The following is a 115343-nucleotide window of genomic DNA, read 5'->3' as shown; positions in this document are numbered from 1 at the left end:
CACAAAAGGTGTTGCTTTGCCAAGGGAATAGACATGCAGCAAATGCATCGCCCGGGTGCATGCCGTATAGAACAGCTTGCGCTCGCTTTCCCGTGAATACTGCCGGCTGGAACCGTCATAAATCAGGACGGCGTCGAACTCGACGCCTTTTGCCAGGTAAGCAGGGATGATGTGAACCCCCTTTTCAAAGGCAGGCGTTGTTTTTTTGATCAGCCGCGGTTTGACAGACAGCAGCTTCTCCAACGCTTCATGGGCCGCAGCGCTTTCTTCGGCCGTTTTGCAAATGACAGCTATGGATTCATAACCTTCACCCAGCAAACCTTCAACATCTCTTGTTATCCTTTGATGCAGTTCTCCCCGAGTACCGATCTCGGTTGCCTCCGGTTTGCCGCCGCTGCGGTTGAACGGAATAATATGCTCTCCGCCTGCGACCATTCCTCTTGTAAACTCCACAATTTCCTTGGTGGAACGGTAGCTCCTGGTCAGGGAAATCAGCTCTGTCTGATCGGGACCGTATAATTGCGCCAAAGGGCCTGCGTTCTGAAGCACCGAAGCATGGGCATAGATCGCCTGGTTGAAGTCGCCGAGAGCCGTCATTTTTGCTCTTGGAAACAGCCGCTTCAGGAAAGACAGCTGAAACGGCGAATAGTCCTGCGCCTCATCGATAAATACGTGATGAATTCCACTGTTGGAGCGAAAACCGAGCATGATCTCGCGCAGGTACAAATACGGTGTCGCATCCTCGTAGGCAAGTCCGCCTTCACTGATCCGCTGCAGCGTCAGCGTGCCTATCTCCTCCCAGCGCGCGGGCAGCTCTGTACCGCCGGACAGACGCTCCGCAAGCTCCCTGCTGCGGAACAGTTCGCTGTACAGCCGCGTAATATCGACAAAGCGCAGCGCTTTAATCCATTTGCGCAAAGGCTTGAGCCGGTCGCTGACCACCATTTTGGCCAGAATGCTCCGCTCACGGTCAAAATCATCGAATGTCTCGCTAAGCCTCTTGTTCTTGCGGCGGAGCCGATTGTAGGCTCGCTGGTAATCTTCGCTGGACAGAAGCTCGATCTGCTGGTCGACCCATGGGGCCGAAATCTCCGCTTTCCCGAACGCCGCCAATTCCTTCAATAGCCACTCGCGCAGCAGCTCCAGGCGATTGGCCAAGCGGATGGAAGAGTCGAATTCATAAAATTTCCGGGTCATTTCAGCGGCGGACACGACCTCGCGGCCCTGAAAGCGAACAGGCTTGAACATCATGCCTTCCTGCTCCAGCCGCTGCTTGTACCCATCAATCATGCCCTGAAAGGTTTGGGAGGATTTAAAACGAATGCCTTCTATCCGCGCCTCATATTCCGGCTGTCCGGAAGCGGACAGCACGTATTCAAGCTGCTCAAACGGATCCTCTAGCTGAAATTCCCTGCCCAGACGGCGCTCCAGATATTCCTGCAACGTAGTCTGATTCATATTCTCCTCGCCAAGCTCGGGCAGAACGGTGGAGACATAACTGTTAAACATCGGGTTTGGCGAGAAAAGCACGACCTGATCCGCGCTCAGGCGGTCGCGGTACTTATAAAGCAGGTACGCTACACGCTGGAGAGCAGCAGACGTTTTACCGCTGCCCGCTGCCCCCTGGACAATAAGCATGCGGCTGCGGTCATCGCGGATGATCCGGTTTTGCTCCTTCTGGATGGTCGCTACAATGCTTTTCATCTGGGCATCAGAGCTGCGGCTGAGAACAGCCTGCAGCAGTTCATCCCCGATCGTTACGCCCGTATCAAACATAAAACGGATGCGCCCGTCACGGATGACAAACTGCCGTTTCAGGGTGATTTCACCCTCTATGGCTCCTGACGGGGTTTCATAGGAAGCAGGCCCTGGCGTGCTGTCATAATACAGATTGGATATCGGGGCACGCCAGTCATAGACAAGAAAATCCACCTCATCATCATCCATCAGGGATGCAATGCCAAGATAAACTTTCTCCTCTGCACCGCCCGTCTCCGCAAAATCAATTCTGCCGAAATAGGGCGACTGCACCAGACGGTGCAGACGGTCCAGCATGGCAGCCGATTGCTTGTGCCGATGTTCGCGGTCCGACAAAACCTGGGACTGCTGACGAAGACTTGTGGACGTTTCACCCACATCATCAGCCTCGCTGAAGTTCATCGTCACTTCATCCCAGAAATCTTTCCTCATGGAGACGACATCCTCCCGGACACTGCCGACTTCGGCTTCCAGTTTGCGGATGCGGCCGCGGATAACGGAAGTAACTTCGTCTACCCTTTGTTGTTCCTTTGTCCATTCCTGATCCATTTTGGCATCTCTCCTCTTTCTCATCCACATCCGGGCTAGCTTTAGTATGAACTTGCAGCAGCAGATCAAGTCCCGGAGGCAGGATGTTGACATCCTCAATTGTATTTGCTATAATATCTAACAATAATGTGGAATTTAAGTTATTTGTGTTTCATTTAACAAAAGCATCCTATATTTTAACAGCTTCAGCTTCCGTAATCAATCGGCAAGCTTTTTTAGTTTTTTGTCATCTATATTATGTAAGTCAGTTTAAAAAGGACGCCGGCGGCGTCCTTTTACCTTTTATACGATGTATATCCCGGCGGCTAAGATCTGCGCAGCCACGCTTTTAGACCATCCGCCTGCTCCTTGCTGTCATCCCCGCGGTGAATATGATCCGCAAGCCTGCTCAAACGGCTGAGCTGATGGCCGTAGTCATACATGGCCGCCGCCACGATGGCCAGCCTCAGCACCCCCTCCTGCGTCCGGTCATAACGGGCAATGGCTGATTCCATAAAAATGCGGTTTTCTTCTTCAAAAATATGCGATTCATCTTCGTTCGGTTTCAGCTTATCCTCAAATTTCAAAAGTGCGTGCTCATGGAAGCGGATAAGCTGCTCCAGCTGATTGTCGAAGAATTGGTCCGTCCCGTCAGGACGCTCAGCCTGGAAATAGTGCCGCTCAACCGAGTCCAGCACCTCATACCCTTTTTCAAGGCTAAGCAGCATTTGCTTGTAAACGACCATCTCGCGGGTCTGGCTGTATCTCGCCCTCCTGAGCTTCTTCTGCTCTTCCTCGAACAGGTTGTACTTGTCAGACAGGCCTTTTATGGCGCCTTCCAGATTGTTTTTTTCTTCACGAAACACCGTTTCCTTGATTTCATCCGAAATGGCCGTCCGCAGCAGCAGCGACATTTTTGCGAACACACTTTGAATATGGCCGACAAACTGCTTCTTCGGTTTGGGCGGGAAGACCAATATATTAATGAGAAAAGCCGAAACGATGCCGATCAGGGTGAGCGCAAAGCGCGAAACCGCAAACTGCCAGTCACCGGTTGTCTCAATGACGGAAACGACGGTCACCAGCGTCAGACCGATAGTATCGGCCATTTTAAGTTGAAGACAAATGATAATGACCAGACTGCAGATAAGTCCGACAGCAATAGGCTGATTGCCAAGCACCATTCCCCCCACCAGAGCCACAATCGCACCCAATGTGCTGGTCTGCAGCTGATCCAGAAAATAGCGCCAGGAACGGTAAATGGAAGGCTGCATGGCGAAAATGGCAGCGATGGCGGCGCCCACGGGCGATTGGGTATTGAGTAATGTGCTTAAAAAGAGGGCCAGTGTCACGGCAATGCCCGTCTTTAACACCCGTGCTCCAAATGCCAAAAGAATCCCTCCTGCGGTAAAATGCTGTTTCTCCAAAATAATTCATACCGAAATAATATAAACAAATTAAGGGAAACTGTCCATTGATTATTATTACCCATCTTATTTCAAATCGCGCTCAGGCAAAATAGCCCCTTCTTCTTCCGGTAATTGATTAAGCCTGCTAGAATAGAAAAGGTCGCTTTTAACAACGGAGTGGAGGAACTTTCATGCAATCATTTCAGAAATGGCCGCAGAATATCAGGCTATTTTTCTTAGCTAACATTTTGTACCAGATCGGCACAGGCATGTTCTCTGTACTGTATAACCTATATATCGAAAGCCTCGGCTATAACGAATCGATGACCGGCAGCGTCGTCAGCCTCCAATCCCTGGCAACCGCCCTCATGTTCATCCCGGTCGGCCTGCTCGGCGACAAGCTTAGCCGCAAGTGGATGCTGATGGCCGGAGCTTTGGTCAGCGGAGCCGTCTTTGCCGGCCGCTCGCTGCTGGAAGCACAGCCTGGCATGCTTCTGCTCGCCGTCCTCAGCGGCATATTCGCCGCCTTCTTTCAGGTGCTGGCCATTCCCTTTTTATCTGAAAATGTAAAACCGTCCGACCGTCTGCGCATGTTCAGCTACTATTCGTCGCTCGTTCTTGCCGCACAGGTTATCGGCAGCCTTGGCGGCGGCGTCATTGCGGATCTGCTGCAATCCTTCGGCTTTGGCAAGACGGCCAGCCTGCAAGCCGTGCTGATGGCCGGGGGCATTTCCACGCTTGCCTCCTTCCTGCCTCTGATCCGCATCACCGAGGCCCGGGAGGCTGCTTGTCTTGCCGACAGCAAACCGATGGCAACGGACGGCGGGGCAGAGACAATACGGCCGGGACGCGAGTATGTGCTTATCGCGCAATTTGTGATCACTCAGCTGCTGATCGGCTTTGGCTCGGGTCTGGTGATTCCTTATCTTAATCTATACTTTACAAACCGCTTCGACGTTTCATGGAGCGGCATGAGCCTGCTGATTGCCCTGGGGCAGATCATGACCATTGTCTCCATGCTCATCGGCCCGTTCCTTGCCGCAAGGCTCGGTTCCGTCAAGGCGGTCGTCTGCTTCCAGATGCTGTCGCTTCCGTTTCTGCTGGTCACAGGTTTTACCAATTTGCTGTGGGCCGCATCTGTCAGCTTTCTGTTCAGGCAGGCGCTCATGAATGCAGCGAATCCCATTCAGTCCGCCATTATGATGGACAAAATATCAGCGAGACGGCGCGGCACAGCCAACTCCCTGATGCAGACCGCCTTTATGCTCGGGTGGGCCACCATGGGACCGGTGCAGTCATACCTCGTAACGACCTACGGGAACTATTGGGGATACGCCATCACCTTCAGCATCACGGGCCTGCTGTATGTTGTTTCATCTTTTCTATACTACATCATGTTCCGGGAACGCCGGACCATCGCGGCCAAAGCCAACTTTCATGGTTGAACTGATTGTCTGCGCGCATCTGTGACGCTGCCTTTACATTAAGCTGAATTTCAGCATACATTGCCCTGTCATAATGAAGAAAAACGTCTTTCGACGTACTTGCAGAGAAGACAGACCGCGTTCAGGTCTTTCATCGGCTTGTTATGATGAGGGAGGAATTGTATGCTTCGGGTGGCGCTTTTTACGGATACCTTTGCGCCGGATGTTAACGGTGCGGCACTGACCTTGGCGAGATGGACGGAATACTTGCGCGAGCACAGGGTACCTTGTATCGTGTTCGCGCCGGAGGGAGACAGGACCCAGCCTGCGGGCCCGGATGTAGAACGTTTTCGCAGCATCCCCTTTTTTCTGTACAAGGAATGTCAGCTGGCGATCCCCAACGCCAAACAGATCAACAACCGGCTTCGCGCCTTCTCCCCCACGCTCATTCATGTCGCCACGCCCTTCAATCTCGGATTGTTCGGCGCCTCGTATGCAGTAAAGCATCATATACCTCTTGTCGCATCCTATCATACCCATTTCGATAAATACCTCGACTACTATAGGCTCCGCTGGCTGGAACCCGCGCTCTGGAGGTATATGCTGTGGTTTCACAGAAACTGCGAGCGAATCTATGTGCCTTCACGGTCCACTTATGGCGAATTGAAAAATAAAGGCTTCCGCAATCTCGAAATCTGGAGCAGGGGCATTGATTCAAAGCTTTTCTCCCCTGCAGGACAAAGGGAGCAGTTATGGTCAAAGTGGAACATTAGACCTCGTAAACACATCATTTTATATGTAGGCCGTCTGGCGCCCGAGAAAGGCATCGATGTTCTTATGGAATCGTTCAAACGTCTTCCGGAGCGGCTTCGCTCTGAATCCGTCCTGGTTGTCGCCGGGGACGGTCCGCTCAGCCGCAGCTTGGATGCCGCCGCACACGGACTGCCCGCGAACGCGGTGCAGCGGCTCGGCTTTGTCACCGGAAAGGATCTGGCCGAGTGGTATGCGGCAGCCGATCTGTTCCTCTTTCCGTCGGCCACTGAGACGTTCGGCAACGTTGTGCTGGAGGCGATGGCCAGCGGAACCGCGGTGATCGGAGCCGGAGAAGGCGGCGTCAAGGACCTGATCAGCCACGGGAACAACGGCTGGCTGTGCTCTGCCAATGATGCCGCAGCTTTCGCAGAGGCGGCAGCTATGCTGCTGGATAACAGTGCCTTGCGCTGCAAGCTTGCTGAGGCAGGCCGCGAAACCAGCAGGGCCCATTCATGGGACAGCATATTCGGCCGTTTGCTGGCAAGCTACCGGAGAGCGGCTTCTCCGCAAATCAAGCCCGCGGCACGTATGTAGCAGTATACTCCGCAGCTTTTATTGCTGTCCGACGATATGCTGCACCCGTCCAACCTGCCCGTCCGTCAACCGCACCTTAATGCCATGCGGATGGGCGGGTGAATTGGTCAGAATGTCCTTGACCGTTCCCCGCGTCAGTTTGCCTGTACGCTGGTCCTGCTTTAATACGATATCAACAAGCAGCCCTGGGCGGATATCCGCTCTTTTTTGTCCGTTCATGCTGTACACCTCATTTCTCTTGTCAATCAATCTTCCGAGCTCTTCATCGTTTACACTCGGTCACTCTCCCTTGGCAGACTTCCGGTTCAAGGACGCGGCCAAGGTCAGCATATAAACCGCCGCAAGAACGGCAAAAATCATCCCGCAAAAATGCAGCATATGCTCCTTCCCGGCTGGCGTAGCCCAAATCTCGGCCAATTGGTTGTACAGTGAGACCGGGTCTTTGACGATATCCCAGGAGTTGGCGCGGATAAAACGTCCGATATAAATGGCGAAGCTGCTGAGCAGCAGCACCATGACAGCGAACAGCACACCCGCCGTCCGCCCGAACGACCTGCGCACCAATTGCCTCACGGAATCCAGCAACACACACCCCATCATCAAGCCTGACAGGCCTACGAGCAGCATAGCTAACATATGGTTCCAGAAATCGATGGCGACCCAGAAGCGTTCATTAGGATCAAAAGGATATCTTGCAAACACATGCAGCATGTCCGTGATCAAATAAGGCGTATTGGGATAAAAGACCAGCCACACCAGCCCCGTGCCCGCCAGCAGCAGGTTTCGGACCCCGCCCCGCCGCATGGCATACCAAACATCCAGCAAAACAGCAAGCACGGCCGGAATCCATGCCAGCAGCATATCCCACCAGATAAAAGTATAGGGGGCTCTGCCCGACGGCAGCTTGATGCTCAAAATCCACAGGGTGCCGCCCAGGGACACCAGGGCAAGCAGCCCAAACACGATGAGTTTGCCGGGATAGTTCAATGATTTCAATCCAGTGTACATGCAGCCTCCCTTTCGTCGATAAACCCGATCAGCGTTTGATAAAATAGCTCCTTCTCCACGGAGCGGATATCGTGGCCTGAACGGCTGAAATTTTTGACCGTAACCTGATCGGAGCCCAGGTATGCCTGCAGCTCTTCATCTGGTAGCAGCGATCCCTCCAAAGTCCCTCTCATGACCAGTATTGGAAAAGGGAAGCGAATTTCAAACGGATAGTTCTCCGATTCCGCACCAACTGCGCGTACAGCGGCAGGGCGGATATTGGACGTACGGCCAAAGGGCTCAAGATAGTTTGTGATATAATCCTCCGCCCAGCCGGAAGGCATGGCCAAATGGCGGGCAGGATAATCCTGCAATGAAAGGGACGCAATCTCTTTCGTATGCGCGGAAGCATAACCCAAGGCATAGGATACCCCACGCGAATAAGCAAAAAGGTGAAGCCTGCTCAGCCCCCTCTCCCGAATCACCGCAGCAAGATCGGACACATGCTGCTTCAACCCGTACCCGGAATCAGGCGTCGAGCTCTGTCCACGCCCGCGGTAGGATAGCACCACCGTTCTGCGCGGCAGCATTTCCCGTATAAATTCTTCATATTCCTCCGCCGTTTCCGACAACCCGGGAGACACCATGACAGGACAAAGCGAGGAAGACGCCTCATCGCCGGAATCAAGCACATGAAGCTTTACATCTTCTGGCTGAACAAAAAATGATTGCATCACAGCCCCTCCCCTTCATTTCCTCTGTTCCCGCAAGTGTACAACAGATTGATATATTCCACAATGTTCCAAAAGTTAAGAAAAACTTAAACAAAATGCCCTCCTCCCCCATAAACTGCTTGTGTGACTACAAAGGAGGAGTGATCAGGTTGGCAACTTTCGCAGCAGCGCTGAAAATGAAAAATAAACATGCAAAAAAATGGCTTGCCGCCAAAGGGGTATTTGGAGTGGGGATCGGATACAAAGACCCGAAGAATCGCAAAAAAGGGGCCGCCGTCATCATTTATACGGAATCATTGGCTGCAGCCAAATCCGCTCTTTCTACTGTAGCGGTCCATTCAACAGGGACAAGTGCGCCGGTACGCATCGTGCGTTCACAGCCCTTCAGGACAAATGCCAACTACAAACGCCGAATCCGTCCCGTTCCTGCCGGCTACAGCATCGGAACAACGGAGTATTCCGGTAGCCTGGGCCTCATTGTTGCCGACGAAAATCAGCCGGGCGTAACCTATATGCTCAGCAATAATCATGTGCTGAATCCGGACAATAAGGGGGGATTAATTCCTACTCTTCAGCCCGGCGGAGCAGATGGCGGAAAGGCATCTTCCGACCGTATCGGAACGCTGTATCGTTATGTCAAGCTGCGCAAATCCGGGCAAAATTTGATGGATGCCGCCATTTCCGCCCCGCGCCTCAGCAATCTTGTTACTCCCCGCTACGCTACTGTCGGGGCCGTACCAGGATATGTTACTTCGTACAAGGTTGGGGAGCAGATGAAAAAAGTTGGCCGAACGACTGGGCTGGTTTCTGGAAAGGTAGAGTCGATCCATACGGATGTAAAAGTGGAGTACGGCGAAAATTTAGGGGTACTAAGCTTCCGCAACCAAAGCGTTATACGCGGATCAAAGCCTGTCTCGCTGCCGGGAGACTCAGGCTCCGTGTGGCTGCGGAGCAGCGACAATTATGCGGCAGCTGTCAATTTTGCAGGCTCGCAGGATGGTCGCATCTCCCTCGCCTTTCCCGTGGAAAGGGCCATGCGGGCCCTCAATCTGCAGGTAGCGCGGCCGTCCGGCAACGCCTCGGGAGTAAAACGCCGCTCCGCTTCCTCATGCTCCTGCACCCGTCCGCTTACAGCCAAAGAGCTCAGCCGCTGCAAGCCTAGAACGGCAAAGCGAAGGGGGCAGAGATGACTTCAATATAAGGTGATTTCAATTCAAAGAAGATTTTGCTCCACCGTCATCCTTCGTTCGGCTGACGCTGAAAAAGGCATTCAGCCTTTCCGAGGAGAACAACATGGCCGCTAGCCATGTTGTTCTCCTATTCATCGTTTTTATCCGCCTCGGCCAGCATAAGCTCCAATCCTAGGCCCTGCAAGCCGTTAAGATAGTCCTTTCTCAAGTTGCTGACCGCCATCTCCGGCAGGTGCTCAGCCGGAATATATGCCGTGCAGCCTGTCGCAATTTGCGCCAGCATGACAGGCGTGACTTCATCATGGCAAAAGATAACCCTGTGCGGATTCAAAATTGACGCCATCGAAGCAATCAATCTGCTCACCGGATCGAAATCAGCCCCTGCGCCTAACGCTTTCTCCTTCACAAACTGCATGGCCTGCAGGAAGTTACGGTTATCGTATTGTGGAACGAACGAGATTTCGCCCGAAAAAGAGGTGCTGCCCCGTACCAGATGGCCATTGACCATAACGCCGGCACTGGGACCGTTCGAGCCAAAATACAGATATACGAGCGAGGAGACATCCTTATGCCTGCAGTGCAAATGATAGCCGAGCACTGCGGCGTTCATATCATTTTCCACAACAACCGGTATGGAAAAGCGCTGTTCACAAAAGCCCTTTAAATCCAAATCCTGAAATTGCTCATTGCCTGGTATGTAAATGATGCGTCCGTTGCTGACGGCTGCGGGAACGCCGATCGAGAGCACGCTGATCTTCGGATATTTTGCAATCAGGGGCTCGACATGCCCGGCAAAGCTCTCGATATCTTTGGTCAGCACACCTGCAATCTCCTTACGCTCCTTCACTTCGCCGCGGCAGTTGAAGACAACATATCCTGTTGCACTACGTTCTGAAAATACGGCCAAGCCAAGCCTGTAATCCGCATTGTATTCGTATCTGGCCGCTCTTCTTCCACCCCCGGAATGATCCAGTCCGCGCGAAAACACTTCCCCGCTCTTCTCCATCTGATTAATGAACTTGCTTACTGTCGGAAAGCTGATGCCCAGCTTGCGGCTGAGCTCAATCTTCGTTGTACTCTCATGCTTCAACAATTCGGTACGGATGCCGCGCAGAATGATTTTTCTCAAAGACCTTGGACTTGGTGTTAATTCGCTCATTTCATCCACCCCAATACAGACTTATTAAATGCGTTTAATAAGTTGCGATTAGCATATCATACCAATTAATTGGCGTAAAGAAATTTTCCATTGCCCATCATCTAATACGCAATTTTCGAGAGATTGTAAAGAAAAAATCCGATGCATCAGCATCGGACGGGTTATAGGCTCACTTAATATGTTAAAACCCGAAGCTCAAGCTCACGGTTGAGCAGCCGTTTGTTTAATATAATCTGTGATGGAGCGGACCGTAACCTGTCCCGGCGCCTGCGGTTGGAAATAAGAGCTGTCTCCGCCACCGGTCAAAAAGCCTATCGTCTTGGGGACTCCTGGTACAAGATCAAAGTCATTATCCGTAAAAATGCCTTCACGCTCGGCAGACAGCCATACATGTCTGGCTAATACATCCGATTTCAGCGTAAGCGTCCAATGCCCGTCTTCTCCGCTTTCCCGGCATTCGATAAGCGGGATGGGCAGAGCCATATCCTTGATGCCCGCAAAATAATACTCGCGCGTTGCCTTCGTAGCGCCCAGCTCATCCTGGAGTACTGCCACAAGCATATGCTCTGCCGGATTTTTGCCCTCAAGCAGTTCCTCGACACCAAGAGTTAAAACCGTTTCGCATCCATTGGGCTCGACCTGTACGTCCTGTTCGAGCTGCTTGACTGTACCTCCGAGAATATGCAGTACACTCACATTCAGCTTGCCTTTAACGGCCTGAAGGCTGTCATTCACTATATGGAACGTTACAATCCCCTTGATATGCCCGGCCACCGACAGCAGCACATCACTCATGCTGCGCTTGACTCTATACTGCAGCGCTTTCCAGCGTCCGAAATAATCCATCCCTGCCCATGATGCAACCGGCCAGCAATCATTCATCTGCCAATACAGGGAACCCATGCAGTAGGGCTTGCTGCGGCGGTGGGCTTCGATCGCCATCTCCATCGCATCCGCTTGCAGTATCTGGCTCATATGCAAAAAAGCTTTGAAATCCTTCGGCTCCTGCAAATACATATCCATATACTGCTTGATCAGCCGGTTGCCAGCCTCGTTCCTCTGATGTGCAAGCATCGTTTCCGACTCCAGCTCCAGCTCATGCTCCTCAGCATAGGAGCGAACGGAGCGGTATTCCGGGAAGGACTGAAAGCCATACTCGCTCATAAAACGGCCGACGTATACGTTATAATTTTCAAAGGGTTCAACCGCATGCCATACACCCCAATAGTGAATATCTCCTTCTGTAGATGAAGAATGCGCATGCTGCCCCGCATCGCCGGTCAGGGCAATCAGGGGAGATGATGGCCAGTAGTCGCTGCCAGGCGCAAACCGCTCGACCGCTTCAGGTAGAACACGGTGAAAGATCGCTTCATAATCCGTCCAAATCCGTTTACGCTGCTCGAGGGTATAATCCTTCTTCCAGCCCCAGCCTCCCTGCTCATTATACTGCGCCCATGCCGCGTCAATCTCATTGTTGCCGCACCAGAGGGCAATGCTGGGGTGATTCCTCAGACGCCGCACATTGTCCTCCGCCTCCAGACGGACGCTGTTCAGAAATGCCTCATCCCCCGGATACATGCTGCAGGCAAACATGAAATCCTGCCATACCAGAATCCCGTATTCGTCGCACAGCTCGTAAAACACATCCTCCTCATAAATACCGCCTCCCCATATGCGCAGCATATTCATGCCGGATTCAGCCGCGCTGGCTACCTCGTGCCGGTACCGTTCAGCCGTAACCTCCGTAATAAAGCTATCATTGGGTATGTGATTGGCTCCCTTGGCGAACACGGGAACACCGTTAAGCTCAAAATAAAAGCTTGCGCCTTTGTCATCCTTCTCACGCACAAGCCGAATCGAGCGCAGTCCGGTCCGCACGGAGCGCTCTGCAATCGCCTGTTCTTCAAGAAGCAGTTCGGCACGGAAGTCATACAGATGCTGTTCCCCCAGCCCCCGGCTCCACCACAGCTTCGGATCAGCTATCGTCAAGGGAATTTCAACCGTCTGGACACCCTTCTTCAATTCCGCCTGGCTGCTCCATTCCAGGCCACCTGCCGTCAGCCGCAGCTTGAATGAGCCTTCTTCCGCCGCCTCAATCTCCACCAGGGCCATGAGCTTCGCTTCCTTGGCCTGAACTGTGTCCTGACGGATGAACAGGTCCGAGATGCGGCAAGCTGACCAGCCCTCCAGCCTCATCTCACGCCAGATGCCGCTCGTAACAAAACGCGGCCCCCAATCCCAGCCATAATGATACGGAGCCTTGCGGGCAAATACACTCAGCTTGCGGTCCCCCAGCCCCCCAACCTCGGACTGGTCGTTGGACGCAGGAAGCCCGTATCCGAGCTTCTCCAGCTTTGGCAGGTCCTCCTGGATGGGTGAGCGGAAGCGGATGTGGAGCACATTATCGCCAGCATGAACAAACGGCTTGATATCATATCTCCAGGTACGAAACATATTATCTCCAGAAAAGACCAACTCACCGTTAACGCTCACATCCGCATAAGTATCCAGACCGTCACACACCAGATCCAGCTGCTGCAAAGCCATTGCCGCAGTCGGGACCGCAAAATTGGCCTCATACTCCCAATCCTGCTTGTCGATCCACTGCAGGTCCCGCTCATTCGTTCCGTAGAACGGATCGGAAATCTTGCCGCAGCGCAGCAAATCGGTATGTACGCAGCCCGGAACCTGCGCCGGCAGCCATTCCTGATCAGCGCTTGCCTTAAATCTCCATTCACCCAGCCGTTGTGTCCATTTTTCCATCATCAGCCCTCCGCTCGTCACTTTTCAACCTAACAGTTAGGTTTATTACATAACAAAAATAACATCACACTTCATGAAGGTCAACCAGCTTCTGGAATGCGCAAAAAACCGTCCGGTTGACTTATCAAGACCTAAAATTAAAAAATGAAGAAAAATAAAGGGTTTCATATATTAGATATGTCTAATATATGAAACCCTTTTTCTGATTGAACTATCGTGTCCCGTTTAGCTGAACCCTTGGCGGGCTTGCCTTAGCTAAAATTGACTTGTACATTTTGCTACAAATATAGATACTCGTTATGAACTACTGACTGCTCTAAAGCCCTCCATTTTGAATAGGCTACCTCATTTGTAAATAAATTCGCATTTATTGTATCAGTATCAAGTTCTACCAATACGGAATTATAATCTAAGTCGTGGTAATGTTTGTAACCAAGGTGTTCGATATTTGGAAAGTTATTCTTGAATTTTTCATTATACTCGGGTTTGAAGTAATTAATAAGAGCTGCTTCAGTTCATGATAGCCCTATCGGTGAGAAGCTTGCGGACAAGGATTACATCTTAGTAAATGACCGCGCTTACGGGAAGATCAAGCGTTTTGATCAATATGTCGCGGAGAAGCAGTATTTTGTAACCCGTATCAAAGAGAACGTAACGCTTGTGAACCCACATTCCTTAAAGAACAGGAAAGTGGAAACCTCGAACGTCATACGGGATATGACTTGTCCTATGCAACAAAATTCCCTTCAAACCAACTTGCTCTAAGTAATTTCGAGCGGCAAGATCTACTTCTTTTGCTTTTATTGCTTTCTAAAATCATCAGTCAAAATTCCTGAAAACCCCCAGTTTTCATCCTCAATTTCTTCGATGACAATATGAATATGTTCTGGTTTTTTGTCAAGAACCCGAACCAGAGTCTCTGTAAACTCTTTAACAACTTGGGCTTTCTGATCACGAGAAGCGCCCTTTGTTATTTGAAGATTAATATAAGGCATAGTTCTTCCCTCCATATATAGGTTACTGTTGATACTTAAAGATATAGTTGATCACGCCTGTTGATTAACCAAAATAAGGTATCCAAAAGTTGAAAAAAGGCCACTCTTTCGATAAAATCGATTCCACCACAGAACCCGATTTGAAAGAGGAGACCTCATGAAAAAGTCTACCACGTTTACAAACTTTGTTCAAATTCTTCTTAAAGAAGAAGATGTGATCAGCATACTGAAAGAGTTGAACTACAAAGATACAGCACGCAAATTTACAGCACATCAGTTACTTGTATTCTTTATGCACGCAGCTTTGGGACAATGGGATGGTTATCGCTCCGGTGTCGTTAAAGCCAAAATCTGTGGACTTCAAACCGTTTGCTTTTCTACCTTCTCATCCAAAGCTAGCGAAGTACCGTATGAGCTTTTCAAGCGCCTGTTTCATTTGTTGATTTCAAGGTGTAATCGTGCAACCAACCGACAAACGTTACTAGATCCTCTAACCGTATATGAAGGTGATCTTTTCCTGTCTCTTGCAGAAACGTGAAATAGTGCTTTAATGCGTAACAATACGTCTTCTGTGTATTTCTACTTTTCCCCGTTTGATCCATGTATTTAAGGTATTTCAAAACTGGAACCACAGGGAGTCCCTCCCCATCTATTAACATGTATCTCTTAGTGTTATCCTCAAAAAGAACTTCTTGCACCCTCATAGACTTCCACCATCCACAATGACATAAATGATAACGCTCGGTAAAACCTCGCTACGCCTCCCGCTGTGGGCTACGCCTTCCAGCTATTCTTATTGAACTATAACATTATTAATATATTAAACGCTATTTTTAATACCTGTATATGGATTCTAATATGTAAAAAAATAGAGGATATATGCTCGTATACTGAACATATTATCCTCTTATTATGATACTACAATTAAGTTTCCCGGACGGCTGTCCACATGTTATTTAGTCACTTTTTCCCTGCCTGCAGCAGATAGATACTGCCCCCGCACTACCAGTTCGGCATCCATCGCTATCTTCTCATAAGGAGAGGCCGGATTCATGATCCGCCAAAGCAGCTGATCCACCGAGCGGCAGCCGAGAAGCTCCTTGTCCATCCTGACGGTCGCAGCAATGGGATGCTGCTCATGCGTATGATCAAATCCGGTAACGCCGCAATCTGCGGGAACACGGACCCCGCAGCCTTCAAGGGCAGCAATCACCAGCTGGGCGGTGTAATCATTGACACATACAAACAGCTCTGGCAAACCTTGAGCCGCAATGTCTACGAGACAAGCAGACAAATCGGCCGTTTCCCCCGCGAAAAGTCTTTCGTCCTGCAGCACATCGATTCCGTTTCTTTCGAGCGTCGCACGGTATGCGGCCCAGCGTTCTTGAAAGCTGAAGGCGTCATGGATGTTGCCCACGAACTGCATTCGTCTGTATCCTTTGGCGATCATGCAATGAAGTATACCCTCCATGCATGCCCAATTATCTATAAAAAGAGTATCCGTACGAACGGCCGGATCTCTGTGATCGACCATGACAAACGGTATGCCAAGACGCCGGATATTCAGCAGAATTCCTGTTGATATCGAACCCACCGTAATAATGCCGCGGATCGCTTCAGGATTCAGCAGCGAAAATACGTCATCCGAGGATGGCTCCGTCAATGTGAGCACATCCAGCCCTTTTGCATTCAGTTGATCCGCTATGCCTTCAAAAACAGGCCCCCAATACTTGGACTCCCTGTTCTGGCTCCGTATATTGGGAAACAACACGGCAACCGTACCCTTCCAAGTGGTCTGCTCCGCAGACTGTCCCGCTGCAAATCCTCGCTGTTCCTGCCTGAAGTAACCGAGCTTCCCGGCCAATTCCACAATCGCTGCCCTGGTGTCTTCACTTACCCCCGGTTTACCCGCCAGCGCACGGGAGACGGCGAACTTGGAGACGCCTGCCGCATCTGCGATCTCCTGTAAGGTTACTTTCCCTCGCATATCTTCCATCACCCGTTGATTTATTTGTTCTATCGTAGCATAAATGCTTCATGATAACAAAACCTAACAAATAACAAAACATTTTGAATATTCCCCTTGACTGTTAGCCTGTGTTTTTTTAGAATTCATTTATGAAAACACTTTCATTGGTATATTCATTTTCTTAGAAGGGGGATTATTTAATGACCAAAACGAAAGCAGTGCGCCGGATTTCCACCATTCTTCTCTCTTCGCTGCTGCTCGCTGCTGCTGGCTGCGGCGGTCCGGAAGCCGCTTCGAACAACCAGGATGATCCGAACGATACCAGCCCGCTGACATTGACCTATTTTAGCGGCGAGGGCAGTGCGAACTGGAACAACATGCAGGATGATATCGGCAAGGAAGTTACGAAGAAAACAGGTGTTACCGTGGACGCGGAATTTGCCGTGAACGGCAGCGGCAAGGACAAAATCGCCCTGATGATCGCCAGCGGTGATTATCCGGATATGATCTATCCCAAGGACGATATAGGCAAGCTGGTGGATGCTGGTGCCCTCATTGACCTGACCGATCTGATCGATCAATACGGGCCAAACATTAAAAAAGTTTATGGTGAATATTTCAACCGGATTAAATACAGCCTGGACGACCCCGGAATTTATACGATTCCGACCAATATGGGCGTGGACAGCGTCACCTTTGATACCGTAGGCGGCTTTGAGATCCAGCACCAAGCCTTGGAGAAACTGGGGTATCCGAAGATTCGTACGGTTAAAGATTTTGAAAACGCTCTCCGGACTTATAAAGAGAAATATCCTACGACCAACGGGCAGCCTACCATCCCCCTCTCCCTCGACGCTGACGATTGGAAAATTATGATTACCGTGACCAACCCCGCAGTTCAAACTACAGGCGCTCCCAACGACGGGGAATATTATATCGATCCTGAAACGCACGAGGCGATCCTGCATTACCGCCGGCCGGAAGAGCGCGAATACTTCCGCTGGCTGAACCATATGTACAATGAAGGCCTGCTGGACCCGGAAACCTTTGTGCAAAAGAGCGACCAGTACAAGTCGAAAATTGCCAGCGGCCGCGTCATCGGGCTTATCGATCAAAAATGGAATTACCAGGATGCAGAGAACGCTTTGAAAGCAGCGGGCAAATCCGAATATACTTACGCGCATTTCCCTGTGACTTTGAGCGAGGAATACGATGATCCCTCCTTCCAGTCAGTTGGCTTTGACACCGCTTACGGTATTGGCATTTCGGTGGATAACAAAAACCCGATCCGCACGATTAAATTTCTGGACTACCTTGCCTCCGAGGAAGGACAAATCCTGCGCAACTGGGGCATTGAAGGCAAGCAATACAACATAGAAAACGGCAAGAGAGTCGTTCCTCCCGATGTGCAGGAGCGCAAAAACAACGATAACATCAATTTTCAGAAAGAATCCGGGATTGGACTGTACTGGAGCTGGGGACCTCATTATGGGGATGGCATAAAGGATTCGACGGGCAACTATTACACGACCCTCTATCCGGAAATGATCACAGCCAACTACAGTGAAGCAGAGAAAAAATCGTTGAAAGCGTATAATATTACGATGTGGAAGGACCTCTTCAAGACCGAAGAAGACTTCCCGGTGAAAGAATGGGGCGCAGCTTATAACATGCCGGTGCCGACAAACACCGATTACAATGTCATCTACCAGAAGTCACAGGATATCGTGCGCAAAAGGATACCGGAAGCCATTCTAGCCCCTAAGGACCAGTTTGACACCATTTATGATACGATGCTGAAGGATTTCGACGAAGCTGGCGTCCCGGAAGCGGAGAAAACATACACCCAGCTGATCAAGAACCGCCTGGAGCTCTGGTACGGGGGCAACAAATAATACGAAGAAGAGAGGATGCCCTGAGGTATCCTCTCAGTTTATTTTCCGAATTTTTTCCATGGGATAATCTATGTCACCTAACACTATTTTCCTCCTGGTTTAGATACGACTTCACAACCGGCCCCAGCTGCTCCTGCAAATGCCGTTCATCCGCATAAATGATCAATCGATCGGCAATTCCCTGAACAGTAAAGGATAGATCCGTACCCCATTTGGCGACAACGATAACCGGCTTTTTGCGGGCATGCGCATACCCGGCTTCGATGCCGAGGCCCACTCCTTTTTCCGATAGCTCAAGCAGCACCAAGTCACAGCGGTCTATTTGCTTCAGGCTTTCCTCCATAAGCAAAGCCGGAGGCACATGGTTTCTCCCCCAGGCTTCCATATCTCTGACCGTACAATAAGTCCGCGCCCCCGCTGTCTCAAGAAAAGTGCTCATACGTTCAATATCAGCCTGGTTGGACATGTCCTCCTTATATTTTATACCTATGTATATATTGAGAAATGGCGCTCTCTCTTTTTGAGGCCGGAGGATGTTTTGCAGTTCAACACTGCGGTACTTTCTTTCAGGCACCAGCCGAAAATAATCGTCGGCCTCCGTAATAATGACATCAAGTTCGTTGCTGTCTTCTACCGGTTTGATATGAATGATGTCTTTTTTCGGTACGAATTTTAGAGCCAGAGCAAGACCATTCGGGCCGTACTCAAAACGGTTAAGCCAATGAAGCAGGAGCGCAATCCCCATAGCTATGAGGAAACCTCTGCCACCGCGGTTTTCTTCCGAGATCACAAAATAAATAATACCCGCGATTATATCCGCCCATAAAATCCAGTGCATTTTGTCCGGTCTGCCGCGAAACAGAACCGTACCAGCACGCTTCCGCACTTGCAGCCTGCGCACAATTAGCACCAGATTCAGCACCACCAGAACCGTCAGCATTACATGCAATACCAATCGACCACCCCTGACTTAAAACAATGTATACACACTATCTAATCCCCATCATCCCGGAATAATTCATCGAGCATCGGCTCTCTATTGGTCAGGAACTGCCGGGTTACATAGTAATGCTCCGTTTCCTCATACGCAATCTCCCTGATCGAGGAACCATCAAAGCTCAAAATTTGCGCCCCCGGGTAACCGAGCAGGATCGGTGAATGTGTAGCAATAATAAATTGGCTATGTCCCGACAAGTCCCGGATAATCCGCAGCAAGCTCAGCTGGCGTGTGGGCGATAAAGCGGCCTCAGGCTCATCAAGCAAATAAATCCCTTTTTCAATAAAGCGATGCAGAAACAGATTCAGAAACGATTCCCCGTGCGATTGCTGATGCAGCGAACGCCCTCCATATCGCCTAAAACCGCCGCTGTCCACCTCATCAATATGGGAAGCAAAATGATAGAAAGACTCTGCCCGCAAAAAAAATCCGTTTGTAATCTTGGGCATCCAGCTCAGCCGTATATGAGGAGCGAGCGCAGATTCGGAAGCATGCACTTGATAGTTGTTATGCCTGCCTCCGCCTGCGGTATGAAACCCGCTTTGATAGGCCAGCGCCTCAAGCAGCGTGGATTTGCCGGAACCGTTTTCCCCTACAAAAAAAGTTACTTTATGTGTGAAATGGAGCTTATTCAGGGAACGAATTGCCGGCAGATGAAAAGGATAGTCCACCATGGAAGGAACTTTGTCCCTGAGCAACTCCACACTTTTGAGATACAAACCTGCCACCTGCTTTCCGATGATCAGTAATTTGAATTCTGTGCCGGAAGCCGTTCAAACGACTTAAAGCGTGTCCCCTGGTACACCAGCTTCCCGCGGTCTCCTTCCACGATCAAGCCGTACTGCTCTCCCTTGACTTCAAGCTCCTTGCGTTCGCCGTTTTGGAACTCAAACGTAACATAATAATCGGTCTTGGAGCTCATATCTCCGCTGCCTCCCCACACCCTGGTGCGTTTCGTAATTGCGGTACATTCCTCCGACAGCTCCGGTGCGGCATTATTGGAGGACCAGTTTCTGATCCCCTTTGTTATAGAAAAAATGAACAAAAGGAAAATAAATCCGATAAAAATAAATACGACTATAGGAAAATAATTAAATAAATCCCAAAACCAAGAATCACTCAATGAATCCATTGTTTTCCCCCTCATTTTCTTTTAATCAAGCCCTGGCAATGCCTTCTCCAACTGCTCTCCTTCAATAACCAATACGGTCATGCCTTTATCCGAGCCGAAACAACTAGGACTCCTTCCGCAGCAGGTATTCCGGGCGAAGCTGGGACATGATAACGAGGGATTCAAACACGCTGCCCCTTTTGGACGCATCCCGCAGAGTACCTTCGGTGACAAAACCTGCCGATTGGTACACATGTCTTGCGCGTGCATTAAACACCTTGACATCCAGCCAGAAGCGATGTGCCCCGGTGTGCTCGAATACCCAGGTCGTCACCAGTCGCACCGCTTCCTTGCCATATCCCTTGCCCTTCATCTGCATCGCGATCCTTTCCAGGCATACCGACTGATTCGGGTCCTGCAGACCTGTCAAAATGATAAACCCGGCCCGTTCCTCTTCCGTATTCTCGATGATCATATACAGCATATTCGGGTCCTTCAGTCCTGCCAAATGCCGCTCATAGTCCCACTGCCCGATAAAATTCGTATTTCCCGGGTGGCTCTCCGTATCCATAATGAACTGGAGATCCAGCTCCACTGCCGCTCGCAAGCGCAGCAGCTCCGATTGTATCAGCATCATTGATCCTCCTTGAGTTAAGGATAAGCGCTTTCAGAGCATCTAAATTCTACGTTTATCCCTATATTGTACCAGTTTTTGCTTAAAAACGGAGCATAAATTGCAAAGAAAAAGAAGCCCTTACTATAAAAAAGGACTTCCGAATCATTAGCTCAACTCTTCTTTTGTATGACGATTACACAAGTGCTGTCAGGCAAAGGCGCAGGATCGCCGCTTTCTTTCATAAACTCTATTCTCCCGCTCAGGGCCTCCGTATACCCTTCCTGCAGGTAATGCCGGTCAACCATCAGCATCAGCTATTCCTGCTCTTCCAGTGCTTCTTTTTTCCCCGAACGATAATCAATCAATGCTTCCAATGATTGCAGCTTATCCTGATGTTCACCTTTCTTCCCTCAGCAGCTCTGTGATTAATTTCTTCTGATCCTCCGGCAATCCTTTCGGCCAGTCCCCCGGCCTGCACAGCAGCATTTCCGATATTTCACTGTTGGACTGGAAGCCTTTTTTACCGGACTCCCCGCCGAGTTCCCCTCTGAATATAAGGTCCACTCTGTCAGGCTTCTGCCCGTATATGGCTTTAACAAGCCTTAACCGCTTCACACTCAGTCCCGTTTCTTCCCGGATTTCTCTTGCCATCCCCTCTTCCGGCTTCTCCCCCTCCATCCAGCCCCCTGGTATGCCCCACGGCTCCTCGCGGTATGTATGCTTGAGCAGCATAACTCTGCCGGAGCTGTCCGTGATGACACCGAGCACGGACACCAAAAATTTTACTTGGGCTTGCCGCACCGCATAATCTTTGATCCCCTTAAAAGGCATTGTTTTGTACATATAGACAAGCCAGTCTCTGGGCAGTGCCCGGATTAGCCTCGACAGCATTCACGCAGCTCCTTTTCACGACATTTCCTTCTTCACTCTGTACCAATAGGTGTAAGCCTCGCGGTAACCGAGCTTACCGTACAGCCTCAAGGCAGGACCGTTATCCTTCAATACCTGTAAATAGCTGTACCCGGCTCCCTCGCGCTTTCCCCACTGCAGCAGCTTTAAAACAAGCTGGCGGGCATATCCCTGGCCGCGATGCTGTGGATGAGTGGCAAGATCGTAGATCCCGATCCATTCCCGTTCCATCACCCCTGTTACACAAGCCACTGGCGCAGAGTCTTTATACAGCATAATAAAAGCCTTGTTAAATGGCGGCAAGGACAGCATTTTACGCTTGATCGCCATACGCTCTGCTGGTAAAGCAGTGGAGCGAGCGAACACATCCATCCACTCATCATCGACTTCTGCCGAAATTTTCACATCCTCTATCTGAGCCTCATCGATATGATCCAGCTTTAATGTCTGCACACTGGACAGATCCGCTTTTTCATAATCCCTGTGCTCCAGCAGTTCATCCAGATTACTCGGGTGAATAAAAGGTGTCATTTTAAATACTGGATCAAGGCCGACACTTGTATAAAAGTTTTCACACTCCAAAAGCTTCCTCTCAACACTGATGCCTTCGCCGCTATAGATGGGATTTACGGAGTTTGCCCTTTTTGTATACCCGTCGGCATAACGCGCAATCCAGCCGTCGATTGACATTTGATAGAACGCCGGCAGCGCGTTCAGGGAGAGTTCTTCAATATATTTATGCACATTTGCTACCCTCTTTCATTTACATATAGCATAAATATACATTTAATTGATTATTTACTCAAAACTAAAAAAGAATTTTATTCCAGCCACGCCTTCTGTTCCGGATTCCGGTAAAAATCAAAGCATCGTTTCATTTGCGCTTCCGTATTCCTTGATATGGACAAAGGCGGTAAATTGTCCTCTTTAAAGAAGCCGACCCCGGAAGTCTCCACTCCTTCAAGCGCTTCTCCGCCCGTAATTTCGCAGTGGATAAATATTTTATAAATATGGTACGCATCCGGCGGATGATCGTGAAATTTTTTGTCCAGAATGCCGATCAAACCAGCCGCCCGCACCTCAAAGCCGGATTCTTCACGGACCTCCTTGACCGCCACTTCCGCCGGGGACAGCCCGATATCCGCCCATCCGCCCGGAAGCGCCCACGCTCCGTCCGACTTTTCTCTGACCAGCAAGATTTCATCAGCATGAAAAACGACGCCCCGCACATCCACCTTCGGGGTTGCATATCCCGTTTCCGCCGCAAACAGTGAGCGCAGCTTGTCCGTCTCCATCCCGGTGTATTCCTGCATCATCTTAATGCTTAACTCCCGCAGCTGCTCAAACCGTTCGATATCGTACACATCTCGGCCGTATGCAAGTCCTGTCTGGCTGATGGCCTGAATTTGCTTTGCCCACGTAAGCCATTTTGGTTCCATTACATCATCCATCCTTTATATGAGAAATCGGATTTCGACGCTCCCTATGCTCCATGTTCACTGCCTGTCGAGTAGCTCCGCCATTCTGCTGCTTAGTGCATCGTATTGCTCCTGATTCGTATAGCCGAACGCATCCGTTCTGGAAGAGAGCACATGCAAATACTCGATCTCCCCTGCAAATTGCGATGCGGTGAAATCATAGACGTTATTGTTGACTCGATTATAGTAATGCCAACCCCCTGCGGTCATCGTCTTCAGGATTTCTCCGCCGAGGCGGTCCTGAACGACCAAAGCGGTTACACCGCACTGCCCGCAGGCCGGATTATCCGTCGTCCATTTTGAACTGGTCTGCAGTGACCATGATTCCAGCAGGGCTGCGGATATCTGATCATATAAAGTGTCTGAAAATGAGCGTGTTTTCATAAATACTTCCCTGCCTTCCGTTATGAGCTAACTAAATCTTACCTTTTTCACCATACAGAGGGCAACCCGGAGAGCGGAGTGTACGGGCTGAATTTGGTATGTAATTTTAGGAACTTGGTTAAGGAAATTCAGATCATGCACGGATACGGAAGGAATTAACAGGTCCGGAAAGAAGACCTTCAAGAGAACGATTTCACAAAATGAAAGGGGCTGTGACCAGTGCAGTACGGTTTTTTTGACGACAAAAATAGAGAATATGTCATTACCACCCCGCAAACGCCTTATCCATGGATTAACTATCTTGGCAATGAACAATTTTTCGGGCTGATGTCCAACACGGCAGGAGGCTACGCCTTTTACCGGGACGCGCGACTGCGGAGGCTGACCCGTTACCGCTATAACAATATTCCTGTGGATAACGGCGGACGTTATTTCTACCTCTACGATCAGGGCGATTTCTGGACACCGGGCTGGATGCCGGTCAAGAAGGAGCTTGACCACTATGAATGCAGGCATGGTCTCGGTTATACGTCCATCACCGGCGAGCGCGGCGGAATCCGTGTCAACCAGCTGGCGCTGGTGCCGCTTGGTTTTAACGGAGAAGTGCATCAGGTAACGGTCAGCAACACTTCAGATACTGTAAAGCAGGTGAAGCTGTTCTCTTTTGTTGAATTTTGCCTTTGGAACGCGTATGACGATATGACCAACTTCCAGCGCAATCTCAGTACCGGGGAAGTGGAAGTAAAGAACTCGGTCATCTACCATAAAACAGAGTACCGCGAGCGGCGGAATCATTATGCCTTCTTCTCCGTCAACGCTCCCATTGCGGGATTTGACACCGACCGTGAAGCATTCCTCGGCTTGTACAACGGTCTCAATGAACCACAAGCCGTGGCCGCCGGGCAGCCTTCCAACTCTCTGGCCAGCGGCTGGTCGCCGGTCGGGTCCCACTGCCTGGAAATTACGCTGCGGCCTGGCGAATCAGCCAGCTACAATTTCATCCTTGGTTATGTGGAAAATGCCGTAGAGGACAAATGGGAGGCTCCCGGCGTCATCAACAAGGCACCGGCTGATTCTATGATCAAGCGCTTCAGCGATGAAAGCGATGTTGAACAGGCACTGGCCGAGCTTGCTGCTTACTGGGAGAGCCTCCTTTCCAAATTCACCCTGCAGAGCCATGAAGAGAAGCTGAACCGTATGGTCAACATCTGGAACCCGTATCAATGCATGGTTACGTTTAACATGTCGCGTTCCGCCTCCTATTTCGAATCCGGCATCGGACGCGGCATGGGCTTCCGGGATTCCAACCAGGATCTGCTTGGTTTCGTGCACCAGATTCCTGAACGGGCACGCGAGCGGATTCTCGACATTGCCTCCACCCAGTTCGAAGACGGAGGAGCTTACCACCAGTACCAGCCGCTTACCAAGAAAGGAAATCATGAGGTCGGCGGCGGCTTTAATGATGATCCGCTGTGGCTCATTCTCGGCACGGCCGCTTATATCAAGGAGACGGGTGACTTTACCATCCTTGATGAACAGGTTCCTTTCGATTGCAACCCGGATAATACGGCCACGCTGTTTGAGCATCTGAAGCGTTCCTTCTACCATGTCGTGGAAAACCTAGGACCGCACGGCCTTCCTCTGATCGGACGGGCGGACTGGAACGATTGTCTGAATTTGAACTGCTTTTCCACCATACCGGATGAGTCCTACCAGACCACGCAAAACATTGAAGGCCGTGTAGCGGAATCTGTATTTATTGCCGGCCTGTTCGTATATACCGGACCGGATTTTATCGAGCTGTGCCGGCGCCGGGGGCTTGCGGAAGAAGCGGAGACCGCACAGGAGCATGTCGACCGGATGCGGGCTGTTACGCTGGAGCACGGCTTTGACGGGGAGTGGTTTCTGCGGGCCTACGATCATTACGGGAACAAGGTGGGCAGCAAGGAGAACGAAGAAGGACAAATTTTTATCGAACCACAGGGCTTCTGCGTAATGGCCGGAATCGGCGTGGAGGAAGGCCATGCCGTTAAAGCGCTGGATGCGGTGGCTGACAGGCTGGAAACCAAATACGGCATTGTGCTGCAAAACCCGCCCTACTCCAAGTATTACCTGAATTTGGGCGAGATCTCTTCCTATCCGCCGGGATACAAGGAAAATGCAGGCATCTTCTGCCACAACAACCCTTGGATCATGATGGCGGAGACGGTGATCGGACGCGGCGATCGCGCTTTTGAGCTGTACAGCAAAATCGCTCCGGCATATCTGGAGGAAATCAGCGATATCCATCGCACGGAACCGTATGTATATTCGCAAATGATTGCCGGTAAAGACGCTGTCCGCGAAGGCGAAGCCAAAAACAGCTGGCTGACGGGAACGGCGGCCTGGAATTTCGTAGCCATCACCCAGTCGATTCTCGGCATTCAGCCCCAGTTCGACGGTTTGAAAATCGATCCATGCATTCCCGCAGCCTGGGAGGAATTTACCATTACAAGAGTATATCGGGGCGATACCTTCGTGATCCATGTGTCCAATCCGGATAAGGTCAGCAAAGGAATCGCCTCGGTTATACTGGACGACAAGGTCCTTGACGGGAATGTCATTCCACCAATGGGCGATGGCGGTGTGCACAAAGTGAAGGTGGTAATGGGGCATGCTGTAGCGGTGGAAGCATAGTCCGGCAGACTTCTGAATGCTCAAAAGGTATGCCCTCAATGTTCTGGGGGCATACCTATTTATTTTGTATGATAAATTACTTTACTCGGCGGCCTTCATCGGCTTAATCCAGGATCTAATCACCCGCTTCGGCGGATGGTCCGACTTCTTTCGTCCCATTCAGCTTTTCAAAATAAGGCTCAAGCTTCTTCAGCAGCTGAGCATAATTTTGCTGTTCTTCCTTCGTGAGCCGTTCCGGATGTACCGTTCCTTGAGCGTCGGCAATTCGAAGGTTATAATCCGCCAATTGCTTATTAAGGGCCATAAACTCCGTGAACTCCCGTTCGTTTAACACCTGTTTGGCTCTCTCCAGCTTGGTTTCGAGCTTTTCGTATTGCTGCTCCGTTCCTCCGGCTTCAACGAGGGCTTCCTTGGAACCGTAGATGCCGTCCGCCAGATAAGAATATCCGGCAAACGCCCCTGCAGGAATCAATAACGCAGCTGCCAAAATACTGGCCATCACCATTTTTTTCTTCATTTGAGTTCCTCCTGTTTGCTTATAAATGCTATTCAATACTTTTTGTTTCAGTTGCGGCGGTACATTCAAATCCTCGGCTTCTTCAATAAAAGCCTTTTTTAACTTCTGATCAAGATCCATGAAATTTCTCCACCTTTCCCGGAATAAGAATACGTCGCTCGTACCGCTGCCGAAGCTTCTGCAGTGCCGCATGAATGCGGGACTTCACCGTACCGACCGGAATATCCAGGATTTCGGCGATTTCCTCCTGCGTATACTCGTTCAAATAACGCAAAACTACGGCCTGCTTTTGCTTAAAGGGCAGCTGGTTCACAGCCGCCAGCAATGAGCGGTTCGAAATTTTCTCGACGATCTGTGGTGAAAAATCTTCTTCCTTCTCCGACGTATAATTCAGTGCTTTGATGCCAATCCTGAGTCGCATCCATCTCTTTTTGCGGTATGCGTGGATCTGCCGTATGGCGAGGCCGGTTAGCCAGGGTCTGAAAGGCTTGGACGCATCATACCTTTTCAGCGACTTGTGTACCTGGATATAGATCTCCTGCACGATATCGTCAACATCTGTTTTTTCCTCCGTCAAATAATGAACGGTCTTGTACACATCCTGAATGGTTGCTTCATAAAGCGCACTGAATGCCTCCCTGCTGCCCTCAAGGCTAAGCTGAACCAGCCTGCCGTATTCCTCCGGGTGACTCATCCCCCATCCTCCTTTTGTGACTTACACTATGTATTGGCAGGATATCTGATTTTCGTTCGATTTTTTAAAAAATTTCTTTTTTCCTTCAGCACTCTGTAAAATGTATACTAACTTTGATTCCAGTGACAGGAAGAGAATGGAGGGAACGGTTTGAAAGAAAGGTTAAGAGAGGCCTATGGCAAGCTTGCTGCCGACTATGAAAAACATATTGATACAGACAGCCCGTTTAACACTTATTACGAGCGGCCTGCCATGTTAAAGCTGCTGCCTGAAGATTTAAAAGGACGTACCGTGCTGGACGCAGGCTGCGCTGCCGGCTGGTATACGGACCAGCTGCTCAAGCGGGGCGCGGATGTCACAGCGGTGGATATGAGTCCAGAAATGTGCGCTGCCGTCATACGCCGGACCGTAGGCCGGGCGGAGGTGCGAAATCTGGATTTGAGCGAGCCTCTTCCATTTGAGAGAGATTACTTCGATCTGATTCTCAGCTCGCTCACGCTGCATTATATAGAAGACTGGGAAGAGACCTTTAAAGAATTGCAGCGGGTTTTAAAACCGGGAGGAAGGCTGATCTATTCGGTACATCATCCTTTTATGGACTTTGCAAAGTTTCAGAGCCCGGATTATTTCACGCGTGAGCTGTTGACGGATAACTGGAACAAAAAAGAGGCGGGCCATATTGAGGTGCCCTTCTTCCGTCGTCCGCTGCAGGAAATCATTAATACCACCACCTCTTTCTTCATGCTAGAACAGCTGCTTGAACCGCAGCCGGTGCCGGAATTCAAGAAGAGGACAGAGTGGCTGCAGTCGTACGAAAAGCTGATGACGGAACCCTGGTTTTTAATTGTGGAGGCTTCCAAGCCAGCCCGGTAAATAAATGCAAGCACAACAAAAAGCCCCCTTGCGGGGGCGGGATCAGCATGCGGAATTTATTAATGATCTAAAGTATAAGGAGCCAGGCCTTGCGGAAGCGGAGAAGGACGTGTGCAGGTGCTCTTCATTTCGTAAAAGGTCCCCTGCTCCGCCGCATCGTGGAACGCCCACATGGCTTCAAGCACATGATAGGCAAGCTCGCCGCTCGCCCTGTGCGGGCGGCCGCTGTTGATCGCATACGCCATGTCAGCCGGTCCGATGCCGCGTGTATTCTGATCATAACCGGGCAGCAGCGGCTGCTCTGTCCAATCCTTCTCCCCTTTTTTGCGGAACTGGACCGGACCTCCGAACGTGTTTGGGTCAGGAACCAGCATCGTTCCCTCCGTTCCGTAAATCTCGATCCTCGGCAGGGTGCTGCCCCCGAAGATATCGAAGCTCGTGATCATTGTTCCGATCGCACCTTCTTCAAACTCCAGCAGACCGGCTACATGGGTCGGAATGTCCACCGGGATTTTCTGGCCGTATTTCTTCTCGCTAGTAATCGTGCGTTCTCCCAATGCCTTACCGGTCATGCCGGAAATTTTGCGGATCGGGCCGAGCAGCTGGACCAGGGCAGTTAGGTAATACGGCCCCATATCGAACATCGGACCGCCACCAGCCGCATAATAAAATTCAGGATCGGGATGCCATGTTTCATGACCGCCTGACATCATAAAGGCGGTTGCCCCCACCGGCTTCCCGATCACGCCGTCCTCCAGCAGCTTCAGCGCTGTCTGGATGCCCGCTCCCATAAAGGTTTCAGGAGCGCAGCCGACCAGAAGTCCTTTGGCCGCAGCCGTCTCCAGTACCTTTCGCCCATCCTCGCGGCTGACCGTCAGCGGCTTCTCCACGTACACATGCTTGCCCGCCTCGAGCGCCCGCAGACTAACGTCCGCATGCACCGCTGGAATCGTCAAATTAATAACCAGCTCAACATCCGGATCGGCCAGCAGCTCGTCAGTGGAATATACACGCGGAATTTCGTATTTAGCAGCCTGTTCCTTCGCCCGCTCCAGGTCGAGATCCGCACAGGCAATCAATTCAAGCACCTCAAACTTGTGGCAGTTCTCCATGTAAATACTGCTGATTTTCCCGCAGCCGATGACTCCGACCTTCACTTTATGCATGTTGCTTCCCCTTTCCCGCCTATTGGCTGTCTCCCATACCGGTATAAACACTGCTCTTCCCTGCGGCTGCAGCGCTTGCCAACTGCTCTTTGCCTTCCGCCGCCCACAGGAAACCCCGGCGCATCATTTCTTTCACCTGCGGCATTTCCACAATATTGGCCTGATGCCCAAGCGAGTTGTAATAGACGCGGCCTGCCCCCCAGTATTTCGTCCACGCAACAGGCATATCCACCGCCTTGTTCGTACGGTGCGGACCTTCGGCTACCGGAAAACGGGTCGTAGCGAGCACTTCCACTGCCGGATCCACATGCAGATAATACTGCTCAGACTGGATCGTAAAATCCTGAAGCCCCGCCACAAGCGGACTGGAGCCTGGTCTGATCTCGACGATGTACTCCACGCCGTCATTTCCGGGATGAGCGACCCACTGCCCGCCGGTCATGAACTGCCAATCCACATTTTTGCGGAAGGCGTCGCACATGCCCCCATGACAGCCTGCGAGGCCCGTTCCGTTCTGCACCGCTGCCGAGACGTTGTTGACCAACTCCTGCTCGATTTCCCCCATCGTCCAGACGGGAACGATCAGGTCCAACCCCAGCAATTTTTCCGCATCTGCATAAGCCTGCAGCGTATCGGAAACTTCCACCTCGAACTGCTCCTGCCGCAGCATGTCTGCAAATATAGCAGCAACCTGCTCTGGCTGATGCCCATCCCAGCCGCCCCATACGATTAACGCTTTTTTCATCCTAAGCCCTCCCGATACCAAAATGTTTGGAGACAACGCTTACATTTCACTGATTTTAACCCACCGCCGCTCGTCGATGGAGCGCTCTACCGCTTCCAGTACCGCCTGACAGCGTACTCCGTCATGGAAGCTTGGCTCAGGCTGGCGGTCCTCTTCAATCGCAGATGACAGCTCCAGCACTTCATGGATGAACGTATGCTCAAAGCCGATCGTATGGCCCGGCGGCCACCAGGCCTCGGCGTAGTCATGGGCCGGATCGGTGGCCAGCACTCTGCGGAAACCCTGCACGTCCTCATCATCTGAAGCAAAATAAACCTCCAGCTCATTCATGCGCTCGAAATCAAATTTTACGCTGCCAAGGCTGCCGTTGATCTCAAACGCATTCGTGGACCGGTGACCAGCCGCAAAACGGGTCGACTCAAAGCTGCCGAGCGCACCGTTTTCAAACCGGGCCAGAAAAAGAGTCGCATCATCTACGGTGACTTCCCCTCTTGGGGCATCGGATGCCGCGCTTCCCTTGGCGCTCAAGCCCGTCATTTCGGCGGCCAGTGGGCGCTCCTTGATAAAGGTCTCGCTCATGCCGATCACTTCGTCCATACCGCCGACGAGGAAGTGCGCCAGATCGATCAGATGTGCGCCGAGGTCGCCATGGGAGCCGGAGCCTGCCACATCCTTCTGCAGCCGCCATACGAGCGGAAAATCAGGGTCCATGATCCAGTCCTGCAGGAACCAGGCGCGGAAATGATAGATTTTACCGAGCCGGCCGCTGTCGATCAGCCTTTTGGCCAGCCGGACCGCGGGAGAAAAGCGGTAGTTGAAGCCGACCATATGCTTGATCCCCGCCTTTTCAGCCGCATCAAGCATTTCACGGGCATCCTTGAGGGAGAGCGCAAGCGGCTTTTCGCAGAAAATATGCTTGCCCGCCTGTGCCGCCGCAATCGCAATTTCCTTATGAGCGTCACTTGGCGCATTGATATCGATCAGGTCGATATCTTCACGTCCAACCAGCTCCTTCCAGTCCGTGCTGCTCGACTGCCATCCCAGCTGCTGTGCCGCCTGCTTGACCGCCTCATCATTGCGGCCGCATATCACCGACATCTCCGGTTTTAACGCCTGCGGAAAAAACATGGGCAGACTGCGGTAAGCATTGCTGTGGGCTTTGCCCATAAACTTGTAACCGATCATTCCGATACGAAGCTGTTGCATGGAAGTCCTCCTTTGCAAATGGTTTAGTCTTTAATTGTTTTTTACGGAAGAAGCACGGACTACCAGCTCCACAGGAAGCCTGACTTTAAAAGGGCTGTTCTCCTCATCCTTCTCCGGCTCCTCCAGGAGGCGAAGCACTCGTGCTGCCGCCATTTCCCCAAGCTCATAAAACGGAACTCTTACGCTGGTTAGTCCCGGGGAAGTCATTTCCGCTGCATCCGAGTCGTCGTATCCCACAATGGCGGGCATATGCTCCGGTAAAATCCCCGCCTGCCGCAGTCCCTGTTGAATGCCGATGGCCATACGGTCATTAGCTGCAAAGATGCTGTCGATACGGTCCAGGCAGCCCAGAATCTCCTCCGCAACCCTCAGCCCGCTGGTTCTGCTGAAATTGCCCGCAAACAGCAAATCTGGCTCAACCGGCAGGCCCGCTTCCCGCAGTGCACGCTCATAACCTGCCCTACGGTCGCTGCTGTTCGAGTAGGCATCGGGGCCGTTCACGAAAGCGATGCACCGGAAGCCCTGTTGCAGCAGATGGCGGACCGCCTGATAGCTGCCCTCCGTATGGTCCGCATCCACCTCATTGAAGGACTCGCCTGCAAAATGCTGATTGATCAGGCAGAACGGATATCCCTTTTCCTGCATGCGGCGCAGCATTTCCCGCTCCCCTGCTTCCTCCTTGGCCCCCAGAATGAGGCAGGCGTCGATCTTCTGCATGCGGAACAGCCCTTCGACATCTGTTGCAGCATCCGGGTCACGAAATATGATCAGGAGATCATAACCCTCCTCCCGCGCCCTGCTTCCAATCCCGCTCAAAATTTCAGAGAAATAATGGGCGGAAAAGAGGCGTGCCTTGGGCAAATAGGGCATCACCACCCCCAGGTTGCCGCTGCGTCTGCGGGCCAGGCTGCGGGCCATGGCGTTCGGTGTATAACCCAGCCTTTCAGCTGCCTCAAGAACCCGCTGCCTTGTCTCCTCCTTGATGGGGCCTACTCCGTTAAGGACGCGGGATACCGTAGCCTCCGAGACACCGGCCAGTTCAGCCACTTCGATTCTTCTTACGATGTTCATCAACCCTTTAAGCATGAATGTACGCGCGTACATTTTCTCATGAAGCGGCTCTCCCGTCAAGCGCTTACATCCCATTTTTACAAAAAAAGCAGGCGAAAGCCTGCCTTATTCCTTCCAACCCGCCAACTCATCCCATTCATCGAACAGCGGCAGCAGCCTCTCCGCCGTATCCGCCACAAATCCTTGAATAAGCGCATCCGAAAAGTACTCCGGCGTAATGCGCGGCTCCTTCGCCGGGTCCGCGAAGAAGGTGGACGTGCGGTCCCTCCATCTGCTGATCTCGTCAGCGCTCAGCAGGTCGCCGAAGTCATAAACCTCCGTTTCGTCCATGGCCATCCAGACGAGCTCCCGCCATGGCTGCTGCCTGAACAGATGAAAATCAGCCTGATCCGTTTCCCTGTAGTAATAAGTTCGCTTCTCCTGGTCCGAGAGCCCGAGCCTGTCAGCATGATCAACATAACCGGGGTAGAGCAGCTTGAACCAGTAATAATCGGTAAGTATGTGCATGAAATAACCTTTAACGAACCATTTCCAGGCAGCAGCAGTTTTATGATGAGCCATATATTCTATGTACAAAAATTTGAGGTCTTTCAGGTCATCCCCTTGCGTTTTGTGCTCAAAATGGGTTCTCTGCTTGTCCCCGCTTGTGCTTCCAGCTCTCATATGGATGGCATCCGGCGCGATATTGCCCAGATAGAACAGTCCCGAAATCTCCTGCAGATTTTTTCGCTCCGCAAAGGTCACAGCAGTGCTTAAATGAACCATAGGCAATGGCATGGCAGAACCCTCCCTCCGAAATGATGGTGAACCGAAAATTATGTCATGATGCAATTTATGCTGTGCTCTATACGCTGCTCAACCGTCATATCTCCCTCCAGCCGCAGCACCGGACAGGTCAAATCCAACACCCACTGTTCATGCAATGCCCTGCTTCTTATCTCCGGACCTGCTTCATCATACCGTGCCGCCCAGTCCATAAATGTGCGGTAATCCTCATATCTGCACCCCCCGGGTAAAATATCGTCACCATACCGCTCACGTTCTCTTCCCCGTAATCTCTCCATTCTCAGTTCATGTGGTACCGACAAGAAGATGACCAGATCGAATTCGGTTTTCAATGCATCGCCCCAGCTGCATACAGACCCGGAGAGCGTCCATTGCGGACAAGGTTGCATTTCTTGTTTCAGCAGGCGTAAGCGTTCTTCAGGCGGTCTCCTCTCTGTGAACTTTTGTGCCCAGAAGAAATCATCTGAATCCAGATGAACATGCGGAAGTGCGCTGCTTAGCGCCTTTCCCAACGTTGTAGTTCCGGAACCGGAAGCGCCTAGAATATGTATCCTGTTTTTCATAAAACCTCCGACTTGATCAGTCTTTTTGGTTAATGATCCGCAGACAAAATTTTTCGAATGGACTGTACGAACCCAAGATGATACCACTCATGATACAGAGTCCGCGGGATCACTTCCCCGATCGTGCTCATCCCGAGCTCGCTCACACGCTGCAGCGGTTCTTCAAGGCGGCCGCTAAACTTCCGCTTGAGAATAACAGGCTGCGAAATCAAACGATCCACGAGTTCCTCCCAGGAAGGCGGTTCATTCGTCCAGGTTCCAGGGCTCGTGCCAAAACCAAAGAATTCCCCATATTCAGCCGGTACTTCCGCTTCGTCCGCAATCAAATAATGAAACCAGACGTCCTGGTCATATACGATATGCCCGACATTCCACAAAATAGAATTGTTAAAACCCTTGGGCACAATTTGAACCAGATCAGGCGCCAATGTTTTGCAGACCCCTACTGTGTAACCGCGTACATCTTCCAATTGGCTCCAGAGCACCTCTTCACTATATCTCATATTAGCCCTCCGCTTCATAGAGATGATAAAAAATTGAAAATTATTACTATTTGTGTTGTATTATAAGGCAAAATGCTAGAGTTCCACCACGCAAGTTAAATGAATTTAGAGTTTCTTTTTGTCTACCTGAAATATTCGGTAAAAATAAAGACAGGGAACAGCCAATAGGCTCCCTGTCTTTTCATAGAATATGGTCGATTAAGCTTATACGGCCGGATCGGTGCTCTCCCCTTGCAGGGGACGGATGGCCCCGATCTCCAGCCCCAGCTCCTCTGGCGGTGTAAATTCCTTCTCGCTCTTGGCAATGACGACCGTTGCCACACTGTTGCCCACGATATTCGTGATCGCGCGCGCTTCGGACATAAAGCGGTCCACCCCCAGCAGCAGCGCCATGCCTTCAACTGGAATGACGTTGTTCGGTATGGCCGCAAGCGTCGCAGCCAGCGTTACAAACCCGGAGCCGGTAACGCCCGCCGCTCCCTTGGAGGTCAGCATCAGGACGCCGAGCAGCACAAGCACCTGAGTAATAGTCAGTTCTACGCCATAAGCCTGGGCAATGAACATCGCCGCCATGGACAAGTAAATGGACGTGCCGTCCAGATTAAAGGAATACCCTGTCGGCACAACCAAACCCACCACGGGCTTGGAGCAGCCGAATTTCTCCAGCTTGTTCATGACACGTGGCAGCGCTGATTCGGAAGACGACGTGCCCAGTACAAGCAGCAGCTCTTCCCGGATAAAACGCAGCAGCTTGAACAGGCTGAACCCGTTCATACGCGCAATCAGACCAAGGACGATAACGATGAACAAAAACATCGTGATGTAAACCGAACCCATCATTTTGCCGATCGAGAACAGGGAGCCCACGCCGAATTTGCCAATTGTATAGGCCATGGCGCCGAAAGCTGCGAATGGAGATACCTTCATGATCATGGCTACAATGCGGAAGAAGATTTCGTTAGCGCTTTCAAGAAAATGGGTAACCGGCTTTGCTTTCTCACCCAACCCTGCCATGGCGAGACCAAACAGGACGGAGAAGAACAACACTGGCAGCATATCCCCTCCTGTAAAAGCACCTATCGCATTGTCGGGAACGATGCCAACGATAAAATCAAGAAATCCGTGGCTTGATTCCGCGGCTTGCTCCTGAAACTTGGCCACCGCGTCCGCCTGAACGCCCTGAGTACTCATGCCATGACCGGGACGGACCAGATACATGACGGCCACACCAATCGCCATGGCCAGCGTTGTCACAATCTCAAAGTACAGCAGCGCTTTGCCGCCGATCCGTCCGATCTTTTTCATATCGCCCATGTTGGCGAAGCCGATGACAATCGTCATGAACACAATCGGGGCGATGACCATTTTGATCATTTTGATGAATATGTCGCTGATGATCTTCATCCGGTCCGCAAATTGCGGGAACAGAATGCCGAAGATGATTCCCAGGACAATCGCTGTCAGCACCTGCACGGACAGGTTTTTCCATAACTTCTTTTTCATTCGTTCAACCTCCTGAATAGCTGTGTCAGCTGAGCACCGGCGTTTTGTCGCGGTTTCTGCGGGCCACGCCGGCTTCATGTGCCGCTGCAATCACCGCTTCGCTCACACGCTCCGCGACCGCCTGATTGAATACACTTGGGATAATATAGGTTTCGTTCAGCTCTTCGTCTTTGACCACGGAAGCAATCGCCTTGGCGGCTGCGACCTTCATTTCGTCAGTTACCCGTGCCGCTCTGCAGTCCAGCAAACCGCGGAACATTCCCGGAAAGCACAGTACATTGTTGATCTGATTCGGATAATCCGATCTGCCTGTCGCCATCACCCGGACATAAGGCTCGGCTTCTTCAGGCAGAATTTCCGGCGTCGGATTGGCCATCGCGAACACAATGGGATCTGTGGCCATGCGCTTCAGGTCATCCACCTGCAGCACACCAGGACCGGATACCCCTATGAACACATCCGCACCAGCAATGACATCGGACAACCTTCCGGATTCCCCGTGCGGGTTGGTGTGGTCCGCGAACCACTGCCAGCCCCGATTGGCATAACGGACGCCGCGCTGGATAGCCCCCTCGCGATCCACTCCGATGATATTGGCGGCCCCGGCGGCCGCGAGCATCTTGGCACAGGCGGTTCCGGCAGCGCCCAGGCCGCACACAACGATTTTGCATGCTGCAAGCTCTTTGCCGGTCAGTTTCAAGGCATTCAGCAGCCCGGCCAGCAGCACGACGGCAGTTCCATGCTGATCATCATGAAAGACGGGGATGTCCAGCTCCTGGATCAGTCTTTCCTCGATTTCAAAGCAGCGTGGAGCCGAAATATCCTCCAGATTAATACCGCCGAATGTAGGCGAGAGTGCCTTCACAATGCGAATGATCTCCTCGGTGTCCTGAGTATCGAGGCAAATTGGGAAAGCGTCCACATTGGCCATCTGCTTGAAAAGCATGGCCTTCCCTTCCATCACGGGCATGGCCGCTTCAGGCCCGATATTGCCGAGTCCCAGCACGGCGGAGCCATCGGATACAACCGCAACCGTATTACGCTTGATGGTCAGCTGATGGGCCAGCGAAGGCTTTTCCGCAATTGCAGTGCACACCTGCGCTACGCCTGGAGTATAGACCCGGGACAGGTCGTTGCGGTTTTTGATCGGATATTTGGGATTCATCTCGATCTTGCCGCCCAGATGCATCAGCATTGTCTGGTCGGAGACATGGACAACGGTTACACCCTCCTGCCGGCCGAGAAGCTCAACGATGAGGTCCGTCTGCTTGGAATCGGTTACATTAATGGTCAAGTCACGCGTCGTGGTCAATTTATCGGTACGCACTACATCGATAGCGATGATATCTCCACCCGCCTCGCTGATGGCGGTGGCGATGCCCCCAAAAGAGGCCGTGCTGCGCTCCAGCTCAAGCCGGAGAATAATGCTTGTATTGGCACCTGCCGGAATACTCATGAAATGTACATCCCCTTTTGTGATCTATGTCATTGACAGAATGATACCGCTTACATGAAAACATGGGAATAATTTGGCCTTTTTGTTCTTTTTGTTCATTTAGGTCTTGTAATCGTTGATCGATACAATGAGTTGTGGTAAGACGCTCCGAGAACGAAGCATTCCTACAATCGCTGTTGACCCTCCGGGCCAAAGGCGAACGCTCCGCTTTTCCGGAATTGCTTCGTCCTCTCCGCTGCTGCCTGCGCGACCCTACTCCAAAATACCCGATCAAAAATCGCAAAGCCCACGATTTTTGCTTGGATAAAAAAAGGATCGAGAACAGGAGCAATTTCTCCCTGTTCTCGACCCTTTGCCCTTCTTGCCGAATGCCACACATGACAAAAGCGAGTAAATGCCATGCATAAGAGAAAAAGCGAGTATTGGTGGAATCCGGCCACCGATACTCGCTTTTTTAAATCAAACTGATACTTGTGTTAGTACCTGAAAGTTTGCTTTCTACAGCCTCATGTAAATACTTCTCTCACGGAAGCCAAGCGACTTCCAAAATTCATATCCGGAAGAATTCCAATACATCACTTCAACATCTAAATTATTGGTGCCCAGAAAATGCTGCAGTCTCTCAAACGATAATTTACCATAACCCTTTCTTCTGCAATCTCTCGATATGAAAAATTGTCTTAAATACAAAGGCTGCCGGCCATGATCTACAAGAGCATAACCGATGGTTTCACCGCGCTCTTCAAACAGATAAGCTTTATAGCCTCCATGAATGAAAGTCCGCAATCTTTCTTTTAGCTGTTTCGCAGTCATACTGTTGTCATTCTGCTCATCCTCGATAAGCTGCTTGTTCAGAACCGCAAGAAGGTCCAAATCTTCATCGGAGCAAATTCGTATGGATAATGTGGATAATGCACACATCATGATCAACTCCTTTTCTGAGTATCAGCATTTCCTGTAATCTTTCCATGCTCGCTAACCTTATGACTTCATCTCCGCATGGCACCGCTCCCCATGGCGGATGTTGGCGATCCGCTGCCTTTCCATGTCCGCGATTTTTTTCGCGTAGTATGAAATTTATATGCTTATTTGTGATGTTTATTCACCGTGTATTGTCATTCAGTTTATAGCGGTTAACGGGTCTGCCCACTCCACCGTATTGGACATCCAGTAAAAGAACGCCTTTTTTCTGCAAATACTCCAGATAGCGGCGGGCCGTTACCCGCGCCAGGCCTGTCCCCTCCGCGACCTCCTCCGCGGAGCGGGAGTCATTCTGTTCCCCCATAAAAGCGATGATCTGGCGCAGCGTCATGGCCTGCAGCCCCTTGGGCAGCTCCTGCTCCTCCTGAACCGCAGCAGTGCCTGACTGCTTCCGGCCGTGCAGCAAACGGTCCAGCTCCGTCTGTGACAGGGAACCGCCGCCTGCGAGCCTGCCCCTCTTGGCCGTGTATTGCGCCAAAGCCTGCTTGACCCGCTCAAATTGAAAAGGCTTCATTATATAGTCCACAGCCCCGAGCTGCAGCACCCGGCGAATCGTCTCCGGATCATTGGCCGCCGTAATTGCAATCACATCAATATTCAGCTGCTCCTGACGCAGCAGGCTAAGTGTCGTTAATCCGTCCTGCACAGGCATGTACATATCGAGAATTGCCAGCTCAGGCTTCAGCCTGCGCAGCAGTTCCATGCCATCCAGCCCGTTTGCGGCGGTACCGATGACTTTATAAGGTCCCGCTTTCTCAATAAATTGCCTGTGAATTTCGAGGACCATCGAATCGTCTTCAATCAGGACGACTTTCGTCGGCTCTGCTTTCCCCATCATTCCCCTCCTCCCGCTGCATCGGCAGTGTAATCATAATGCTCGTACCTTCGCCTTCGTCCGAATCAATGGCTATCGTGCCGCCAGCTCCATCCACAATGCTGTATACCAGGTGCATGCCGATTCCCCGATGCTCACTCTTTTTCGTTGTATACCCCATTTCGAACAATCTTGCTAGAGTCTCCTGGCTCATGCCGTGGCCGTTATCCTCAATCAGTACGGAGCAGACCTCCGCATTTTGCTCAACGCTCAGAAACACCTCTCTGATCCCCTGTTTATCCTGCAGGGCATCAAACGCATTTTCCACCAGATTGCCCAGCACAACCACCATGTCATGATGGTCAAGGGCTGCCGGCAGTTCTTCAAGCCAGCTGCGGCTGTCCAGCCTGACTTCGATGCCGAGCTCCTTGCCGCGGCTGATCTTCCCGAGCAGAAGACCGGCGATGCTGTCGACACGGACGCGCTGGTTCACGAAACGCAGCAGCCCCTCCTGCTGCTCAACCACCTCGTACAAATAGGCAAGCGCACGCCTCTCATCCCCAAGTTGAATCAAACCGCCCACGGTATGCAGCTTGTTCATATATTCATGGCTCTGTACCCGCAGCGCTTCCACAAACGCTTTGACACCGGTCAGTTCCTCCGCCATGCGTGTCACTTCCGTCCGGTCCTGAAATATGGACACCGCGCCGACCACCCTGTCTTTTACGGTGATTGGAACTCGGGTGCTTACAATCTGGGCGGGACCGATAAAATCGGTGTGATTATACAGCGGCCGGTTGGCCCGCAGTGTGGCCGGAAGCCTTGAATCAGGAAGGATCTCCCGGACAGGGCGTCCGATCACATCCCCCTGAACACGCAGCATTTCCTTGGCCTTGTCATTAAATATGGTGATCTTCTCCTCGCTGTCAATCGCCACAATCCCTTCATGCATCGCCTGAAATGTGGCTGTCCGCTCCACGAGCAGCCTTGCAATCTCTTCCGGCTCCAGCTCGAACATGCGTTTCTTGATATGACTGGCAAGCAGCCAGGAGCCCCAAATGCCGAACAGCAGTGTAAGCAGCGAAATCACATAAATTTCACCAAGCATGCTTTGAATCAAGACCCCCAGCGTTGGCAGCAGCTTGCCGGCAAGAACGACTCCCACCTGCTCGCGCTCTTCGTTCATCACGGGCGCAAACGCGCGCAGCGCGGTGCCTTCCTCCCCTTTGGCCTTCGACAAATACGTATGCTCCGCAAATGCAGCCCGCTCATCGGCGCCGCCGGATTTGGTGCCGATCAGCCGGTTTGCCGGATGTGTCCAACGAATTCCATTCATGTCCATAATGACTATATAATCTGTGTTATTGACAATACGGATTCGTTCGGCAATGTTGTGGAGAGCAGGACGCTTGTCTTTGTCCGTGAGTCCCTCCGCCACCGCAGGCATTTCCGCCACCGTCCGGGCTGTAACGAGCAGCCGCTGCCCCAGCTCGTCTTCCTTGAGCAAAGCGATATGGCCTGTCAGAATAATGCCCCCGATGCTGAAGGCAAACAGAACAATACAAAATGACAGGATCGTGATTTTCCCTTTAATCCGGAGTCCTTTGCGCACATTGCCCCCCCAGTGCCTTTAAGATGAAAAGTAATTGATACCGTTTGCAATAAAACCCTTAGCGTATGATAAACTATAAGCATTCTGTTGAGCAACCGGGGGAATGCAGATCATGAAATCATTTTGGGGCATCGGCCTTTTTGTCATGTTTGGACTGCTGACAGCCGCTGCCATCGGCTTTTATTCCTATTTGCCCGCCGATCCGCTCGTTTATGACGATGAGCAGACCGGGCTGCACGAAGATATTGTCATTAAATTCAGCTATTCCGTTGCAGAGAATACGCCGAAAGGGCAGGCTGCGGAAAAATTCAAGCATCTCGTCGAGAATAAAACCGGGAATCGGGTGCATGTGGAGCTGTTCCCCAATGCGTCCCTCTATAACGAAAGCGATGAAATGGAAGCACTGCACAACGGCAGTGTGCAAGTGATCGCACCCAGCTTCTCGAATATTGCCGAGGCCATTCCGGAATGGATGGTTATGGACCTGCCGTTCACTTATCCGAACGAGGAGGCAGTTATGGCTGCTTTTCGGGGAAGGATTGGAGAGGAGCTGAAAAAGTCGGCAGAGCACCACGGTATGATCGCCATGGCATTCTGGAGCAACGGGTTTCGTCAGATCACCTCCCGCGATAAGGCCATCGTACATCCTCAGGATGTGCGCAATCGGAAGATGCGCATTCAGCCAAGCCGTGTCATTCAGGAGCAGTACCGTTCGCTGGGTGCCGCAACCTATCCGCTGCCCTTCAATCAAATCTACAGAAATGTGGAAAATGGCACTGTAGATGCCGAGGAGAACACGATTTCCAACATCTATTCCAAACGGCTTTACGAGGTACAGCAGTATTTAACGGTTACGAACCACAGCTATCTGGGGTACGGTGTGTTGATGAACAGACAGTTTTGGGAAGAGCTTCCGCCGGACCTGCAGCAGCAGATTCAGAGCGCCATGGAAGAAACAGAGGCATGGGCCAACCGCAATGCGACGGAGATTAACCGCAAGCAGTGGAGAAGCATTCAGGAGTCCTCCGACATGGAGATCGTATATCCCGATGACAAGACATTGCAGGAATGGCGAACCGCCTGGATGCCCTTGTATGAACAGTTCAGGGCAGCAATTGGACCCGAGTTGATCGCTGAGGTCGAGCGGCTGCAGCACGAATACGGTGGTCAGGCTCCTGCATGGCAGAGTCCATCTCCTCCGGAAAGACCCTCTAAGGAAGGCAGCTAATCAGCAACATACACGCTAAAATCACTGCCGAACTGCGTAAATCCGGCTTTATGCGCAACCCTCTGCGAGCTTAGATTGTCCCATGAAGTGCTGTACAAGGGAAGCAGCCCCTGCCGCCGCACTTCCTGACACCATGCAATTACAGCCTCCTGCGCATACCCCTTCCCTCTGTATAGAGGCGCAGTCTCCAGGCTCGCCTCGGCAGCCTGCCCCGATTTTCTGGCACAGCAGCATACAGACACGGCCCTTCCTTCTACAATATAAGCGGCAGCTGGTAGGCGGACCTCAAGCTCAGGTATAAGCCCCTCAAAATAAGGCTCAAGCAATTGTCTGTTATGTAAATTGATGACGACCGCTGAAGATACTGTATCTGTTGCGGGCTGCACGCATGCAAAAGCAGGACCGATCCAGATGCCTTTAACGGGTTTGTATGCGGAGACAGCGTTCAGGACGGCGGCAATATTGAGCGGAAGAGTAGCATATCGGCTGATCTCGGCCACGACGGAGGCAGGCAACTTCTCATGATAATAAGACAGGACCGTATCTTTTGCATGACCCAGAAAGACGGCCGGAGCCTCCGGTGCATTCTGTTCGTTGATCCTAACGATTCTATTTTGTTCATTAAGCACATATAAAGTTGAAGCTTGCAGCTCCATCAGGCTTTTGCTGTCCACATTTACCTCTCCCCGTTTTTGATGTTCAAGACAGTTCCTTGGTCAAAATGATCTCCAGCGGTTCATTTTCAAGCAGTAAACATCCTGCATCCCGGTACCCCAGCTTTCGATAAAAATGCTGTGCCTCCTCATTGGCCTGAGTAGACGTCATCACCAGCTTGTATCCGTTGCTTTTCATTTCATTTTCCCAAAAGTGGACAACCCTGCTGCCTGCTCCCTTGCCCCGATGCTGTTTATCGATCCAGAGCATGTTCATGAACGGGGTGTTGTCCCAGAAATATCCGAACCTCATCCAGCCGATATTCATTTCTTTCTCGTCACGCAGAATGTATATTTCTTTTGCTCTTATTTTCGCCTGTATCAAGCTTTCTGAAATATGGCGGTCATGCTCTCGTATGTACCCATAGTCCGCATCAGCCGCAACAACAATCTTCATCTTATCGCTCCTTAACCTTAATTCCTATGCCCTTTAACTCCCTCTCAATTGCCGTTTTTAAATTACTCTTGCTCGTAACGATTCTTTCGCTAAAATACGACTGCACGTCGTACGAGAAAAGAGCCGCGTATCGCGGCTCTGGCTTATCGCTCTTCCTGTGTTTTGGGGACCGTAAAAGAAACAACTGTCCCTATTCCCGGTTTGCTGCTGATTTGCAATCCTTTACCGTATAACTGTCTTAGACGTCTATCCGTGTTCTTCAGACCGACTCCTTCGGTTGAATCCATACCGTCTTGAAAAACTTCCTGCAGCCGTTTCTCATCCATTCCGATGCCATCATCCTTAACCGTGATTTCGGTCCAACTCGGCCCATCAGCTACGGCAATAGTGACCGTCCCCCCACCGCTCCTGGGCAGAATCCCGTGCTTCAGTGCGTTCTCAACCAGAGTCTGCACCGATAACGGAGGAATCCGCACAGTACCGTGCGATTTCTTGGCCACATCCCACTGTATATTGATTCTGCTGCCAAAGCGTTCTTTTTCAATGTACAGATACGAACGCAGCAGCTCCAATTCATAGTCCAGCGGAAGCAGCTGGTTCATATTGATCGGGTCGAAGCTGCGGCGCAGGTAATTTCCAAATTCATTGAGCAAAGCAACCATTCGATCCGTGTCCACCTCACTGAGTGAAGCGATTGTATTCAGCGCATTATGTAAAAAGTGAGGTTGAATTTGCGCCTGCAGCCAAGCGGCCTCCATACGCAAACGCTCACCGACGGATTGCTTCAGATCAACCCATGTACGGATACGCAGCCTGAGCTCCAAGGCTTCCACAGGCTTGGTTACATAGTCATTTGCACCCGCTCCAAAGGCGGCCTGCACGTCCTCCGGCCGGTTCCTTGCTGTCAGGAGAATAATCGGGAGCTCGGAAATTGAGAACTGGCTTCTGATTTTCTTCGTCAATTCATAACCCGACATATGCGGCATCATAACATCAGAGACGACCAGGTCCCATTCCCCTTGATGAAGCTTAACCAGCGCCTCCTTCCCGCTTAATGCAGACGTAACTTCATAACGCTCCAATGTGAGCATATCGTCCAGGACCCCCAAATTAACCGGGTCATCATCCACAACTAATATTCTGGGCCTGCGCTTAGTTGAAGGAGCTTCTGTGCCTGCCGGGAGAGAATCCGCAGCCTGCGGCAGTGGATGCAGCTTACCGTCCCCTGCATCTTCGCGGAGCAAGCGAGCCTGCTGATCTTCTTTGAACTCGGCAGCTGGCGCCGCTTCAAACTCCGCTAGGCTGGCTTCTACATCCAGGGTAAATGAAAACTCCGAGCCTCGTCCTGGGATGGATTTCATCTCCACTTTCCCGCCATGAAGCTCTACCAGCTGTTTTGTAATGCTGAGTCCGAGTCCGATCCCGCCGCCAATCGCGGTTATGCCGGAATCGCCGCGTTCATAAGGCATCAATATTCGCTGCTGCATCTCTTTATCCATGCCGATTCCGGTATCCTTGATTCTGATCACCGCTTTGTCATTCCTCAACTCTGCGAGGATGGTAATGGTCCCTTCCTCCGTATATTTGATTGCATTATGGACCAGATTAAACAGAACCTGCACAAGCCGGTTTTCATCCGCAATCACCAGCGGAAAATTCGCAGGTATATCAATGACCAGTTCAAGCCGCTTCCTTTCCGACAAATAGCGCAGCATATCCGTCACACCGGATGCTGCCCCATGTAGACTCACCCGGTCCTTGTTCAAACGAATGTTTTGTTCCTTCAGCAAGGTCACATCCAGCAAATCGTTCAGTAGCAGCGACATTCTTCGGCTGACATTGATCATCAGTTCCAGCTGCCCTTCGCTTTTGGGTTCAAGCTTGCCCCTGGCTTGATCAAGAACCGACTGTGCCATGTTAATAATGCCGTGCAGAGGATTGCGAAGCTCATGGGATGTATTGGCCAAAAAGTCGTCCTTCAGCTTGTCAGCCTTCTGCAGATCTTCGGCCAGCTTTTGCACCCGCAGTGTATTCTGGTAAAATCGGTTGAACCAAAAAGCCGCAAAACCGAGAAAGGCAATGATCAAGTCAAAAGGATAAAAGGGCATATCCTGCCATAAATATGTTTTCATAATTCCGCCAATCAGCTGATTGATTGAGACAGCGGCTGCCGACAGCAGCAAAATGAAAGCATCCTTTTCCCCTCTCCGAATAGCCCTGAACACAAAGTATGGAACCATGGTGATACTGAGCAGAACTAAGACCAAGAGAAACTTGCGCTGATAAACGATAAAATCAATCGGAAGGGCGATCGCAGCAAGTATGGCTGCTGCGCCGAAGATATTGAACGAGCGCATAAACCTTTTGTATGCTCCCGGGGCGAACATGGCCCGTCCGAACCAAATCAGGTATAAACCTATCCCCATATAGGCTATAAGCCGGATTTTAACTTCCCACGTTAAATCCATCGGAAACCATTCCACAAGCAGCCGGTCGTCGTCCATCATCATTCCTGTGAGTGCGCAAACAAGCAGCCCAGCAAAAAAAAGCACCGTTTTTTTCCGATAACCCAAAGCAAACAAAATAACGCTAAAAAATACAAACATCAGAATCACGATGGACACCATTAGCTGCATAGTCTGCGTGACAAGCGTTTGAAACGAAACAGCTGCCGCCGTCCCCAGTTTGATCGGCTTGGTAATGCCCCCCGCATAGGGATAATCGAAATTGGACACTTGAATGACAAGCTGAATTTCTCTTGAATCCGGTTGAAAAAAATCCGAAAACGGAATATTTCTCGCATGATTCTGCGGTCGGACCTCAGCCGGTTGGCCCGTCTCCTTTTCTAATTCACCATTAATATATAATCTTGAGGCCGTCTGGATGCTCGATACCCGGATGCCATAAGCAACACTGGGGTCATCTATTAAGATCCGCAGCCGATATGTTCCTATCCCAAGATTGGTTCCCGTGCCGGCCGTTTGTTTCCAGGCGCCGGGAACCTGTATCCACCGCTTGTTCTCCTGGTCCTGTCCTCTCTCAGCGGATTGAGGCGTAAGGAACTCCCCCGGGTAAAACTCCCATTCTCCGTTTAGCGTTACAACACGCTTGTCATCAAAGGATAATCCCCGCAGATCAAGAACTCCCTGCTTGGCTGAAGGAGTTGGCGGCTCTATGTTAAAGCTGAACCAAAGCAGCCTTATCCCCACCAAAATAACAACAAACAACAGCAGGATCCATATCATTTTTTTGGGAGATAGCGTATCAATAAATTTCTGCAAGAACATCCAATCCTTTGACTATAAACTGTCAAACCAGTTGATCATAGAATCGATTATAGCAACTGATAGGGGAATTTGTAACAGCAAAAAAATGCACCTCCCGATTTATATACAGCCTTCAGGAGATGCCAGGTATAATCTAGCTACTCTTTCGATTGTCTTTTGCGAAATTTCAACCAGATGCCCAGGAACAAAATAGCCAGACCGGTCAGCTGCACTGGCAGCGCACATCTTCCCCCTGTTTGCGAAAGCACGTTATTACCTGAATCACTTTGTTTCCCAGTCGTATCCACACCGTTATGTCCGGATGGCTCCAGTCCTTCGGCAGCCTCCAAACCAGGGAGCCCTCCATCATGATCTCCGTCGTCTTGCGTTCCGGATCCTTGATCTGTACTTGGTGTAGTTCCCGCATCAGCATCGTTTGCCATAACCCCAACCCCGGATATCACTTGAAGGATGAGCACCCAGGCCATGATCATGACTAGAATTTTCCTGTTCATCTTTTGAAGCTTGTCACCCTCTTCTCGTATCACATTGGCAAATGGAACAATGAACATTGTACGGATAAAATCTCTACATATTCTTTACAGAACGGTGAGACCCGCACCTGCAAAAATGGGATAAAAAAAACAGCTCCCAATCTGGATGACCCAGATTTAAAGGAGCTGGTTATATATATATTTTCATTTTCTTTTTCCATGCCTCGTACCACTCGATAATATGAATACTAGGTTCTATCCCCAGTTCCTCCTGCATCACACTCTCCAGCCTGCCGTACTGAAGCAGCACTTTATTATTCATTTGCTGGCCGGCATAGATTTGCATTAATGCGAAATGAGCTTTTTCTTCCTGAGGAAATATGTCGCAAATCTTTAAGTGACATTTTTCTGCTTCATTCATCAGCTTCTGCTCTTCATACCACCCCGCCAGGGCGAAGGACGTGTGCAGCCACAACGCTTTCAGACGCTCCCGCTCACTCTCGAGCCACCAATAATCATATTCCCCAAGATAATCTCCCGTGTAGGCTTCGATCACCCTCAGATAGTCCTTTATAGCTTCCATTGAAGGGGGAAGCAGTGCAGTTTGCATCCTTTTCCATTCATCAACATCAACCAGAACGTTCTGCAATTGTAAAATGTAACCCTCTGCAACCGTTTCAAGCTTTATGTAATCCGTGAACGGACGCAGAGTCTGCCGTACATGATAAACCGTGTTATACAGCTGCGCATACACTCTTTCTATTTCGTAATCAGGCCACAGAACCTCGACAAGCATGGACTTGCGTACCGGCTGTCCGCGGTGCTGCAGCAAATACAGAAATAATTCCTGTGCCTTGTTGGTGCGCCACTGCAGCAGCTTAAGCTCGCCGGAGGGGGATTCGATCATCAGCTGCCGGAACAAGTGGACATGGATGGATGACGTCTGCGCAGGCTCCTCAGCAGCATCTCCGACTGCATGTCGGTTATGAATACGTTTTTGAATTCTTTCAATTGTTTTGGCCAACCGCTGAACGGTTACCGGCTTCACGACATAATCAAGCGCTTCCAACTCAAATGCCTGTACCGCAAAATCTTGAAACGCCGTAACAAACACAATCGAAACGTCCGGCTTGTTTCTCACAATGTCCTCAGCCAACTCAATACCGCTTATTTCAGGCATACTGATATCGAGAAAAATAACATCAACAGCTTTACGCAATATCTCTGTCTTTCCAGATTCCACATCAGAATATTTCCCTACGATTTCTATATCCGGAAGCTTCTTCAGTTGTCGCTCCAGGAATTCGATTGCAAGAAGTTCATCGTCGATAAGAATTACCTTCATGTTCACCCTGCTCCCCTGCTGCAAAAGATCGCTTGATTCAAACAAGAGGTGTTCGAAAAAATTCAGGATCGCCTCTTTATAATTATAATAGAAAACGTCCATCGGCGTGCCTTCAAAAAAGACGGACCACTTTTATATTAATTTTTTTGCGATTACCTTGAATTGAATCTATAGTGGCTCAAATAGACCCCGGTGCGTGACCATGGGCTTACCTTGAATTATCGGTTGATCTTGTACTTTTCTTAAAAAAATAATGGAGTATGAAGTATTCTATGTATATTTTCCTAATTATGATGTCTCCTTTCCTAAATATACTACCCGGTTAGAGATTTGCCAATACATTTGAAAACACTGCTTGAACATGGCTGAAAATACAAGAAGAAGTTGATAAAGGAAGAGTTGAAAAAAAGAAGCGGAAGCTGATAGGACGATTGCCCCAGCTAACCGCCTGCCTTTCGCTAGAATGAGATAAATGCAGCTTTAGCCTGAAATTCATGCTCTAAAATAGAGAACAGACAGGAGTCATGATACTGGCCCTTAAACCACATATGCTCGCGCAAGAGCCCCTCCTGTTTCATGCCGATCCTCCTCATCACATTGGCGGACGCTGTATTCCCGGGACGGCAGGTTGCATAAATCCGGTGCAGATGCTGCTCGCCAAACCCGAACTGCAGCATCGCCTTTGCTGCCTCGGAGGCGTACCCGCGGCCCCAATAATCTGGATGAAAGCAGTACCCGATCTCGCCGTTTGACGCATTTAATCCAATCCCGCATCCGCCGATAAGCCGCCCTTCCTCACGGAGCACAACCGCGAATTCGAAGGATTGACGGGGATCTTGTGTCTGTGCCGCAATGACCTGAGCCATATAGTCCTTGGTCTGCTGCTCGGTATTCGGCCCCCACATCGTGTACCTGCACACCGACTCGTTGGACGCATATTGATGCACGCTTTCCCAGTCCTCAGGCACAAAATCGCGAATCAGCAGTCTTTCCGTTTCCAGCTGCATACGTTCCCTCCTTATCATTTCAACGATACGGCTCGGATGCCCTCCCGCCAGTTCTCCGACAGCCAACAACACACTTAGGGCTTGCGGGGATTTCCGCAAAACGAGAGCGGTGTGATTAGCGCAGCCCCCAGGCAATCATGCGCTCAAACCATTTCCACGGCAAAAGCGCTTTGGCCCACATCAACAACCCGGATCCCCGGCCGGCTGCATACCGCAGCCGGGGTGAGCGCATGGATACGATGCGCCCGACCAGGTCCGCAACCTGCTGCGGGTCGGGAGCGTTCTCCGCCGCCTTCCTTGAATAACGGAGCACCGCTTGCAATCTGTCGTGATACGGCGAAGTGTCGGCAATGCGGATACGCTCCAGCCCCTTATTCCAGATCGGAGTGCGAAAAGCGCCCGGCTCTACGAGCACGATACGAACGCCAAATGGAGCCATCTCAAGCCGCAGACTCTCGCTGAATCCTTCTACCGCGAACTTGGAGGCGGCATAAGGGGCGTACCCGGGGAAACCCGCCAATCCGCTGACGCTGCCCATGTTAATGATCAGCCCTGAACCGCGAGCTCTCATATAAGGCAGCACTGCCCGTGTCACCGCCACAAGCCCAAAAAAATTCGTCTCCAGCTGGTGACGCCAGTCTTCCATCGGCAGCTCCTCTACATAACCGCCCAGCGCAAAGCCGGCATTATTGACCAGAACGTCGATCCTGCCGTACAAGGTTATGATTTCAGCTACCGCCCGTTTAATGGACTCGGAATCCGTCACATCCAGGCGCAGCACATGCATCCTGTCAGAGACACCCGTCTGCTGCGCCATGCTCATCAAGTCGCCTTTTTTACCCGTATCCCGCATGGTGGCTGCAACCTGGTATCCCTTACGAGCCATCGTGACTGCCGTCAGCAGGCCGAAACCGCTTGAAGTGCCTGTAATCAAGGCGACCGGCGCAGGCGAGCTTTGGGGATTCTCCTTCATGCCTGTCTCCCTCCTTCCATACAAAAATAAACCGGTGAATGAATGATTGCTACAGCTTCAATTTCCGGATGATCGGTACGCCGATGCCCCACAGCAGCTTTTCCAGAATCGTCCAGCAGGCTTTTGTCAGGAACGGCAGATGCCTGTCATACACAGCCGTGACCTCCAGCTCCGCCACTGCGCCGCGGTTGCGCTTGAACTGCCCGACACCCGAGCTTTCGTGCAGCAGCAGCCCCCTTTCCTCCGCGATGCCGATCAGAACGGCGGACAGCATCCGGTACAGCCCTGTTTTCTGAGGCAGGGTTGTATCGTATCCGAACAGAGGTGTGGTCATAAGCCCTTCTCTGGCAAAGAAGCCGAGCACAGCATCCAGGCGTCCGTTCTTGCGCAGCCCGTACAGCTCCAGCGTGCCTGTTTCTATAGCCATTTGTATAAATTGCTCCGTAAACTGCGGGTTGCAGGCGGAATACTTGTGAATGTACAGCAGGTCGTAAAGCTGCTTGATGCGGGAAGCATCATCAGGCCGCATGTCTGACGGACAGGAAATGCTGTAACCTTGCTTCCGAATCAGTCCCCGGTCTCTTTTAACAAGCCATCTCGCTTTGGCATTGACCGGATGTAGAGCAACTTCCGCCAAGGCTCCGTCTTGTTCCCGCCTCCCATGGAGCAAATAAATCTGGCGGCTGGGTATCAACTTACAGCCCTTTTCTTTCATGGCATCCAGTAAACGGCCGCTTGCGGCTCTGTTCAGGGAGCGGCATAAAATGGCGTGCCGCGGATAACGCTGCTGCAGTTCGTCAATGACCGCCTCCAGCTGCCCGGGAGTGAGAGCAGGATACAAATTTGTGGACAGGAGCCAGTTATTCACCTGTACGACACGATTAAACCGCGCTTTGCGCAGAAGCTGGCCGATCATATTCAGAATTCCGCCAAGTAAAACCTCGGCAGACCGATTGCGCAGATTGGCCAGTTCCTCCCCCGCATACGTAACATAGTGAGTATATGGGGAACAGACATATGAATTGTCATACTCTGCGTCATTGACGGTAACCGGCATCGGGATGCCGTCCACCGTTACAACGAGCAGCCGGGTCCGGACATTATGGATATAGCTCGAAACGGACTGCCTCACCATTAACGGCAGGATATACTTCTTCGCATACCGGCCGTATTCCGTGTCCGGCCACATTAGCTCGCCGATATTCGTCTCATCATACCATCTAACATTCGCGGTCACGGCCTCCATCTCCTCTCCACCCGCCGCAGCTTCAGATCTCCCGGTTTGAAGTCATAGGGCACAAAGCTGATTTGCGGCAGAACACACCCAATGCGATGACAGAGCTGAATAATTTGCACTACAATTTGCTCCTGAATGTCCGCCGTCTCCTGCAGTTCTTCGTCCCGCCCTCTATAGGAGATTTCAAGAGTTTCTGCTCCGGTCTGCACGACACGGTAATGCTCTATGGCAGGAGAGGCTGCGATCACGGCACGGGTGACAAAATCCGGAAAAATGGGCACCAGGGCTCCATTACCAGCGCACGGAAGATATAATATATCGTCACATCGCCCTTCGATACGCTCAAGGGCTGTAAAGGCGGAGCCGCATGCGCAGGGAGCCGCCGTCTCTGTCAAAATATCGTTCAGGCGGTAACGGACGACAGGCTGCGCTGTTCTCGAAAAATCCGTAACAATCGGCACAAAGCGGCGGCTCTCCTGGTCGATGTACTCCTTTTCAACATGAACGATATCTTCATTTAAATGCAGTGTGCCATGCTCGCAGGTGGCGCCAAGAAACCCTTCCGTACACTGATACGCCTGATGCGCCGGCAGCCTGAAAGCCTCTTCAATATAGCGGCGGTCCAGCGGGTCCAGCACCTCGGCCACCGAGATGATTTTGCGCGGCTGTACCGTCAGGCGGCCTGCCGCCTGCTCTTCGGCAAGAAGACGCAGCATAGAGGCAGGGGCGATCAGAATCCCCGGGCGATAGGCCTCCAGCCGCCGGACATGCTGCTCAACAGGCTCCAGCAGGTCGAAATATTGGAACTGCAGACGGCCGCGCTTTACCGATTCATACAGATTGCTGTTGGCACGGAGAAAAAAAGCGATCTTTTCCGCCTGCAGCAGACCTCCCGGCAGCAGCTTGGCCAGCACTGTTCCGCTCCACGCCGCCTGTTCGCGCGCGCTGACGATGAACAGCCCCCGATTGCCGGAGGTGCCGGATGACAAGCCGACTGTAACCCCGCCCACCATCGGCTTGAAATCACGGGTCTGTTCCGCCAGCAGAGCCGCTTCCATCGCCTGCTTCCGGCTGATCCCGACCGTGTTCAGGCTGTCGAAATGGTCCATCATGATCTGCTTGTCGATGACAGGAAAGCTCCGCCAATCCGCGGCAGCGATGCCCTTCCACAGCTCCCGGTAAAATGGCGAGGCCCGGCGGATCGATTCCACATGACGGATGATCCTCTTTTCCTGCCAGCGATCAAACCTGGCGCGGTCCGTCCATTTGCGCGCTCTCAAGGCTCGGAAATAATAGTACAAAATCAGATGCAGCTTCATTCCCATCCCCTCGTTCCCCACGCAGCGAGCGCTTCCCGGCAATGGCTCGGCACGATGCGCACAGCCGGATAATGCGTATGCAGCTGCCGCAGCAGCTCAAAGCTGCGCTTGTATTCCCCGCGGTCCGACATAATGAGCCCGGCGGCTGGATGCGGCGGCCGTTTCTCCATGAAGGCGCGGCTCGACCACACGGCATCGGCGCACAGCAGATAGTCCTGACGCTCGGTGGATACGAGCAACCCGATCATGCCTGTGGCATGGCCGGACAACTCCACTGCCAGCATGCTGCCGTCCCCGAACAGATCATAGGCTTTATGAAACGGAAAGCCTGGCTCGAAGGGCCGGATGACAGAGGCTGCCGCTACCGGCAGGGAACGGGCCGCAAAATCGTCCGGCAGCAGACCGGGCAGAAAACCTGCACGCACACGGCGCAGGGAACCGAGCTGCTTCACCGCATTATACGCCTTCTGCAGGTATATAAAGCGGGCGTTCGGAAAATCACGCAGCCCGCCGATATGATCGGCATGGAAATGGGACAGCACGATGTACTGAACGTCCTGCGGCGTTATTCCCACCTTCCGCAGCTGGCTCGCAGCGCTGTCCTCCTCCCGGAACATGACCGGTGTAATATGCCTGTACAGCGCATTCGGGAGGCGAGCTGTTTCCGTGAAGAAACGCCCACTGTACCCCGTATCGAACAGCACAGGGCCATACTTCGGGTGGAGCATGCAGGCAAAGCCTGCCGGAAAAGATACGGGACGAAGCGTGCCTCCACGCAGGGTCAGGAATTCCGGATGCGTACAATATCCCGCAGCACCCAGCAGCAGTTTCACAGAAAGGGATGTCATCATGCTTGCGTCACCCACCAGTCTGCGAAGCGCTGCAGCCCATCCCATACGGATACGCTCGGTTTGTAGCCAAGCTGCTCGCGCGCCAGCGTAATATCAAGCGTATGCGGGATTGCCACCGATCCGGCCGTATACCTGGTCAGGAGCGGCTCCCCGCGCAGCGGCAGCACACGGTACGCCAGCTCCAGCAGGCCGGCGATCCCGTAGGCGGCCCGGTACGGGATGCTGCGCGTGCGCAGCGGAATATCCAGCATGGCGAACAATTTCTCCACCACTTCCCGGAACGGCAGCGGCTCGCCATTGCTGATATTGTAAGCCTGACCGAGAGCGGCAGGCGCAGCGCTGCAGCCCAGCAGCATCGCGTCCACCACATTGTCCACATAGGTCAGGTCAATCCGGGCCTGTCCGCCGCCGAGCATAGGCACGCCGAGCTTGCCGTTCGCCTGCAGCAGCCGGGGGAACAGCGTCCGGTCCAGCGGGCCGAATATGGCCCGCGGACGCAGGATCAAGACCGGCAGCCCTTCGCGGCTGGCCTGCATCACTTCACGCTCTGCCAGCAGCTTCGTCGCTGCATAGGCATTGGCCGACCGCGCCGGGAGCGGCTCCGATTCGCGGATCAGGAAGCGTGGCCTGTAATTGAAATAAATGCTCGGCGTTGAAATATGAATGAGCCGCTTCACTTCATGCTTCCGACAGCCTTCTATAATATGGCGTGTTGCCAGGACATTGCTGCCATAAAATTCCCTATAATCTCCCCAGGGAGAAGACAAGGCAGCACAGTGAAATACATAATCCTGGCCTGCGCACGCCTGCACGACCCTGTCTGCGTCCCGCATATCCGCCTGTACAAAACGGATGCCGTCCCGGGTCAACTGTGCACCGCTCTCCCTGCTGCGACCCATGCCGCTGACATCCCATCCCATCTGAGCCAACCGCAGAGCCGCATGGCGGCCCAAAAATCCGGTCGCTCCCGTAACCAATGCTTTTGTCGTCATGTCTCACCGTTCCATTCTATATCCTGAGTCAGCGCTTCGGTCATCGTAATGCCCAGCTGCCTGCTCAACCGCCAGGCGCTGCAGACGATCCATGCCTGCTCCAGAAAGGGCCGCGGATCATCGTAACGCCAGATGACATCCCGCGCTCCGCGCAGCGAACCCAGCCACGCTGCCCAATCCTGTCTGCTGCGGTTTCTCCGCAGCCCACAGCCCAGCATAGCCAGTGTAATCATCGCGGCGGAGCCATCATGGGGGGTTACCGTACGCTTGGCCCGCACAAGTCTGTCCGGGGCGGCAAGCGCGAGCTCCAGCCCGCCGCCTGCGGCAAAAAGATGAATGCCGCTGGTAGCGCGCGGATTACATTCGATCGGATAAAGCGTGCCGTCCAGTGCCTCAATAAAGTCAAAGCTGATCTGTCCCGAAAAGCGCAGACTGCTTGTAAACCGGGTCACCCAGTCATAGGCCAACGCGTGATCAACATGCTTGAAATAGACGCTGGCCCCGATCTTGCCCGTGCGATATCGGCTTTCATAGGCGGCATGGGCCACTACTCTGCCATCATGGACTACACTGTATGTGCACAAAGCCTTCCCCTGTATGAATTCCTGCGCCACCCACGGCGCTGCGGGCGTAATCTGCAGAACAGGAACAGGCACAGGCCTGGACCTTCCGGCAGATGTATCCCGCCCGAACCGGTCCGGCATGATCACCCTGGAGGCAAAGCGCGAATACGCCGGCTTGAACACCTTGCTGCCGGAAGAAAAATTGCCCGGCTCTCCCGCCGCCTCCCATTCCTCTGCACTCGTGATCAGCTCCGTATGCGGAACCTTGAAGCCGAGCCGACGGGCCAGCTCTATAAACTCACCCTTATGATGCAGCTGCCTCAGTTGGCTAAGGTCCGGCGACAGCACTCTGCAATGCCCTCTCAGCCTGTCCAGCCCCCGTGCAATATAGAAAATCTCCTCACACGTCGGTATGAGGAGATCAATCCGTAAGCGGACGATAAGGGCCTCCAGCTCTTCCAGAAAGCGCTGCGGCTGCTGGCGGGGAGGCGGCAGCCTGAAGCTTCTTTCCACCGCTGATGATACCCTGCATAAATGGCTGGCCGTACTCTCGGCCGCGTACACCCGGTGTCCGGCATGATGCAGCAGTCTGGCCAGTTCGAGCGCTGCGGGAGCCCGGCCACCGGTAATCAGAATATTAAGCGGTGCCTGCGCAGCCCCGTCTCTAATAGTCAATGACCATCCCTCCCAATGACAGTCCAGCCGCGGTGCCGATCAGCAGCATGCGTTCTCCGCGCCGGATGCGCTGCTGACGAATCGCTTCATGCAGCCCCATGGGGATAGAGGCGGCGATGGTATTGCCGTGATTGGGCGTAATATTCATAAATTGGCTCTCGGAGATGCCCAGCTTCTTGCGCAGCAAACGCATCGCCATTGCGCTGCCCTGATGGGGGATGACGACTCCGAAATCCTTCATGACTGTACCGGATTGCTTGAGCAGCCCTGCAATAAAGTCCGGCAGCAGTCTGGACGCCATGCGGAATATGCCCTGACCGTCCATATGAAACAGAAACGGGTCCTCCACCGGAATGTTCCGCTGACCCGGAGGATATTTGGTCCCGCCGCCGGGAATTTCAGAATAATGTGCTCCTTTGCCATAAGTATGCAGGGACGTATGTACAATTTGCGACCCCTCGTCCGTACCGGAAGGCCCGATCACAACTGCCGCTGCCCCGTCGCCAAACAGGGCTGCGCTCTCTTTATCCTTCCAGTTCAGCCCGGCCGAGGCAATCTCCGTGGCCACAAGCAGCACGTTTCTGTACCGTCCGGCATCGACCATATATGACATGACATCAAGCCCCACCAAAAAGCTCAAACACGTCGCGTCAATATCAAAAGCCGGTACGCCCGACTGCCCCTGACCCATCGCCTTTTGAATAAATACCGCGGTGGATGGCAGCGGCTGCTCCTTGGTGCCGCTTGTGCATACCAGACAGTCGATGTCCGTGAAAGAAAGTCCGGCATCCGTCAACGCTGCTTCCGCCGCTCTTGCCCCCATCTGCGACGCAGTCTCCCCCTCTGCTGCAAAATGGCGTACGCCGATTCCGGTCGCTTTATGCACCCATCCGGCCGGAACGCCAAGACGATCGTCCAACTCTTCATCCGTCACGATCCGGCCGGGCAAATATTTTCCAGTACCCAAAATTTTCACTCTTCGCAATTGCATGACTACCCTCTCCCAGTAATTCTTGCTGCCCTGAAATACCCATGATACAATCCTGATCTAGCTTATCATTCGATTCTGTTAAAGTTCCGCAGCGTTCTGAGAGCCTGCAGTGTGAGCACACCCTGCCACTCTCTCTTGGCATCCGCCCATTCCTTTTCATACTGGTGCCAATCCCAGCTCGGTTCCCACGAACCGTCTTCAGCCTGGCTATGAACAAGCAGGTCCAGCTCGGCGGGAATCACTTCCTCATACTTTTTATAGTAATGAGAGGCAGGAGAATCAACCACCTGAAGCGGAGTTGCGGTGTATCCTGTCCGCTCGCCGGTACGGATATCCACGCATCGATCCATGAACAGTTCAAGCTTGTCAGCGATTCTTCTTCCCCGCTCACTGTCCAATCTTTCCGCCAGGTGCAAATAACAGAACAGCTCGTGCATCTCAGACAAATCGCATTCATTCAGCAGGTATTCAACAGCATGATCGATCAATTCATTCAGACTCATAAATTTATAAACAGACCGGTAATCCATAAAAAAAGCGAGGATATCCGCATTCGGATTGCCCCAATGGTCCCTGAACGCTCCATAATTCCACCAAACGGCTCTCGGATGGTTCTCCGCTTCCCTCGGAATGATGTCCCAGCCTTTGATATCCGGCAGATATGTATCTTCAAGATAATCCAGCGCGCTTAGAATCATGTCTCTACGAAGCTCCGAGGGTTCTCCTATCTGCAATATCTCCAGACCCCATGTTGTTGCCAAAGCGGAAGACTCCGGGCAGCGGAGGTCCGCCTCCAAACCGTGCCCGAAACCGCCGTCTCCATTCTGATATCGCTTCAGCTCCGCAAGCACCGCATGGAAAGAACCGGACTCGAATTCATACTCAAACAAGGCGCGTTCCAGCCTTCTGGCCTTATGTTTCATAAAAGCGGCGGCCCGCTCAACGCCGCTGCGGGTCAAAAATTCCATAGGCCCAACCTCCTTTGTGTGCTAATACGGGCAGTGTAATAGATGATAGCTAAGCTTACCAGCCTTCACGTTCCGCCAGGCTTTGAATTTGAGCCGTATGATGCCTTACATGCCAGGCGAATCTTTGCATAGCTGCATTCAGCGTCATGCCGCCAAGCTGTTCGTTTCTGAACGTTTTCTGATAATCTTCTTCGCTCAGCGTATGCAGCAATGCTGTAAAACGGGCATGCACCGCTTCAATCAGCAGCAGCGAGGCTTCCGCCTCCGCCGTATGATAATCCCCGCATTCAGCCCATGCCTCCTGACGGTACCCGGGAATGATCGGATTATCCTCCGTCAATCCGCGTCTGAAACGAACATATGCGTTCATGTTGTTGTCCGCCAGATGATGGATGACCTGCAGTACAGTCCAGCCTCCAGGGCGGTAAGGAGTCCGCAGCTGCTCCGGCGTCCAGCCTTGTACCAGCTCCCGCAAAATTCGCGGCTGTTCTGCGATTTCGCGGATATACCGCTCCCGCTGCTCTTTCCCGGCCGCAGGCACATATTCAAACTTCCCGACAGGATACCGAAGTTCATCAGAAGTGTTCATATTCATTGCCTCCCAATCGCAGTCATTTCAAAATACCAGCTCACAATCATGATGCTCCCACACATCGAACAAATTGCCGTCAGGGTCTTCGAGCACAAAAAATTTGCCGTACTTCCCTTCATCCGCAATGTTCCCCACCTTTACACCTTCCGACAGCAGGTAAGCATGCAGGGATACAATATTATCTGTGAAAAAAGTAATGACCCACCGTTTCGACTCTATCACATTTTTTTCCTTCCTACCCAGTATACCTGATCCTTTTGTAAAAGATAGACCATCATAGTTTACAGAAACTTAACCCCATTGATATAACACCATCGACTCCATTCTAACAAAATGCAGCAAAATTGTTGGTTTTAAATATACAAATTTGTGGCCCCAAAACCGATATTACTAACACGTTGTGTTATTACAAACAGGTAAAAGGGGTCTTTGGGTATGAAATCAATAACAAGAATGACACTGCATAAGAAACTGATGATCACCTTTATCATCGTTATGCTGATCCCGGCCGTGGCAGTAGGTGCTTTATCCTACAATTCCTCGGCACGCAACTTTGAGCAGCAGTTGCTGGATAATGCGCGCGCAAACGTTGACATTGCCAATAAAATGGTATCACAGCAAATCGGAAGCAAAACGGCCGATATCGAGCATTATGCGCAGCTGTTCAGCGCTCAGGATGCCGCGGACCCGGAAGCATCCGGCCTGCGCGGCAAGCTGGAGCTTTATCTGGCAACCCATCCGGAAGCACAGAACATCTTTATCGGGACGGAAAATCAGGATATTGTACGCGCCCGCGAGGATGCCTCTGACAGTAAAAGCGACCCGCGCGAGCGGCCATGGTATCAGCAGGCTGCGGGGCAGCCCGGACAGACCGTGATTTCCGCTGTTTCCATGAATTCAGACAATATTCCGGTTGTGTTCATCTCACGTACCATTGCCGACGGACGAGGGGTGCTCGGCATGTCTCTTAACCTGACCAAGCTGCAGGAGATGACGGCCATTCAGGTGGGAAAAAGCGGATATATCCTGATCATGGATCAGAATAAGCAGTATGTCACACATCCGACCGAAGAGCTTGGGAAAGTCATCAATGCCGATTATATAGATAAAATATTTGCCGCAGACAAGGATACATTTACATACGACTATGGCGGGCAGACGAAACAGATGACCTTCACCACTAATGAGCTTACCGGCTGGAAGGTGGCGGGAACCATGATGAGCTCCGAAATCACGGATGCCGTCAAGCCGATCCGCAATACGACCCTGATCGTTATTATTGCTTCCATAATTGTAATTGGCATGTTGGCCACGCTGCTTATCCGCTCGCTGCTGAAGCCTTTGAAGCGCCTGCAGCAGAATACGGAGCAGATCAGCGGCGGCGATTTGACAGTACAGGTGGCTACCGCCCGAAATGACGAAATCGGGGAGTTGTCCCGCCACTTCCAGGGGATGGTCGATAACCTGCGCTCCATGATTCTGCAGGTGCAGGAGATGACCGACAGCCTGTCCTCTTCCTCACAGCAGCTTGCGGCAGGGGCTGAGCAGACCACTTCAGCCATTGAGCATGTGACGCTCGCCATGCAGGAGGTTGCCACAGGCACAGAGAAACAGCTGGCGACGATTCGCGAAGGGGATGAGCGGATGCAGGGGATGTCCGCCGAGGTGGATCATATTTCAGCTTCCATGCAGCAGATGTCCGAGATTGCCGCATCCTCCATTGCACTTGCGGACTCCGGAAGCGAAGCGATCGGGGAGGCTGTCATGAAAATGGACAGCATTCAGACAACCGTATCGGAGCTGGACAGTGTTATTGAAGATTTGAATACACGTTCGTCACACATTGGCAGTATCGTAAGCACGATCTCCGAAATTGCCAAGCAAACAAACCTGCTGTCCCTGAACGCATCTATCGAGGCTGCCCGTGCAGGCGAGCATGGCCGCGGGTTCAGCGTTGTTGCGACAGAGGTCCGCAAATTGGCCGAGCTGTCCGCACAGTCCGCCCAACAGATTACCGAGCTGATTCACGATATCCAATCCGGTGTGGCAACCGCCTCGGACCGGATGGATGCGGCGAAGGAACGCGTCGGCGAAGGCATTACAGTCGTGGATCTTTCCGGACGCTCCTTCTCCCGCATCCGCAAGTCAGTCGCCAAGTCGGCGCAGCAAATCGATTCTATCGCCGCAGCAGCTGCTGAGCTCGCCCAGAATACCGTCACTGTTGTTCAGGCCATGGAAGAGGTCGGCCGTCTTTCCCAGGAAACAGCGGGCAATTCAGAGACGGTGTCCGCTGCGGCACAGCAGCAGCTTGCTTCCATGGAGGAGATTGGCAGCTCTGCCACGGATCTGACCCGGATGGCCGAACAGCTTCAGCAGCTGGTCGCGCGCTTTAAACTGCATCCTTCCCACGGTGAAGCAGACCAATAATGGTTACTCTCAACTGGATGTTGGAATGCAGGATGACATTGGAGAATGACCTCCAAAGGGAAGAATCTTTGTCAACAGTTCGACATTCTGATTAACCCTGCCGATTATAAAAACCGGGTTCCCTAGTTAAATATGGGAACCCGGTTTTTATATAACAAATACAGGGACTGTTCCAATGTTCCCGCCGGTTACTGAATCATATCCACCATGCTCTTGTAATGATTACAAGCAGAATAAACAATACCAGGATTGCACCTGTAGATGTAAAAGGATGGTGCAAATGATGTTTAACATGACTCATTAATAATTACCTCCTTGGTTATTTGATATGCTTCAGTGTATGTTCTGAGTTGCCCTTAGGCAGGGCTTTTCGGCAATTATTCATGAAACAAGCAGCCTCGGTCCAATAAAGCTTGGGACCGAGGCTGCTTAACTGATTTAATCTTCTTCACTCTTTACAAGGTGCAATCATCACGTTTTTCAAGAGCCTCGCCGCAGTTCGATCGTATAAGCGGCAGCCGTCCCGATGCCCAGCTCGGCAACAGCTGGTTGTCCGCTCGCGGCAGTCAGATTACCGGCCGCATTGCCGTTGATTAAAATATTATACGATCCAGGCTGCAATCCGGTAAATGTCACTTTAGTCGTATGGGCGGTTCCTGACGTAGCGTTGGCCAGCGAGAAGCGGATATAGCTTTTGTCCTTGGCCACGGTGGCCGTGGTGTAGGTGTCGCGCTCCAATGACATGCCCAGCTTTTCCGTAATCAGATTCAGTCTCTGGAACACGCCGTCCTTCGGCGTTACTACATAATTGCCCCCATCCACGGTCACATCACAGCCGTAGCCGTACAAACCGAAGAGCGGGTCGACAGCCACGTCGGCGCTCAATATTTTGATCGCGCCCCACAAGCCGAGATCGGCTTCCCCGGACATCCCGCGCCAGCCATTGAACAGTGGTCCTCCTCCAAGACCGAGCGCTCCATAATTGCCCTTCGTCATCTGGTAGGTCCAGGCCACCGCGCCGATATCGGCCGGATCGGAGCTGATCTGCCCTGAGTTGATCGCACTGAGATTGCCAAGCTTGGAGGCATAGGTCAGGCGCTGCTCAATCTCCGGTTTCGTGGAATAATTGCGCACCCAGTCGTCCATCGCATAACCTTGCAGAGCGACGGTATACTGGAAGTTCCACCACGGCTCCCCGGTAATGGTGACTGGCACGGAGTAAAAATACCATAGCGGCATATGCCCGCGGGTCGCCCGTACCTTGGTGTTGATTTTTCCCATCATCTGCTGGTTATTGTTCATCTTGGCCAGCGTATAGACAGATTCCTCGCCGGTATTGTCGTAGTTGTACTCTGAACCGTATGGGTACGTTGTATTTTTGAAGTTGTTGTATTTGGTTGTCATTTTGCTTGCAAGGTCGTTGGCCTGGGCCGTATAACCCTCATCCCTTAGGGCCTTGATGATGTCAGGTGTCGTCATTTCGCCCATCAGACCGGTATTCCAGTTGTAAGCAACCGGTCCTTCGTAAAGGGCTTTAAAAATATTGTAAGCGCGCAGCAGATACGTTGTACGGGGCTGGATATAATTAACCATGCCCGGGTACAGCTTGGCAATCTTGTACATGCTGAAGTAGGTGTTATATACGTGCGGATAAGCATATCCCCGGTAAGTCGGCGTCGTATTCGGCTCAGGCATTAAAAAGTCATGAATGAGATAGTCCGAATGATGTCCGTTCATAAGATTGGTCCAAATTGCCGTCTCCAGATACTGATCCACGGCCCTGATTTCCGAGGCAACGGGCTTCTGCACATTTTTCTCAGCCAAAAATTGACCGTGCGTATATCCCCAATCGTCCCCCCAGCCCCAATATCCGTTAAAAACATTTCGGCGCGAATGGGTCTGCATCATCCAGTCATCAAATACTTTGTCGCGCAAATCACCGGGCACATTCCACTGCTGCTTCTCGACCATAAACGTCGCATGGCGCTGCAGAGCGCTGCCGATCGGCTCGATGGCGTAAAATTGCAGCACAGTTTTTTCGCCATTTCCGTAGTTGACGGTAATGTTATTTGCGCCCAGGCGGCTGAGCCGCAGTGAATACAGGTTGTGGCCTCCCGCAGCGGTACCGATCGGGGTGAGCGTCGTCTGGGAAGGGTACTGCGCGGTAACCGACGTGATCGTTTTTTTCGTGCGCAGGCTGAACTTGGCGGTCTGGTCCGTCGGCACGATCATGCCCGGGATGACGGTAACATCGATCATGCCTTCTTCGTACAGCCTGTCTTTTACCGCCTGCTCATTCGCAGCTTTAAAAAACTTGAATGCATACGTTTTGCTTTCTCCCGGCGCGAGTACGAGGCTCGTATTCGGTAAATAGCCGCGACCCGTGCTCTTAATCACGTTGGAATGAATATAGAACACCGTCAAACCTTCGGACCAGCCGCCCTGATCGGCAGCCCATGTGCTCCCTTGATGCTCTTCGACCCGCCAGTTGTCCATATATTCAAAGCCTGCGCCGGTGGAGCTGTCGGGCACCATAAGAAGCGTGTTTCCGATTCCGCTCGGCCGCTGCACGGTAATAAAGGAACTGCTGTTGGCCACATTGGAGTGGGTAACAACCCGGGTTTCATAAATTTGTTCGTTATTGCCCCCTGACCAATACTCATTGAATGGCAGCGGCAAACCGAAGTCCCCGATTTCAAGTGTTTGTCCACTTGTATTCGTTACCGTAATCGACCAGCGCAAATAATCGCTGACCAGAGAATAGGATTCATCCACTTTAAAATTGCGAATTCCCTGCGCATTGCCGGAGTTTTGATAGGTTACGTTGATTGTGCTGCCGTTCTGACTCATTGTTCGTCCATTAGCGGAACGGCTGCTCCAGGCTGTTGTCCAGGCTCCATTATTCAGGCGGTACGTAAACATCAGCTCGCCCAGCCATTGGTGATCGGAAGTATTCTGCTGCGGAGCGTTGCCGGCATTCATCACATAGTTGGTCGGAAAGCTGTCACCGACGATCTGCAGGTTCGTAATTTCTCCGTAATCTCCGGTCGTCACCCGAAAGTTGCCGTTTGAGATCGTATAGGAAGCCTTGATGTTTCCTCTCATATGCAGTTCCTCCTTCATCTAATCAATCAGAATGACCAAAGACAGCAACCTCCACAGCACCCTTCCGCTCTGTTAGCGGAACACTAATACTTTGCATACCACCTCCCTTCATATATCATGGGATAGGTGAACGCTTTCATTTGCTTGATAATAGAGAGAATTTCGGACTGCTTGTTTCTCTCTATAACTCTACTATATGATTTTGTATAAAATTTGGAAATCAATTCCTGTCCCTTTTTTTGCTCCGCTTATGGTGATTTTCTTTTAATATAGTAAATATAATTTCACTGCAAAGGAGCCCTGCAGAATGGTTGAACAAGAAATACATAATAAAGGACTCATCTATACGCTAAGATCCGCAATACATAATGATGCACAGCAGCTTTCAGCGCTAAGGGTGCAGATTGATGGCGAGACCGAATATCTGGACAGGGAAGCGGGGGAGGCTTTTATAGATATTCCGGGCTTTGAGCGATTGATAAAAACAGACACAGAGAAGCCTTGTAACTTGTTTCTGGTGGCCGAGGTCGGTGACCGGATCGTCGGATTTTCCAGATGCGAGGGCTTTGATCTAAAACGGTTTTCACATAAGGTGGAATTCGGGGTATGTGTGCTGAAGAACGACAAGCGGCTTGCCGACGGCAAGTTTTATAATACCGTGGTCATGGGCAGGTTAAAAGAATAGCAACCAAAAAGCCGTCCCCTCTCTGCAGAGAGCTGAAGGACGGCTTGTTCGTATTGCTAACTAAATATGGCGCTCTTCTGCAATGCTATTCATAGGATTTCAAGAATTCTTCACAATACTGAACAAAACTGGCCCGTTCGAGTCATATTTTTTTATGCATCATTAAACTATTATTATTTTGTTCTGATCGATACACAGCTGAAACTACTATAATAATAGAAGGAGATTGATATGCACAACAAAAACACATTTAACCCTTTCCGAAGACTTCATTTTTATGCCGCTTGGTTTATTACACCCCTGCTTTTAACATTGACCCTGTCGGGCATCGGTTATTTATTTTATACGGATGTCGAAAATAACATGTATCAAAAAGAATTTTTCGGACAAAGCGATGTAAAAGTAAAGCAAGATGTAGATGCAGCTATTAAGGAAATAAGCGGCAAATACCCGGGTTATAACATTGAAAAAATCAGCATGATGGAGGAACCCTACAACAACAGAGTTACGATCGGCAATGAGGAAGGCGAATCTCGTTATATTTTTCTGGACAACAACAATCAAATCGTCGCTGCTCAAAATGCTAAGTACACGTACTCTAATTTCATGAGAAACTTTCATAGTTCCCTTTTTACGGAAAGCACATTTATCCGCTATTTAGTTGAATTGACTGCTTGTTGGACCATATTTCTAATTGTCTCAGGTACATATATGACTTTTAAAAAGAAGCTGCTTGCCATCAAGCCGAAACAAGGAACCAACAAGCTTAAATTTCAAAAGATTCATGCTATATTGGGACTTGTCATTGCAATACCTTTAGTTGTCATTGTATTAACGGGAATCCCTTGGTCTGTGTTTATGGGAAGTCATATTAGCAAGTTTGGTCAAGAGCATCCTGAATTAGACAGAACCGAATTGCGTTATAACCCGCCGCAATCTGATGTAGATGAGATTCCTTGGGCTACAAGAAGCCTGGATCAACCTGCCTCGAATCATACAGGACATGCCGATCATCATTCTGCTGCAAACGTTAATATTAGCAATCCGAATCAACAAAGCTTGGATTCTATCATAAACAAAGCGCAAAACGAAAATATTGTCAGACCGTTTTCGATCGTCTACCCTGCAAATGAACAAGGCGTGTTTACCGTTTCCAAAGGAAGCAATTCAGGCGTCACCGGGCTGGATGTTAGCCCGCAAGAAGAAACAACCGCATATTTCGATCAATATTCCGGTGAATTCATTGCCAGAATAAACTTTGATGATTATGGGATTATAGGAAAGTGGTTTACCTGGGGAATTCCTCTTCATGAAGGACACTTGTTTGGAATGGCTAATAAAATTCTAAACTTGATAGTTTGCATCGCATTCCTTGCAGCAATAGTTATGGGGTTTGTTTCATGGATGAAAAAAATGAAACCTGGTGATGTAAATCGGCCTAAACGAATAAATAAACCATGGTCTATAGGAGCTATGTTAACCTTATTGATACTAGGAATATTAATGCCCCTGTTTGGTTTATCTATATTAATCATATTTATTATTGAAACTATCATCTACTACTCTACTAAGAACAAAGCACAGACTGTAGGGTAAAGTGTGACAGATGTTCAACTTCATAATGAAAGAACAGGAGCAAACTGCTCCTGTTCTTTCATTATCTTGGTGAAAAGAGAGACGATCCCACTGTTATAGCCCCGCATCGCCTTTCCGTACATAAAATCTGCTGCTCTCTTCCCAGATCTCCCCTGGCTGCAGACTGAATACTCCCACTTCTTCAGCCTGCAAGTCAAGGTTGGGACCATTAACCAGATTGGTCTGGGGTTCCGGACAGAAGAAGCCCTCCTGTGCGCCATTGTTCCAAATCATCCATTGTTTATAAGAGGTCCCAGCATCATAGATGAGCGTAATTCCCCGCGCCGTATCGTGCAGCTCCATCCGGTTGCGCCCGTTTTGCGGCACGGCCGTGTAATGGTTATCCATCTCGGCAAAGAAAGGATAAACCCCGCCGTCACGCATCTGTTCTTCCTCCTGCACAAGCAGTTGGAAACGTGTCGTCGGCATCATACGGCCGTCCAGCTCCCATCTCTGCCCGAGCGTCAGCTTCAGCTTGTAATCCCTGGCCGAACCCTCCGCGGCAAACGGGGCATTAACGGACGTATGAAATGCAAGCAGGCAAGGCATCACGGTGCTGCCATGATTGCGGACCCTCACATGCTGCATTAGCCCGTCGCCGCTAAGCGAATACCGCAAAGTAATGCTGAAGTGGAAAGGAAACACCGCGTATACCGGATGATTTTCATCAATGGTAATCGAGACGGATACAAAGCTTTCCTGCTCTGTCTGTCCATACTCATCCACAGTCCATGGTATGTTATACAAAAAGCCGTGCAGATGGTTGCCTGTAGCCTCTTCATTGACAGGCAGCTGCAGTGTGCGCCCATTCCAGGCAAACCGCCCGTCCTCATAGCGGTTCGGCGGGAACAGCACCGGGATGCCGTGAATCATGGGCCTTGCCTTGAAGGCCTCCATCTCTTCCGGAGCCGGTTCATGCAGGAAGCGGCACAACAGCTCATGGTCACGGAATGCGACCAGATTGCCGCCGAACTCCGGAAGCATAACGGCCTCGTAAGGACCGTAGCGCAGCCAAACCGCTTTTTCCCCTTGATATTCGCCCTCCCAGGACGCACTTGTGAACATATTCTTCCTCCACTCCAAAAAAATCTGTGAATCACAACTGCCTTAAGCCAAATTGATTTCCCGGATCACTTCAAGCGGTACCTTCGGCTGACGGTCCTCCGTCAACAGCCCGTTGACCTCCTGCTGCACATCGGTGATTTGTGTGTAGCAATAACCCGCGATGTAAGGAGTAGCCTTAATCGCTGCGGTGATGGCGCGGAACCGTTCGATAAAGGCTTCCTCGGAATCCACCTGATTCCCGTATCCCCAACCTTTATCCGTGCGGAACGCAATGCCTCCGAATTCGCTGACAATAATCGGCTGTCCCCGATAGGCATATCCTTCCGCAAACGCGCGTTTCCATTGATTAAAGGAGATTTGGTTGTTTACGATGCTCTCCTTGTCCTGATACCGCTGCAGAAACTCTTCACCCTTCTCCACATAGTCATGCAGGGTCAAAATATCCGAGACCGTATGCTCCCATCCGTCATTGGTAACGACCGGGCGATACGGATCGATTGCTTTCGTAAGATGATAGATGCCTTCCGTAAACTGCTGCTGATTTACATCATGCTCAATCCTCTGAATGCCCCATGATTCATTGAACGGGACCCAGGTGATAATGCTTGGATGATTGTACTGCTGCGGCACAATCTCCAGCCATTCCCTCGTAAAGCGGTTGACCGCGTCGTCATTAAACTCGAAGGTAGCCGCCATTTCCGACCAGACCAGCATGCCCTTCACATCACACCAGTATAAAAAGCGCGGGTCTTCCAGCTTCATATGCTTACGAAGCCCGTTGTAGCCCATCGCGGCGGTTTTATCGATATCCTCGATGAGTGCTTCCTCGGACGGAGGCGTCAGATGGCTGTCCGGCCAATAGCCCTGATCCAGAATCAGCCGCTGATAGAGCGGGGCGTTATTCAGCAGAATCTGCCCGTTCTCAATCGATATTTTCCGCATGCCGAAATAGGAGTACACCCGATCGCGCTCCTGCTCGCCCTCATACAGAGCAAACTCCACATCGTACAGATTTGGCGAGGCCGGCGACCATAGGCTCTGCTTCCATGGGCCGCCGGCCTCGTGAAGCACATTGACCTCTACCGTAATCCAGGATCTGTCGACGGATAAGCCGACCGTTCTCACAGACTGTCCCTTCAGCTCGATTGCCGCCTCCAAACGTAGATTGTTCTTGCCTTCGAATCCCTTGAACTGGAAGTCAAAGCGGATCATATGGCGGTCGATATCGGGCGTCATTTTGACCGCTTCAATTCTTGCCTCATTCACATGCTCCAGCCACACACTTTTCCAGATCCCCGTGCTCTGCACATAAAAGCATTCAAAATTCTGATCCACCCAGCGCTGTTTTCCCCGCGGCTGCGTGCAGCTCTGGCTGTCCTCCACTTCAAGCACAATATTGTTTTCCGATCCATACTTGATATAAGACGTGATATCAAACGAAAACGCAGCATAAGCACCTTCATGCTCGCCGGCAAGCACACCGTTCACCCAGCATTTTGCTTTATAATCCACACCCTGAAAGTGCAGAATCGTTCTGTTCACTGCCGCCTCCTGCGGGATTACTACACTTCTACGGTACCAGACGAGGGGATGGAAATCCTCAACTCCGATCCCGCTCGCTTTCGTCTCATAGGTAAATGGCACGATAATTTTTTGCCCTTCCGGAAAATGGTTGAACCATTGCTCCTTTTCCCCAACCCCTTCATCATCAAAGCAAAAGTCCCATTCCCCGTTCAAGTCCAGCCATTGTTTGCGTACAAATTGCGGCCGCGGATAATCTTTGATATAAGCTTTAGTAGTCATACGGTTTCCACCTATCCCCTTGATATATTTAGAATCTGCCGGTCATCCCTTGATGCCGGACATGCTGATTCCTTTTACGATCTGCTTTTCGAAAATGATAAACAAGATAATAATCGGCACGGAAGCCACCGCGTTGATGACCATCGGTTTGACGTAATCCTCCGAGTATTGCCCCATCAGTGTGGGAATGCCCATTGGCAGTGTGAACAAATTGTCGTCCGTAATGGAAAGGAAGGGCCACAGGAAGTTGTTCCATGAGCCGATAAAGGTCAGAATCGCCATGGAAGCCATGGCCGGACGGGTCAGGGGCAACATAATATTCATGAAAATTCTCCAGATGCCGCCGCCGTCAATCTGCACGCTCTCCAGCAGGTCATTGGGTATGCCATCGAAAAAGCTTTTCAGCACAATTACAGCCACCGGAGAAGCCAGCGCCGGAATAATGAGCCCGCTGTATGAATTCAGCAGATGCAAATCCTTGGCTACCTGATAGAGCGGAATAATGGTCGCTTCTCCGGGAATGAGCAGCCCGCCCAGGATGAAGAAGAACATAAATGTCCGATAACGAAACGGCACTTTGGACAGAGCAAACCCCGCCATGGCGGCGAAAATCACGGTCAGCACCGTGACAATCACGGCTACCAGCAAGCTGTTGACGATCCACTGGGACAGCTTTGTGGTCATCAACACCTCCTGATAAACAGCCAGCGAATACGGCGGCTTGAACCAGTCCAGCACGGTAATGATCTTCATGCCCTCTTCCTTGACCGACACGACCAGCATCCAGACGAGCGGAGCCGCAAACATAAGCGCCATGATCGCGGAGCCTATACGATACAGCCATTTCATCAGCCTTCCGCTCCTTTCCGGTTATTAATCCAGTATTGCAGCGCAGACAGCACCAGCAGAATGACGAACAGAATATAGGACATGGTGGCTGCATAACCAAGATTATTGTTTTTAAATCCGGTCTGGTAAATCAGCTGGATGATCGGACGTGTCTGGTCCAGCGGACCGCCGCCTGTGATGACATAAATTTGCATAAAGACCTTGAATGAAGCAATGATTTGCAGCATCGTAATCGTTTTGGTCAGCGGAGTCAGGTACGGAAGGGTGATCCGCCAAAAGATTTGGGAATCGCTCGCCCCGTCCAGCTTGGCCGCCTCGTAAATCTCATCCGGTATTTCCTGCATGGCCGACAGATACAAAATAAAGTTAAACCCGACCGTCCACCACAGGGTGACCACCGTAATGACGACCCAGGCCAGCCCCGTTTCTGTCAGCCAGAAAATTTCGGCATTCTCGGGCAATAACCCGATGACATGCAGTGTTGAATTCACAAGCCCGGTATAAGGCTGGAATACGAACAACCCCAGGTAAGCCGCTACGGCCACGGACAGCACGCTTGGTATAAAAAAGATGATGCGGTAGAACTTTTGCAAAAACGATTTCCGGTTGGCGATCAGCGCCAGCAGCAAGGCCAATACAATCATGGTCGGCGTGCTTAAAATAACGAAAAAGGTTGAATGCCAGAGCGCCTCCCACACTTCTCTGTCCTGCAGCACCTTGCGGAAGTTATCGAGTCCGACAAAACTCATTTTTCGGATCAGCGTCCATTTGTAAAAGGTCATTTCAACGCCTTTAAGCATCGGCCAAATGGTAAACAATCCGTATATGATCAGAAAAGGAAGCAAAAATACCAGCGCCTGAACATCCGCTCTCCATTTTTTGATTTTCATATGCGTCCCTCTTTTGGCACTACTCATTCAGAATTTGCTGAATGGCTGTCTCCATTTTGTCCATCGCTTCCGCCGGAGTCATTTTATTGGTCCATACTTCGTTCAAAAATTTGAATTCCGCATTATCGCGAATTTGCCAGTTTTTCGTGGACTGCTTGCTGAATTTAACGACACTCGCAACCTCGGCGTAATCGCTGCGGTAAGGCATATCCTTATACTCCTGTTTTTCCAGCACAGAAGGCTTGGAAGGAATATGTCCCGCTTTAGCCCAGATCTGACCGTTCTCGGCAACCCAATCGGCAAAAATCATGGCTGCCTTGCGTTTGGCAGGGTCCTCATTCTGGGTCAGCGGCAAAATAATCGTATGGGAATCTCCCCAAGTCGCTTCCTGATCGAAAATTTTCGGAATCGGCATGGCGCCGAACTCAAGCCCTTTCGTTGCTTCCCAGGTACCTGTGGCCCAGACGCCCGTCATCATGATCGCTGCCGTGCCGCTCTGGAAGTTTTTATAGAAGTCCGGATCGTTTTTCTTGATGTAGCCTTCCGTGAACAGCTTCTGCACATAATCAGCCGCCTTAATGCCTTTCTCCTTGTCGATGGACGCCGACTTCAAATCATCCGAAATCACGTCATTGCCGCCCAATTGCGAGTACAAAGCCCACCATAAACGGAATGGGTCATCGTTGGCATTGGACAACGCAAACGGCGTAGCTTTGGCAGGAAGCTTTTCCTTCAATGTCTTGAGGAAGGTCACAAAACCGTCGGCCGATTGCTCAAACACCGGCTTCCCGTCTTCGCCAAGCAGACCCGCATCTTTAAGCAGCTTTTTGTTGTAGTACATAATAAAAGGATGTGTATCGATCGGTACCGCGTAATGCTGTCCGTCTACAGTAACCGCATTCAAGAGATTCTGATTGTAGGTGTTCCAATCCACTCCAGCCTCGGCTCCCGGGGTATCCAGTTCCGTTACAACCCCCTGATCAATCAGGTCGGGCAGCCTGGAGGTATGGGAGATGCCGACGTCCGGTCCAGTCCCGTTGCCTACAGCAGTAACCAGCTTCGTATAATACTCGCCCCAGGCCAGCTTCGTATTTTTCACGGCGATATCCGGGTGCGTTTTGTTAAACTCATCAACCAGCGCCTGCATATTCTCACCATCGCCGCCGTCAAACAGCGTCCAGAAAGACAAAGTCACTTTTCCGTCACCGGACGAATCGCCGCCCCCCTGCTCACTGCTTCCGCCGCTACCGCCACTTCCACCACATCCGCTTAAAACCAGTGAGAACGAAAGCAGCAGTGTCAATGCAAGCCATCCAATCTTCTTTTTCATGCGAATCTCCCCTTTGAAGTAGCTTCATAGATACAGACAATAATATTGTTTAATTACATTATTTTTGTATCTATTGCGGAGTATAAAGCTATTTCGTTATTATGTCAACGCTTTCAAACATATTTTTTGTAAATATACTTGTGAAAGTTGCAAGCTTGATCTCGTTCATCATTTCCGAATCAAGGCACAGCTTACGAGCACCAGAGTACCAGGAATTGCATAACCATTTGTGAAAAGCTCCGGTATGACCTCTCCTCCCGATTGCCGGGGCTATGTTACATCACTTTTAATCATATGACCTGATTTGTACATTATTTTTGTAATAAAGATATATTTAGCCGTTATTAAAAAAACACCTCCAAGCTCATCTCCATATCTATCGACATGGTGACAATCACTTGAAGGTGTTATAGATTTACCTTAGCGGCGCTCGACGGCTACGCCACCAAAGACTCCCCACAGATTTGCTGGGTCATTTAAGTATTTATGAGGAAACCCGAGCTCAATCGCGCTTACCGCGTCGAGCCTTTGCAGTTGTTCCTCCGTAAGCTGCAAATCAAGCATATCCAAATTGCTTTCAAGCTGTCCGACTTTGCTTGCCCCCAGCAAAATGGATGTAACGGACGATTGTGCTCTCAGCCATGCCAGCGCTACATGCGCTGCCGGAGCATTCACTTCATCTGCTACTTTTTTGACTTCATCCACAATATTAAATACCCGCTCATTCAGCATACCATGGTTAGCCATCATGGTTACCCGTGAGCTCCAGCCTTCGGATTCCTTGCTTTGCTGCTGCAAATCTTCTCTTGAATATTTGCCGGTCAAAAGACCGTTGGCCAGAGGTGACCAGGCAACAACCCCAAGCCCCATCTCCTGAGCCATCGGAGTGAGCTCTCTTTCCGATGTTCTCTCGATCAGACTGTGTTCATTTTGCAGGGCGACCAGAGGAGACCACCCTCTCAGGTCGGCGATCGTCTGCATCCGCGAAATCTGCCAGGCCGGCGTATCCGATATTCCTACATAAAGCACCTTGCCCGCTCGTACCAGATCATCCATAGCCCGCAGCACTTCCTCAACCGGCGTCGTGTTGTCCCAGGAGTGCAAATACAGCAGGTCGATATAATCTGTTTTCATTCGCGACAAACTTGCTTCAACCGAGCGGATCATGCTTTTTCTGTGATTTCCGCCTGCATTCGGGTCGCCTTGATGCGTATTCATCGTATATTTCGTGGCAAGCACGATGCGATTACGATGCTCGCCCAGAATTTCACCCAGCATTTTTTCCGAGCTTCCGTTCGTGTATCCACTGGCCGTATCGACAAAATTTCCACCCCGGTCGAGATAAATGTCCAGCATGTTCCGGGCTTCATCCGTGCCTGCGCCCCATCCCCAATCCGTACCGAAAGTCATGGTGCCAAGAGCAAGCTCCGAGACGCGTAATCCGCTTTTTCCTAAGAAATAATATTTCATATATGCCTCCTATAATTGTGTTTGATTTTTTTATAAACTCATCGTTCGATACCCCGTTTTTTATGAATCACCCCCTTCAAGTAATATCTCTCCACCAATTAATAAAAATTGAATGTTCATTCATTTTATAGTTAAAAAAAGAAGGACTCTCATGCTTTGACAGCATCCCAACTCGATTGAATCAAGTCCTTCACATTTTTATCATTAAATTCAAATTCTCTTCTGTAATACTGCTTGGCCAGTTCGGTAACAGGAGCATAAATCAAAACTAACAGCAGCATGGTATCGTAATCTTTAAGCAGCTTCTGTTCTTTGCCTTCCTCAATCAATTTATAAAAAGGCTGGAACATCAAACTGGAGTCTTCAAGATACAAATTCTCGACAAGCGGTGAATTGCAAAATTGTTCATAAAAGAGAAATTCATCTTTATGGTTAAGAATGAATTCAATATAGTTGCTCATGATCAGTTCAAATCTTGCCTTGACCGGCAATGAATGATGGAGCCCTTCGAACATACTCGAACTGATCTTTTGCTCGACATTCAAAAACAGCTTCCTCAGCATATCCTCCTTGTTCTCAAAATAAACATAGATCGTTCCTGGCGATACCTGAGCACGTTTGGCGATTTTCGACATGGAAATTTCGGAAAAACCGATCTCGTTCAAAAGCTGAATGGTTGCCTGAAAAATGGCTTCGTTTTTATTTTTGTCTTTATATCTCATGTCTGAATAATAAACGATCATTCAATTAAAGTCAAACCCGGAATGATCGCAGCCCTCCCTTGTGAACAACACAATTCCCCGACTACCAAATATATAAATCATTTCCTTTAAGCTTGAGCATAGCTTCTATGAAAAAATAATCTCCGTAAATGATAGATTGATGGTGGATGCTGGCATGATAGGCGGCAGAGCCGTTCTTAAGAATGCAATCGCAGCCGGTCGTCCAGTCGGTACGTGTCTGATCCAGTGTCTGCAGCAGCTTTATCGCGGCCCCTAGATACAAATCCTTCTCATGCGGCCTCACCGCTTTGGCAATCTCAATCAAACCGCAGGCGGCAATGGCCGCAGCTGTTGAATCCTCGAGAAGCGGCTCCTTCGGCTGCCTGAAATCGACCGGAATAATTCCGTTTTCAGGGATGTTGGCGATAAAATAATGGGCGACCCGTTTTGCCGTATGCAGATATTCTTCCTTCCCTGTATGGTTATAGCTCATCATAAAGCCATATAATGCCCAGCTTTGCCCACGCGTCCAGGAAGAGCCTTTCTCGTATCCTTGTCCCCCATAGGTTTTGACCACTCCGCCTGCAAACGGATCAAATTCAACGATATGGTTGACGGAGCCATCGGGTCTGACAAAAGCGTTCATGGTTGTATCGGCGTGCTTCTCAGCCATCTGCCGGAAACGGAGATCGCCTGTTTCTGCGGAAGCCCAGTACAAGAGCGGGATATTGAGCATGCAGTCAATGATGGCCCAGCCTCTGGTGTCCTCGCCCTCCAGGTCGTTCCAGGCACGGATGAACTCCCCTGCCGGATTGTAGCGGCCTGCGAGCAGATTAGCCGCATGCATCGCCCGTTTGCGGGATTCCGGATTGCCGGTCAGTTTAAAGCTGGCCACACTGGTGGGCAGCCACATGAAGCCTACATCATGATGCAGACCATAATAGTCCTGAAAGCAGGCATCCAGCTTCCGCTCGGAGCTTTCTGCAATCTCCTTGTACTTCGGATTGTCTGTTGCATGATACATCTGCCACATCATTCCGCCCCAGAATCCGTTGGTCCACCAGCTTATTCCATCTGCTTCCGTATTGGAGGGGTTATAGAGCGACCTGTCATCATGTTCCCCGTCGATGGTCGTATACGGAATTTTGTTTTTTGATTTTTCGCTGACCCAGTCCATTTTGGCTGTAATTTTATCCACGATCTGGTCCACCCAAGCGATTTTGCTGTCTAAAGCAAGCATGGATTCACCCCTTCTTTCTTCTCTGAATTGATGGTGGGGATAGCGCTATTTATCCTTTGGTCGCCCCTGACGAAATTCCCTTAACAAAGTATTTTTGCATGAAAATGAATGCAATAAGCACAGGAACAACGGACAAGGCGGTTCCCGCAAAAATCATATCCCATCTCGATGAAAACTCTCCGATATACCGATAAATTTCTACGACCATCGTTTTGGGCTCCCCAGACGGAAGCGTGAGCATCGGCAGCAGAAAATCATTCCAGATGCCCAGCCCGTTCAATACGACCATACTGGCCGTAACCGGTCCGAGCAGCGGAAACACAATTCTCCAGAAAATCGTATACCGGCTGCAGCCGTCAATCTCGGCCGCCTCTTCAATTTCCTTGGGAACCCCTTTGACAAAACTTGTGTAGAGCAAGCATCCAAAACCGACTGCGCCTGCAATATACACAACAACCGGCCCTGCCAGACTGCCATAAAGTCCAAACATTTTAAGCTCTTTAAACAATGGAATCATGTAAGCCTGAAAAGGAATCATCATGCCGGCAAGGAAGTAAAGAAAAACGAAATGAGTCCATTTGGCGTTTCTTCTTTCGATTGCATAACCTGCCATCGGAATAATCAGGATTTGCATGACGATCGAAACGACCGTCAAGATCAGACTATTGATGATCGCCCGCGGGAACTCAGTCTCGGTCAACAAATATTTGAAATTTTCCAGATACAGCGAGGTCGGAAACGACAGCGCATCGCGCATAATCTCACCATTGCTCTTGAAGGCGGACATCAGGTTAAACAGAATCGGGAAAAAGAACATAACCGCCACCAGCAGAGTCACCGCGAACAGGAGCACTTCGCCTATTTTTTTGCGTGCCTGCATGCTCATATCAGTACTGCACCTCCCTTTTCCGGAGAATTTTCACTTGAATAACAGTGATGATCAGGATGATGACAAACAAAACCATCGCAAGCGCTGTTCCAAAGCCCTGTCTTAATTCGCCAAAACCAACCTTATAGATAATATAGGTTAACGTTTCTGTCGCAAAGCCTGGTCCTCCGTCCGTCATGACCGCAATTTGATCGAAAATTTTCAGCGCGCTGATCATGGAGAGCACCATACATACGGTCACGGAGCCTGCAAGCAGCGGAAAGGTAATATAACGGAACTGCTGCCAGCCATTCGCCCCATCGATGCTTGCCGCTTCGGACAGCTCTGCCGGGATTCCCTGCAGCCCTGCCAGATAGATGATCATGTAATAACCCGCGCCTTTCCAGACCGTGGAAAGGATGACGGACAGCATGGCGTAGTTGGGATCCCCCAACCAATCCACAGCCCAGTTTTCGAGTCCGATTGCATTCAGGATTTGATTGACAACGCCAAAATTATAATTCAGGATCATCGCCCATACGAAGCCCATCACAATCCCGCTAAGCAAGGTGGGAAAGTAAAACAGGCTGCGAAATAGATTCTTGAACCACCGTACCCTGTCAACCATCAGGGCCATGGCAATGGCCGCTATGTTTTCCAATATGACCAGACTTACGGTCATGATGAGTGTATTCTTCAGCGCATTATGAACCCTGGGACTGTTCCATATCTCAACAAAGTTGGCGAAGCCGATAAACCGGATATCCTCGCTTATTCCATCCCATGAGGTAAAGCTGAGATATACACTGCCAAGAGTAGGAACAATCACAAACAAGGTATACAGGATTAATGATGGAAGTATAAATACGATGGCAAAAGGATGCTGCTTTTTCTTTTTTTGATGAGCTGTTGCTGTGGCAATACGCTCCCCTGCAGATGATGCGGGTGTTCCCATAGAATGCACTCCTTCCTAAAAAGAGGAACCGCCTGCACTCTGAGCGCGGGTTCCTCCAAAGGTTATATTTTTACATCGAATTCGCCTTCACCTGGTTGTCATATTCCGCGTCCACCTGCTGCATATAAGTCTTGATATCCCCGTCATTCACGACCATCTCCTGCAGCTTTTTGTAAAACCAGTTGCGGAACTGGGGCGGGATCAGGTTCTCTCCCCACCAGTTATTAATGGCCAGGGACTTCGTAACATTCGGGTCGTTCATCAAAGCAAGAGCCGCCTGCATCGCTTCCGCGGTTTCATACGAGACTTTCTCTTTCGTTGACGGAATTCCGTTGATGCTCGCCAGATATTGCGAATATTGCTCAGGCTCGAAGAAGAAACGAATGAATTTTTTAATCGCTTCCGCTTTCTCCGGGTCCTTAGCTGCTTCGGCGGACAAAGACCATCCGGCAGGTGATGGAAGTCCTATAATATTCACTTTGCCCTCGCGGTCAGGCACGGCATAAAAGCCGTATTCAAAGTTCGGATCGGCTTCTTCGATTTGCGAGAACATCCACGTTCCCGAATAAAGTTGAGCAGCTTTGCCTGAGATCAGGAAGGAAACCGTTTGATTATCAGGTGTACTTAGCCAGCCTTTATCCACATAATTTTGGAACAGCTCTTTATAATCCGTCATCGCCTGCACAACATTGGCGTCTGTGAAGCTGACCTCTTTGGCTGTTTTCTTGGAGTTCCAGTCCGGATCCTTCGAGTACACATCATCTATTAGGAACTTGTTCACCCAGAATCCCATATGGAAGATGTCTTTGCCACCAACCACCAGCGGCGTTATACCGGAAGCCTTCAATTTTTCCTGGATGGCGATGAACTCGTCATACGTTTTGGGAAGCTCGTTGATGCCTGCGTCCGCGTATGCTTTTTTACTGTAAATGATGCCTTGCGGCGCATTCATCGATAAGGGCGCATTCCACACTTTGCCTTCTACGGTTGGAGGCGAGTCAAACAAATCCAGCAGGTCTGAAGGCAGCTCAACGATTTTACCCGCATCAGCAAACACTTCCGTATCCCGCATTTCTACAAGATCGGGAAACTCGCCGACCGCATCCTTCGTTTTCAGCCAGTCCAGATAGGAGCTGCTGGAGTTTTCGCTGAGATCCTTGATTTCAATATCCGGATTGGCTTCCATGAATCTCTTAACGGTATCGGCTATCGCTTTTTTCGCCGCCGGATCACCGGCAGCATATCCGATGGTAAAGCTTACTTTGTCCCCTCCAGAATCAACCCCGGTTTCCCCCGCCTCTGTGCTGTTTCCACCGCATGCCCCCAAAATCAAAGCCGTTGTAAGAAATAATGCGGTTAGCCTGAATTTCGCTTTTTTCAGCATATTGTGCCCCCCCTTTAATCTTATAAAAGCTGTTGAAACTGCTGTGCCATGGTAGGTAAGCGTTTTCGTTATCTAGAATAACATTGGCGTTTTTTTGCTTGTATGAACTTTTTTAAGCTGCATATGCGGGGAATTTAAGAAGAAAGTAAATCGTTGATTATTTCCTCTTCATTGTTTTTAAGATACTTAATATCATCCAAGTACAGTTGGAGGTGACCATCTTCAATATTGGATTGAAAATCCTCGTTACCTGCACTCGCTTCCTTGCTCATAAATTCTATTAGGCTTTCCAAACGTTTAATTAATACCTCCACAAAAGACTTTTTACTTTCATCATTTATTCCATATGTATCCAGGAACAATTTTGTTTTCCTTATTTTTTCCGTCAAAGTACTACCATTCGAGTCTGGATTTTCAGGGTTGTTAAATGGAACCCACCGGTAAATTCCATATGCGATATCCCACATTTTCGGCCCAGGATGTAAAGTATCAAAATCAATGATTCCTGCAGCTTCATCATTTTGTACAGTGACATTATAAGGCGCAAAATCACCATGACACATCACCTCAATCGGAAACGTGCACGGCAGCATCCATTGCTCAGTATTTGTTAATTTTGATACGTATTTTTCACTATATTGATGAAATCTTGATAATAAATGAGCAGCAGAAATAAGCATAGAGTCGCTTAATAGCTTTTCAGGCAATGGATAGTTAAAAACTTCCCCTGGCATGAACGATAAGATCTCCTCATTCTGCTCATTAACACCCAAAGGTTTTGGTACAAAAACTGCCCCTTGTTGATGAAGGAAATTTAAAAAATCATGCACATGATGTGTCCATATATTTGCTGGACGCACTACAGACCCATCAATTTTATGAATTTTTCCGGCTCTACCACCGATCAGTTCTTCTTTATGATCCATATTCATACACCTTCCTTGGAAAAGTAATGAACACTTTTTATTTCAATGCAAAGTGTTTTTTTCACCCTTAAACACGGCTCAATCCGGTATAGGAAAGCAGAGCAGCACAGAGGTTCCAATATCCTTCTGACTGCTCACGGACAGGCCATATTTTTCTCCGTACATGGACCGGATTCTCTCATGCACATTTTTTAAACCTATAGACTTGCTTGGGGCGCTGGACTCGTACAAGGTTTCATGGATACGTTCCAGCGTCTCTCTGTCCATTCCCGCACCGTCATCATAAATCGTGATGGCCAGGTCTTTTTCCCGCTTTTCTGCGGTTATCCCAACCGTCCCCTTCTTCTTCAGGCGCAATCCGTGCTGAACCGCATTTTCCACGATGGGCTGCAAACATAATTTCAGGATTGGCCAGTCCATATCCACGTCAGGAGCGATATCACACCTGAGCATATATTTGTTATCATACCGGACTGAAATGATATAGAAATAATCATGCAGATGCTCAAGCTCCCGACGCAGACTTACACGCTCTTCTCCATAATCAATGACATATTTCAATTGATTGGACAAGGAATGAATCATATCCGCGACCTCATTCGCCTCTTTATCCACCGCATTCATTCGGATCACTTCAAGGGTGTTGTACAGATAGTGGGGTCTGATCTGGCTTTTTAGCGCATTCAGCTCCGTTTGCTTCTGCTTGATCTGGGCCACATAAGCTTCATCAATATGCACCCGCAGGCGCTCGACCATCCGGTTAAAACCTTGGGTCAGCCTGCCTATTTCATCGTTGCTGTTGACCGGAAGCATAGTGTCCAGCCTGCCGGACTCCACCACAGCCATTTGCTGAATCAGCTTGCGGATCGGCGCAGCGAGCCGGCGTGAGAACCAGGTGCCCATGACAATCAAAGCCACTGAACAAATGAGAATCGCAATATATACCGTGGCTCGTGCAGAAAAAAGCTGCTCGAACAGTCCTGCTCTATGAATCATCGCGATCAGCTGACCGTCAACAAAAGGAATTTCCTCCCGCAGCACCAGCATCTCGTTATCCTTGCTTCCCGCTAACAATTCATCCTTCGTCCTGTTCCCCTGATTGCTGAAATAAATATGGTCCTGGCCGTCGATCAGAACCAGTTCGTCCTTGTCTCCAAGGCGGAGCTCGTTCAGAAATTGCTGGAACATCGCCGTATCAATGTCGAGAAACAAGGTGCCAACCACCTTGGGTTCCCGGGTCAGCCGTCCTGAGGTATCAATCAGATTGCGTGCAAGCGTAAAAACCTCTCGCTTGGACCCAGTGAAATACGGGTCCTGATGGGTCGGGAAAATGGCCGCCTGCGAAGGTTGACTGCTCATTTTCTCGCTCCATTCCCGAATCGGGAGCTGTTCGCTTCTAAAGCCCCGATTCTCTCGTTCCTGGTAATAGACACGCTGGTCAGCCGCCCGGACAAAATATGCGCCGGTAATATAATTGTCACTAAAAACGATGGTCTTCAGGAAGGAATCGATGGGTGTCGAATTGATCTGCTCCAGCTCATTGACATTGAATGTCTGATTCTGGGTTATATCTTCGGATACTCCCTCGTAACGAACATTGTACATGAGCTTCGAAATATCGTTATACTGCTGGAAGGCTGAATTCAGATTGTAGCTCATATACATGACCATTTGCTGCAGGTTGCTCGTTGTATATCGTTCTACATAACCCGAGAATATTTGTACGGAAAAATAGCTTAAAGCAAAGAGCGGGATAAGACCCACCAAAATAAAAGAAGTGGAAAATTTTACGAATATGCTTTTCGTCCAAAATCTCCAGAAGCGCATAAAGGGAACACCTGCTTCGTTCGTTATGATTGATGACGGCGGATGGATTGCCGGTACTCTTGTGGCACCTTGCCAAACCTTTTCTTGAACATATCGCTGAAATGCCTCACATGGTTATAACCAACACGGTCGGCAATTTCATAGACCATAAGGTCCGATTCGATCAGAAGCTTAAGCGCGTGCCTCATTCGTACCTCTGTGACATAGTTTTTAAAATTTTGACCGGTATGCTTCTTGAAAAAGCTGCTGAAATAGTAGGGATTCATATAGACAAGGGCAGCCATGGATTCCAGTGTGATATTGCTGGCATAATGGTCCTCAATATACGCTTTGGTTTTCGATAACAACGCGCGTTCTTTGCCTGACAGCTTGCTCGCAGGATGCTGCAGCATTTCCGATACGATCTCTTCAACCGTCCGGGCAACATCCGCATAGGAAGGACATGCGGCCAGCTTTTCCAGCAGGGCGCCTTGGTCAGCACGAATGGACTCCATTCCGCCCCAGATTTTCTCAAACTCCTGATTTATAGTCAGAATTGAATTGTAAACTCCTGTTACCGCCAAATTCCGGTTATCCCCGGCTTGAATCCGGATTTGCTCAAGCAGTTGCTGTATCAGCGGCTGCAACTGTTCCTTCTGCCGGGCGGTCAACGCTTTTACCAAATCTGCCTGGAGCTCTGCAATGGATCTATTCTCCGGGTTGTTCCTTGTACACTGATCCTCATACAAAATTACCTGATTCAATCCTGCGAAGTATCTCTTGTTAAGCGCTTTCAGTGCAGAACGGTAAGATTCTGCCGCTTCTTCAATGTCTGGCATGCTTGGTCCTATACCGCATGAAACACTCAGCTTTAAATAATCGTTGATCTTACGGCGGAGATCATTGGCCAGTTGAAGCGGATATTCTCTCTCTTCATGCTGAATAAGAATGGCAAAGCCTGCTTCTTTCTGAATCAGTAATCCGTTGCCCGCATTCTGCACCTGATCCAGTGTCTCTCTAATGATATTGGACAGCGCAAAGTTTACCAGATTTCGTTCCCGTTCCTCCCACCGCGAGCTATTGATATTTTCATCGACTTCAAGCACACATACAGTAGAAAAGCGGCTTACTGCAATGACCCCCATTTGCGAAAGGGTGGTGAGTGTCTTCTTGTCCCCGTCCAGCAGCCCGTTAAGCAGTTGTTCTATTGTAGTGGAGCGATTCTTTTGTTCATAATAATTCAGCATTTCTTTATTCCGCTCGCCGTCGGATTCTTCCCGGATGATGGATGCGGCTTTTTCTGCGATCTTTTCGAGCTGATTTTTATTTATAGGTTTTACCAGGTAATCCAGCGCTCCCAGCTGTATAGCTTGACGGGCATAACCGAATTCCTGAAAGGCGCTGATAAAAATCACCTTGGCATCGTACCCTTGTTCATTCAATTCTGCAATAATATCAATTCCGTTGCCATCCGGCATGCTGATATCGCTGATGATCAGCTGCGGTTCATGTATACGAATCAGATCGCGGAGCTCCCGCCCGTCATTGGCTTCACCCACAATGGTAAATCCAAGCTCTTCCCAGGATATCAGTTTTTTCAGGCCGCGTAATATAACGGGTTCATCGTCTGCAAGCAATAATTTAATGGTTTCCATAGAGTGCCCCCCTCCTGCTTACCCGCAATTATAAACATTGCCTTTATTTGATTAAGATTATAACGACAAACGCTGTATGACAAAACAGGAACCTGTGTCGATCATCCGAGACCTGAAGTTAATCCAAAAAAGAATACATATTTCGCTTAAAAAACCGGCATACCCGCTCTTCCCGATTCTGCTATTGTGTTTCTTGACTATACAGAAAAAGGAGGAGATTTTTCTGAAGCGAACGTACACACTGTACCGAACATTTCTGAGGAGGCGGATGACAGCCGGTTTTATTGCATTCATTTTTGCATTGATGTGCATCCCCTGGCTGTCGGCGTCTGCCTTGGTATCTGCAGAGGAGCTGCCTGCTGTAACCGATACGGTAGAGATTACGGAAACAAGCAGCAACGGATTTCTGCATCCGGGCAGCGGGGTAACCAAGGACATTCTTGAAAACATGCGCGCACAGATCATGGTGAAGCAGGAACCGTGGTATTCGTATTATAAAGCCATGCTTGTTTCATCAACAGCCTCGAAAACGGTCACATCCAGCAATCGGGATGCTACGAATCCAACCAAACCGGCGAGCGATGCGTTTAATAGTCAGGGTTTTAACTCACGCTTTATATCTGATGGATTGAAAGCGTATACACAAGCACTGCTGTATTATATTACGGGTGATGAAACCTATCGGGCTAACGCGATGCATATCATTCGCATTTGGTCCCAGATGGATCCTGCAAAATACGTCTATTTTACTGACGCTCACATCCATACAGGGATTCCGCTGAACCGGATGATAGCGGCGGCAGAAATATTGAGGTATACGAGCTCCCGAACGGATGCCTTGAAGTGGACGGATGAGGATACGGCCAATTTCACCAACCATCTTATTATTCCGGTGACGGAAACGTTTCTTCATGATAACAATCACTTCATGAACCAGCACACCTACCCTCTGCTGGGAGCCATGGCGGGTTATATTTTCACAGACAACAAAGATCGATACAATGAAGCCGTAGAATGGTTTACCGTGAACAAAACGGCGAAGGATCAAGGGATAAACGGTTCGATCAAACAGCTGTTCCGGCTGGTTGATACCAATGCGGTTACGGGAGAAAAGCTGGATAAGCCGGTCGTGCAGCACGTGGAAATGGGAAGAGACCAGGCTCACGGCGCCGGAGACATTACGAATGCAGCGATCATTTCCCGGATGCTTCTTGCCCAGGGCACCAAGGTAGACCCGGTGACAGGCACGATTTCAACCGCTCCGAATGCGGTAGATATTTTTGATTTTCTGGACCACCGTATTCTGACGGCAGCCAACTACTTTTGGCAATACATGCTGGGATACGATACCCCATGGACGCCGGTGGTTTACACCATGGATGAGAACGGCAGCCCCTTGGGCATTTACCGGGTCATATCCGATTTTTACAGAGGCAGAATGAACACCGCCCAGTTTTGGGATATTTACTACTATTATACTTATAGTAAAAGAGTCGATCTCTCAGAGAAGGCGCCATATTTCTATGAAGCGTTCACGAAACGTATTCCGTCCAATTATTATTATCAGGGGAAACTCGCACAAGCTTGGGAAAGCCCGGACGGGGGCGGGGATTTCTGGCTGTACATTCCGCAGGAAGCCGCAGCGGAGGGGACCAAATATCTGCCCAAGGAAATGACAAATGATGCTTTGGTCGACATCGAAGACCGTTACACGGCTCTTGACAGCCATTCGGCAATCAGGCAGGATGGGGCAATTTCGTATGTGGAAATTACGGCGACGAATGAAGGGAGCACCATTGTGCCTTTGAATCTTTCCTTCGGCCAGCGAACCTCCCCCAAGCTTATTGACCTTAAACTCAGGACTAACGGGGCCGCCACCCTTGAGCTTAGTAAAGAAAGGAACTCCATCCCCTTCCATACGGTTACGCTTCCGGATACAAAGGGACAATGGAGATACATCACCTTTGATATGTCCATCAACTCGGTTCCCTACGCACAGATCGATGAAAACTACAGCCTTATGTATATGAAGGTAACGGGCAGCGGCACCAAGGTGGACCTGGATCATTTCTATGTCCAGGCGGGCAGCCAGTTATCCGCCCCTGTATTTAAATCCGGTCCGTCGGCACTGAATCTGTTCGCTTTTGCAGGAGGAACGATCAACACAGATTTTTCAGCCGAGGATTCAAACGCTTCAGACATTGTCACCTATGAAATGGCAGGTGGTCCTGCGGGAGCCGTTTTGGATGGCAATACCGGCGCTTTCACCTGGACTCCCACGCAAACCGGAGCAAGCTCTTTTATCGTTGTGGCCAGTGACGGAACATCTGTATCTACGAAGCATGTGAAGATTGAGGTAGAAGCTGATCGAGCGGCCGCTGTTACCGCCGCCACCACCGGATATCAACCGGGTGAGAGCTATGTGTCGGCTTCTCTTGCGACGTACACAAATGCCTATGACGACGCTATTAAATACATTGAGACGGATACAGATGCAGTGTTTTATGTCCGGTTGCAAACCCTTCATGCGGCAGTCGAAGACCTGGAACTTCTGAACAAAGCTTTCCCCGATGGGAGCCTTGACTTTGTCAAGACGATAGCTACGTCTTCCTTCGGCAATTACCTGCCCAGCATTACGGACGATAATGACAACAGCTATGTCGCTTATGGCTTGGCACCGGATCAATACCATACGCTTGATTTCGGCAGCAGGTTTAAAATTACGGCGCAAGCTTTCGAGATCCAGGGCAGAAGGAGCTTCCCCGAGCGCATCGCCGGTCTTGCCGTTTTTGGCTCAAATGATGGGGACAAATGGACACGGTTGACGGATCAGATGACCGTTCGCAGCGAAGAGAAACAACGGCTCACCGTGAAGGATGAGTATGTAAACACCCCGTTCCGTTTCTTCAAGCTGGCCATCACCGAGCCGCAAAGCACGATGTTCGAGATCAGCGAATTGCGGATCTATGGTCAACGGCATGAAATGTTCAGCAAAATGAGCTCTGTGTCGATCAGCTCGGACCAAAGTCTGAAAAACCGGATTGCAGCGGGCGATATGGTGAAGCTGGATTTTAAAGCGGTCGAACCGATTCGGGATGTGAAGGTATTGATTCAAGGACAGGAAGTTGCTGCTGTTACTGAGGATAATATCCACTGGACAGCACAATGGACCGTCAGCCCCGATGCCAAGGATGGGAAGGTCCGCTTCTCGATCAATTACAAACTGATGTCGGACGGAACGGACGGAGATGAAGTGGTTCTGACGACGGACAGCACCAATCTGTTTATAACGGATGAATCACAGCTAATCCCCAATGTGACGGATATCACCTATCTGATTGATCCCACAACAGCCGGAAACCGAACTCCTGCTGAAACAATGAAACAGGTGGGTTATCTGTTTGACGGGGATCCAAGCACCAATTCCGATTTCCGGCTTGGCAGCAACGGAGCGGGAGGTTTCATTACCTTTGACTTCAAAGCAGATCAGAGGCTTCTTGTTACGAAGGTCGAACTGTTAGCCAGACAGGATCAATATTACGGCAGGATCAAAGGCGCCGTGGTCCAGGGCTCCAACGACAACGAAAACTGGTCGAACCTCACGCCAGGGGCCGCCGCCCTTCAAGAATGGCAAACCTTTAGGGTAAACGATACAACATCATACCGGTATATCCGCATTTACAATTCAGGTTCCTGGTTCGGCAATATGGCCGAATTGAGGCTTCATGGTTCTTTTCAGGATTAAAGATAAGTCAATATCAATCACCCCTCTACTATTTGGTAGAGGGGTATTACTTCTTCCTCTTTTTTACACCAACACTCTAAACAAACAAGAAAAAATTTCCGATAAAGGTAGTGTGCCCCTTATTCTAACCCCTCAATCAAATCATCCCTAACGCCCAATTCCACTTCTTATGATTCGGAGAGCACATGAACGGAAATGCAAAAACAGCATGATAGTTTAATGATAGAATCCCTCGGGAATCTTTCATTTTGCTATAAATACTAACTTGGGAGGTAGCTTATGAAAAAGAAGCTTACTGCATTCTCTGTTTTTCTCCTCACAGCACTGTTGTTTACTTCTGTTGCCTTCGCGGCATCAGGCAGAAACGGGCGCTATCAGGACAAGTTGTTCCAGTACTCCACGATCAATGCGATTATGCAGGGCCAGTATGACGGCGAAATGACCTTGCAGGAACTCAATACGCATGGAAATATGGGGCTGGGAACACTAAATGGTCTCGACGGCGAATTGATTCAATTGGACAACAAATTCTATCAGGTTAACAGCAATGGTCAAGTGAAAGAATTGGATGGGAAAATGAAAACTCCTTTTGCAGTCACTACTAAATTCGATGCGGAGAAGAAAGTGTCTCTTTCCAACGTAAAGGACTTTCAGGATTTCTCCGAGAAGCTCAAAGCGAATTTCGAGAACAAGAATCACTTCTATGCCATCAAAGTACATGGCAAAATCGACTTTATTAAAAATAGATCCGTACCGAAACAGACTCGTCCTTATCCGCCTTTTACGGAGGTTACCCCGCATCAAACCGTCTTCGAGGATCATGATGTGGAAGGCACCATTATCGGCTTCTATACTCCGAATTATGCTTCAACGATTCAAGTTCCGGGGTTTCATATGCATTTTCTTTCGGATGATAGGACGAAGGGCGGTCATATCCTCGACGTGAAGTTTGAGAGCGCGGTAGTTGAAATCCAGCAGCTGTCCGAGTTCGATCTGGTGCTTCCTGACACAGAAGATTTCGCAAATGCGGATCTCACGAAAACGACTGTTGCAGATATCGAAGAAGCTGAAAACGACAAGTAAGACATAGGATAACAGGAGCTGTCCCAAAAGCAACAAAAATCGAAAACCGGACCAGGGCAAGGGGGTCATCCTTGTCCGGTCCGGTTGCTTTTTTCACCCACTTTGGCTTCTCAGCGTGTGCTTCCGACTTGACATATTCTATAAAGTTGTATTGGCCTCCTGCATGCCGCGTTTTTTAAGCGTTAAAAAGAAACAGATCAGAAGGATCATACAAGCAAATGTGTATGGATAATTGATATTCAGATCAAACAGAAACCCGGCTACGATGGGTCCGATGATATTGCCGAGACTCGTAAAGGCCGAGTTAAGACCTGCAACATAACCCTGCTGATCCTTCGCTACCATGGACATTTGCGTACTGATCGCCGGACGTAAAATGTCAATCGCCAAGAAAATAACGAACGTCACGGCAAAAATCAGCCAGAATTTATGAACAAATAACGTCAGCAGAATAAACAGACTCGCAAAGAATAGACACACCGATATGACACGTTTATCGCCAAATCGTTTCAATATCCAGCTGAACGCAGTGGCCTGCACCACTGCGCCGGCTATGGAGCCAAACGTAATAATAAAGGCGATATCTTTAGGCTCAAACCCAAATTTTTGATCGACGAACAATCCGAAGACAGTCTCAAAATTAGCCAATCCGAAAGACATGACAAAAACGATGATCAAGCTTAAAAAATAAGGCTCCCGATAAGCGTATCGCAATTGAGTCAGAAGACCGCCGCTCTGATGCTTCTCCAAAGTTGGAGCCTCGGATGATGCTTCCTCTACCGCCCTGGATTCCGGGAGAATAAAGAAATTGATACAAGCTGCGATGATTGCCGCCGCTGCCGCGGCATAAAAAGGCACCCGGATTCCAAACTCAGCGATATATCCCCCAATACCGGGACCGATAATAAAGCCGGTTGTAATGGCGGCGTTAATATAACCCATTCCTGCAGCCCGTTCCTCTTTTGTTGTGATATCTGCCGCATAAGCCATGACAGCGGGCATGATCATGGCGGCGCTGATTCCTCCCAGCATCCGCGCCATAAACATCACCCAGGTTGAGCTTGTAATCCCGAATAATCCTTCAGAAACGGCAAAAAAGAGCATGCCGATGACAATCATCTTTTTCCTTCCATAAGTATCGGCCAGCCGGCCTGCCAGCGGTGAAAAAAGCAGCTGTGTTAACGAAAAGGCTGCCACGAGCAGACCGACAATGCCGCCCGTAATCCCCATATTCTCCATGAACTTGGGCATAATCGGAATAATAAGCCCGATCCCCGTAAAGACAAGCAAAAGATTGAGCATCAGGATCAGCAGTGCTCCCCGATTTTTTAACAATAACGTCATGTTGTTTCCCCCATAATCACGTCAACACTGAATTTTTATTCTAGATAGTAGTGAAAAAAAAGGCTAGCTCCCCGGTTTCGCAATGCCATGTAAAAAAACATCCATCGCTAGTCGGTAAGTCGCCAACGCTTCCTGTTGTTCCATTCCCTGAGCATATTGATTTAAGCCTATCATCAGACTATCCAGGATAATTGCGAGTCCGGTTACATTCGCAGCTTTGAATTCACCGTTATCAATCCCTTTTTGCAGCAGCTGGCGATTGAAGGCAAGGTAACCTTTAACCATTTCGTTCATACGCTCATCAATATCCGGGGTTTTCTCCGAATTGTTGAAAAATTCATCAACAGCTTTGGTCAGCGGATGGTTCAACTGGTCATCAGCCAAATGCTCGGCCATTCCATACAATTTATCGGTCGCTGTCGGGTACAGAGATTCCTTGGTCGCCCAGGTCTCTTCCCACTCCCTGTTCCAATCTTCAATTAATTGGAGAAACAGCCCTTCCTTGCTCTTGAAGTGATAATAAATGTTGCCAGGGCTGCACCCTGTCGCTTTCACGATATCTTCGATGGACGTAGCCTTGTAGCCTTTTTGGACAAAGAGTGCCTTGGCTGCATCAGCGATCCTTTTTTTCGTCTGTTCGGTTTGCTGCTTCTTTTTATTCACACTTGCCCCACCCCTTTTTGGTGCTGATAAAACAAAATCGCTCAAAACACTGAACGCTTATTCAGTATTTTAAGCGATTGATACAAACTTATCAAGTTTTAAATCATGTTACAGAAAAGGATGAGGATGCTTGTTCAACTCTTCGCTTGTTAGCCTCTTTGTCGTATACCCGAGCTCTGCAGGAACACGCAGCACCCGCTCTAATCCCTCCAGTCTGGTCAAATGATAACCAAATGCCATCGGAAGCATACCAGGAATTAATACCTTTACACAGTACAGGCCTTTTACAGAAATCTCCGGTGAAGTTTGATCGACCACAATGATATCAAGATCTATGTCCAGAAACTTCTCCATAAGCGCATATAACTCGTCAACCATATTTGCATATGGTGTAAGAGAGGGGAATTGAGCGACCGAAGATTTCTTTCCTTTATTCTCAAGCAAAAAGGATAAACGTTCTTCGGTTTGAGGCAAACAATACAGGAGGGCATGATCCTCCATGTACTGAACTTGATACGGGTCATTAAACATGTCTAAAATTGCATCCTGCTGGTTTTTGTAATCTGATTCGAGTCTTGGAACAGCACCTGCCAGTTCAAATAAAGCACTTTTAATCGCACGGTGGATATCTACGTGTGCTCCTGCAGAACATATAAGATTGGGCCCCTCCTGTTTTCTGTTTTTGGCAACAGCCCAGACACTGGGAATTCCATGTTCCATAGTAGAGTTATAAAAGAATACGTCATAACCGGCAACATGCCTCATTCGCTCCATCATAAGTTGCAACATGCTGTCTTGGCTTTCGGACAGTTCAAGAAGGGGAAGAGGCAATTGAGCATACCAGGTCATTAAAAATGAATCACGTTCAACAATCTCCAGAATTCCGTGAAAAATAGCTTCTGCCATGCTTCCCCCCAATGCGCATCCGTTTGAAAATTCATGAACAAAACCGGCAGTTCCGCTGTAATAGGCTAACTGCTCAGGCACAAGAATCGGCTTTTTATTTAAAAAGGAATATCCCCATACCCACGGAACAGGAAGGTCAGGATCAAAAGGTTGGTAAGGAAAATCCGGCATGGAGTACTGCTCTTGCGAATAGGTGCCCACCGCAGCTGGAGTTATCGCGTTCTCCCCTAGCTCGCGATAACTGGCCAAAACACTCGTTTTTTTGCCGCGGGGCGATGTGCCGCAAAGTCGTTCCAGCCCTTCGAGAACTGCTACCATTTCACTTGATTTAAAGGACAATGATTTTCCGCCAACGATTTCATCCCCTGATGGAGAAGGGGCTTTCATAGCCACCTCAGCAAAAATGGACGCGGGTATCCTCATTTTCTGATTTAGCACACCTGTTCTTTCATCAAAATAGGTCGTTAATAAATCTCGTTCCAGTTCTGCCTCGGAAATACAGCGATAGGTATGAGAGCCGGCCTTCTGGCTTGCACCGAATACAGGGGCTGCCAATTGGGGAGAATCATCCGGCAATTGCCCGCAGCTTGGGCATGTTGGATCAGGGAGAAAGCGATGTGTGTTGATTTCCATTGTTTTCATATTCATAAGATATAGCTGTCCTTCTAATCCACTGCTTCTTCCTGTCATATATCTGTCGGCCTCTTCCGAAATGAAGCAAGCCATGGGTCTGATTTCACGATCTTGAAGCGGCTCTTCCCGCACAATTTTTCCATGCAGAAGCAAACTAAGCTGGGAGTTCAGGATTTCCTCTCTTTCACGGCCGGCATTTAGAAGCCTGTATTCAGCGCATAACGAGCATCCCGGAATCCCGGGGCGGTTAAGCGGCCCAATGACCCCTTCCTGCTCTGTTATATACCCGGTAATCCAGGCAATGCCCAGTTGCCGAGTTTGTTCCTCCGTCTGGTGCAGTAATTCAGGATCCCAGTCATCTTGCAAAATGAACATAAGTTTAACATCTTGCGTGTCCATTGGCATTTGGGACTGCCGGATTACAGAATAGCATTCTTTTAACTGATCATGTACCAGCTCAGCCAACTTCCCGTCTCCGATAATTAATATTTTATTTCGGGTATGCTGCTCGTTCATTTGCAGACCTCCTTGCTCAGGCGTACTCCGAATACGACAAGTTCCTTCAAAAACGGTTCTACTGCCAAATTGGTGACCAGAACTTGAAATGGATGCAATATAGACAACATGTCTTCAATATCCTGTGCACGGTAACTGGTACCGGCTTCCGGCAGACACATTTGTTTTGTTTGACCCGCAAGAGAAATGGTTTTGAATGAAATGCTGCCCGATCGGCTATGTCCCGTCTGGATATGTCCAAGAGCTTCAGCCAATACACGGCGTAATGCTAAGGTGGGATTTAAATCGATGGCATAATGCCAGGTACCATTTGAACGTACCCAGACAATTGGAATGTGGGGATATAAGTCTTCACTGTATCCTAAAACCAAGTCCTCTGCTAAAGCCCTCAAGGATTCCAGATAATATTTAGTGCTCAGATCATCGATTTTAGACAGGTCAAACGGAACTGCTGCAGGAATAACCCGTTGATACAAACAGTCCAATTCACTTTGCAGCAGGGACTGCAATCCGCGTCCTGCCGCCTCTGAAGCAGTCGTTCCCACACCTGCATAAGTATTTTGCATTTGCTTTGAAAAGAGATGATTGCATAGTCTGGACACATATCCTTCTAATCCTGATAAGCCTGCTTCTCTCCTGGCCTGATTATGATCCATTCCTGCATGAATCATGGTTGGCAGCGTTGTGGAAGGACCATCGGCAAGGGGATCCGCTGTCTGGATACTGCATAAGGAAAGCGGGAGCTGGTCGAAAGAACTTTCTTCAAGAGAATAAAAAACTCCAATCCGTGAAGAGACAAGTCCAGTAAAATAATCTTGTAATTGTTCCTCATTCATACTGCTTTGCTCCTGCTTGAAGGGAATGTGGAGGGAGAACCAGCCGGAAAGCGGAATATGCTGAACTGTCAAAGGATGTTCGAAAAAGGAATGGATTTCCCCGTGGATTGGATCTCCACTCAAGATATAGACACGGTTTTGCAGCTCAGGAATACCGGTTCTCAGATACCGTTCTACGTAACATGATGTTATATGAGACATCATATTTACAATCGTCGGCGCAGGAAAAGAGGACACCCATTTTTGCATATGCAGACGCCGCCAACAGGACTCCCAGCATGCATCGCTTTCTTTTATCGTAGCTGGACCAAGAATTCCGTATTCGTGCGTAAATGTTAAAGGCAGAAGAACTTTTTGCTCCTCTATGCAGCAACTGTAAAATTCATGGTAAAGCTCAAGCTTGTTGTTTGCTGAAGCAAATAAAACAAAATGAAATGGCTGCACTAACTCTCTCCATGTCATTTCATCTTTCTTTATCATCATGATCCTTCCTTCAGACTGCTTCCCCTTCAGCATTTCATTCATTTCTTCATCCAATTCGGTTTGAGATGACGGGCAATCTTCTGTAATTAAGATCGAGAACGATTCGGGAATGGCCTGAAGCAAAGAGGGAATTAAAAACCTTAGAATCGGGCGGTTGCCTGCAACCAATAGTTTCTTCATAACACGCCTCCTTTTTTCACTGGTGGACACCGCTTTAAAAGCAGCTTTTTTGCTTTGCAGCCGACATGCCGTAATTATCATATGGCAAACAAAGTGTATAGGTCTGTGTTAAATGCCTACTTTCGGGAAAACAAAAATCCTCCTGCTAAACAGGAGGTAGTGATGCAACATTCTATGGGGCTCAAAACAGTAAATATCAAAATGTCGAGGGTTTTTTAAGTATTACAGGAAGAAGGTTCTGCTAATAATTACCAACAAAACGAAAAGGACCAGAATCGTTCCGGTGCTTGTGAACGGGCGAACACCGCCACAAGAACAAGATCCTGCAAATGACATCTCAAAGTCACCTCCATCAATGATAGCTCACTTTTAACTCAAAGTGATACCTTATCATATCTAAATCGGTACTGGAGTGCGTGGGTGTTCATACCATAACACGGATAAAACATGAGAATAGGCGCCTTTAGCCATCGATTTCAACCTACCTTAAAAAAGCTTCGAACAGCATGAATGAGTCCAAATTGAGCTGGAAATAATCTAAGCATAGTTTTTACTTCAGGAGGTTAACAGCGTGAACCAGACGAGCTTTTCCAGGACTCGTTCAGAAACGGATATCCAGCCGATTTCACCCGTATTGGAATCTAATTTAAAGTGGATCAAAACGCGTTTTGAAGACTGCGCTGATTTATCCATTTTTCAGTGGCACTTTGGACCAGAGCTCCGGCACACCGCATTTTCCGTTTATTTCGAAACGTTATTCGAGAATAAAACATTAAATTTTATGAAAGCATCGCTTCAGGACCTTGTCCCCCCCGAAGAAAACCCTATAAATTCTGTCACTCCCGAAGATGTAATTCGCTTTTTCAGCAACCATGGTGTTTCTTCACAATATGCCAAGCTTGTAAACGATTTGAAGGAAACCATTGATGATATTGTTACAGGACATCTTGTTATCTTCTTTAATGGCTGGGATCAAGCTTTATCTTACAAAATGGCTTCACTAATCACCAGGCAAGTGACCGAACCGAATGCAGAATCCGTGGTTCATGGACCGCGTGAGAGTACAGTTGAAAATTTGCAAAAGAATATCGGTATGTTACGGCAGCGGCTTAAAACGCCTAATTTTAAATTAGAAAGATATACGCTTGGGGCAGAAACCAAAACTGAAATTAATATCGCTTATTTGATAAATGCAGTTAACTTGGAGGTCTTAGCTGAATTAAAAAAGCGAATTTCCGGAATGAAGCAAGTTAATGTTCTTGATTCCTCTTTTATTGAAGAGTGGATTGAGGATTCGACTTATTCTCCGTTCCCTCAATACCGCTATACAGAACGGCCGGATACTGCTACGGCGGCTTTGTTGGATGGCAAAATCATCATAGTTGTCGAGGGTACAGGTTCGATTTTAATATGTCCGGGACTTTTTACAGAAATGTATCAATCCTCGGAAGATTTTTACCAAAGAAGTATAATGTCCTCTCTAATTCGCCTGATGAGGATCGTTGCATTTTTTATGGCTTTAAGCTTGCCCAGCATGTATATTGCTTTAACGACTTTTCATCCGGAATTGATTCCTACCGTCCTTTTACTTGCCATCATGAATGCGCGCGAAGGGATTCCTTTCCCTGCATTTGTTGAAGCAGCTATCATGGAATTTTTCTTTGAACTTCTTCGGGAAGCCGGAGCGCGATTACCAAGACAGATTGGCGCCACGATAAGTATTGTCGGCGCTCTCGTTATTGGTGAAGCGGCCATATCTGCAGGTATTGCCTCCCCGACGATGGTCGTGGTCGTTGCATTAACCGGAATTGCTTCTTTTGCCATTCCTCAATACAACATGGCTACCGCTTTAAGAATTTTAAAGATTCCGCTCATGATTTTAAGCACAGTCCTGGGCGGATTCGGTCTGATGATAGGTTTTCTCTGGATCTTGCTGCATTTAACGAGTCTCAGATCCCTTGGGCAGCCATATCTAACCCCTTTGGCTCCTCTTCAACCTAAACAATTATTGGATACGCTCATTCGTGCGCCGTTAAAAATTTTACTGCGTTCACCGCGCAGCAAGCTGATATACGGATCTAAAAAATAAAAGGCAATTTTATTGAAAGAAGGCTTTATGATGCGAAAAATTGCAGTTGCCGGCTGTATGATGGTCTGCGTTCTATTGCTGCCGGGTTGCTGGGATAAGTCAGAACTTACGGACCGGACCTTTGTCTTAGGGCTTGCTGTAGACAAAGCCGATCATGGAATGGTTGATCTTACCATGCAAATATACAAGCCTGTACATTCCGGCGGTTCAGAAGGAAAGCAAGGAGGAAGTATATCCTATATCAATGTGAAAACTAAGGGTGATACGATGTTTGACGGGATTCGGGATATTATCCTTCATACAGGACGCAAAGGACAATGGAGCCATTTGAAAGCTATCATTATAGAAGATAAGTTAGTACAAATTTATCCTGTCGGTCAGCTTTTGGATTTCTTTTACCGGGATCATGAGGCTAGACTTAGTTCTTCGTTTTTTATTGCCCAAGGGAAAGCAGCGCAATATTTGAAGATGAAGCCCTTAATCGAAAAAACAGAAAGTCAGCAGTTAATGCAAATCACAAAATACTCCAATCAAGGAAATTACAAAACGACCGAAACTTCTTTACTTGATCTTTTCCTCGGTCTTCGCAGCCAGACGGGGATTTCGTTAGTTCCTTACATCACAAAAGTCGGAGAAAAAGGAGAAGAGCTGGTTGCTAACGGAATGGCAGTCTTAAAAAAAGGAAAATGGAAAGGGATCGTTTCTGCTCAAGATTCAAGAATGATACATATGTTGCTTAATCAGTACAAGGGTGGAATTATCCGCGTTCCGTGCGACATTCAACGTGATTCGGGCAATGCAAGCGACAGTTCCCTGGAAGTGTTATCCTTCCATTCCAAACTAAAACCACAAATTGAAGGTGAAACAGTCAAACTTCAAATATTCGTTAAGCTCTCAGGAGCTCTTGGTGAAATGAGGTGCACGAAATTAAAAACTCCGGAAGATGAAAAAAAATTTACTGAAGCCGCTGCTCGGACAATTGATCAATCTCTAAGAAAAACTTTGAAGCGAATGACCCAAAAGAAATTAGACCTCATTGGATTAGGAGACCGGATTTATCGTAAAGATCCAGCCCTATGGAAACGGTGGAAGCGGAATTGGGATGAGCGTTTCGCTGATACTCAATTCGACATTAAAGTAAAAGTTGAAATAAAGAATAGCGGAACTGCATCACCAAAACCACTTTCGATGGACAAGTAGTGAAGGAGCACGAACGAATGGCTGAAAAAATGATGGTTGTCATGTCGAGTTATTTGTTAATGACGTTCTATAATCTTGCCAAAATAAAGAAAATGGCGCTGCGCGACAAGATCGCATATGAAGTAACCGTTATTGTCTCCATTTACCTTGGTATTGAGTATGTTGGAGAATTTGGAATGCCGATTCTTCATGATATTGCACTATGGCTGTATAAAGATTGGGGTCATAGCATTGTCGAGTATTTAGAGAAATATTCGTAGAAAAGGAGCCGCATAATCTTTATGAATAAGCAGATCATTAGTCAACAACAATTGATCGTATTGTTTTTTGTTTATTTGACTGGCTCAGCTAGTGTGAACCTTCCCGGTCCGTTAATTGGATTCGCCCATAACGGTGTGTGGATATCTCTGCTGCTCTCCGGCGCGGTTGCCATGATTCAATTGCTGCTTGTCCTTTACTTGGATAAGGAATATCCCGGACAATCTTTTAATGAATATAGCCAAGCTGTTTTGGGAACCTGGCCCGCCATTATTATTCTTATCCCGTTTATTTCACTTTTGTTTGAAATGAGTACGGATATCGTATTTGAAGTAGGCAAATATGCTAACAGTTCTTTAATGAGGGAAACTCCACAGTACGTATTCGATATCTTTATCTTCACCACAGTGGCCATAACAGTACGTGCAGGGATTGAAGTCATGAGCAGAATGTTTACCATTTTAATCATCATCGTGATGCTGTTCATCTTCTTAACTATGTTGTTGTCCTTTCCTAATTATCACAGCGAATTTCTTTTGCCTATTCTTCCTGATGGAATCAAACCTGTACTTCATGGCGCCTACCTTTCATATGGTTTCACCCACGCAGAACCGGTCTTACTCGCCCTGCTTCTTCCTTTTGTTCGTCGTCCGACCCGGGACTTGCATAAAAAGCTGATTATTGTGTTTGGTATCAGCGTGATCACATTGATTGCGGTCACGATATCAACCATTCTTGTTTTCGGACCCCTAGCCGGGGAAAGAAAGTATTCAATGGTAGAGGTTGCACGAATGATTGATATAGAACCTATTATTCAGCGGGTAGAATTTATTGTTGGGATAGCCTTAATCGTAGGTTCCTACATGAAAGCTTGCATTATAATTTTCATATTAAATCAATTAATCGTACGTATATGTAAATTAAAGGATGAGAAAGCACTCATATTTCCGCTGACTTTTATCAATATGATATGTGCTTTTATTTTACACAGAAGCGAAACAAGATTGACCGAGCACATCACGGTAATCCTGCCCATTTGGAAGTTGACCGGATTTACCATACCTTTGTTGATCGTGTTTGCAATTCATCTGCTGAAGAGAAAAAAACACTTCATCTAATAGAGCTTCCCTGTCATTCTTTCACGGCTATGTTATGAACTTGCTGCTTTAAGTCCATACTAATACCTACGAGTATCCGGTGCTGCCATTAGCCTCAGGAAGGAGGACCTATTGTGAGACCATCGACAAATTCAACTGCTGTTCCAACTTCCCCGCATGAGCTGCCTGTCCCCGTCCATTTCGACCGTTCGTGGGCGGAGGAGCTGGACGCCAGAGTGCGCAAAGGAGGGCCGTGGGGGGACTGGGAGCTGTTCAGGCTCGCTATTGAAGCGGAAGAAGCCAACATCGTACCGAGCTTTGATGAACTTCAGTGTCTCAAGCATTTGCAGGGGCTGACCCCTCTCCCGCACCAATTGGACACCGCCCGCAAGGTGCTGTTCGAAATGTCCGGACGCGCCATTCTCGCCGACGAGGTCGGACTTGGCAAAACGATCGAAGCTGGCATGATTCTCAAAGAATATATTATTCGCGGCCTCGCATCCAAGATACTGATTCTGGTTCCGGCTTCGCTGGTACTGCAGTGGGTCCGGGAACTGAACAGCAAATTCGGCATCCCGGCCGTCGCGCAGAAGAAAGTCCATTCCTGGTACTCCGATGTGGTCGTCGCCTCTATGGATACCGCCAAGCGGGAGCCGCATTGTGATATTTTGCTCGATACGGATTATGATTTGCTGATTATTGACGAGGCCCACAAGCTGAAGAATAAAAAGACAACCAACTATCAGTTCATTACCAAGCTGCGTAAAAAATACTGCCTGCTGCTGACGGCGACGCCCGTACAGAACGATTTGTCCGAGCTTTTCAATCTGATCAACCTGCTCAAGCCAGGACAGCTCGGCAGACAGGGAGATTTCTCGGCCAATTTCGTAGTCGACAAGCGTCTGCCCAAGAACGAGGAGCAGCTGAAGGATGAATTGGCCAAGGTCATGATCCGCAACCGGCGCGGAGAAGGGCCAGTGCAGTTTACTAAAAGGAATGTCTCCAACATCAACCTGGCGCTATCGACTGACGAACAGAATCTGTATAACGGAGTCACCTCCTTCGTTAGAGATCAGTATCAGGCAAATGGCGGCAATCTGAGCAGCATGCTCTCCATGGTGACGCTGCAGCGCGAAGTGTGCAGCAGCCGTGATGCGGTGTTCATCACCCTCGTCAATCTCGCCAAAAAGCTGGCGCCGGACTCACCGCTGCGTGACCGCATCTGGGACCTTGTCGCGGCGATCAAGGCGATCAAATCCAATACCAAGGCGGAAAAAACGCTGGAGCTAATCCGCGAAATGAATGATAAAGTTATCATTTTCACGGAATACCGGGCCACCCAGGAATATCTGCTGAACTACTTCAGGGAGCGCGGGCTTACGGCTGTCCCTTACCGCGGGGGGATGAACCGGGGACGCAAAGACTGGATGATGGACCTGTTCCGCGGACGGGTGCAGGTCATGATTGCGACCGAGGCTGGCGGCGAAGGAATCAACCTGCAGTTCTGCAACCAGATGATCAACTTTGATCTTCCCTGGAACCCGATGAGGGTCGAGCAGCGGATCGGCCGGGTGCACAGGCTGGGCCAGCAGAACGATGTCCACATTTACAACCTGTCCACGACAGGCACGATTGAAGAGCATATCCTGAACCTGCTGCATGAAAAAATCAATATGTTCGAGCGGGTAATCGGCGGCTTGGACGTCATTCTCGAACGGCTTGAGCAGCGGGAGTCCATTGAAAAAAGCCTGTACAAAATTATGCTGGAGTCCGGCAGTGAAGAAGAAATCCGCAGTAAACTGCATTCCCTCGGCCGTTCCCTTGATTCCATCAAACAGGAGGTAGAGCGGGAGGGCCACAGCTGACCTGTGAAAGGAGAACGTTAACTTGTCCATGAGTACTGACGAGATCCTGCGTTATGTGATGGCCTACCTCCGCTCTACCGGCTGCAGCATTATTGAAAAGTCACCGGCACATGTCACCGTCAAGCTGTCCCCCGAGGCGGATAAAGCGCTGACGAACCGGCCGTATTACTGGAGCTATGTCGAACGTACCGGAGTATCGGCGGAAACGATGTCGTATACGTTCGTATTTGATCCTACCACCTATGACCAGCTGCAGCAGAGTAGCGTTCCCGCAGTCGCCAATCCGGATCCAAACGGGCTGGTTGCCCGCTATTTCGGAGCCGCTCCGGCTTTGCCGCAGCTGGGCCCGAACCGGATTCTGCGCGAGGATGTCAGCTTTGGCAGCAGAAGGCTGCAGCAGATTTTTGCCGCGGCCCGCGAGGGTGGGCGTTATGTCAACCTGTTCGAGCAGGCTGGGCCCGAACAGCTCGACGCGCGCAGACCGGTAAAGTATGAGACCTGGCTGGGCGTGTGCTTCAAGGTGGAATTTGTCTGCGACCTAAAGCGGGAAGAGCTGCACTTTCTCGGCATTTCCATGCGGACGGGCCGGATTCAGGAGGACTTCGGCAAGCTGCTGGCCGGCAAGGAGCTCAGCCCGCAGCTTGCAGGAAATATGCATATTCCGACGGCCAAGCTTCCGCTTGCTGCTGCGGCGGCACAGCTGGAAGCCTATCTGCTGGAAGAGATCCGGGAGCGGGATTACCGGTGGTCGGAGCTGGCGAGAGAACGCCTGACAGAAGAACTGGCGGTAATCGACCTGTACTACGAGGATTTGTTGAAGGAGCCTGACGAAACCAAACGGACAGCCGTGCAGGAGCAGCACAACGCACGCCGTCAGGAAATGTCCTGGCAGTATGAGCCGAAGGTGCAGATTTCCGCAATTAACTGCGGGCTCTTCCATCTCCGCTGAGACATAACCTTTCAAAATTCAGCGGGGCCGGCAGCCGAATGCCATCATTCGTGCGATTCCGGCCTTCTGTTTGCTGTGATAGGACGCTTGGGCCATTAAATCGACAGCAGCATGCGCCTTTCTTTATGGCCTGTCCGGCGACAGCAAGCAGCAGTCTTCTCGCCGCGCCCGGTTTATGCTTATCATACGACACTTTGCAGAAATGTATATGAAAGAGGTGGAAATCCAATGAAACGCAAAAGCGCGTCCGGCAAAGGGGCGGGACTTGTCGCTGCGGCCATCATCGCTTTTACGGCGGCAGGGCTGTGCTCCCTGCCCGTCCGTGCCGAAACGGATGGACAAGCTCTTCTCTCTCCCGGCGCTGCGGCAGAGATGTCAGATGTCCTTGTCAGCCAAAGCCAGCTTTATTCAGACAGCAAAAGCGATGCAGATAGCCTCTCAAGTCAAGCTGTTTCCAGTAAGGCCGCACCAAAGGCCGTGAAGCTGACGGCCGAAGCAGCCCGTACTTCGCTGGCCGGACAACCGCAGTTTAAAGACTGGGAGAACGCCGATTTAACCTATAGCGCACTTGGTCCGGGCACGCATTCCTGGCTCGTATTGGTGCAGGGCGCAGGGAAGTCTGCGGGTTATATGATCATAACCCAGAACAAGGACGGTTCTTTCAAGTTAAACGAATACGGCTCCGGCAGCCTTCCTCCCTTCAGTCTGAATATATTGCAGCCTGTCCTGCAATCTCTTGCGGCGGCGGATCAGACCACCGTGGACAAGCTGCGGGTGACACCCGTATATGAGGAGCCTGCGCTTGCCTATTGGACAGTCCAATCCCCTGCTGCGGAGCACCTTTTATACATAGACGCTTTTACCGGACAAGATTTGCCCCTGGGGAAACCGGGCTGGAGAAATAAACTTAAACAAGCAGCAGGCTCTACCGGTATAGGCTCTACTGGCACAGCCTCACCGCTTACAGATACCGCCCTGATTGTTACCGATTCCTCCCCCGCGGACACCAGCCCTTATACGGACCTGGCTTGGCTGAAGCAAAAACCGCTTTCACTACACAGCGGCCGTGAATTTGAAGAAGCGCTGCAGGCATCACCGAACTTGAAGATGATCTACAGCGCCCAAGGGCTTAATTATGTATTTAATTCTCCTTTTACTGTGAACGGATACCAGCAATGGGCCTCAGGGAATCATACTGCACCCGAAAGCCTTTATATACGGACAGATTATACCGGTCAAACTACCCGTTACCTGCCGTTCAGCCGTCTTGCGGCTGCAGGCGCATTTTATACGATCAAGGATAAATGAATAGCTTGCAAACCGAATAGCCCGCTCCATATCCGGACCCGGGCTTGTCGGTTGGGACTATCTTCCCGCCTTCTGTTTTCTGTCTTCGCTGCGCGAAGATTTGAGCCACATGGAGAACGAGAACGGAAGCATGCCGAACCAGCGTGTGCGCCACGGTTCTTTCTCCATCCTCCGGGCACGCCGGACATCACGGGGCAGCTCCATATATTTTACGACCTGCTCCGTAATATACCGGACAAGCTCGTCGCCTTTGGCCATCTGATCAGCCTCCCTGCCGCCCTTGCGGGGCAGCGTTTTTTCCCTTTCCTTACTCAGCATGCGCATTTCCCCGTCAAACTAAACAGGTTTTCAGGTAGCATGTATGGATTGCCATAAATTACACATGCTACTATCAGACCATTTTGTTCCCGGGGGGAAATGAAGATGCAGCTTCCGATTCCTTTTGTATTTAAAAGAAACCTGTTTGTGATATTGCTGACCGTCTTGGCCATACTGTCTGCCGGAGAGTCCTGTGCTGCCGCGGCAGCTTCTCCATCCAATGAGAGCACTGAGCAGCTTCCCCATCTGTTCTTCAGCAGACCGGTTGTCATCATTGATGCCGGCCATGGGGGAATTGACGGAGGCACAAGCTACAAGGGGATTCTTGAAAAGGATATTAACCTGAAAATCGCCCAAAAATTATATCTTTTCCTCCGCAGCAGCGGTTATGAGGCCGTTCTCAACCGGAACGGGGATTACGCCCTCAGTGACGATAACCTTTGGCTCAAGTCTTCAAGACATCGCAGAGATTTGGCGCAGCGGAAAAGTCTGACCGATGAGCTGCCGACTACGATGCTTGTTAGCCTTCATGTCAACTGGAACAAAAACAGTAACAAAAGCGGGCCAGTCGTCCTATACCAGAACGTTGCCGAAAGCTTTCTGCTCGCGGATTCGATCCAGCAATATCTAAACAGCCTTTACCGTTCATCCCGCCTGCCCATGTACGGCAAGCCGTTTTATCTTCTCAACCAGATCAAACAGCCTGCCGTCATTGTGGAGACGGGTTTTATCAGCAACGAGCGTGATCGGAAGCTGCTGTGTGATTCTGCCGCACAAAAGCAGATCGCATCCGCCATAGCGGATGGAATCATGGCGCACTTAACGGCATGGTAGGCTGCGGTGTCCAGCCCCAGACCGTGCTTACAAGACGTCTGATCCCGACCAGCTCCGTTTTTTTCTGCAGCTCGGGTATGGACTGGCGCAGCACGGAGGAGGTATACAATCCGGGCATTCCGACATGGCCGATCATGACGCAGGTGTCATGGGAATTCAGCCAATCGGAGACAGCGTTCATCTGCCTGGATACATGAGTCAGCGTATACACATCGTCCAGGAAGATATCGTTATGAACGGGTGGAAGCCCTTTTTCCGAGGCAAGCTCATCCACCACCGATTTATGGTTCGTGCGGCTGTCGACAAAGAACATACCTCTTTCCTTGCATACGTCCAGGATGACAGACATAATCCGGCGGTCAGCCGTAATCTTGGAGCCCATATGGTTGTTGATGCCAACGGCATGCGGTACGTCATCAATGGCAGCCTCCACCCTGGTGCGCACCTCCTCATCCGTCATGCCCGACATAATAGCACCGGGTCCCAACCATTCCTTCTTGCCTTTGTTAGGCTCCATGGGCAGATGTACAAGCACATCATGTCCTTTGCGGTGGGCTTGCTCGGCATCCTGCTTTGTGGTGGGCAGAAAAGGCATGACGGCAACTGTAATATGCGCAGGCAGATCCAGCATCTCCTGAGTCCCCTTCATTCCGTTGCCAAAGTCGTCCACAATAATCGCAGCCAGCTTCCGCGTCTGTCCCGCATGATGTTCAGCGCCTTGCTTGTTTCCTTCCTTTTGACCGACATGCGCAGGATCAGGGGCAACGGGATTCGTATAGTCTGCTGCAAATATAGGGGAAACGGCGTTCATAACCATCCCGGCGAAAAAGCATATCCCAAGGGTTAAACAAAGGTGTTTGAAGCGTAAGCCTGCTGAACAGGCAGCAGTATAATCCATAAGATGCTTTGCAAGTCTTATCATGATCTTCATGTCCTTTACACCTCCTCTAAGCATGCTTTCATTGTTTGAGGAAGGAGGCGCAAATATGTATGTATTTGCACTACAAGAAATGGAACCCAATTAATCCCTGGTTAGAATAAATGGCTTGTTCTTGAAATATAACACCATAAGGTGTTACTATTAAAAAGCAAAACCAAAAGGTGTTATAAATTCAGGAGGTCAATCATGTCAACTCAAGGAGCTTTACCCGAAATTCGTAAAACCGTCATTCTGAATGCTTCTATTGAAAAGGTATGGAAAGCCGTTGCCACATCGGAAGGCATAACCGCATGGTGGATGCCCAACACGTTTGAACCGGTAGAAGGCCATGAATTTATTCTGCATGCCGGCCCATTTGGCGACTCCCCCTGCAAAGTCACGGAGATTGATCCGCCCCACCGTGTTTCATTTAAATGGGGAAAGGACTGGCAGCTTACTTTTGAATTGTCCGAGCTGGACAATGGTAAAACAGAATTCACGCTCATTCATTCGGGCTGGGACGAAGCTCAGGCGACCGAATTTGGACAACCTCATTCGGTTGTGCGCGGAGTCATGGACGGCGGCTGGGAGAATATTGTCAAAAACAAGCTTGTTGAATATGTTGAGGGATAAAGTTGGGCGAACCAGTATTTAGGCATGATGTTTTTCAGGCCATCGCCGATCCCACCCGCCGCAAAGTGTTAAAGCTGCTTGCAGATCAGGACATGCCCATTGTAGCCATATCGGAACATTTCCCTTTATCACGTACGGCCATCAACAAGCATTTGCATATTTTATCCGATGCAGGTCTGGTCAGCCGCCAAAAAGTCGGGAGAGAAACACGATATAAGCTAAAGCCGGAGCCTCTCACCCAAGTCAGAGAGTGGCTCACCTTCTTTGAAGCCTATTGGGACGATAAGCTGGATCTGCTTAAAAGCTATGTCGAGAATGATATGGATTGATAGTTATTTAATAGAAGTTATGGTATAGTCATTACACCGAATACCAAGATGAAGGATGTGAGCGTATGCAGAACGCAAAGAAGCTGTATTATGGGGAAAAAATTACGGTGACGTTTCAGCCAGAGAAATGCATACATTCCGGTGTTTGCGTTAAAGGCTTCCCCTCGGTTTTCAATCTGAGTAAGCGGCCTTGGGTAGACCCTGATGCGGCCACAGCAGAGGCTATTGCACGGCATATTGATAAATGTCCGAGCGGAGCCCTGGAATACGAGCATGTTGACGAAAAATCGGACAATAAAGAGGGCGCATAACAATGCATAATGTGGTTCATAATTCAGCCAACAAACGGTTTCAGATTTCGGATCATGACTCTATGATCGCCGAAATGACATATGTGGTCTCAAGCCCGAGCCTATATATTATCGATCATACCTACGTAGATACTGCTTACCGTGGGCAGGGACTTGGAGACCTCCTTCTCGAAGCAATGGTGAAACATGCAAGGGAAAACGAAATTAAGATTTTGCCATTATGCCCTTTTGCTAAAGGCAGATTCCAGGAGCGTGCTGAATTGGGAGACGTTCTCCATCATTAGATCAGCAGAAAAAACAATCGGACCGTGCAAGGATACCCTCTTGCCGGTCCATTTTTTGATCTTTGAATCCGCAAAAACGTCCGTTTTCGTAAAAGAAGGGCTTTAATACATTTTAATATTATCGAAGCTCACATTGTTATGTAATCAGGAGCCTGCTGCTTCGTTTTCTGATTCTTGTTGATCCGCCGCATAATAAACTTTCAGGACAATATCCTGCTCATAATCGCCGAACTGTCTGCCGAACAGGTTCATGCCCCCCTGGTGAACCGCGTCAGGCTTTACGCCGACCCGGAGTCTGATGTTGGGACGCTGCAAAAGCTTCAAGTCGCCTATAGTGACATCTGATATCTTCTCCATGTCGAGCGTTGTCCATTTCCTGTCGATACGCCAAGTCTTCAGCAGCCCGTATTGGGTTGACCAATCCGCCCACCAGGACGGATTCAGCCTGCCGCGCCGATCGCCAAAATCTCCGGGACTTGTCCATGTGCCGATCTCAACACCATTCATCCAAACCGTAATATCCGATGGCCAGTTATTGTCATAGTTTGGCGCTTCGGAGCACATTTCCATGGACAACTCCAAAGCATCAATTCGGGCCTTCGGCGGTACCTCAAGCGGCAGCAAATATTCCAAATACCCTTTCCGCAGCCAAATCATCTGTGCTCCAACATGCTTCGGATGATAAAAGCTTGCCGGCTCGTCCTCTCGAACGAGCATACCGTCGGTGTTTGCCATCCCGCAGGTGGGATGAACCTCACAATCGCTGTAGTGGCCGATGGGCATCTCCATATCGTAAGTACTCAGGACCGGTCTTGGAACCGTCTTCTCTACATTGAACGCTATGCGAATATCATCATAATTGCGGCTGCATACCTTCATCGCTCCCCGTGTAGCCGGAAGCAGCTCGGTATTGATCAGCTTGGCCGCCTCCAGTATTTTCACATTATTGGCAACCGTCGATACCGGCAGCTTCAGCGTTTCCGCAATCTCCATAATATTCATATTCCTTGTGCTGAGCAGCTGCAGCATATCGACACGGGCACGGGTTGACAAAGCATGGGCAACGGCTACAAGTTTATCCGGATCATCAAAGCTTAACTCCAGCATATGGATGTCTCCTCTAGTATATTAATTACAATAATATTACATGAAAGCCCATTTGTTATCAATATTTTGTAATGAAGAACAGCACTGTGCAAGTGACCCTCTCCTCACGGCCATGGCGGATACCGTCACATTCAGCAAAAAAGCCCGCAATTCGCCATATAAGCAAATTTACGAGCCGTTGTTCATTTCTTGAGCTATTTACACAAAATCTATTGGATCTGCTTAATTGCATCGTCAAATGCTTGCTCCATTTGGCTGGCCTCATTGGAAACCGCGAAGAAGACAAATCGCCCCTCCGTTTTTAACACATGATTTTCGACCAAAAAATATTCGTTTGGCCGATAGTCTGCAAATTTTATTTTCTGCGCGGCTATTCGCTCCTTTATCTTCTCTTCGACGAGTTCCGCCTGAGGCTGCTCCTTTACTTTGATCACGGCCCATTCGTCCGCTTTCACATTCGATACGGATGTATAAAGAATAAAATCTTCCACGGTATCCGCGTCAAGCTTATATAATTTCTGCAGCTTTTCACGGTCCCCTTTTTTCATCTCTTTCAAATCCACCGTCTGTACGATTCTCTTGCCCACTTCATCGGCCGAGAGTTTATCCGCGGCCATGCTGCTCCTGCCGGAGCATCCGGACAGAACGCCGACCACACCAACCATTGCGAGAATAACAGCGAGAATGTATCTTTTTCTTGACCAATGTTTTTCCATTGAAATCACTCCGATAAATATTGAATGGATGGATCTTCAGAAAACGTGCTTGCATTGTAAAGCAGCAGCATCTCCCGGATGCCATGCTCATTCACAAATGCCGTCAGATCCCCATCGTAATAACGAAGATCCACCACGTCGATTTCGCTGAAATGCTTCAGCAGAAAGGGAATAAAGCTATTCGCGTACGAATCTTTGACAACCAGCAGCTTTTTTCCGTTCGTTTGACCCGTTTCAATGCGGATCAGTCCATGGTTGCCGTTCAGAAATACCGCGTATTTATCCTTCTTCTCCAGCTGCTCCGGCGCATACAACGAATTCGAGGTCTTGCCTTCGTCGACATACATTACGGTATATTTCTCTTGATCCTTTGGCCGATACAGTTTAATGCTGTCGGGCTGCACATGCCTGAAACCGCTCTTCGAATAAAGCGATCCATAAAATTCACCGGTTGCCTGCCGAACAATAAAGTCCTCGTCTTTTTGCGGATTCAGTCCCATCTGCTTGCACAGCTCAAGGTAAGCGGTATAAGCGCCTTGGGTTGTCCAGTGGTGGTCGGTTTTATAAAAGATAGGCTGCTCCCTCTTCGCATACAACGCGGGAAAAACATCAACAAAATGAATATCCGGAGACAGCGATCGCCGGATTCTGTCCAGATACGCCTCTTCAACGCCGGTGTCGGCGTATTTCGGAAGCTTGTCCTGATGCACAGCCGCCGCCGTGGGCACGATCATCACATATTTGCGCAGGCCGGGTGTGGCAGCGCCAAACGCATGGATGGCGTCCATCTTCTCCTCTACATCCTCTTCCGCCGGGGGGACAAACTTTTGAATGAGGTACCCTTCTTTCCCGAGGTAAACCCCGTTGCTCTCCTTTTTCCCCAACATACGGTCCATATCCGTTTTCACCCCGATCCACAGGTCGCGAAAGACAAACTGGTCGGACATGTAGGCCTCGAAATCGGAAGTAAAGTCACCCGACAGCAATGTATTCAGTGAAAAATGCGGCAGCTGCTTCAGCATCCGGTTCTCCGCTTCCGAAAAGGCACGATCCGGAGCAGCCCAATTGAGTACGGCGATCACGCCCGTAAACAAGAGCAGCAATACGGCCAGACATTTTCCGCTGATTTTGTCGTTTTCGTCCATAACCGCCGCCCTCCTTAGAAACGAAAGTATAAAAACGGATTGTAGCTTTCATCGACCAAATACGCCGTCGACAGCACCATGAAGAGTAGGTAAATGAGCGGAGTGACCACTGCACCGACAATTCTCCGTCTTGTCTTCATGTACGCTAAGGCTTTCCCAGGAAGCGGAGTAGCGCAGAGGGCCAATACGATCAGCAATACAGCATTCGCGGACAGATCGTAGAGCGCCTGCCGATCCGCAAATCCGTGTCCGCCGAAGCCAAACATCACACCGATGAAACGCCAGGCGGAAGCCAACTGCTCCATTTCAAACAACACCCAGCCGACGATCACGATCAGCAGCGTATAAATATGGCCGGCAAAAACGGGCATTCGCCCAAGCCACCGCAGCAGAAACAGCTTTTCGATCATTACGAAAAAACCGAAATACAATCCCCATACGATAAAATTCCAGCTGGCGCCATGCCACAGGCCGGTTAAAAACCACACGACCAGCACATTCCGAAGCTGCTTTGCCATTCCCTGCCGGTTGCCGCCAAGCGGGATATACACATACTCCCGAAACCAGGTGCCGAGCGATATATGCCATCTGCGCCAAAACTCCGTCACACTCCTGGATATATACGGGTAACGGAAGTTTTGCATGAAATCGAACCCGAACAGTTTGCCCAGACCACGAGCCATATCGGAGTACCCGCTGAAATCGAAATAGATTTGCAGGGTGAACGCGATAATGCCAAGCCAGGCGGACAGGACGGACAGCTCAGCGATCGGCTCCGCTTTGACGCTTGTCCAGAGCAATCCGATATTGTTGGCAAGCAGCACTTTTTTCGCCAGGCCTCTGATGAACAGCTCCGCCCCTTCGCCAAAACGGTCCAGCGTTACTGTGCGGGAAGCAAGCTGTCCCGCGATATCGCCGTATTTCACGATCGGGCCCGCCACAAGCTGGGGAAACATCGCCACATACGCCCCGAATGTAACGATATTCCTCTGTGCCGGTACCTTGCCCAGATATACATCTACGACATAAGACATCGTTTGGAACGTATAAAAGGAAATGCCCACCGGCAGCGGCAGATCGGCCATTTGGATATTCAGATGAAACAGCTGATTGATATTATCAACGACAAACCCGCCATATTTAAAAAAGCCGAGAATCCCCAAGCTGCCGGCCATCGAACCGAAAAAAAACATCCTGGCAATCGGCTTCCGGTGCCTGTACTTATCGATCATAAGCCCGTTGAAGTAGTCAAATACCGTCGAGAATACCATAATCACAATGTATACCGGTTCGCCCCATGCGTAAAAAATCAAGCTTGCAACGAGCAAAATGGCATTTCGCAGCTTCCTTGGCGAAACATAATAAACCAGAACAGTGACGGGAAGGAAAATGTACAAAAAGATAAGACTGCTAAAGACCAACCCTTGTCACCTCCAAAGCAGCAGACCCGCTCGCATGTTATTTCACTTGCTCCTTCAGCAGCTCCAGCATCTGCACATAAAATTCCGGCTTAAAATGAATGCCGTCCGAATCGTACAAGTCAGCGCCGCTGGCAAAAATCGGGGATAAATCGGTAAACTTGACCTGCTCCTTGTCCGCCAGCTCTTTGACAGCCTGATTGTAATCCTCGATATTTTTGTACCGTGGTTCCTTCTTCAACGCTTCAGCACTTACTGGAGTAACCGTTAACAGTGTGATCCGGGCCTGCGGCAGCTTTTCCTTGATCAAACCGATCAGCTTGGCATAGTTGTTCATGGAGTAGGCTGTCGGATCATCCGTCGGCCATAAAATATCGTCCGAGCCCAGTTGGATAAAGACCTGCTTCGGATTCCGCTTGGCAAGCTCGTCGATATCATCCAGCGCAAATTGTGCTGTTTTCCCCGCCCCGGCAAGCACCTTTTTCTCGTCCAGCACATCATGAAAGGACAGCCCTTCCGTAATGGAATCCCCCAGAAATACACTGTCTTGAAAAATCTGTTGATACGAATTGGCGGTTGGCTCCGATGCTACAGCGCCCCCCTGTTCCTGCTCTTGGGATGCCGACTGTTGAGCGGTCTCGGCAGGGTCAGTTGTATTGCTTCCGCACGCTGCCAGTGCCAACGCAATACTTCCTGTCAGTAATGTCATCACGATTTTTTTGTACATGTGATCTACCTTCCTTTCGAAAAAAAGTTTAATTTCGCGAGATCAAGATAAAGTGCAGATTCAATCAAAATGATTTATAGATTGGGAGGGTTGTTATAAAAACAAAAAAGAAGCTGCCCGTCCAAGAACCGAATGGTCCTTGGAAACAGCTCCTTTTTCCAAAATACATGCCATGCCGTGGTATGCTCATCACCCTACGCTTTTTTATTCAAATAAAAATAAAACAGGACTCCGTCCCGAGTGTTCATCACGCCATAAGGAACGCCGTGCAGCTCCAATATTTTTTTGGAAATGGCAAGGCCGAGTCCCGTTCCTCCGGTCGACCGCTGACGGGAAGGCTCTCCGCGATAGAAACGGTCCCAAATTTTCTCCAGTTGTTCATCCGAAATATGGGCCCCTTTATTTTCGACACCTATTTTCACGCGATCTTGCTCGTCTGTGACGGTGACAATGATTGACTCCTGCTCCGGTGTATAACGAATCGCGTTCGTGAGAAAATTGACAATGACCTGCTCAATCCGGAGCTCATTGCCGATCACCTCGACAGGTTGAAGCGAAGTGTGCAGATGCAGCCGTTTTTTGTCCATGTCCGCAGCCAATTTGGCGTAAATACGCTCGATGAGGATGTCAATATAAAACGGGGCCATCTCCATTTTGTACGTGCCAGATTCATATTTGGCCAGCTCCAGCATATCCCCAATGAGCAGATTCATCCGGTTCACCTCATCCTCCATCGCCGCAAAATAGTAATCCCGCTTATGGCTTGCAACCCCGTCCTTCAGCACAGAAAGACAGCTCTGAATGACGCTTAGAGGGGTCTTGAGTTCATGAGATGCAGTAGAAATAAACTCCTTTCTTGTATGCTCAAGCAGCTTTTCCTTCTCAATGTCCTGCTCCAGCCTGATGATATGGCTGTGCAGCCGCTCGGAAAGCTCGTTAATGCTCCGTGACAGATCGCCGATCTCATCGTTTGTCGCGACCGGAATTTTTTCGGAAAAGTCGAGCGAAGCCATTTGCTGTGCCGTTCGATTGATACGAAGCAGCGGCCGGGTGATTTGACGGGAATAATAAAACGAGACGAGCATTACGAGCAGCACCGCAGCTGCCATAATGTATACATAATAATTCTTGATCATGCCCGCAGCTTCATTCACCGGCTGCAGCGACGTAACCGCAAGCAGATAACCGGGTTCCCCGCCTTCGCCCTGAACCGGATCAATAAATATTTTGTAATTCACATGGTTTTCCTCATAATCGATGACTCGATCCGCTTCCGCCTGCGGAACATCTCCATACAGCAGATTCGCTTGGAAAGCCTGAATTCGATCCAGAAGCAGCCGGTTCGTATAACGCGAAACCGCCGTCACTTCCGGTATACGCAGCTTCGTAATCGTTCCTTTTACCAGAATGCTGGGATACTTTTCGTGGTACTGCGTTGGATTTGCATATCTGGTGACGACTTCGTATTCTTTGTTCACCATCTGCTGATTTTCGAGTTGGTTTTCCTCCCGCAGATTGGATACGCTTCTCCCCATCCGCTGGATAATCAGCTCATCATTCATCAGCAGACCTTCCATAGCGATGCCTTGCCCTTCCTTGATCCATGGTTCCTTAAACGGATTGGTGTCATAAAAATCCTCCACGTTTATGAAGCTGTACAGCGGAACCTTGATCGTACGGCCGGAAAATGCAGAATCACCGTCAACCTGGTCCAGCTTAATTTCCATGAAAAAATCATCGGTGTATTTCAAATAACCCATTGCATCAAGGGGAGCGATCCAAGTGTTGTGACGTTCATAAAACTCCTGTTCCTGTTTGGCCGCCTGCTCTTCGTCAATCGCCTGTTGCAGTGGACCTTGTTCGTAAGCAACGAGTGCCGCCTCTACGTCCTTCACTTTCTGATGAACGTAAAATTGCTTGAGAAATACGGTTTGTCCGGCAAAAATAGCCCCTATCAGGAACAGGCATAACCCGGCCGTTAACAAAAACAGCTTGAGTACGATGCCCTTTTTCATGGCTGCTCCTCAAATTTATACCCTGAGCGCACAACCGTAACGATATGCCTGGCATGCTCCCCCAGCTTGGAACGCAGGTTACGGATATGGCTGTTGACCGTGCGGTCATCGCCAGCAAAATCATAACCCCAAATTTTTGTGATCAGCTGTTCTCGGGTAATAATAATCCCTTTGTTTTTCATCAAATAGGCCAAAATTTCAAACTCGGTATGCGTAAAGCTGCAGTTTTTCCCGTCTGCCGAAACGGTGCGGGACGGAAAATGTATCGTAATGCCGCTGCTGCTCAGCATGCCGTTCTCTTCTTCGCGAACATACCTGCGCTCCAAAAGCCGCTTTACCCTTGCAAGCAGAATGGGCGGACTGTACGGTTTGACGACATAGTCGTCGGCCCCGAGCTCGAAGCCAAGAAGCGTATCGTCTTCGTCCGAACGGGCCGTTAGCATGATGATCGGGACATTCGACGTCTTGCGGATCCGCTTGCACACAGACCAGCCGTCCAGTTCAGGCAGCATGATGTCCAGTATGATCAAGTCCACCTCATGTTCTTGAAATAACGAGAGCGCTTCTTTGCCATCGGCGGCTTCAAGCACGCTATAACCTTCTTCAAGCAGATAATCCTTCATAATTTCCCGTAAAATATGTTCATCTTCTACGATCAATACAGTTCTTGGCATATGACAACCTCACAACGTTTTTCTAGTAACCCATTGCCTTTACTATTAGTTCGACGACTATTTTCTGCACTATGTGTCATAGTTTAAATCGGTTTGAAATAATATAGCAAGTCAGCCCTAGAATAACTGTACAGGAGAAATACAGGAATAGTGGGTCTTAGCCATTATTCCATGGCTTCCAACATTTATGCTCATCTTGACCACCTTACTACAACTAAAAAGCCCCTGAATTGCCGCAAGGACAAATTCAGGAGCTCGCTCATTGTTAAATTGATGCGATGGCGCAACATCAGAGTGCTAATTCCCATGGAGCAGCCCGCTGAACGGGTCTGCAATTGTATGCGGAAGGCGTCTCGCCCGTCCGAAGCATCGGCCGCGATTAGCGCTTGCCAGCGCCAGAACGCTCGTCTACTCCTGCTCTTTCTCAACCCAATGTGTGGATACGTTCTGCAGAAATCGCAAAATAACGTGTAACTCCGCTTCCGTAAACGGCTCAAGCAATTGCATAAACCGCTTTTCCTCCAGTTTGTGAAGCTGCTGATGCAACTCAAAGACCTGTCTGCCCTTTGCCGCCAAACTGAAGTAGACTTCCTTCTTATTGTCATTCAACTGCCTGCGCTTTATATATCCTTCCTCCAACAGCTTCGTGCTGATTTTCGTAATACCGGCTTTGGACAAGTCCATCTTCTCTGCAAGTGCCGTATTATTAATTGGCCCGTTGTTGCCGATGCAGTCGATTACGTGCACGCTGGTCAAATGACGCGGGATTGACTCCAATTGCTGCTCCTGTGCAAAACGAAACATCTTATCCTGCTCCGTTTCGATGATTTGTTCGCTCAGATGCACAAAATGAACAGCCTGATCATGGACCAGCCCTTTGAGCGCTTCCAATGTATTCATCATCTCGGACCCCCGCACACAATTATAGTTAACTGATAAACAATCGTATCACGTTCCGGCGCGGGGAGCAACGTGCGCACTTATTCCATAATCTTGTCTGGCTCGGCAACCTCCTGGATCTTACTCTCTATGTGCTGCTCGCTTCCAAGGTAATGTTTCCCTACGGGATGTAATTGGTCATCTAAAGTATATACCAGCGGAGTACCAGTAGGCACATTCACATCAATAATCTCTTCCGAACTGAGATTGTCCAGAAACTTGATTAATGCCCGCAAACTATTGCCATGTGCAGCGATAATTACATTTTTCCCCGCTTTGATCTGTGGTGCAATTTCCTTATCCCAATAATCCCTGACCCGAATAACCGTTTCCTTGAGGCTCTCCGTTAACGGGATAAGCTCGTCATCAATGTCGCGATATTTAACATCGTTTTTTGGATAGCGGTCATCATCCTTTGTCAAAGCAGGAGGCAATACATCATAGCTTCTGCGCCATAATTTAACCTGCTCTTCTCCATATTTCTCAGCGGTGGCTGTTTTGCTTAAACCTTGAAGCGCACCATAATGACGCTCATTAAGCTGCCAGGTCTTGTATACAGGAATCCACAGCAAAT

General features: G+C 49.8%; 104 protein-coding genes and 2 pseudogenes (2 of these 106 cut by a window edge). 26 read left to right on the top strand and 80 right to left on the bottom strand.

Annotated features, from left to right (window positions below):
- Together helD and ACI1P2_RS12275 are read right to left on the bottom strand one after the other, a co-directional pair.
- Positions 1-2307, bottom strand: partial view of an RNA polymerase recycling motor HelD gene (gene helD, locus ACI1P2_RS12280; RefSeq protein WP_355320115.1) — the 5' portion only. The gene continues 51 nt to the left of window position 1, outside the view; the window shows 2307 of its 2358 coding nt (coding positions 1-2307); the start codon lies at positions 2305-2307; the stop codon falls past the left edge of the window.
- 305 nt (positions 2308-2612) lie between these two features.
- Positions 2613-3677 carry an FUSC family protein gene (locus ACI1P2_RS12275; RefSeq protein WP_355320113.1) on the bottom strand — a complete coding sequence of 355 codons (1065 nt, stop codon included), beginning with the start codon at positions 3675-3677 and terminating at the stop codon, positions 2613-2615.
- A gap of 209 nt (positions 3678-3886) precedes the next feature.
- On the opposite strand from ACI1P2_RS12275, the gene ACI1P2_RS12270 reads away from it, so the two are divergent.
- Both ACI1P2_RS12270 and ACI1P2_RS12265 read left to right on the top strand, forming a co-directional pair.
- A complete protein-coding gene (locus tag ACI1P2_RS12270) occupies positions 3887-5140 on the top strand; it encodes an MFS transporter (protein ID WP_355320111.1) in 1254 nt (417 codons plus the stop codon).
- A 162-nt stretch (positions 5141-5302) separates the two neighbouring features.
- Positions 5303-6466 (top strand): glycosyltransferase family 4 protein, encoded by a 1164-nt coding sequence (locus ACI1P2_RS12265; RefSeq protein WP_355320109.1) that lies wholly within the window; start codon positions 5303-5305, stop codon positions 6464-6466.
- A gap of 18 nt (positions 6467-6484) precedes the next feature.
- Here the strand turns inward: ACI1P2_RS12265 and ACI1P2_RS12260 are convergent, their stop codons facing one another.
- From ACI1P2_RS12260 to ACI1P2_RS12250, 3 genes are read right to left on the bottom strand one after another with little or no spacing between them, the layout of a single operon-like run.
- Complete coding sequence (locus ACI1P2_RS12260) at positions 6485-6685, bottom strand: YwbE family protein (RefSeq protein WP_355320107.1); 201 nt, start codon at positions 6683-6685, stop codon at positions 6485-6487.
- A gap of 60 nt (positions 6686-6745) precedes the next feature.
- A complete protein-coding gene (locus ACI1P2_RS12255) occupies positions 6746-7474 on the bottom strand; it encodes a DUF1361 domain-containing protein (protein WP_355320105.1) in 729 nt (242 codons plus the stop codon).
- Positions 7459-8187: an alpha/beta fold hydrolase gene (locus ACI1P2_RS12250; protein ID WP_355320103.1), complete on the bottom strand. Its 729-nt coding sequence runs from the start codon at positions 8185-8187 to the stop codon at positions 7459-7461. Before ACI1P2_RS12250 ends, ACI1P2_RS12255 begins: the two co-directional genes overlap by 16 nt.
- A 149-nt stretch (positions 8188-8336) precedes the next feature.
- Here ACI1P2_RS12250 and ACI1P2_RS12245 point away from each other — a divergent pair, with 149 nt between their 5' ends.
- On the top strand, positions 8337-9377 hold the full coding sequence (locus ACI1P2_RS12245; protein WP_355320101.1) for a chymotrypsin family serine protease: 1041 nt from the start codon (positions 8337-8339) through the stop codon (positions 9375-9377).
- 127 nt (positions 9378-9504) lie between these two features.
- On the opposite strand, the gene ACI1P2_RS12240 is transcribed toward ACI1P2_RS12245, so the two are convergent.
- Together ACI1P2_RS12240 and ACI1P2_RS12235 are read right to left on the bottom strand one after the other, a co-directional pair.
- A complete protein-coding gene (locus ACI1P2_RS12240; RefSeq protein WP_355320099.1) occupies positions 9505-10536 on the bottom strand; it encodes an ROK family transcriptional regulator in 1032 nt (343 codons plus the stop codon).
- Positions 10537-10737: 201 nt separating this feature from the next.
- On the bottom strand, positions 10738-13299 hold the full coding sequence (locus ACI1P2_RS12235) for a beta-mannosidase (RefSeq protein ID WP_355320097.1): 2562 nt from the start codon (positions 13297-13299) through the stop codon (positions 10738-10740).
- Positions 13300-13797: 498 nt separating this feature from the next.
- On the opposite strand from ACI1P2_RS12235, the gene ACI1P2_RS12230 reads away from it, so the two are divergent.
- Positions 13798-14064 carry a hypothetical protein gene (locus ACI1P2_RS12230; RefSeq protein WP_355320131.1) on the top strand — a complete coding sequence of 89 codons (267 nt, stop codon included), beginning with the start codon at positions 13798-13800 and terminating at the stop codon, positions 14062-14064.
- 35 nt (positions 14065-14099) lie between these two features.
- Here the strand turns inward: ACI1P2_RS12230 and ACI1P2_RS12225 are convergent, their stop codons facing one another.
- On the bottom strand, positions 14100-14294 hold the full coding sequence (locus ACI1P2_RS12225) for a tautomerase family protein (RefSeq protein ID WP_007430441.1): 195 nt from the start codon (positions 14292-14294) through the stop codon (positions 14100-14102).
- 157 nt (positions 14295-14451) lie between these two features.
- Here ACI1P2_RS12225 and ACI1P2_RS12220 point away from each other — a divergent pair, with 157 nt between their 5' ends.
- Positions 14452-14832: a hypothetical protein gene (locus tag ACI1P2_RS12220; protein ID WP_355320133.1), complete on the top strand. Its 381-nt coding sequence runs from the start codon at positions 14452-14454 to the stop codon at positions 14830-14832.
- On the opposite strand, the pseudogene ACI1P2_RS12215 reads toward ACI1P2_RS12220, so the two are convergent.
- Together ACI1P2_RS12215 and ACI1P2_RS12210 are read right to left on the bottom strand one after the other, a co-directional pair.
- Positions 14750-14998 (bottom strand): annotated as a pseudogene (locus ACI1P2_RS12215) (site-specific integrase); the annotation flags it as partial. The gene ACI1P2_RS12220 and the pseudogene ACI1P2_RS12215 sit on opposite strands and share 83 nt — an antisense overlap.
- Positions 14999-15246: 248 nt before the next feature.
- On the bottom strand, positions 15247-16281 hold the full coding sequence (locus ACI1P2_RS12210) for a LacI family DNA-binding transcriptional regulator (RefSeq protein WP_355320095.1): 1035 nt from the start codon (positions 16279-16281) through the stop codon (positions 15247-15249).
- A gap of 182 nt (positions 16282-16463) precedes the next feature.
- Here ACI1P2_RS12210 and ACI1P2_RS12205 point away from each other — a divergent pair, with 182 nt between their 5' ends.
- Complete coding sequence (locus ACI1P2_RS12205; protein ID WP_355320093.1) at positions 16464-18158, top strand: ABC transporter substrate-binding protein; 1695 nt, start codon at positions 16464-16466, stop codon at positions 18156-18158.
- 73 nt (positions 18159-18231) lie between these two features.
- Here ACI1P2_RS12205 and ACI1P2_RS12200 read toward each other — a convergent pair whose 3' ends face one another.
- From ACI1P2_RS12200 to ACI1P2_RS12160, 9 genes are all read right to left on the bottom strand, one after another.
- On the bottom strand, positions 18232-19113 hold the full coding sequence (locus ACI1P2_RS12200) for a hypothetical protein (protein WP_355320091.1): 882 nt from the start codon (positions 19111-19113) through the stop codon (positions 18232-18234).
- A gap of 38 nt (positions 19114-19151) precedes the next feature.
- Positions 19152-19874, bottom strand: coding sequence for an AAA family ATPase (locus ACI1P2_RS12195; RefSeq protein ID WP_355320089.1), 723 nt, complete (start codon positions 19872-19874; stop codon positions 19152-19154).
- Positions 19875-19897: 23 nt separating this feature from the next.
- A complete protein-coding gene (locus tag ACI1P2_RS12190; RefSeq protein WP_355320087.1) occupies positions 19898-20287 on the bottom strand; it encodes a DUF2500 domain-containing protein in 390 nt (129 codons plus the stop codon).
- Between the two features lie 103 nt (positions 20288-20390).
- On the bottom strand, positions 20391-20900 hold the full coding sequence (locus tag ACI1P2_RS12185) for a GNAT family N-acetyltransferase (protein WP_355320085.1): 510 nt from the start codon (positions 20898-20900) through the stop codon (positions 20391-20393).
- Between the two features lie 152 nt (positions 20901-21052).
- Entirely contained in the window at positions 21053-21193 is a 141-nt protein-coding gene (locus tag ACI1P2_RS12180; protein ID WP_355320083.1) for a hypothetical protein, read from the bottom strand.
- An 85-nt stretch (positions 21194-21278) separates the two neighbouring features.
- Entirely contained in the window at positions 21279-21773 is a 495-nt protein-coding gene (locus ACI1P2_RS12175; RefSeq protein WP_355320081.1) for an NUDIX hydrolase, read from the bottom strand.
- A 15-nt stretch (positions 21774-21788) separates the two neighbouring features.
- Positions 21789-22535: a GNAT family N-acetyltransferase gene (locus tag ACI1P2_RS12170; RefSeq protein ID WP_355320079.1), complete on the bottom strand. Its 747-nt coding sequence runs from the start codon at positions 22533-22535 to the stop codon at positions 21789-21791.
- 77 nt (positions 22536-22612) lie between these two features.
- Complete coding sequence (locus ACI1P2_RS12165; RefSeq protein WP_355320077.1) at positions 22613-23230, bottom strand: NUDIX hydrolase; 618 nt, start codon at positions 23228-23230, stop codon at positions 22613-22615.
- 57 nt (positions 23231-23287) lie between these two features.
- Positions 23288-23653: a YunG family protein gene (locus ACI1P2_RS12160; protein ID WP_355320075.1), complete on the bottom strand. Its 366-nt coding sequence runs from the start codon at positions 23651-23653 to the stop codon at positions 23288-23290.
- Positions 23654-23872: 219 nt separating this feature from the next.
- Between ACI1P2_RS12160 and ACI1P2_RS12155 the strand changes: the two genes are divergently transcribed.
- A complete protein-coding gene (locus tag ACI1P2_RS12155; protein ID WP_355320073.1) occupies positions 23873-26329 on the top strand; it encodes a GH36-type glycosyl hydrolase domain-containing protein in 2457 nt (818 codons plus the stop codon).
- Between the two features lie 115 nt (positions 26330-26444).
- On the opposite strand, the gene ACI1P2_RS12150 is transcribed toward ACI1P2_RS12155, so the two are convergent.
- Positions 26445-26846 (bottom strand): DUF3600 domain-containing protein, encoded by a 402-nt coding sequence (locus tag ACI1P2_RS12150; RefSeq protein ID WP_355320071.1) that lies wholly within the window; start codon positions 26844-26846, stop codon positions 26445-26447.
- A 109-nt stretch (positions 26847-26955) separates the two neighbouring features.
- Complete coding sequence (locus ACI1P2_RS12145) at positions 26956-27540, bottom strand: sigma-70 family RNA polymerase sigma factor (protein ID WP_355320069.1); 585 nt, start codon at positions 27538-27540, stop codon at positions 26956-26958.
- Positions 27541-27690: 150 nt separating this feature from the next.
- Here ACI1P2_RS12145 and ACI1P2_RS12140 point away from each other — a divergent pair, with 150 nt between their 5' ends.
- Complete coding sequence (locus ACI1P2_RS12140) at positions 27691-28413, top strand: class I SAM-dependent methyltransferase (RefSeq protein ID WP_355320067.1); 723 nt, start codon at positions 27691-27693, stop codon at positions 28411-28413.
- Between the two features lie 59 nt (positions 28414-28472).
- On the opposite strand, the gene ACI1P2_RS12135 is transcribed toward ACI1P2_RS12140, so the two are convergent.
- From ACI1P2_RS12135 to ACI1P2_RS12080, 12 genes are all read right to left on the bottom strand, one after another.
- Positions 28473-29579 carry a Gfo/Idh/MocA family protein gene (locus ACI1P2_RS12135; RefSeq protein WP_355320065.1) on the bottom strand — a complete coding sequence of 369 codons (1107 nt, stop codon included), beginning with the start codon at positions 29577-29579 and terminating at the stop codon, positions 28473-28475.
- Positions 29580-29598: 19 nt separating this feature from the next.
- Complete coding sequence (locus ACI1P2_RS12130) at positions 29599-30324, bottom strand: ThuA domain-containing protein (protein WP_355320063.1); 726 nt, start codon at positions 30322-30324, stop codon at positions 29599-29601.
- 39 nt (positions 30325-30363) lie between these two features.
- Positions 30364-31530, bottom strand: coding sequence for a Gfo/Idh/MocA family protein (locus ACI1P2_RS12125; RefSeq protein WP_355320061.1), 1167 nt, complete (start codon positions 31528-31530; stop codon positions 30364-30366).
- A 30-nt stretch (positions 31531-31560) separates the two neighbouring features.
- The gene (locus ACI1P2_RS12120; RefSeq protein ID WP_408976209.1) at positions 31561-32601 is read right to left on the bottom strand and encodes a LacI family DNA-binding transcriptional regulator; all 1041 of its coding nucleotides are present in this window, start codon (positions 32599-32601) and stop codon (positions 31561-31563) included.
- A gap of 105 nt (positions 32602-32706) precedes the next feature.
- Positions 32707-33378 carry a hypothetical protein gene (locus tag ACI1P2_RS12115; RefSeq protein ID WP_355320059.1) on the bottom strand — a complete coding sequence of 224 codons (672 nt, stop codon included), beginning with the start codon at positions 33376-33378 and terminating at the stop codon, positions 32707-32709.
- 38 nt (positions 33379-33416) lie between these two features.
- Positions 33417-33950, bottom strand: coding sequence for an AAA family ATPase (locus ACI1P2_RS12110; protein ID WP_355320057.1), 534 nt, complete (start codon positions 33948-33950; stop codon positions 33417-33419).
- Between the two features lie 29 nt (positions 33951-33979).
- Positions 33980-34453, bottom strand: coding sequence for a DinB family protein (locus tag ACI1P2_RS12105; protein WP_355320055.1), 474 nt, complete (start codon positions 34451-34453; stop codon positions 33980-33982).
- A 204-nt stretch (positions 34454-34657) separates the two neighbouring features.
- Complete coding sequence (gene dctA, locus ACI1P2_RS12100; protein WP_355320053.1) at positions 34658-35956, bottom strand: C4-dicarboxylate transporter DctA; 1299 nt, start codon at positions 35954-35956, stop codon at positions 34658-34660.
- A gap of 25 nt (positions 35957-35981) precedes the next feature.
- A complete protein-coding gene (locus tag ACI1P2_RS12095) occupies positions 35982-37412 on the bottom strand; it encodes an NAD-dependent malic enzyme (RefSeq protein WP_355320051.1) in 1431 nt (476 codons plus the stop codon).
- Between the two features lie 498 nt (positions 37413-37910).
- Positions 37911-38336: a GNAT family N-acetyltransferase gene (locus tag ACI1P2_RS12090; protein ID WP_355320049.1), complete on the bottom strand. Its 426-nt coding sequence runs from the start codon at positions 38334-38336 to the stop codon at positions 37911-37913.
- Positions 38337-38514: 178 nt separating this feature from the next.
- A complete protein-coding gene (locus ACI1P2_RS12085; protein WP_355320047.1) occupies positions 38515-39228 on the bottom strand; it encodes a response regulator in 714 nt (237 codons plus the stop codon).
- Positions 39191-40819 (bottom strand): sensor histidine kinase, encoded by a 1629-nt coding sequence (locus ACI1P2_RS12080; RefSeq protein WP_355320046.1) that lies wholly within the window; start codon positions 40817-40819, stop codon positions 39191-39193. Before ACI1P2_RS12080 ends, ACI1P2_RS12085 begins: the two co-directional genes overlap by 38 nt.
- Before the next feature lie 112 nt (positions 40820-40931).
- On the opposite strand from ACI1P2_RS12080, the gene ACI1P2_RS12075 reads away from it, so the two are divergent.
- Positions 40932-42047: a DctP family TRAP transporter solute-binding subunit gene (locus ACI1P2_RS12075; RefSeq protein WP_355320044.1), complete on the top strand. Its 1116-nt coding sequence runs from the start codon at positions 40932-40934 to the stop codon at positions 42045-42047.
- On the opposite strand, the gene ACI1P2_RS12070 is transcribed toward ACI1P2_RS12075, so the two are convergent.
- The 16 genes from ACI1P2_RS12070 to ACI1P2_RS11995 all read right to left on the bottom strand — a co-directional run bounded on the left by ACI1P2_RS12070 (position 42044) and on the right by ACI1P2_RS11995 (position 58652).
- The gene (locus tag ACI1P2_RS12070; RefSeq protein ID WP_355320042.1) at positions 42044-42721 is read right to left on the bottom strand and encodes a GNAT family N-acetyltransferase; all 678 of its coding nucleotides are present in this window, start codon (positions 42719-42721) and stop codon (positions 42044-42046) included. The genes ACI1P2_RS12075 and ACI1P2_RS12070 overlap by 4 nt on opposite strands.
- Positions 42722-42746: 25 nt before the next feature.
- Entirely contained in the window at positions 42747-43157 is a 411-nt protein-coding gene (locus ACI1P2_RS12065) for a GNAT family N-acetyltransferase (protein WP_355320040.1), read from the bottom strand.
- A gap of 143 nt (positions 43158-43300) precedes the next feature.
- Complete coding sequence (locus ACI1P2_RS12060; protein WP_355320038.1) at positions 43301-46438, bottom strand: hybrid sensor histidine kinase/response regulator; 3138 nt, start codon at positions 46436-46438, stop codon at positions 43301-43303.
- Between the two features lie 143 nt (positions 46439-46581).
- Positions 46582-46938, bottom strand: coding sequence for a hypothetical protein (locus ACI1P2_RS12055; RefSeq protein WP_355320036.1), 357 nt, complete (start codon positions 46936-46938; stop codon positions 46582-46584).
- Between the two features lie 169 nt (positions 46939-47107).
- Complete coding sequence (locus ACI1P2_RS12050) at positions 47108-48262, bottom strand: response regulator (RefSeq protein ID WP_355320034.1); 1155 nt, start codon at positions 48260-48262, stop codon at positions 47108-47110.
- Positions 48263-48720: 458 nt separating this feature from the next.
- Positions 48721-49269: a GNAT family N-acetyltransferase gene (locus tag ACI1P2_RS12045; RefSeq protein ID WP_355320032.1), complete on the bottom strand. Its 549-nt coding sequence runs from the start codon at positions 49267-49269 to the stop codon at positions 48721-48723.
- Positions 49270-49384: 115 nt separating this feature from the next.
- Positions 49385-50242, bottom strand: coding sequence for an SDR family oxidoreductase (locus ACI1P2_RS12040; protein WP_355320030.1), 858 nt, complete (start codon positions 50240-50242; stop codon positions 49385-49387).
- Positions 50243-50291: 49 nt separating this feature from the next.
- Complete coding sequence (locus ACI1P2_RS12035; protein WP_355320028.1) at positions 50292-51488, bottom strand: GNAT family N-acetyltransferase; 1197 nt, start codon at positions 51486-51488, stop codon at positions 50292-50294.
- Positions 51476-52798 (bottom strand): F390 synthetase-related protein, encoded by a 1323-nt coding sequence (locus ACI1P2_RS12030; RefSeq protein WP_355320127.1) that lies wholly within the window; start codon positions 52796-52798, stop codon positions 51476-51478. Before ACI1P2_RS12030 ends, ACI1P2_RS12035 begins: the two co-directional genes overlap by 13 nt.
- Complete coding sequence (locus tag ACI1P2_RS12025; RefSeq protein WP_355320026.1) at positions 52795-53649, bottom strand: MBL fold metallo-hydrolase; 855 nt, start codon at positions 53647-53649, stop codon at positions 52795-52797. Before ACI1P2_RS12025 ends, ACI1P2_RS12030 begins: the two co-directional genes overlap by 4 nt.
- Positions 53646-54641, bottom strand: a complete 996-nt coding sequence (locus ACI1P2_RS12020; RefSeq protein ID WP_355320024.1) for an NAD-dependent epimerase/dehydratase family protein — start codon at positions 54639-54641, stop codon at positions 53646-53648. The genes ACI1P2_RS12025 and ACI1P2_RS12020 overlap by 4 nt, the downstream gene beginning before the upstream one ends.
- Positions 54638-55879: an ATP-grasp domain-containing protein gene (locus ACI1P2_RS12015; protein WP_355320022.1), complete on the bottom strand. Its 1242-nt coding sequence runs from the start codon at positions 55877-55879 to the stop codon at positions 54638-54640. The genes ACI1P2_RS12020 and ACI1P2_RS12015 overlap by 4 nt, the downstream gene beginning before the upstream one ends.
- Positions 55869-56870: a beta-ketoacyl-ACP synthase III gene (locus tag ACI1P2_RS12010; RefSeq protein WP_355320020.1), complete on the bottom strand. Its 1002-nt coding sequence runs from the start codon at positions 56868-56870 to the stop codon at positions 55869-55871. Before ACI1P2_RS12010 ends, ACI1P2_RS12015 begins: the two co-directional genes overlap by 11 nt.
- A gap of 65 nt (positions 56871-56935) precedes the next feature.
- Positions 56936-57838, bottom strand: a complete 903-nt coding sequence (locus tag ACI1P2_RS12005; RefSeq protein WP_355320018.1) for a hypothetical protein — start codon at positions 57836-57838, stop codon at positions 56936-56938.
- Positions 57839-57893: 55 nt separating this feature from the next.
- Positions 57894-58427 carry a YfiT family bacillithiol transferase gene (locus tag ACI1P2_RS12000; protein WP_355320016.1) on the bottom strand — a complete coding sequence of 178 codons (534 nt, stop codon included), beginning with the start codon at positions 58425-58427 and terminating at the stop codon, positions 57894-57896.
- A gap of 27 nt (positions 58428-58454) precedes the next feature.
- Positions 58455-58652, bottom strand: a complete 198-nt coding sequence (locus ACI1P2_RS11995) for a VOC family protein (RefSeq protein WP_355320014.1) — start codon at positions 58650-58652, stop codon at positions 58455-58457.
- Between the two features lie 213 nt (positions 58653-58865).
- Here ACI1P2_RS11995 and ACI1P2_RS11990 point away from each other — a divergent pair, with 213 nt between their 5' ends.
- A complete protein-coding gene (locus tag ACI1P2_RS11990; protein ID WP_355320012.1) occupies positions 58866-60857 on the top strand; it encodes a methyl-accepting chemotaxis protein in 1992 nt (663 codons plus the stop codon).
- Positions 60858-61053: 196 nt separating this feature from the next.
- Here ACI1P2_RS11990 and ACI1P2_RS11985 read toward each other — a convergent pair whose 3' ends face one another.
- The gene (locus ACI1P2_RS11985) at positions 61054-61158 is read right to left on the bottom strand and encodes a YjcZ family sporulation protein (RefSeq protein WP_355320010.1); all 105 of its coding nucleotides are present in this window, start codon (positions 61156-61158) and stop codon (positions 61054-61056) included.
- Between the two features lie 307 nt (positions 61159-61465).
- Positions 61466-63962: pseudogene (locus ACI1P2_RS11980) on the bottom strand (DUF5695 domain-containing protein); the annotation flags it as partial.
- 307 nt (positions 63963-64269) lie between these two features.
- Here ACI1P2_RS11980 and ACI1P2_RS11975 point away from each other — a divergent pair.
- Together ACI1P2_RS11975 and ACI1P2_RS11970 are read left to right on the top strand one after the other, a co-directional pair.
- A complete protein-coding gene (locus ACI1P2_RS11975; protein WP_355320009.1) occupies positions 64270-64647 on the top strand; it encodes a GNAT family N-acetyltransferase in 378 nt (125 codons plus the stop codon).
- 231 nt (positions 64648-64878) lie between these two features.
- On the top strand, positions 64879-66243 hold the full coding sequence (locus ACI1P2_RS11970) for a PepSY-associated TM helix domain-containing protein (protein ID WP_355320007.1): 1365 nt from the start codon (positions 64879-64881) through the stop codon (positions 66241-66243).
- Between the two features lie 93 nt (positions 66244-66336).
- Here ACI1P2_RS11970 and ACI1P2_RS11965 read toward each other — a convergent pair whose 3' ends face one another.
- The 14 genes from ACI1P2_RS11965 to ACI1P2_RS11900 all read right to left on the bottom strand — a co-directional run bounded on the left by ACI1P2_RS11965 (position 66337) and on the right by ACI1P2_RS11900 (position 83245).
- Entirely contained in the window at positions 66337-67347 is a 1011-nt protein-coding gene (locus ACI1P2_RS11965) for an aldose 1-epimerase (RefSeq protein WP_355320006.1), read from the bottom strand.
- A gap of 42 nt (positions 67348-67389) precedes the next feature.
- The gene (locus tag ACI1P2_RS11960) at positions 67390-69150 is read right to left on the bottom strand and encodes a glycoside hydrolase family 2 protein (RefSeq protein ID WP_355320004.1); all 1761 of its coding nucleotides are present in this window, start codon (positions 69148-69150) and stop codon (positions 67390-67392) included.
- Positions 69151-69192: 42 nt separating this feature from the next.
- Positions 69193-69999, bottom strand: coding sequence for a carbohydrate ABC transporter permease (locus tag ACI1P2_RS11955; RefSeq protein ID WP_355320003.1), 807 nt, complete (start codon positions 69997-69999; stop codon positions 69193-69195).
- Positions 69999-70889 (bottom strand): carbohydrate ABC transporter permease, encoded by an 891-nt coding sequence (locus ACI1P2_RS11950; protein WP_355320001.1) that lies wholly within the window; start codon positions 70887-70889, stop codon positions 69999-70001. The genes ACI1P2_RS11955 and ACI1P2_RS11950 overlap by 1 nt, the downstream gene beginning before the upstream one ends.
- Positions 70890-70908: 19 nt before the next feature.
- Positions 70909-72219, bottom strand: coding sequence for an ABC transporter substrate-binding protein (locus ACI1P2_RS11945; RefSeq protein ID WP_355319999.1), 1311 nt, complete (start codon positions 72217-72219; stop codon positions 70909-70911).
- A 420-nt stretch (positions 72220-72639) separates the two neighbouring features.
- Positions 72640-73689 (bottom strand): aldo/keto reductase, encoded by a 1050-nt coding sequence (locus ACI1P2_RS11940; RefSeq protein ID WP_355319997.1) that lies wholly within the window; start codon positions 73687-73689, stop codon positions 72640-72642.
- Positions 73690-73838: 149 nt separating this feature from the next.
- Complete coding sequence (locus ACI1P2_RS11935; protein WP_355319995.1) at positions 73839-74432, bottom strand: TetR/AcrR family transcriptional regulator; 594 nt, start codon at positions 74430-74432, stop codon at positions 73839-73841.
- A gap of 61 nt (positions 74433-74493) precedes the next feature.
- Positions 74494-75651 (bottom strand): glycoside hydrolase family protein, encoded by a 1158-nt coding sequence (locus ACI1P2_RS11930; RefSeq protein WP_355319993.1) that lies wholly within the window; start codon positions 75649-75651, stop codon positions 74494-74496.
- A gap of 49 nt (positions 75652-75700) precedes the next feature.
- Positions 75701-76537 carry a carbohydrate ABC transporter permease gene (locus ACI1P2_RS11925; RefSeq protein WP_355319991.1) on the bottom strand — a complete coding sequence of 279 codons (837 nt, stop codon included), beginning with the start codon at positions 76535-76537 and terminating at the stop codon, positions 75701-75703.
- 1 nt (position 76538) lies between these two features.
- Positions 76539-77474: a carbohydrate ABC transporter permease gene (locus ACI1P2_RS11920; protein ID WP_355319989.1), complete on the bottom strand. Its 936-nt coding sequence runs from the start codon at positions 77472-77474 to the stop codon at positions 76539-76541.
- 70 nt (positions 77475-77544) lie between these two features.
- Positions 77545-78858: an ABC transporter substrate-binding protein gene (locus ACI1P2_RS11915; RefSeq protein WP_355319987.1), complete on the bottom strand. Its 1314-nt coding sequence runs from the start codon at positions 78856-78858 to the stop codon at positions 77545-77547.
- 134 nt (positions 78859-78992) lie between these two features.
- Positions 78993-79784, bottom strand: a complete 792-nt coding sequence (locus ACI1P2_RS11910; RefSeq protein ID WP_355319985.1) for an aminoglycoside phosphotransferase family protein — start codon at positions 79782-79784, stop codon at positions 78993-78995.
- A gap of 78 nt (positions 79785-79862) precedes the next feature.
- Positions 79863-81443, bottom strand: a complete 1581-nt coding sequence (locus tag ACI1P2_RS11905; protein WP_408976208.1) for a cache domain-containing sensor histidine kinase — start codon at positions 81441-81443, stop codon at positions 79863-79865.
- 191 nt (positions 81444-81634) lie between these two features.
- Positions 81635-83245, bottom strand: coding sequence for a response regulator (locus ACI1P2_RS11900; RefSeq protein WP_355319983.1), 1611 nt, complete (start codon positions 83243-83245; stop codon positions 81635-81637).
- Positions 83246-83513: 268 nt separating this feature from the next.
- Here ACI1P2_RS11900 and ACI1P2_RS11895 point away from each other — a divergent pair, with 268 nt between their 5' ends.
- Both ACI1P2_RS11895 and budA read left to right on the top strand, forming a co-directional pair.
- A complete protein-coding gene (locus ACI1P2_RS11895; protein WP_355319981.1) occupies positions 83514-86990 on the top strand; it encodes a discoidin domain-containing protein in 3477 nt (1158 codons plus the stop codon).
- A gap of 279 nt (positions 86991-87269) precedes the next feature.
- Complete coding sequence (gene budA / locus ACI1P2_RS11890; RefSeq protein ID WP_355319979.1) at positions 87270-88073, top strand: acetolactate decarboxylase; 804 nt, start codon at positions 87270-87272, stop codon at positions 88071-88073.
- A gap of 138 nt (positions 88074-88211) precedes the next feature.
- On the opposite strand, the gene ACI1P2_RS11885 is transcribed toward budA, so the two are convergent.
- From ACI1P2_RS11885 to ACI1P2_RS11870, 4 genes are all read right to left on the bottom strand, one after another.
- Positions 88212-89417 carry an MFS transporter gene (locus tag ACI1P2_RS11885; RefSeq protein WP_355319977.1) on the bottom strand — a complete coding sequence of 402 codons (1206 nt, stop codon included), beginning with the start codon at positions 89415-89417 and terminating at the stop codon, positions 88212-88214.
- Between the two features lie 63 nt (positions 89418-89480).
- The gene (locus ACI1P2_RS11880; protein WP_355319975.1) at positions 89481-90080 is read right to left on the bottom strand and encodes a TetR/AcrR family transcriptional regulator; all 600 of its coding nucleotides are present in this window, start codon (positions 90078-90080) and stop codon (positions 89481-89483) included.
- Between the two features lie 108 nt (positions 90081-90188).
- Positions 90189-92135 carry a TOMM precursor leader peptide-binding protein gene (locus tag ACI1P2_RS11875; RefSeq protein ID WP_355319973.1) on the bottom strand — a complete coding sequence of 649 codons (1947 nt, stop codon included), beginning with the start codon at positions 92133-92135 and terminating at the stop codon, positions 90189-90191.
- Positions 92132-93634 (bottom strand): hypothetical protein, encoded by a 1503-nt coding sequence (locus ACI1P2_RS11870; protein ID WP_355319971.1) that lies wholly within the window; start codon positions 93632-93634, stop codon positions 92132-92134. The genes ACI1P2_RS11875 and ACI1P2_RS11870 overlap by 4 nt, the downstream gene beginning before the upstream one ends.
- 571 nt (positions 93635-94205) lie before the next feature.
- Here ACI1P2_RS11870 and ACI1P2_RS11865 point away from each other — a divergent pair.
- From ACI1P2_RS11865 to ACI1P2_RS11835, 7 genes are all read left to right on the top strand, one after another.
- Positions 94206-95723 carry a spore germination protein gene (locus tag ACI1P2_RS11865; protein WP_355319969.1) on the top strand — a complete coding sequence of 506 codons (1518 nt, stop codon included), beginning with the start codon at positions 94206-94208 and terminating at the stop codon, positions 95721-95723.
- Between the two features lie 30 nt (positions 95724-95753).
- Positions 95754-96923 (top strand): Ger(x)C family spore germination protein, encoded by a 1170-nt coding sequence (locus ACI1P2_RS11860; protein WP_355319967.1) that lies wholly within the window; start codon positions 95754-95756, stop codon positions 96921-96923.
- Positions 96924-96940: 17 nt separating this feature from the next.
- On the top strand, positions 96941-97183 hold the full coding sequence (locus ACI1P2_RS11855; RefSeq protein ID WP_355319965.1) for a hypothetical protein: 243 nt from the start codon (positions 96941-96943) through the stop codon (positions 97181-97183).
- A gap of 21 nt (positions 97184-97204) precedes the next feature.
- Positions 97205-98299, top strand: coding sequence for a GerAB/ArcD/ProY family transporter (locus tag ACI1P2_RS11850; protein ID WP_355319963.1), 1095 nt, complete (start codon positions 97205-97207; stop codon positions 98297-98299).
- Between the two features lie 113 nt (positions 98300-98412).
- Positions 98413-100143: a DEAD/DEAH box helicase gene (locus ACI1P2_RS11845; protein WP_355319961.1), complete on the top strand. Its 1731-nt coding sequence runs from the start codon at positions 98413-98415 to the stop codon at positions 100141-100143.
- Between the two features lie 22 nt (positions 100144-100165).
- On the top strand, positions 100166-101092 hold the full coding sequence (locus tag ACI1P2_RS11840; protein ID WP_355319959.1) for a YqhG family protein: 927 nt from the start codon (positions 100166-100168) through the stop codon (positions 101090-101092).
- A gap of 228 nt (positions 101093-101320) precedes the next feature.
- Positions 101321-102400, top strand: a complete 1080-nt coding sequence (locus ACI1P2_RS11835) for a hypothetical protein (protein WP_355319957.1) — start codon at positions 101321-101323, stop codon at positions 102398-102400.
- Between the two features lie 57 nt (positions 102401-102457).
- On the opposite strand, the gene ACI1P2_RS11830 is transcribed toward ACI1P2_RS11835, so the two are convergent.
- Entirely contained in the window at positions 102458-102658 is a 201-nt protein-coding gene (locus tag ACI1P2_RS11830) for a YqzE family protein (RefSeq protein ID WP_355320123.1), read from the bottom strand.
- 165 nt (positions 102659-102823) lie between these two features.
- Between ACI1P2_RS11830 and ACI1P2_RS11825 the strand changes: the two genes are divergently transcribed.
- Complete coding sequence (locus ACI1P2_RS11825; protein ID WP_355319955.1) at positions 102824-103552, top strand: N-acetylmuramoyl-L-alanine amidase; 729 nt, start codon at positions 102824-102826, stop codon at positions 103550-103552.
- Here the strand turns inward: ACI1P2_RS11825 and ACI1P2_RS11820 are convergent.
- Positions 103527-104363: a divergent polysaccharide deacetylase family protein gene (locus tag ACI1P2_RS11820; RefSeq protein ID WP_408976207.1), complete on the bottom strand. Its 837-nt coding sequence runs from the start codon at positions 104361-104363 to the stop codon at positions 103527-103529. The genes ACI1P2_RS11825 and ACI1P2_RS11820 overlap by 26 nt on opposite strands.
- A 315-nt stretch (positions 104364-104678) precedes the next feature.
- Between ACI1P2_RS11820 and ACI1P2_RS11815 the strand changes: the two genes are divergently transcribed.
- The 4 genes from ACI1P2_RS11815 to ACI1P2_RS11800 all read left to right on the top strand — a co-directional run bounded on the left by ACI1P2_RS11815 (position 104679) and on the right by ACI1P2_RS11800 (position 106028).
- Complete coding sequence (locus ACI1P2_RS11815) at positions 104679-105104, top strand: SRPBCC family protein (RefSeq protein ID WP_355319953.1); 426 nt, start codon at positions 104679-104681, stop codon at positions 105102-105104.
- Between the two features lie 2 nt (positions 105105-105106).
- On the top strand, positions 105107-105433 hold the full coding sequence (locus ACI1P2_RS11810; protein WP_355319951.1) for an ArsR/SmtB family transcription factor: 327 nt from the start codon (positions 105107-105109) through the stop codon (positions 105431-105433).
- A 65-nt stretch (positions 105434-105498) separates the two neighbouring features.
- The gene (locus ACI1P2_RS11805; protein WP_355319949.1) at positions 105499-105744 is read left to right on the top strand and encodes a (4Fe-4S)-binding protein; all 246 of its coding nucleotides are present in this window, start codon (positions 105499-105501) and stop codon (positions 105742-105744) included.
- A gap of 2 nt (positions 105745-105746) precedes the next feature.
- A complete protein-coding gene (locus tag ACI1P2_RS11800) occupies positions 105747-106028 on the top strand; it encodes a GNAT family N-acetyltransferase (RefSeq protein ID WP_355319948.1) in 282 nt (93 codons plus the stop codon).
- A gap of 144 nt (positions 106029-106172) precedes the next feature.
- On the opposite strand, the gene ACI1P2_RS11795 is transcribed toward ACI1P2_RS11800, so the two are convergent.
- From ACI1P2_RS11795 to gpmA, 9 genes are all read right to left on the bottom strand, one after another.
- Entirely contained in the window at positions 106173-107135 is a 963-nt protein-coding gene (locus ACI1P2_RS11795; protein ID WP_355319946.1) for an ArsR/SmtB family transcription factor, read from the bottom strand.
- Positions 107136-107344: 209 nt separating this feature from the next.
- Positions 107345-107851, bottom strand: a complete 507-nt coding sequence (locus ACI1P2_RS11790; RefSeq protein WP_355319944.1) for a DUF4358 domain-containing protein — start codon at positions 107849-107851, stop codon at positions 107345-107347.
- A gap of 5 nt (positions 107852-107856) precedes the next feature.
- The gene (locus ACI1P2_RS11785; protein ID WP_355319942.1) at positions 107857-108996 is read right to left on the bottom strand and encodes a DHHW family protein; all 1140 of its coding nucleotides are present in this window, start codon (positions 108994-108996) and stop codon (positions 107857-107859) included.
- Positions 108997-109010: 14 nt separating this feature from the next.
- Positions 109011-110417 (bottom strand): MBOAT family O-acyltransferase, encoded by a 1407-nt coding sequence (locus ACI1P2_RS11780; RefSeq protein WP_355319940.1) that lies wholly within the window; start codon positions 110415-110417, stop codon positions 109011-109013.
- A 37-nt stretch (positions 110418-110454) separates the two neighbouring features.
- The gene (locus ACI1P2_RS11775) at positions 110455-111141 is read right to left on the bottom strand and encodes a GDSL-type esterase/lipase family protein (protein ID WP_355319938.1); all 687 of its coding nucleotides are present in this window, start codon (positions 111139-111141) and stop codon (positions 110455-110457) included.
- Between the two features lie 194 nt (positions 111142-111335).
- Positions 111336-113156 carry a sensor histidine kinase gene (locus ACI1P2_RS11770; RefSeq protein WP_355319936.1) on the bottom strand — a complete coding sequence of 607 codons (1821 nt, stop codon included), beginning with the start codon at positions 113154-113156 and terminating at the stop codon, positions 111336-111338.
- Positions 113153-113830 (bottom strand): response regulator transcription factor, encoded by a 678-nt coding sequence (locus ACI1P2_RS11765; RefSeq protein WP_355319935.1) that lies wholly within the window; start codon positions 113828-113830, stop codon positions 113153-113155. The genes ACI1P2_RS11770 and ACI1P2_RS11765 overlap by 4 nt, the downstream gene beginning before the upstream one ends.
- A gap of 408 nt (positions 113831-114238) precedes the next feature.
- Complete coding sequence (locus tag ACI1P2_RS11760) at positions 114239-114730, bottom strand: MarR family transcriptional regulator (RefSeq protein WP_355319933.1); 492 nt, start codon at positions 114728-114730, stop codon at positions 114239-114241.
- Positions 114731-114810: 80 nt separating this feature from the next.
- Positions 114811-115343 carry the 3' portion of a 2,3-diphosphoglycerate-dependent phosphoglycerate mutase gene (gpmA, locus tag ACI1P2_RS11755; RefSeq protein WP_355320121.1) on the bottom strand. It continues 217 nt past the right edge of the window, so the window shows 533 of its 750 coding nt (coding positions 218-750); its start codon lies off the right edge, out of view — the gene reads right to left on this strand; it ends in the stop codon at positions 114811-114813.

It is taken from the genome of Paenibacillus jiangxiensis (assembly GCF_046098255.1).
In the GTDB taxonomy this organism is placed as follows: Bacteria; Bacillota; Bacilli; order Paenibacillales; family Paenibacillaceae; genus Paenibacillus; species Paenibacillus jiagnxiensis.
The sequence above is the reverse complement of the archived record's forward strand: the minus strand, read 5'-3'. Positions and strand labels throughout refer to the sequence as shown.

Coding starts and splice junctions, on each gene's coding strand:
- ACI1P2_RS12270 (WP_355320111.1), top strand. CDS start 3,887: ATGCAATCATTTCAGAAATGGCCGCAGAATATCAGGCTATTTTTCTTA.
- ACI1P2_RS12265 (WP_355320109.1), top strand. CDS start 5,303: ATGCTTCGGGTGGCGCTTTTTACGGATACCTTTGCGCCGGATGTTAAC.
- ACI1P2_RS12260 (WP_355320107.1), bottom strand. CDS start 6,685: ATGAACGGACAAAAAAGAGCGGATATCCGCCCAGGGCTGCTTGTTGAT.
- ACI1P2_RS12255 (WP_355320105.1), bottom strand. CDS start 7,474: ATGTACACTGGATTGAAATCATTGAACTATCCCGGCAAACTCATCGTG.
- ACI1P2_RS12250 (WP_355320103.1), bottom strand. CDS start 8,187: ATGCAATCATTTTTTGTTCAGCCAGAAGATGTAAAGCTTCATGTGCTT.
- ACI1P2_RS12240 (WP_355320099.1), bottom strand. CDS start 10,536: ATGAGCGAATTAACACCAAGTCCAAGGTCTTTGAGAAAAATCATTCTG.
- ACI1P2_RS12235 (WP_355320097.1), bottom strand. CDS start 13,299: ATGGAAAAATGGACACAACGGCTGGGTGAATGGAGATTTAAGGCAAGC.
- ACI1P2_RS12225 (WP_007430441.1), bottom strand. CDS start 14,294: ATGCCTTATATTAATCTTCAAATAACAAAGGGCGCTTCTCGTGATCAG.
- ACI1P2_RS12220 (WP_355320133.1), top strand. CDS start 14,452: ATGAAAAAGTCTACCACGTTTACAAACTTTGTTCAAATTCTTCTTAAA.
- ACI1P2_RS12210 (WP_355320095.1), bottom strand. CDS start 16,281: ATGCGAGGGAAAGTAACCTTACAGGAGATCGCAGATGCGGCAGGCGTC.
- ACI1P2_RS12205 (WP_355320093.1), top strand. CDS start 16,464: ATGACCAAAACGAAAGCAGTGCGCCGGATTTCCACCATTCTTCTCTCT.
- ACI1P2_RS12190 (WP_355320087.1), bottom strand. CDS start 20,287: ATGGATTCATTGAGTGATTCTTGGTTTTGGGATTTATTTAATTATTTT.
- ACI1P2_RS12185 (WP_355320085.1), bottom strand. CDS start 20,900: ATGCTGATACAATCGGAGCTGCTGCGCTTGCGAGCGGCAGTGGAGCTG.
- ACI1P2_RS12180 (WP_355320083.1), bottom strand. CDS start 21,193: ATGCTGATGGTTGACCGGCATTACCTGCAGGAAGGGTATACGGAGGCC.
- ACI1P2_RS12175 (WP_355320081.1), bottom strand. CDS start 21,773: ATGCTGTCGAGGCTAATCCGGGCACTGCCCAGAGACTGGCTTGTCTAT.
- ACI1P2_RS12165 (WP_355320077.1), bottom strand. CDS start 23,230: ATGGAACCAAAATGGCTTACGTGGGCAAAGCAAATTCAGGCCATCAGC.
- ACI1P2_RS12160 (WP_355320075.1), bottom strand. CDS start 23,653: ATGAAAACACGCTCATTTTCAGACACTTTATATGATCAGATATCCGCA.
- ACI1P2_RS12150 (WP_355320071.1), bottom strand. CDS start 26,846: ATGAAGAAAAAAATGGTGATGGCCAGTATTTTGGCAGCTGCGTTATTG.
- ACI1P2_RS12145 (WP_355320069.1), bottom strand. CDS start 27,540: ATGAGTCACCCGGAGGAATACGGCAGGCTGGTTCAGCTTAGCCTTGAG.
- ACI1P2_RS12135 (WP_355320065.1), bottom strand. CDS start 29,579: ATGCATAAAGTGAAGGTCGGAGTCATCGGCTGCGGGAAAATCAGCAGT.
- ACI1P2_RS12130 (WP_355320063.1), bottom strand. CDS start 30,324: ATGAAAAAAGCGTTAATCGTATGGGGCGGCTGGGATGGGCATCAGCCA.
- ACI1P2_RS12125 (WP_355320061.1), bottom strand. CDS start 31,530: ATGCAACAGCTTCGTATCGGAATGATCGGTTACAAGTTTATGGGCAAA.
- ACI1P2_RS12120 (WP_408976209.1), bottom strand. CDS start 32,601: ATGAACATCGTAAGAAGAATCGAAGTGGCTGAACTGGCCGGTGTCTCG.
- ACI1P2_RS12115 (WP_355320059.1), bottom strand. CDS start 33,378: ATGCCATTGCCTATGGTTCATTTAAGCACTGCTGTGACCTTTGCGGAG.
- ACI1P2_RS12110 (WP_355320057.1), bottom strand. CDS start 33,950: ATGAAAAACAGGATACATATTCTAGGCGCTTCCGGTTCCGGAACTACA.
- ACI1P2_RS12105 (WP_355320055.1), bottom strand. CDS start 34,453: ATGAGATATAGTGAAGAGGTGCTCTGGAGCCAATTGGAAGATGTACGC.
- dctA (WP_355320053.1), bottom strand. CDS start 35,956: ATGAAAAAGAAGTTATGGAAAAACCTGTCCGTGCAGGTGCTGACAGCG.
- ACI1P2_RS12095 (WP_355320051.1), bottom strand. CDS start 37,412: ATGAGTATTCCGGCAGGTGCCAATACAAGCATTATTCTCCGGCTTGAG.
- ACI1P2_RS12090 (WP_355320049.1), bottom strand. CDS start 38,336: ATGATGTGTGCATTATCCACATTATCCATACGAATTTGCTCCGATGAA.
- ACI1P2_RS12085 (WP_355320047.1), bottom strand. CDS start 39,228: ATGGGGAAAGCAGAGCCGACGAAAGTCGTCCTGATTGAAGACGATTCG.
- ACI1P2_RS12075 (WP_355320044.1), top strand. CDS start 40,932: ATGAAATCATTTTGGGGCATCGGCCTTTTTGTCATGTTTGGACTGCTG.
- ACI1P2_RS12065 (WP_355320040.1), bottom strand. CDS start 43,157: ATGAAGATTGTTGTTGCGGCTGATGCGGACTATGGGTACATACGAGAG.
- ACI1P2_RS12055 (WP_355320036.1), bottom strand. CDS start 46,938: ATGAACAGGAAAATTCTAGTCATGATCATGGCCTGGGTGCTCATCCTT.
- ACI1P2_RS12050 (WP_355320034.1), bottom strand. CDS start 48,262: ATGAAGGTAATTCTTATCGACGATGAACTTCTTGCAATCGAATTCCTG.
- ACI1P2_RS12045 (WP_355320032.1), bottom strand. CDS start 49,269: ATGCAGCTGGAAACGGAAAGACTGCTGATTCGCGATTTTGTGCCTGAG.
- ACI1P2_RS12040 (WP_355320030.1), bottom strand. CDS start 50,242: ATGAAGGAGAATCCCCAAAGCTCGCCTGCGCCGGTCGCCTTGATTACA.
- ACI1P2_RS12035 (WP_355320028.1), bottom strand. CDS start 51,488: ATGGAGGCCGTGACCGCGAATGTTAGATGGTATGATGAGACGAATATC.
- ACI1P2_RS12030 (WP_355320127.1), bottom strand. CDS start 52,798: ATGAAGCTGCATCTGATTTTGTACTATTATTTCCGAGCCTTGAGAGCG.
- ACI1P2_RS12025 (WP_355320026.1), bottom strand. CDS start 53,649: ATGATGACATCCCTTTCTGTGAAACTGCTGCTGGGTGCTGCGGGATAT.
- ACI1P2_RS12020 (WP_355320024.1), bottom strand. CDS start 54,641: ATGACGACAAAAGCATTGGTTACGGGAGCGACCGGATTTTTGGGCCGC.
- ACI1P2_RS12010 (WP_355320020.1), bottom strand. CDS start 56,870: ATGCAATTGCGAAGAGTGAAAATTTTGGGTACTGGAAAATATTTGCCC.
- ACI1P2_RS12005 (WP_355320018.1), bottom strand. CDS start 57,838: ATGGAATTTTTGACCCGCAGCGGCGTTGAGCGGGCCGCCGCTTTTATG.
- ACI1P2_RS12000 (WP_355320016.1), bottom strand. CDS start 58,427: ATGAACACTTCTGATGAACTTCGGTATCCTGTCGGGAAGTTTGAATAT.
- ACI1P2_RS11990 (WP_355320012.1), top strand. CDS start 58,866: ATGAAATCAATAACAAGAATGACACTGCATAAGAAACTGATGATCACC.
- ACI1P2_RS11985 (WP_355320010.1), bottom strand. CDS start 61,158: ATGAGTCATGTTAAACATCATTTGCACCATCCTTTTACATCTACAGGT.
- ACI1P2_RS11975 (WP_355320009.1), top strand. CDS start 64,270: ATGGTTGAACAAGAAATACATAATAAAGGACTCATCTATACGCTAAGA.
- ACI1P2_RS11970 (WP_355320007.1), top strand. CDS start 64,879: ATGCACAACAAAAACACATTTAACCCTTTCCGAAGACTTCATTTTTAT.
- ACI1P2_RS11965 (WP_355320006.1), bottom strand. CDS start 67,347: ATGTTCACAAGTGCGTCCTGGGAGGGCGAATATCAAGGGGAAAAAGCG.
- ACI1P2_RS11960 (WP_355320004.1), bottom strand. CDS start 69,150: ATGACTACTAAAGCTTATATCAAAGATTATCCGCGGCCGCAATTTGTA.
- ACI1P2_RS11955 (WP_355320003.1), bottom strand. CDS start 69,999: ATGAAATGGCTGTATCGTATAGGCTCCGCGATCATGGCGCTTATGTTT.
- ACI1P2_RS11950 (WP_355320001.1), bottom strand. CDS start 70,889: ATGAAAATCAAAAAATGGAGAGCGGATGTTCAGGCGCTGGTATTTTTG.
- ACI1P2_RS11945 (WP_355319999.1), bottom strand. CDS start 72,219: ATGAAAAAGAAGATTGGATGGCTTGCATTGACACTGCTGCTTTCGTTC.
- ACI1P2_RS11940 (WP_355319997.1), bottom strand. CDS start 73,689: ATGAAATATTATTTCTTAGGAAAAAGCGGATTACGCGTCTCGGAGCTT.
- ACI1P2_RS11935 (WP_355319995.1), bottom strand. CDS start 74,432: ATGATCGTTTATTATTCAGACATGAGATATAAAGACAAAAATAAAAAC.
- ACI1P2_RS11930 (WP_355319993.1), bottom strand. CDS start 75,651: ATGCTTGCTTTAGACAGCAAAATCGCTTGGGTGGACCAGATCGTGGAT.
- ACI1P2_RS11925 (WP_355319991.1), bottom strand. CDS start 76,537: ATGAGCATGCAGGCACGCAAAAAAATAGGCGAAGTGCTCCTGTTCGCG.
- ACI1P2_RS11920 (WP_355319989.1), bottom strand. CDS start 77,474: ATGGGAACACCCGCATCATCTGCAGGGGAGCGTATTGCCACAGCAACA.
- ACI1P2_RS11915 (WP_355319987.1), bottom strand. CDS start 78,858: ATGCTGAAAAAAGCGAAATTCAGGCTAACCGCATTATTTCTTACAACG.
- ACI1P2_RS11910 (WP_355319985.1), bottom strand. CDS start 79,784: ATGGATCATAAAGAAGAACTGATCGGTGGTAGAGCCGGAAAAATTCAT.
- ACI1P2_RS11905 (WP_408976208.1), bottom strand. CDS start 81,443: ATGAGCTACAATCTGAATTCAGCCTTCCAGCAGTATAACGATATTTCG.
- ACI1P2_RS11900 (WP_355319983.1), bottom strand. CDS start 83,245: ATGGAAACCATTAAATTATTGCTTGCAGACGATGAACCCGTTATATTA.
- ACI1P2_RS11895 (WP_355319981.1), top strand. CDS start 83,514: ATGACAGCCGGTTTTATTGCATTCATTTTTGCATTGATGTGCATCCCC.
- budA (WP_355319979.1), top strand. CDS start 87,270: ATGAAAAAGAAGCTTACTGCATTCTCTGTTTTTCTCCTCACAGCACTG.
- ACI1P2_RS11885 (WP_355319977.1), bottom strand. CDS start 89,417: ATGACGTTATTGTTAAAAAATCGGGGAGCACTGCTGATCCTGATGCTC.
- ACI1P2_RS11875 (WP_355319973.1), bottom strand. CDS start 92,135: ATGAACGAGCAGCATACCCGAAATAAAATATTAATTATCGGAGACGGG.
- ACI1P2_RS11870 (WP_355319971.1), bottom strand. CDS start 93,634: ATGAAGAAACTATTGGTTGCAGGCAACCGCCCGATTCTAAGGTTTTTA.
- ACI1P2_RS11860 (WP_355319967.1), top strand. CDS start 95,754: ATGCGAAAAATTGCAGTTGCCGGCTGTATGATGGTCTGCGTTCTATTG.
- ACI1P2_RS11855 (WP_355319965.1), top strand. CDS start 96,941: ATGGCTGAAAAAATGATGGTTGTCATGTCGAGTTATTTGTTAATGACG.
- ACI1P2_RS11850 (WP_355319963.1), top strand. CDS start 97,205: ATGAATAAGCAGATCATTAGTCAACAACAATTGATCGTATTGTTTTTT.
- ACI1P2_RS11835 (WP_355319957.1), top strand. CDS start 101,321: ATGAAACGCAAAAGCGCGTCCGGCAAAGGGGCGGGACTTGTCGCTGCG.
- ACI1P2_RS11830 (WP_355320123.1), bottom strand. CDS start 102,658: ATGGCCAAAGGCGACGAGCTTGTCCGGTATATTACGGAGCAGGTCGTA.
- ACI1P2_RS11825 (WP_355319955.1), top strand. CDS start 102,824: ATGCAGCTTCCGATTCCTTTTGTATTTAAAAGAAACCTGTTTGTGATA.
- ACI1P2_RS11820 (WP_408976207.1), bottom strand. CDS start 104,363: ATGAACGCCGTTTCCCCTATATTTGCAGCAGACTATACGAATCCCGTT.
- ACI1P2_RS11815 (WP_355319953.1), top strand. CDS start 104,679: ATGTCAACTCAAGGAGCTTTACCCGAAATTCGTAAAACCGTCATTCTG.
- ACI1P2_RS11805 (WP_355319949.1), top strand. CDS start 105,499: ATGCAGAACGCAAAGAAGCTGTATTATGGGGAAAAAATTACGGTGACG.
- ACI1P2_RS11800 (WP_355319948.1), top strand. CDS start 105,747: ATGCATAATGTGGTTCATAATTCAGCCAACAAACGGTTTCAGATTTCG.
- ACI1P2_RS11795 (WP_355319946.1), bottom strand. CDS start 107,135: ATGCTGGAGTTAAGCTTTGATGATCCGGATAAACTTGTAGCCGTTGCC.
- ACI1P2_RS11790 (WP_355319944.1), bottom strand. CDS start 107,851: ATGGAAAAACATTGGTCAAGAAAAAGATACATTCTCGCTGTTATTCTC.
- ACI1P2_RS11785 (WP_355319942.1), bottom strand. CDS start 108,996: ATGGACGAAAACGACAAAATCAGCGGAAAATGTCTGGCCGTATTGCTG.
- ACI1P2_RS11775 (WP_355319938.1), bottom strand. CDS start 111,141: ATGTACAAAAAAATCGTGATGACATTACTGACAGGAAGTATTGCGTTG.
- ACI1P2_RS11770 (WP_355319936.1), bottom strand. CDS start 113,156: ATGAAAAAGGGCATCGTACTCAAGCTGTTTTTGTTAACGGCCGGGTTA.
- ACI1P2_RS11765 (WP_355319935.1), bottom strand. CDS start 113,830: ATGCCAAGAACTGTATTGATCGTAGAAGATGAACATATTTTACGGGAA.
- ACI1P2_RS11760 (WP_355319933.1), bottom strand. CDS start 114,730: ATGAATACATTGGAAGCGCTCAAAGGGCTGGTCCATGATCAGGCTGTT.